At 40.9% G+C, this 115,343-nt stretch carries 113 protein-coding genes, 2 pseudogenes, 1 riboswitch and 2 other annotated features (1 of these 118 running past the window's edge); of the genes and pseudogenes, 75 read left to right on the top strand and 40 right to left on the bottom strand.

The annotated features are described in order from the left end of the window. Positions 1–166: 166 nt before the first annotated feature. Positions 167–493 (bottom strand): ABC transporter substrate-binding protein, encoded by a 327-nt coding sequence (locus tag K1I43_RS03180; RefSeq protein WP_019417380.1) that lies wholly within the window; start codon positions 491–493, stop codon positions 167–169. 99 nt (positions 494–592) lie between these two features. Continuing rightward, positions 593–835: a DUF2584 domain-containing protein gene (locus K1I43_RS03185; protein ID WP_019417381.1), complete on the bottom strand. Its 243-nt coding sequence runs from the start codon at positions 833–835 to the stop codon at positions 593–595. Positions 836–1,075: 240 nt separating this feature from the next. On the opposite strand from K1I43_RS03185, the gene desB reads away from it, so the two are divergent. Next, a complete protein-coding gene (gene desB, locus K1I43_RS03190; protein WP_026011608.1) occupies positions 1,076–2,161 on the top strand; it encodes a Delta(10) desaturase DesB in 1,086 nt (361 codons plus the stop codon). A 63-nt stretch (positions 2,162–2,224) separates the two neighbouring features. Here the strand turns inward: desB and K1I43_RS03195 are convergent, their stop codons facing one another. From K1I43_RS03195 to K1I43_RS03215, 5 genes and pseudogenes are all read right to left on the bottom strand, one after another. Further along, a complete protein-coding gene (locus tag K1I43_RS03195) occupies positions 2,225–2,953 on the bottom strand; it encodes an energy-coupling factor ABC transporter ATP-binding protein (protein WP_238148398.1) in 729 nt (242 codons plus the stop codon). Then, positions 2,950–3,672: an energy-coupling factor transporter transmembrane component T family protein gene (locus K1I43_RS03200; protein WP_238148446.1), complete on the bottom strand. Its 723-nt coding sequence runs from the start codon at positions 3,670–3,672 to the stop codon at positions 2,950–2,952. The genes K1I43_RS03195 and K1I43_RS03200 overlap by 4 nt, the downstream gene beginning before the upstream one ends. Before the next feature lie 5 nt (positions 3,673–3,677). Next, positions 3,678–4,643: an energy-coupling factor ABC transporter permease gene (locus K1I43_RS03205; RefSeq protein WP_019417385.1), complete on the bottom strand. Its 966-nt coding sequence runs from the start codon at positions 4,641–4,643 to the stop codon at positions 3,678–3,680. Positions 4,644–4,693: 50 nt separating this feature from the next. Further along, positions 4,694–5,665, bottom strand: a complete 972-nt coding sequence (locus K1I43_RS03210) for an N-acetylmuramoyl-L-alanine amidase (protein ID WP_019417386.1) — start codon at positions 5,663–5,665, stop codon at positions 4,694–4,696. 126 nt (positions 5,666–5,791) lie between these two features. Further along, a pseudogene (locus K1I43_RS03215) lies at positions 5,792–6,937 on the bottom strand (ISL3 family transposase). 283 nt (positions 6,938–7,220) lie between these two features. On the opposite strand from K1I43_RS03215, the gene K1I43_RS03220 reads away from it, so the two are divergent. The 4 genes and pseudogenes from K1I43_RS03220 (at position 7,221) to K1I43_RS03235 (ending at position 9,974) form a co-directional block, all read left to right on the top strand. After that, positions 7,221–7,862 carry a hypothetical protein gene (locus K1I43_RS03220; RefSeq protein WP_019416625.1) on the top strand — a complete coding sequence of 214 codons (642 nt, stop codon included), beginning with the start codon at positions 7,221–7,223 and terminating at the stop codon, positions 7,860–7,862. A gap of 130 nt (positions 7,863–7,992) precedes the next feature. Then, a pseudogene (locus K1I43_RS03225) lies at positions 7,993–8,846 on the top strand (IS982 family transposase). 49 nt (positions 8,847–8,895) lie between these two features. Then, on the top strand, positions 8,896–9,543 hold the full coding sequence (locus tag K1I43_RS03230; RefSeq protein WP_019416626.1) for a hypothetical protein: 648 nt from the start codon (positions 8,896–8,898) through the stop codon (positions 9,541–9,543). 62 nt (positions 9,544–9,605) lie between these two features. Then, positions 9,606–9,974 carry a hypothetical protein gene (locus K1I43_RS03235; protein WP_009361607.1) on the top strand — a complete coding sequence of 123 codons (369 nt, stop codon included), beginning with the start codon at positions 9,606–9,608 and terminating at the stop codon, positions 9,972–9,974. Between the two features lie 917 nt (positions 9,975–10,891). On the opposite strand, the gene pckA is transcribed toward K1I43_RS03235, so the two are convergent. After that, entirely contained in the window at positions 10,892–12,484 is a 1,593-nt protein-coding gene (gene pckA / locus K1I43_RS03240; protein WP_009361606.1) for a phosphoenolpyruvate carboxykinase (ATP), read from the bottom strand. Positions 12,485–12,658: 174 nt separating this feature from the next. Continuing rightward, positions 12,659–12,767: riboswitch (SAM riboswitch) on the top strand. Between the two features lie 120 nt (positions 12,768–12,887). Here pckA and metK point away from each other — a divergent pair. Then, positions 12,888–14,093, top strand: a complete 1,206-nt coding sequence (gene metK, locus K1I43_RS03245) for a methionine adenosyltransferase (RefSeq protein ID WP_220382618.1) — start codon at positions 12,888–12,890, stop codon at positions 14,091–14,093. Positions 14,094–14,138: 45 nt separating this feature from the next. Here metK and K1I43_RS03250 read toward each other — a convergent pair whose 3' ends face one another. Beyond that, complete coding sequence (locus K1I43_RS03250) at positions 14,139–14,657, bottom strand: phosphatase PAP2 family protein (protein ID WP_026011480.1); 519 nt, start codon at positions 14,655–14,657, stop codon at positions 14,139–14,141. Positions 14,658–14,730: 73 nt separating this feature from the next. Next, positions 14,731–15,261: a gamma carbonic anhydrase gene (locus K1I43_RS03255; protein WP_009361603.1), complete on the bottom strand. Its 531-nt coding sequence runs from the start codon at positions 15,259–15,261 to the stop codon at positions 14,731–14,733. Positions 15,262–15,343: 82 nt separating this feature from the next. On the opposite strand from K1I43_RS03255, the gene K1I43_RS03260 reads away from it, so the two are divergent. The 3 genes from K1I43_RS03260 to K1I43_RS03270 are packed head-to-tail and all read left to right on the top strand — an operon-like array spanning position 15,344 to position 17,814. After that, on the top strand, positions 15,344–16,162 hold the full coding sequence (locus tag K1I43_RS03260; protein ID WP_009361602.1) for an alpha/beta hydrolase: 819 nt from the start codon (positions 15,344–15,346) through the stop codon (positions 16,160–16,162). After that, positions 16,137–17,207, top strand: a complete 1,071-nt coding sequence (locus K1I43_RS03265) for a tetraprenyl-beta-curcumene synthase family protein (RefSeq protein WP_026011481.1) — start codon at positions 16,137–16,139, stop codon at positions 17,205–17,207. The genes K1I43_RS03260 and K1I43_RS03265 overlap by 26 nt, the downstream gene beginning before the upstream one ends. Positions 17,208–17,250: 43 nt before the next feature. Continuing rightward, positions 17,251–17,814 (top strand): Uma2 family endonuclease, encoded by a 564-nt coding sequence (locus K1I43_RS03270; protein ID WP_026011482.1) that lies wholly within the window; start codon positions 17,251–17,253, stop codon positions 17,812–17,814. Between the two features lie 40 nt (positions 17,815–17,854). Here the strand turns inward: K1I43_RS03270 and mnmM are convergent, their stop codons facing one another. Together mnmM and mnmL are read right to left on the bottom strand one after the other, a co-directional pair. Continuing rightward, positions 17,855–18,427 (bottom strand): tRNA 5-(aminomethyl)-2-thiouridylate-methyltransferase MnmM, encoded by a 573-nt coding sequence (mnmM, locus tag K1I43_RS03275; protein WP_019416632.1) that lies wholly within the window; start codon positions 18,425–18,427, stop codon positions 17,855–17,857. Beyond that, a complete protein-coding gene (gene mnmL, locus K1I43_RS03280) occupies positions 18,424–19,377 on the bottom strand; it encodes a tRNA modification radical SAM protein MnmL/YtqA (RefSeq protein WP_009361598.1) in 954 nt (317 codons plus the stop codon). The genes mnmM and mnmL overlap by 4 nt, the downstream gene beginning before the upstream one ends. A gap of 124 nt (positions 19,378–19,501) precedes the next feature. On the opposite strand from mnmL, the gene K1I43_RS03285 reads away from it, so the two are divergent. After that, positions 19,502–19,765 carry a YtzC family protein gene (locus K1I43_RS03285; RefSeq protein ID WP_003397789.1) on the top strand — a complete coding sequence of 88 codons (264 nt, stop codon included), beginning with the start codon at positions 19,502–19,504 and terminating at the stop codon, positions 19,763–19,765. Positions 19,766–19,775: 10 nt separating this feature from the next. Further along, positions 19,776–19,916 carry a hypothetical protein gene (locus tag K1I43_RS03290; RefSeq protein WP_009361597.1) on the top strand — a complete coding sequence of 47 codons (141 nt, stop codon included), beginning with the start codon at positions 19,776–19,778 and terminating at the stop codon, positions 19,914–19,916. 36 nt (positions 19,917–19,952) lie between these two features. Here K1I43_RS03290 and K1I43_RS03295 read toward each other — a convergent pair whose 3' ends face one another. Further along, a complete protein-coding gene (locus K1I43_RS03295; RefSeq protein WP_019416634.1) occupies positions 19,953–20,729 on the bottom strand; it encodes a hypothetical protein in 777 nt (258 codons plus the stop codon). A 22-nt stretch (positions 20,730–20,751) separates the two neighbouring features. Beyond that, positions 20,752–21,255: a hypothetical protein gene (locus tag K1I43_RS03300; protein WP_019416635.1), complete on the bottom strand. Its 504-nt coding sequence runs from the start codon at positions 21,253–21,255 to the stop codon at positions 20,752–20,754. A 182-nt stretch (positions 21,256–21,437) separates the two neighbouring features. Next, positions 21,438–21,650 (top strand) — a binding site (T-box leader). A gap of 62 nt (positions 21,651–21,712) precedes the next feature. Between K1I43_RS03300 and leuS the strand changes: the two genes are divergently transcribed. Together leuS and K1I43_RS03310 are read left to right on the top strand one after the other, a co-directional pair. Further along, positions 21,713–24,130 (top strand): leucine--tRNA ligase, encoded by a 2,418-nt coding sequence (gene leuS, locus K1I43_RS03305; RefSeq protein ID WP_009361595.1) that lies wholly within the window; start codon positions 21,713–21,715, stop codon positions 24,128–24,130. A gap of 61 nt (positions 24,131–24,191) precedes the next feature. Then, positions 24,192–24,488, top strand: coding sequence for a rhodanese-like domain-containing protein (locus K1I43_RS03310; RefSeq protein WP_026011483.1), 297 nt, complete (start codon positions 24,192–24,194; stop codon positions 24,486–24,488). 50 nt (positions 24,489–24,538) lie between these two features. Here the strand turns inward: K1I43_RS03310 and K1I43_RS03315 are convergent, their stop codons facing one another. Then, positions 24,539–25,804 carry a BaiN/RdsA family NAD(P)/FAD-dependent oxidoreductase gene (locus tag K1I43_RS03315; RefSeq protein WP_026011484.1) on the bottom strand — a complete coding sequence of 422 codons (1,266 nt, stop codon included), beginning with the start codon at positions 25,802–25,804 and terminating at the stop codon, positions 24,539–24,541. A gap of 100 nt (positions 25,805–25,904) precedes the next feature. Here K1I43_RS03315 and K1I43_RS03320 point away from each other — a divergent pair, with 100 nt between their 5' ends. After that, on the top strand, positions 25,905–27,530 hold the full coding sequence (locus K1I43_RS03320) for a putative polysaccharide biosynthesis protein (RefSeq protein WP_019416638.1): 1,626 nt from the start codon (positions 25,905–25,907) through the stop codon (positions 27,528–27,530). Between the two features lie 14 nt (positions 27,531–27,544). Here the strand turns inward: K1I43_RS03320 and K1I43_RS03325 are convergent, their stop codons facing one another. Beyond that, positions 27,545–27,805, bottom strand: coding sequence for a hypothetical protein (locus tag K1I43_RS03325; RefSeq protein WP_009361591.1), 261 nt, complete (start codon positions 27,803–27,805; stop codon positions 27,545–27,547). Between the two features lie 106 nt (positions 27,806–27,911). Between K1I43_RS03325 and K1I43_RS03330 the strand changes: the two genes are divergently transcribed. Further along, entirely contained in the window at positions 27,912–28,634 is a 723-nt protein-coding gene (locus tag K1I43_RS03330; RefSeq protein WP_019416639.1) for a pseudouridine synthase, read from the top strand. 38 nt (positions 28,635–28,672) lie between these two features. Here K1I43_RS03330 and K1I43_RS03335 read toward each other — a convergent pair whose 3' ends face one another. After that, positions 28,673–28,894 carry a DeoR family transcriptional regulator gene (locus tag K1I43_RS03335; protein WP_003398403.1) on the bottom strand — a complete coding sequence of 74 codons (222 nt, stop codon included), beginning with the start codon at positions 28,892–28,894 and terminating at the stop codon, positions 28,673–28,675. 173 nt (positions 28,895–29,067) lie between these two features. Between K1I43_RS03335 and pepV the strand changes: the two genes are divergently transcribed. The 6 genes from pepV to K1I43_RS03365 all read left to right on the top strand — a co-directional run bounded on the left by pepV (position 29,068) and on the right by K1I43_RS03365 (position 34,333). Beyond that, on the top strand, positions 29,068–30,471 hold the full coding sequence (gene pepV, locus K1I43_RS03340; RefSeq protein WP_026011485.1) for a dipeptidase PepV: 1,404 nt from the start codon (positions 29,068–29,070) through the stop codon (positions 30,469–30,471). Between the two features lie 86 nt (positions 30,472–30,557). Continuing rightward, positions 30,558–31,709, top strand: coding sequence for an MFS transporter (locus K1I43_RS03345; RefSeq protein ID WP_009361588.1), 1,152 nt, complete (start codon positions 30,558–30,560; stop codon positions 31,707–31,709). A 33-nt stretch (positions 31,710–31,742) separates the two neighbouring features. Then, the gene (gene thpR, locus K1I43_RS03350) at positions 31,743–32,273 is read left to right on the top strand and encodes an RNA 2',3'-cyclic phosphodiesterase (protein ID WP_019416641.1); all 531 of its coding nucleotides are present in this window, start codon (positions 31,743–31,745) and stop codon (positions 32,271–32,273) included. Between the two features lie 22 nt (positions 32,274–32,295). After that, on the top strand, positions 32,296–32,673 hold the full coding sequence (locus tag K1I43_RS03355) for a CidA/LrgA family protein (protein ID WP_019416642.1): 378 nt from the start codon (positions 32,296–32,298) through the stop codon (positions 32,671–32,673). After that, positions 32,670–33,341, top strand: a complete 672-nt coding sequence (locus K1I43_RS03360; RefSeq protein ID WP_009361585.1) for an LrgB family protein — start codon at positions 32,670–32,672, stop codon at positions 33,339–33,341. The genes K1I43_RS03355 and K1I43_RS03360 overlap by 4 nt, the downstream gene beginning before the upstream one ends. A gap of 35 nt (positions 33,342–33,376) precedes the next feature. Then, the gene (locus tag K1I43_RS03365; protein ID WP_009361584.1) at positions 33,377–34,333 is read left to right on the top strand and encodes a hypothetical protein; all 957 of its coding nucleotides are present in this window, start codon (positions 33,377–33,379) and stop codon (positions 34,331–34,333) included. Between the two features lie 14 nt (positions 34,334–34,347). On the opposite strand, the gene K1I43_RS03370 is transcribed toward K1I43_RS03365, so the two are convergent. Further along, entirely contained in the window at positions 34,348–35,286 is a 939-nt protein-coding gene (locus tag K1I43_RS03370; protein WP_019416643.1) for an EAL domain-containing protein, read from the bottom strand. Positions 35,287–35,362: 76 nt separating this feature from the next. On the opposite strand from K1I43_RS03370, the gene pulA reads away from it, so the two are divergent. Together pulA and K1I43_RS03380 are read left to right on the top strand one after the other, a co-directional pair. After that, on the top strand, positions 35,363–37,480 hold the full coding sequence (pulA, locus tag K1I43_RS03375) for a type I pullulanase (RefSeq protein WP_019416644.1): 2,118 nt from the start codon (positions 35,363–35,365) through the stop codon (positions 37,478–37,480). 87 nt (positions 37,481–37,567) lie between these two features. Next, complete coding sequence (locus K1I43_RS03380) at positions 37,568–38,341, top strand: phosphotransferase family protein (protein WP_009361581.1); 774 nt, start codon at positions 37,568–37,570, stop codon at positions 38,339–38,341. Here the strand turns inward: K1I43_RS03380 and K1I43_RS03385 are convergent. Continuing rightward, positions 38,333–38,602, bottom strand: coding sequence for a YtzH-like family protein (locus tag K1I43_RS03385; protein WP_009361580.1), 270 nt, complete (start codon positions 38,600–38,602; stop codon positions 38,333–38,335). The two genes, K1I43_RS03380 and K1I43_RS03385, sit on opposite strands and share 9 nt — an antisense overlap. Before the next feature lie 72 nt (positions 38,603–38,674). Here K1I43_RS03385 and trmB point away from each other — a divergent pair, with 72 nt between their 5' ends. Beyond that, positions 38,675–39,325, top strand: coding sequence for a tRNA (guanosine(46)-N7)-methyltransferase TrmB (gene trmB, locus K1I43_RS03390; protein ID WP_009361579.1), 651 nt, complete (start codon positions 38,675–38,677; stop codon positions 39,323–39,325). A gap of 71 nt (positions 39,326–39,396) precedes the next feature. Continuing rightward, entirely contained in the window at positions 39,397–40,236 is an 840-nt protein-coding gene (locus K1I43_RS03395) for a YtnP family quorum-quenching lactonase (RefSeq protein WP_009361578.1), read from the top strand. A gap of 24 nt (positions 40,237–40,260) precedes the next feature. On the opposite strand, the gene K1I43_RS03400 is transcribed toward K1I43_RS03395, so the two are convergent. After that, on the bottom strand, positions 40,261–40,557 hold the full coding sequence (locus tag K1I43_RS03400; protein ID WP_009361577.1) for a PepSY domain-containing protein: 297 nt from the start codon (positions 40,555–40,557) through the stop codon (positions 40,261–40,263). A gap of 107 nt (positions 40,558–40,664) precedes the next feature. Here K1I43_RS03400 and K1I43_RS03405 point away from each other — a divergent pair, with 107 nt between their 5' ends. The 8 genes from K1I43_RS03405 to murC all read left to right on the top strand — a co-directional run bounded on the left by K1I43_RS03405 (position 40,665) and on the right by murC (position 48,854). Then, positions 40,665–41,732 (top strand): M42 family metallopeptidase, encoded by a 1,068-nt coding sequence (locus K1I43_RS03405; protein WP_019416646.1) that lies wholly within the window; start codon positions 40,665–40,667, stop codon positions 41,730–41,732. Between the two features lie 12 nt (positions 41,733–41,744). After that, positions 41,745–42,272, top strand: a complete 528-nt coding sequence (locus K1I43_RS03410) for a DUF84 family protein (RefSeq protein WP_019416647.1) — start codon at positions 41,745–41,747, stop codon at positions 42,270–42,272. After that, on the top strand, positions 42,269–42,595 hold the full coding sequence (locus K1I43_RS03415) for a thioredoxin family protein (protein WP_009361574.1): 327 nt from the start codon (positions 42,269–42,271) through the stop codon (positions 42,593–42,595). Before K1I43_RS03410 ends, K1I43_RS03415 begins: the two co-directional genes overlap by 4 nt. Continuing rightward, positions 42,588–43,394 carry a DUF1444 domain-containing protein gene (locus K1I43_RS03420; protein ID WP_026011486.1) on the top strand — a complete coding sequence of 269 codons (807 nt, stop codon included), beginning with the start codon at positions 42,588–42,590 and terminating at the stop codon, positions 43,392–43,394. The genes K1I43_RS03415 and K1I43_RS03420 overlap by 8 nt, the downstream gene beginning before the upstream one ends. Further along, positions 43,391–43,996, top strand: coding sequence for a YtpR family tRNA-binding protein (gene ytpR / locus K1I43_RS03425; RefSeq protein WP_009361572.1), 606 nt, complete (start codon positions 43,391–43,393; stop codon positions 43,994–43,996). Before K1I43_RS03420 ends, ytpR begins: the two co-directional genes overlap by 4 nt. Positions 43,997–44,068: 72 nt before the next feature. Then, positions 44,069–46,210 carry a DNA translocase FtsK gene (locus K1I43_RS03430; protein ID WP_019416649.1) on the top strand — a complete coding sequence of 714 codons (2,142 nt, stop codon included), beginning with the start codon at positions 44,069–44,071 and terminating at the stop codon, positions 46,208–46,210. 71 nt (positions 46,211–46,281) lie between these two features. Then, complete coding sequence (locus K1I43_RS03435) at positions 46,282–47,391, top strand: nicotinate phosphoribosyltransferase (protein WP_009361570.1); 1,110 nt, start codon at positions 46,282–46,284, stop codon at positions 47,389–47,391. A gap of 161 nt (positions 47,392–47,552) precedes the next feature. Then, positions 47,553–48,854: a UDP-N-acetylmuramate--L-alanine ligase gene (murC, locus tag K1I43_RS03440; RefSeq protein WP_009361569.1), complete on the top strand. Its 1,302-nt coding sequence runs from the start codon at positions 47,553–47,555 to the stop codon at positions 48,852–48,854. An 11-nt stretch (positions 48,855–48,865) separates the two neighbouring features. On the opposite strand, the gene ytxJ is transcribed toward murC, so the two are convergent. From ytxJ to K1I43_RS03455, 3 genes are read right to left on the bottom strand one after another with little or no spacing between them, the layout of a single operon-like run. Further along, on the bottom strand, positions 48,866–49,195 hold the full coding sequence (ytxJ, locus tag K1I43_RS03445; RefSeq protein WP_009361568.1) for a bacillithiol system redox-active protein YtxJ: 330 nt from the start codon (positions 49,193–49,195) through the stop codon (positions 48,866–48,868). Then, positions 49,182–49,532: a hypothetical protein gene (locus tag K1I43_RS03450; RefSeq protein WP_009361567.1), complete on the bottom strand. Its 351-nt coding sequence runs from the start codon at positions 49,530–49,532 to the stop codon at positions 49,182–49,184. Before K1I43_RS03450 ends, ytxJ begins: the two co-directional genes overlap by 14 nt. Before the next feature lie 12 nt (positions 49,533–49,544). Continuing rightward, the gene (locus K1I43_RS03455) at positions 49,545–49,937 is read right to left on the bottom strand and encodes a DUF948 domain-containing protein (RefSeq protein ID WP_009361566.1); all 393 of its coding nucleotides are present in this window, start codon (positions 49,935–49,937) and stop codon (positions 49,545–49,547) included. Positions 49,938–50,066: 129 nt separating this feature from the next. Between K1I43_RS03455 and K1I43_RS03460 the strand changes: the two genes are divergently transcribed. Continuing rightward, a complete protein-coding gene (locus K1I43_RS03460; protein WP_009361565.1) occupies positions 50,067–51,182 on the top strand; it encodes an aminopeptidase in 1,116 nt (371 codons plus the stop codon). 24 nt (positions 51,183–51,206) lie between these two features. Here the strand turns inward: K1I43_RS03460 and K1I43_RS03465 are convergent, their stop codons facing one another. Continuing rightward, positions 51,207–53,363: a cell division protein FtsA gene (locus K1I43_RS03465; protein ID WP_019416652.1), complete on the bottom strand. Its 2,157-nt coding sequence runs from the start codon at positions 53,361–53,363 to the stop codon at positions 51,207–51,209. Positions 53,364–53,513: 150 nt separating this feature from the next. Here K1I43_RS03465 and K1I43_RS03470 point away from each other — a divergent pair, with 150 nt between their 5' ends. Together K1I43_RS03470 and ccpA are read left to right on the top strand one after the other, a co-directional pair. After that, positions 53,514–54,596, top strand: a complete 1,083-nt coding sequence (locus K1I43_RS03470; protein WP_220382619.1) for a bifunctional 3-deoxy-7-phosphoheptulonate synthase/chorismate mutase — start codon at positions 53,514–53,516, stop codon at positions 54,594–54,596. 163 nt (positions 54,597–54,759) lie between these two features. Then, positions 54,760–55,761, top strand: a complete 1,002-nt coding sequence (ccpA, locus tag K1I43_RS03475; protein ID WP_009361562.1) for a catabolite control protein A — start codon at positions 54,760–54,762, stop codon at positions 55,759–55,761. Positions 55,762–55,788: 27 nt separating this feature from the next. On the opposite strand, the gene K1I43_RS03480 is transcribed toward ccpA, so the two are convergent. The 3 genes from K1I43_RS03480 to K1I43_RS03490 are packed head-to-tail and all read right to left on the bottom strand — an operon-like array spanning position 55,789 to position 58,255. Next, positions 55,789–56,961: an acetoin utilization protein AcuC gene (locus K1I43_RS03480; RefSeq protein ID WP_136260292.1), complete on the bottom strand. Its 1,173-nt coding sequence runs from the start codon at positions 56,959–56,961 to the stop codon at positions 55,789–55,791. Beyond that, complete coding sequence (locus tag K1I43_RS03485) at positions 56,958–57,602, bottom strand: acetoin utilization AcuB family protein (RefSeq protein WP_019416654.1); 645 nt, start codon at positions 57,600–57,602, stop codon at positions 56,958–56,960. The genes K1I43_RS03480 and K1I43_RS03485 overlap by 4 nt, the downstream gene beginning before the upstream one ends. Positions 57,603–57,622: 20 nt before the next feature. After that, entirely contained in the window at positions 57,623–58,255 is a 633-nt protein-coding gene (locus K1I43_RS03490; RefSeq protein WP_019416655.1) for a GNAT family N-acetyltransferase, read from the bottom strand. 168 nt (positions 58,256–58,423) lie between these two features. On the opposite strand from K1I43_RS03490, the gene acsA reads away from it, so the two are divergent. Further along, positions 58,424–60,142 carry an acetate--CoA ligase gene (acsA, locus tag K1I43_RS03495; RefSeq protein WP_026011489.1) on the top strand — a complete coding sequence of 573 codons (1,719 nt, stop codon included), beginning with the start codon at positions 58,424–58,426 and terminating at the stop codon, positions 60,140–60,142. A gap of 25 nt (positions 60,143–60,167) precedes the next feature. Here acsA and K1I43_RS03500 read toward each other — a convergent pair whose 3' ends face one another. After that, a complete protein-coding gene (locus K1I43_RS03500; protein ID WP_026011490.1) occupies positions 60,168–62,954 on the bottom strand; it encodes a transglycosylase domain-containing protein in 2,787 nt (928 codons plus the stop codon). Between the two features lie 138 nt (positions 62,955–63,092). Next, positions 63,093–63,317: a binding site (T-box leader), on the top strand. Between the two features lie 52 nt (positions 63,318–63,369). On the opposite strand from K1I43_RS03500, the gene tyrS reads away from it, so the two are divergent. After that, positions 63,370–64,629 (top strand): tyrosine--tRNA ligase, encoded by a 1,260-nt coding sequence (gene tyrS, locus K1I43_RS03505; protein WP_026011491.1) that lies wholly within the window; start codon positions 63,370–63,372, stop codon positions 64,627–64,629. 35 nt (positions 64,630–64,664) lie between these two features. On the opposite strand, the gene rpsD is transcribed toward tyrS, so the two are convergent. Further along, positions 64,665–65,267: a 30S ribosomal protein S4 gene (rpsD, locus tag K1I43_RS03510; RefSeq protein WP_006320770.1), complete on the bottom strand. Its 603-nt coding sequence runs from the start codon at positions 65,265–65,267 to the stop codon at positions 64,665–64,667. Positions 65,268–65,648: 381 nt separating this feature from the next. On the opposite strand from rpsD, the gene K1I43_RS03515 reads away from it, so the two are divergent. Continuing rightward, positions 65,649–67,496: a sensor domain-containing diguanylate cyclase gene (locus K1I43_RS03515; protein ID WP_033383243.1), complete on the top strand. Its 1,848-nt coding sequence runs from the start codon at positions 65,649–65,651 to the stop codon at positions 67,494–67,496. A 28-nt stretch (positions 67,497–67,524) separates the two neighbouring features. On the opposite strand, the gene K1I43_RS03520 is transcribed toward K1I43_RS03515, so the two are convergent. Beyond that, on the bottom strand, positions 67,525–68,010 hold the full coding sequence (locus K1I43_RS03520) for a GAF domain-containing protein (protein ID WP_026011492.1): 486 nt from the start codon (positions 68,008–68,010) through the stop codon (positions 67,525–67,527). Between the two features lie 13 nt (positions 68,011–68,023). Beyond that, a complete protein-coding gene (hisJ, locus tag K1I43_RS03525; protein WP_026011493.1) occupies positions 68,024–68,812 on the bottom strand; it encodes a histidinol-phosphatase HisJ in 789 nt (262 codons plus the stop codon). Positions 68,813–68,974: 162 nt separating this feature from the next. On the opposite strand from hisJ, the gene ezrA reads away from it, so the two are divergent. Beyond that, positions 68,975–70,666, top strand: a complete 1,692-nt coding sequence (ezrA, locus tag K1I43_RS03530) for a septation ring formation regulator EzrA (RefSeq protein ID WP_026011494.1) — start codon at positions 68,975–68,977, stop codon at positions 70,664–70,666. A gap of 22 nt (positions 70,667–70,688) precedes the next feature. Here ezrA and brnQ read toward each other — a convergent pair whose 3' ends face one another. Further along, positions 70,689–72,017, bottom strand: a complete 1,329-nt coding sequence (brnQ, locus tag K1I43_RS03535) for a branched-chain amino acid transport system II carrier protein (RefSeq protein ID WP_026011495.1) — start codon at positions 72,015–72,017, stop codon at positions 70,689–70,691. A 178-nt stretch (positions 72,018–72,195) separates the two neighbouring features. Here brnQ and K1I43_RS03540 point away from each other — a divergent pair, with 178 nt between their 5' ends. From K1I43_RS03540 to K1I43_RS03590, 11 genes are all read left to right on the top strand, one after another. Then, on the top strand, positions 72,196–73,347 hold the full coding sequence (locus K1I43_RS03540) for a cysteine desulfurase family protein (RefSeq protein WP_019416664.1): 1,152 nt from the start codon (positions 72,196–72,198) through the stop codon (positions 73,345–73,347). Then, complete coding sequence (gene thiI / locus K1I43_RS03545; RefSeq protein WP_009361550.1) at positions 73,344–74,537, top strand: tRNA uracil 4-sulfurtransferase ThiI; 1,194 nt, start codon at positions 73,344–73,346, stop codon at positions 74,535–74,537. Before K1I43_RS03540 ends, thiI begins: the two co-directional genes overlap by 4 nt. A 55-nt stretch (positions 74,538–74,592) precedes the next feature. Then, positions 74,593–74,787 (top strand): alpha/beta-type small acid-soluble spore protein, encoded by a 195-nt coding sequence (locus tag K1I43_RS03550; RefSeq protein WP_009361549.1) that lies wholly within the window; start codon positions 74,593–74,595, stop codon positions 74,785–74,787. A gap of 128 nt (positions 74,788–74,915) precedes the next feature. Beyond that, positions 74,916–76,490, top strand: coding sequence for an acyl-CoA synthetase MbcS (gene mbcS, locus K1I43_RS03555; RefSeq protein ID WP_009361548.1), 1,575 nt, complete (start codon positions 74,916–74,918; stop codon positions 76,488–76,490). 225 nt (positions 76,491–76,715) lie between these two features. Further along, entirely contained in the window at positions 76,716–77,486 is a 771-nt protein-coding gene (locus K1I43_RS03560) for an ABC transporter ATP-binding protein (RefSeq protein WP_009361547.1), read from the top strand. A 12-nt stretch (positions 77,487–77,498) separates the two neighbouring features. Then, complete coding sequence (locus K1I43_RS03565) at positions 77,499–79,409, top strand: AMP-binding protein (protein WP_009361546.1); 1,911 nt, start codon at positions 77,499–77,501, stop codon at positions 79,407–79,409. Then, the gene (locus K1I43_RS03570; protein ID WP_009361545.1) at positions 79,410–80,294 is read left to right on the top strand and encodes a branched-chain amino acid ABC transporter permease; all 885 of its coding nucleotides are present in this window, start codon (positions 79,410–79,412) and stop codon (positions 80,292–80,294) included. It abuts the gene before it with no gap. A gap of 3 nt (positions 80,295–80,297) precedes the next feature. Beyond that, positions 80,298–81,368, top strand: coding sequence for a branched-chain amino acid ABC transporter permease (locus tag K1I43_RS03575; RefSeq protein WP_019416665.1), 1,071 nt, complete (start codon positions 80,298–80,300; stop codon positions 81,366–81,368). 57 nt (positions 81,369–81,425) lie between these two features. Beyond that, on the top strand, positions 81,426–82,625 hold the full coding sequence (locus K1I43_RS03580; protein ID WP_009361543.1) for an ABC transporter substrate-binding protein: 1,200 nt from the start codon (positions 81,426–81,428) through the stop codon (positions 82,623–82,625). A 61-nt stretch (positions 82,626–82,686) separates the two neighbouring features. Beyond that, entirely contained in the window at positions 82,687–83,475 is a 789-nt protein-coding gene (locus K1I43_RS03585) for an ABC transporter ATP-binding protein (RefSeq protein ID WP_009361542.1), read from the top strand. Next, positions 83,475–84,605 carry a phenylacetate--CoA ligase family protein gene (locus K1I43_RS03590; RefSeq protein ID WP_019416668.1) on the top strand — a complete coding sequence of 377 codons (1,131 nt, stop codon included), beginning with the start codon at positions 83,475–83,477 and terminating at the stop codon, positions 84,603–84,605. The genes K1I43_RS03585 and K1I43_RS03590 overlap by 1 nt, the downstream gene beginning before the upstream one ends. Before the next feature lie 21 nt (positions 84,606–84,626). On the opposite strand, the gene K1I43_RS03595 is transcribed toward K1I43_RS03590, so the two are convergent. Then, on the bottom strand, positions 84,627–85,430 hold the full coding sequence (locus K1I43_RS03595) for an NAD kinase (RefSeq protein WP_009361540.1): 804 nt from the start codon (positions 85,428–85,430) through the stop codon (positions 84,627–84,629). 125 nt (positions 85,431–85,555) lie between these two features. On the opposite strand from K1I43_RS03595, the gene K1I43_RS03600 reads away from it, so the two are divergent. The 5 genes from K1I43_RS03600 (at position 85,556) to K1I43_RS03620 (ending at position 89,610) form a co-directional block, all read left to right on the top strand. Continuing rightward, positions 85,556–86,206 (top strand): DUF2953 domain-containing protein, encoded by a 651-nt coding sequence (locus tag K1I43_RS03600; RefSeq protein WP_019416671.1) that lies wholly within the window; start codon positions 85,556–85,558, stop codon positions 86,204–86,206. Then, complete coding sequence (gene ytfJ / locus K1I43_RS03605) at positions 86,187–86,615, top strand: GerW family sporulation protein (RefSeq protein ID WP_026011497.1); 429 nt, start codon at positions 86,187–86,189, stop codon at positions 86,613–86,615. The genes K1I43_RS03600 and ytfJ overlap by 20 nt, the downstream gene beginning before the upstream one ends. Positions 86,616–86,692: 77 nt before the next feature. After that, positions 86,693–87,199 (top strand): thiol peroxidase, encoded by a 507-nt coding sequence (gene tpx, locus K1I43_RS03610; RefSeq protein WP_009361537.1) that lies wholly within the window; start codon positions 86,693–86,695, stop codon positions 87,197–87,199. Between the two features lie 85 nt (positions 87,200–87,284). After that, a complete protein-coding gene (locus K1I43_RS03615; protein WP_009361536.1) occupies positions 87,285–88,259 on the top strand; it encodes a class I SAM-dependent methyltransferase in 975 nt (324 codons plus the stop codon). A gap of 157 nt (positions 88,260–88,416) precedes the next feature. Continuing rightward, on the top strand, positions 88,417–89,610 hold the full coding sequence (locus K1I43_RS03620; protein ID WP_009361535.1) for an acetate kinase: 1,194 nt from the start codon (positions 88,417–88,419) through the stop codon (positions 89,608–89,610). 28 nt (positions 89,611–89,638) lie between these two features. On the opposite strand, the gene K1I43_RS03625 is transcribed toward K1I43_RS03620, so the two are convergent. Beyond that, positions 89,639–89,953, bottom strand: coding sequence for a hypothetical protein (locus K1I43_RS03625; RefSeq protein WP_009361534.1), 315 nt, complete (start codon positions 89,951–89,953; stop codon positions 89,639–89,641). A gap of 146 nt (positions 89,954–90,099) precedes the next feature. Here K1I43_RS03625 and K1I43_RS03630 point away from each other — a divergent pair, with 146 nt between their 5' ends. Together K1I43_RS03630 and argH are read left to right on the top strand one after the other, a co-directional pair. Then, a complete protein-coding gene (locus tag K1I43_RS03630; RefSeq protein WP_009361533.1) occupies positions 90,100–91,308 on the top strand; it encodes an argininosuccinate synthase in 1,209 nt (402 codons plus the stop codon). After that, positions 91,305–92,681 (top strand): argininosuccinate lyase, encoded by a 1,377-nt coding sequence (gene argH / locus K1I43_RS03635; protein WP_019416673.1) that lies wholly within the window; start codon positions 91,305–91,307, stop codon positions 92,679–92,681. Before K1I43_RS03630 ends, argH begins: the two co-directional genes overlap by 4 nt. A 12-nt stretch (positions 92,682–92,693) precedes the next feature. On the opposite strand, the gene K1I43_RS03640 is transcribed toward argH, so the two are convergent. Next, the gene (locus K1I43_RS03640) at positions 92,694–93,146 is read right to left on the bottom strand and encodes a universal stress protein (protein ID WP_009361531.1); all 453 of its coding nucleotides are present in this window, start codon (positions 93,144–93,146) and stop codon (positions 92,694–92,696) included. A gap of 105 nt (positions 93,147–93,251) precedes the next feature. On the opposite strand from K1I43_RS03640, the gene K1I43_RS15630 reads away from it, so the two are divergent. Both K1I43_RS15630 and K1I43_RS03645 read left to right on the top strand, forming a co-directional pair. Further along, a complete protein-coding gene (locus tag K1I43_RS15630; RefSeq protein WP_009361530.1) occupies positions 93,252–93,380 on the top strand; it encodes a hypothetical protein in 129 nt (42 codons plus the stop codon). Between the two features lie 99 nt (positions 93,381–93,479). Next, entirely contained in the window at positions 93,480–94,241 is a 762-nt protein-coding gene (locus K1I43_RS03645) for an SDR family oxidoreductase (RefSeq protein WP_019416676.1), read from the top strand. Between the two features lie 17 nt (positions 94,242–94,258). On the opposite strand, the gene K1I43_RS03650 is transcribed toward K1I43_RS03645, so the two are convergent. Continuing rightward, complete coding sequence (locus tag K1I43_RS03650; RefSeq protein ID WP_009361528.1) at positions 94,259–95,353, bottom strand: M24 family metallopeptidase; 1,095 nt, start codon at positions 95,351–95,353, stop codon at positions 94,259–94,261. A gap of 105 nt (positions 95,354–95,458) precedes the next feature. On the opposite strand from K1I43_RS03650, the gene K1I43_RS03655 reads away from it, so the two are divergent. After that, a complete protein-coding gene (locus K1I43_RS03655) occupies positions 95,459–96,136 on the top strand; it encodes a metal-dependent hydrolase (protein WP_020424500.1) in 678 nt (225 codons plus the stop codon). Between the two features lie 73 nt (positions 96,137–96,209). Further along, a complete protein-coding gene (locus K1I43_RS03660) occupies positions 96,210–97,520 on the top strand; it encodes a CBS domain-containing protein (protein WP_019416679.1) in 1,311 nt (436 codons plus the stop codon). Between the two features lie 16 nt (positions 97,521–97,536). Here K1I43_RS03660 and K1I43_RS03665 read toward each other — a convergent pair whose 3' ends face one another. Beyond that, the gene (locus K1I43_RS03665; protein WP_019416680.1) at positions 97,537–97,836 is read right to left on the bottom strand and encodes a YtpI family protein; all 300 of its coding nucleotides are present in this window, start codon (positions 97,834–97,836) and stop codon (positions 97,537–97,539) included. A gap of 98 nt (positions 97,837–97,934) precedes the next feature. On the opposite strand from K1I43_RS03665, the gene K1I43_RS03670 reads away from it, so the two are divergent. Then, on the top strand, positions 97,935–98,882 hold the full coding sequence (locus K1I43_RS03670) for a DHH family phosphoesterase (RefSeq protein WP_019416681.1): 948 nt from the start codon (positions 97,935–97,937) through the stop codon (positions 98,880–98,882). 8 nt (positions 98,883–98,890) lie between these two features. Here the strand turns inward: K1I43_RS03670 and ytrI are convergent, their stop codons facing one another. Beyond that, positions 98,891–99,391 (bottom strand): sporulation membrane protein YtrI, encoded by a 501-nt coding sequence (ytrI, locus tag K1I43_RS03675; RefSeq protein WP_009361523.1) that lies wholly within the window; start codon positions 99,389–99,391, stop codon positions 98,891–98,893. Continuing rightward, the gene (gene ytrH, locus K1I43_RS03680; RefSeq protein WP_009361522.1) at positions 99,388–99,726 is read right to left on the bottom strand and encodes a sporulation membrane protein YtrH; all 339 of its coding nucleotides are present in this window, start codon (positions 99,724–99,726) and stop codon (positions 99,388–99,390) included. The genes ytrI and ytrH overlap by 4 nt, the downstream gene beginning before the upstream one ends. Positions 99,727–99,839: 113 nt before the next feature. Here ytrH and dnaE point away from each other — a divergent pair, with 113 nt between their 5' ends. From dnaE to tnpB, 9 genes are all read left to right on the top strand, one after another. Further along, on the top strand, positions 99,840–103,061 hold the full coding sequence (gene dnaE, locus K1I43_RS03685) for a DNA polymerase III subunit alpha (protein WP_019416683.1): 3,222 nt from the start codon (positions 99,840–99,842) through the stop codon (positions 103,059–103,061). Positions 103,062–103,148: 87 nt separating this feature from the next. Further along, positions 103,149–104,402, top strand: a complete 1,254-nt coding sequence (ystJ, locus tag K1I43_RS03690) for an NADP-dependent malic enzyme (protein WP_019416684.1) — start codon at positions 103,149–103,151, stop codon at positions 104,400–104,402. Beyond that, positions 104,389–104,991 (top strand): FadR/GntR family transcriptional regulator, encoded by a 603-nt coding sequence (locus tag K1I43_RS03695; RefSeq protein ID WP_009361519.1) that lies wholly within the window; start codon positions 104,389–104,391, stop codon positions 104,989–104,991. The genes ystJ and K1I43_RS03695 overlap by 14 nt, the downstream gene beginning before the upstream one ends. A gap of 69 nt (positions 104,992–105,060) precedes the next feature. Further along, positions 105,061–105,933, top strand: coding sequence for an acetyl-CoA carboxylase, carboxyltransferase subunit beta (accD, locus tag K1I43_RS03700; protein WP_009361518.1), 873 nt, complete (start codon positions 105,061–105,063; stop codon positions 105,931–105,933). Then, positions 105,918–106,895 (top strand): acetyl-CoA carboxylase carboxyl transferase subunit alpha, encoded by a 978-nt coding sequence (gene accA / locus K1I43_RS03705; RefSeq protein WP_009361517.1) that lies wholly within the window; start codon positions 105,918–105,920, stop codon positions 106,893–106,895. The genes accD and accA overlap by 16 nt, the downstream gene beginning before the upstream one ends. Before the next feature lie 189 nt (positions 106,896–107,084). Beyond that, the gene (gene pfkA, locus K1I43_RS03710; RefSeq protein ID WP_009361516.1) at positions 107,085–108,044 is read left to right on the top strand and encodes a 6-phosphofructokinase; all 960 of its coding nucleotides are present in this window, start codon (positions 107,085–107,087) and stop codon (positions 108,042–108,044) included. 48 nt (positions 108,045–108,092) lie between these two features. Continuing rightward, complete coding sequence (gene pyk / locus K1I43_RS03715) at positions 108,093–109,853, top strand: pyruvate kinase (RefSeq protein WP_026011498.1); 1,761 nt, start codon at positions 108,093–108,095, stop codon at positions 109,851–109,853. A 47-nt stretch (positions 109,854–109,900) separates the two neighbouring features. Further along, positions 109,901–110,266 (top strand): FxsA family protein, encoded by a 366-nt coding sequence (locus K1I43_RS03720; RefSeq protein ID WP_019416688.1) that lies wholly within the window; start codon positions 109,901–109,903, stop codon positions 110,264–110,266. 125 nt (positions 110,267–110,391) lie between these two features. Further along, positions 110,392–111,531 (top strand): IS200/IS605 family element RNA-guided endonuclease TnpB, encoded by a 1,140-nt coding sequence (gene tnpB / locus K1I43_RS03725; protein ID WP_019416689.1) that lies wholly within the window; start codon positions 110,392–110,394, stop codon positions 111,529–111,531. A 94-nt stretch (positions 111,532–111,625) separates the two neighbouring features. Here tnpB and ytvI read toward each other — a convergent pair whose 3' ends face one another. Next, positions 111,626–112,744 carry a sporulation integral membrane protein YtvI gene (ytvI, locus tag K1I43_RS03730; RefSeq protein WP_019416690.1) on the bottom strand — a complete coding sequence of 373 codons (1,119 nt, stop codon included), beginning with the start codon at positions 112,742–112,744 and terminating at the stop codon, positions 111,626–111,628. A gap of 89 nt (positions 112,745–112,833) precedes the next feature. Between ytvI and K1I43_RS03735 the strand changes: the two genes are divergently transcribed. The 3 genes from K1I43_RS03735 to icd form a co-directional block, all read left to right on the top strand. Further along, positions 112,834–113,289: a DUF441 domain-containing protein gene (locus tag K1I43_RS03735; RefSeq protein ID WP_009361837.1), complete on the top strand. Its 456-nt coding sequence runs from the start codon at positions 112,834–112,836 to the stop codon at positions 113,287–113,289. Between the two features lie 260 nt (positions 113,290–113,549). Then, complete coding sequence (gene citZ / locus K1I43_RS03740; RefSeq protein WP_009361836.1) at positions 113,550–114,668, top strand: citrate synthase; 1,119 nt, start codon at positions 113,550–113,552, stop codon at positions 114,666–114,668. Between the two features lie 65 nt (positions 114,669–114,733). Beyond that, on the top strand, positions 114,734–115,343 hold the start of the coding sequence (gene icd / locus K1I43_RS03745) for an NADP-dependent isocitrate dehydrogenase (protein ID WP_019416691.1). It continues 665 nt past the right edge of the window; only the first 610 of its 1,275 coding nucleotides appear in the window; the start codon lies at positions 114,734–114,736; the stop codon falls past the right edge of the window.

Genomic DNA, 115,343 nt, shown 5'->3' on the forward strand with positions numbered 1-115,343 from the left:
TCTACGGCGCAGCGAAACAAAATATTCCCATTGATGCCGTGAAAAAACAGCTCCATGTGGCATAAGGAGTACCCCGTTTGTCTCTTTTTAAATGGTAATTATTGTAATGAAAATTACTCAACTACAGTCGTTAAGAAAAGAAATGAGTCGAGGTGTTGCTAACCTGTTAAAAAGTTTGCTTTGGATGCGCAAAGTTGATGACAGGATCAATGGCTCCTTGACTATACACATAAATAGACGTTTCCGAACCGACGAGCGCAATATCTGCTCCGTTCGATAAAAGCGTCGTCATCGTTTTATCGCCACCCCACGTCGTATTTAGCTCAATATGAAGCCCTTCTTCAGCAAAAAAGCCTTTTTCGATTGCGACGTATTGAGGTGCATAAAAAATAGAACGAGTCACTTCCGCAACGCGCAACGTTTTTACATCATTAGATGAGCATGCTGAAAGCAAAAACATAAAAGCAACGAGCAAAAACCCCCATTTTCGCATTTTTTTCCCCTCTTTCGTTTCGTTTGCTTTATCGTATGCGCCTAATCAAAATGTGTGAATGACCTAAAAAGAAAACCGCCGAGCACATCGCTCGACGGTTTAATTAATGGAGTGCAAAGCAATTAATTCATATGTAACGATCGTTGTTCCGTTTTCAAGGACGAGTTTTTTGACGACAGCTTGTCCTGTTGCTTCTCCGTGTTTTGTTCGTCTTACTTCTAACGGCACGTCAAGTGGATATAAGCGATAACCTTCTTTTTGTAATACAAATAAGTTGTGTTCAATTCGTTTTTCTTTTCCATTTGTGACGATCATCGTTTGTATCTCTAACGGCATCCCCATCTGTTTCACCCCAAATTGATTTGGTATGTTTACTTCCATTGAAACACATTTATCGCTATTGTACAACTGCATTCATATTGATACTAAATAATATAAATAAATAATATGATCAGGTAATAAATTTTATTGACAGGACAAGAATATAAATGATACGATGACAATAAGCTTTAAAGGGAAATGTTTGAATATTCATTTCTTTTTGAAGCGAAGTGTTTACGTATGAGGGGAGTTTTTTGTTACATGAAACAATTTCATTCATTCGGGTGGTACGCGGCTCGCATTGCCCCGTATTTGCCTGAGGAAGCGTTCCGTCCTGTTCCGTCTCGTCTGTTTGGTGGCCTTGCTTACATGCTCGTTTTAGTGAGCAGCATTGTAACGATTTCTTTATTTGACCTCCATTGGTTATGGAACGGATTGCTTTCGGTTGTTATTGGATGGTGTTTTGCTGGATTAGGGTTTTTAGGGCATGAAATTTTGCACGGGACGGTAGTCAAACGGGCGTGGCTTCGTGATTTATTAGGTGGTATCGCATTTTTACCGCTTTGCACAGGTCCGAAGCTATGGCGAAAGTGGCATAATGCGACACATCATGTGCATACACAACATGAGGAACTTGATCCCGATGCGTGGCCGACGATAAAACGTTTAGCTCAAAGTCGTTTTCTCCGTTGGATTTATCGCATTCCGTTTCCCATTCGTGCGGCTTTTTCGTTTTTGTCTTTAGCAGGGATGTTTACCGTTCATTCGCTTCATATGCTTCTTCATTTTTGGAAGGAGTTTGAAAAAGGAAGTCGTCGCGCAGTATTTTGGCAGTTTGTGTTGCCATGGTCGATATGGATTGGGTTATTGTTGATGATCGGAGTAGAAAAATGGCTCTTTGCATTCGTTTTTCCGTTGCTCATTGGGAATGCGATCGTTATGGGATATATTTCAACGAACCATCGTTTAAATCCGCTCGTTCCAGTTAACGATCCGCTAGCTAATAGCTTAACGGTCATCGTTCCAAAGTGGGTAGATGTGTTGCATTTCAACTTTTCACACCATACAGAACATCACTTATTCCCAGCGATGAGTTCAAAATATTATCCGCTCGTCAAACAATATATTAAACAACTATGGCCGGAACGGTATCATGAAATGCCGATGACAAAAGCGCTAATTGCGTTATGGAAAACGCCGCGGCTTTATCATGAACAAACAGAACTCATCGAACCGCGCGAAGGGTATGTGTACGGAACGCTCGGAAACGGACTAAATATAGATAATCTTTCGTACAAAACGAAAGAAAATAGTGTAGTCAAACAAAAGATGGTGAAACAAAAATAAGCGTCGCATACCGGCGCTTTTTGTTTTCAGCAAAAAAATAAAACGTGGCTAATGAGCCACGCTTTATTTTCTCCCTCTCAGCATAAGGGGAAGTTCTAAATGATGTTCGTGTAAAAACGGTTCGTTTGTTAATACAGCATCTGTTGGGCCGTCATATACGATCATCCCGTTTGCGAGTACAATCGTTCGCTCGCAACATTCGAGTACAAAATCGAGATCGTGTGTTGTTATCATTTTTGTATGTGGCAACGATTGAACGAGATGAATGAGCGTTCGTCGTGCTCTCGGATCTAACGCTGCTGTCGGTTCGTCCATGAGCAATATGTTTGGTTCCATCGCAAGTACAGTTGCTAAGGTGACGAGCCGTTTTTCTCCTTCTGATAAACGATAAGGTGGACGATCTTTTACATGTATTGCACCGACAAGCGTTAAAGCGTTTATTACTCGTTGCTCCACTTCATTTTCGTTCATTCCTTTATTTCGAAGCGCAAATGCGACATCGTCGTAAACGGTCGGCATAAATAATTGATCGTCTGCTTGTTGAAATGTAAAGCCAACGATGCGACGAATATGTTGTAACGTTTGTTTCGACATGGGCATATTGTCGATGACGATACGTCCACGTTGTGGCATGTACAATCCGACGAGCAGTTTTAATAACGTTGATTTTCCTGCCCCGTTTGCTCCAATGATGCCGATGCATTCTCCTTGTTGAACGGAAAAAGAAACATCACGAATGGCTTCGTGACCATCTGGGTATATGTAACAAATATTCGATACGTTTATCATCATATGACCACCAAACGATAAACGATGAACAATCCAATAGTGACATATGTGTAAATCATTTCTTTCATTGTCCATCGTTTTATTTTTATATGCATACGTTGAATAGAAAACCCGCGCAACGTCATCGCTTCATACACGCGCTCGGCACGTTCAAATGTTCGCAACAACAAATGTCCAACGAGCGATCCCCAAACGGATAATTGGATGGCGCGATGGTTCGGTGCGCGCAACATATATGCTTGACGCAGTCGTTTTGCTTCTTCTAAAAATAAAAAAATATATCGATATGTCAAAAGCAATTGTATGACGAGCAGACGAGGAATGCGCAACGAAAGGAGCGCACCTGCAAGTTGCTCGATCGGTGTCGTCAAAAACAACACCGTTGCTGCAAGAACAGCAAGTATATTTTTTACAAACAAAGTGGCAAATACGAGCCACCGCGCTTCGATACGCCAATGAAAAAATGATATATGTTCATGAATAAAAAACAACTGCGAAGCCCCTATCACTGTAATAAACGGTAAAGAGGCGAGCAGTATGCTTTTGATATGACGAATAGAAAGACGATGCACCACGATCATGGCAATTGGATAAAGCGATAAAGGGATGAGTTCAATAAATGCATATGTGTGAAATGAAGCAACGACAAGAATGTATGTAAACGTTATAATGAGCATGCTTAACGGATGAACATCGTGTCGTTGCTCTTTCATATTTGACATATGTATCACGTTTCTTTTCTCCATTTTTTCATCATGTATGGTATAAGCATTGCGATCGCAACAACGAATACACCGATAATGCCAGAAAGGCTTGTCCCGACGTCTAGCCATCCGATTGATGCGCCGCCGCTTCTCAAATTATAATCAGGTAATAAAGCGAGCGATTGTTGGAGACGTTCCAGCGCGTGATGAAGTGCCGTTGTTGTATGCAGCTCCTCTGTGCCTGCTGTACGTAAAATAGACCATTCTAATCCATCTGGTTTTGACGAAGCGACCGATGAAAATATGCCACCGATGAGAAGCGCGAGTAAGCCGAGTGTCCCGATGAGACGATTCGTCGGTGTATTTGCCGGTGTTGAGAGCTCTGGTTTTGTTTTCATCACAAATGAAACGACAGCCGCGGTAGCCATTCCTTCCACAATGCCAATCGCCAAATGAACAGGTTGCATAAATAAGGTGAACGTCGTAAACGGTAATTCGACTTTTCCGGATAACAACGTTTGAACGACAACGCTAAATGCGCCGAGTTGTAATCCAACGACCGCTGCGATGATGGAAGCGAGCCATATGTTTGTTCGGCGAATGAGTCGCTTATATAACGGATATGCGACAAAGCATGTGTAAAAGCCGAGATTGAATACGTTGCATCCGAACGCTAACAGTCCGCCATCTGCAAAAAAGAGCGCTTGAATAAATAAAACAACGGCTAACGTTAAAAAAGCTGCATAAGGACCTAGCAAAGCGGCAAGTAACAATCCGCCACCTAAATGTCCGCTTGATCCTGTACCAGGAATCGCAAAGTTAATCATTTGCGCTGCAAATACAAATGCTCCAAGCACTCCCATCAGCGGCAGTTTTTTTTCGTCTGCTTCTATGTTTAATTTTTTTAATGAGTAGCTTGCTACACCTGCTGTAGCCCCCCACATCGCAATTCCTACCGCAGGTGAAATAAGCGCATCTGCCATATGCATAAAAATATCCCCCCTTATATTTTATTATAGGAGAGACGTGTCATGGAAAGCTATTTCATTTTTTCTCTAAGTTTGCTTATTATATAATTTTTCGTTTTTTTGTCATACATGCCATTTTTATTTCCACCTGAAAACATAAGGTTCACTCGTTTCACGGCATCTAACGTTTTTTGGCCGAATACTCCGTCTTCTGCTCCGCATTTAAAATTGATCATATTTAGCGCTTGTTGTAAGATGCGAACGTCTTCACCACGATCGCCATATTGCAATACTTTATTCGGAAGCTTACTTATCAGTTGTTCAATTGGATTTTGTTGCTTCGGTGTTTGATTGGATGGTGGTGATGGGGTCTTCACTTCTTCTTTTTTTATTAGTTTTTCAATGATTATTTGTTGCCCAGGCTGTAATGCTCTTGGATCAACATGTGGGTTTAGGCGTAATAACGTTTTGACACTTACTCCTGTTTTTTGACTAATTGCCCATAGCGTATCTCCTCGTTCGACGGTATACAGTTTGACTTCTTCTTTCATTTCGATGTTTTCTTTTTCTGTTAATACTTGCGCATAGTTAAAACAAGGGCATTGTTTCCATTCGTATCCTTTTAGCTCGTTATGTCCTTTCACATCTTTATAGTTCGGCAAGATGTTTACAAGCGTTTTGTATAACGTTCTCAATGATTGTTTTTGTTCATCCGTCGGTTGTTGTGTGCGAAAATCCCCTGTTAAACAAACGCCGATGCAATAAGTGTTATGGTTGCCGACATGGTAGCTAATCGCTTCTAAGTCGTTGCAAAAATGAATCGTTCCGTCTTGTTCAATGACAAAATGGTATCCGATCCCGGGCCATCCTTTGCTCACATGATAATTAGCAAACGCAAATGCCGAGCCTGTTTTCGTCAAGCTATGATGAATAATGATGTGCGTTTTTTGTTCAAGTGTTGTTTTTTTATACGATTGTCCAGAGCGAGTAGGGAGAAGGTGGCGTATATCTTTTAATTGAGGAATCGCAAATAGTTGATTCATCTTTAACCTCCTTTTCTTTGTTTCTATGTACTACTATATGTTTCATTGAATGAAATGGTTTGTACGAACATATGAAAAATGGGTCATCACCAAAAGATGTACTTGAAGATGTACTTGCCCCTGCCATTAAAGTATGTTAGCTGTTTCTAACCAACCCCACAATGCAAAACGTTGGATATTTCTGTATCCGTATCCTCGACGTTTAATCAGCTTGATCTTGTTATTCGTTCCCTCCATTTTCCCATTCGAATAAGGCGATAACATGCACGATATGATTTCGTCTGTTCGTTTGACGAGTGATTTTGCAATGGCACGCACAACCGAACAAGGACAAAACGAATACCGATGCATCCAAGCCTCCAAACGTCGTTTCGCCTGTTGTTCGTCTTTGCTTTTGGACACATAGCGAAAATGTTGAAACGATCGGTAGACAGACTTTAAGTCATCACTTTCCTTACACCATTCTCGTACAATTTGACGTTCTTCCTCCATCAGCTTCTCTGGACATTGGCTCAATAAACGACAAACGTAACGAACATTTTCGCGTTTGTAGCCCCATTTGTCTACATATTTGCGACAACGCTCTAAAGCATCTGTAAACAGCTGAATGACATGGAAATAATCGACCACGTGTGTCGCCTCTGGACAAACCCCTTGAATGGATTTTTTCATCGCTGGAGTTAAATCGCTCACGACAAACTGAACAGAACGAGACACATGAGCCAACGCACGTCCAATGGCTTCCTCGTTCTTTCCTGTTTCAATGGCATACACTTCACCTGTTTCGGCATCCATGACCGCCACTCCGTAGTCATGCCCTTTTCGAAAAGCGAACTCATCGACACAAACCGCCTTTGGTTGGATGTCATTTGATAGGAAGGATGGGGCATGGATATAAAACCAACGTTCTACCGTTGTGTAAGGAAGCTTGAGCATACAAGCCACTGCCTAAATGATGTTCCGATGCAAGATTGCGAAAAGCATCCGTCGCCACACTTCGAGGAGAGATGGCTGGATAAGACGTGCTGAATGTCATGCCACACGCACCACAACGTCTGCGCTCGACAGGAAGTTCAATCCAAAAAATTCCGATTCTCTGAGCATAGCCATGCATCTATTGCTTCTTTTTGCATGTCATTTTGATCGTGCGCTTCAAGCCGAGCATTGTTCAGGCAGAGAAAGTTCGAAAATCCAACGTTCTTCTTCTTTTCGTACCTTTTGAATCAAAACATCTGATAAATCGATGAGTTCTTTGATAAACGGAGAGTACATGCGAATTTTCCTCCAGTGGTTTGGTTTGGTCACCTTTACCATACAGGAAAATTCGCATTTTTTGAACCCTCTATTTTCTCTATGCACACCGATCTTAAATGATCAAGTACAACTTTTGGTGAAGAGCCTAAATTTCCCCTTTATAATAACAAATTTAATATAAAAAATATTGACAATTTTTTTTTTTTTAATATTAAGTCAAAGTAATTATTCAGCTCACTTTGGTTATGCGACTGAATAGTTACATGCATTCAATGCACTAACCTTAAGGGAGGTTGTTATTATGTTTAAGAAAAAGAAGCTACTTACATTTTCATTGGCTGCTATTCTTGCTAATTTCGTATTAGGAGAAACTGCTTTAGCGGAAACAGCAGGAGATTCAACATCTTGGAGTTACTCTAATTACAACAACGGATCGTACGTACCGAGAACAGGTAGTCTCAAATCGTATTTTGGATACGATGGCTTCTACTATATTAGAACAGAAAGTAAGTTTACCTTAGATTCGTATAATGTTAGTCAAATTAAAGAATATAACAATGGTGGAGATAACCCTGGGACAAGTTGTGACAATTCTCCAGCATATTTTACCGTTGATATGACGGCTGTTCCTGATAATTCATTTGATTTAGAGATTAGTGCTTATGTTTCTACTACAAATTTACCTGATCCAAAATTTGATTTCGAGACAGACGGTGGAGTAGATAACCAAGAATCAGAAGTAGTTGCATTAGGTACAGTAGTTTCCCAACAGTATTTCTTTACAACAAACTGGGAAGATTTTAGAGATGGAGATAGCGGAGACAGCGGAGAAATACAGTTAAACTTTGCTATGAGTAAAAAAGGTTTTATTGATTACAACAACTGCATAAATGGTGGTGGCTATCGTGCGATTACTTACGGGGATAACCTTGGAAGACCATAATTAAAATCAACCTAATAGTAAAGAATCATAAATAAAACCTGTGGTTCTAGATAAAATCGCGTAAATAGCCCTTCCCCATAGATTTCCTGTATAATGAAAATGCCAGTCAACACTCGAAAGGAGACTTCCCGTGCAAGAGCACTTTCATTTACAGACCAAGCGAAAATTCAAAAACAATATGCGACCATTTTCTTAACTATATTTGCAGCGCCGCAATCATCATTGGTGAAACAAGAAGATGCCGTGATCATTGCCATTTATCTATTAGGAAAACCGTTGGGCTTTTCTTCTAAACGGACATGGCATTGCTTTGTGGAGGGAAACCTGTTCACCAACCGACAGTTTATCGAACGGTTTCGGTACAATCGACGGTGTCGAGCGTTGTCCTCCGTGGTCAAATGGATTCGCTGAGCTCGCTAAACGTGGACAACGCCATGCCTATGCAGTCGTAGACAGTATGTCGATCGAGTTGTTCCATAATGCAAGAATGCATCGCGTCCAACAATTCTAAGGTATCGCTGACATCGGGTATTGTGCGTCGAAACAGAAGTGGTACTACGGATTTAAGCTCTATCTTGAAGTGACCGATCAATGATTGCCAATGGGATATGAGGTGGCAGAAGCGTTTTGTCACGATCGAGTCGCCGCTGAAACAGCCATGACACAAGTTCCCCATCTCTACAATTTGGGTGACGAGGGATTTTTGGTTATTATTTATAGTTATTATTTATAAATAAAGATATATAAGGAATATCAAATTACCTTCTGGACTCCATCTCGCAGAAAACAGAAGCATTACTCATCGTCACCATGGGAGGGATGGATCAAAGATAAACGAAAAGTGATTGAGGAGGTGTTCTCTGTCCTTGCCAATCAGTATCGGATTACAAACATTTGTGCCAACCCCATTTCAGGGTTTGAAGTGGCACTCGATGGCGTTTGTTGGTCTATTCACTTGTCACACTCGGACTAATTGAGCGCTAGCACCCAACTAGCACCACGGGTATAGTAACTATTTAAGGAGGTCAATAAGATGGCTTGGAGCAAAAAATTTTTGTTGGCAGTAGCTGGACTAGGTTGTGCGTTGGCCTTTACTTTTAATATAGTTGAAATTGGGAATGCTGCTTCTAGCGGGGATAAAGAAGTGGAACAAACTTTTGATAAATCGAATCTAATAGAGCAGTATAAAAATATTGAGAAAACAGAATTGGGTGTAGAAAAATACAAGAAACTTATTACCGAAAAAAATAATGAAATTAAGAACAAAAAAGTTGAGGATATTAATACCACTATCACATTTTCTCGGCCATTAGAATTTAAGGAATTAAAGGAATTTGTAAAGAAACACAAAGTTAATCCTCAACAATTTGTAGCACGTGCTGTAAAAGGTGATGAGCGTATAACACTTGCCTTTAAACCACACGTAGAGGAGAAACATGTTAGTATGGTGAAAAAACAACTTAAAGAGGAATACAATGCGGAGTTTGTTGGTTTTATTGATATGTACGGTTTTGTGAGTCATGAAGATTTAACAGCAATTGAAAATGATCAAGTTACTTTCCTTGCTGATACAACAGGAGATAAATATTTCTTGAAACACGAAAAAGACAATGGTTTTGCCCATGCGCTTTCTTGGTTATTAGAAGATGTTAAGAAGAAAAAAGAGGAAAACAATAAATAATTAAAAAATCTTAAAGGGGGTAGATATCTACTTCCCTTAAGTTTTTCATTAGGAGTGAAATCATGTTCAATCCAGAACTTTATTTTTATTACATTTTGTTAATTACTCTTTTAATTTTTACTTATTTATTCTATAGAAGAACAAAAAATTTATCTAAAACACTCCTTATGACAATTACTGCACTTTTTTTCGTATCCATAGTTTGCAGTATTAGTTTAGCACTTAATTATTATCAATCACTGAAACCGAATACAGAAGGTATTGGAATTTCAAATGTGATCGCATATTGGCTACTAGGGGAGGATGCTTGGGCACCAGTATGGACTATTCAGTTATTCAAAAAGGCTTACTCTATTTCCTTATGGATTACACTTATTTTATTTGTTTTCCTCATAATTCTTTTATTCATGAAAAGGAAAGAAAGTGAATGAAAGACATGAACTAAAATATTTGGATACCAAAAATTTAAATATAAGGTAACATAAAGAATTATATAAAAAACACCTGTGAGCGACTTTTTTAAGGAAATTAAAGTGGATTATAGGTTAGGATTACACACCCTTCAAGTTTAGTGGTTAAGCGTCGCTGTATCCATACACCATGTTTGTGATCATTAGCCGAAGAAAAAGAATACCACATGTTTTAGGCATGCCAAATAATCCTCTCAAAGAGGGTTATTTGGCGCTTTTAGTGCGCTCGGCATGGGTGCAATCTCTAGGGTGAAAGTCCCGAACTGCGAAGGCAGAAGTAGCAGTTAGCTTAACGCAAGGGTGTCCGTGGTGACGCGGAATCTGAAGGAAGCGGGCGGCAAACTTCCGGTCTGAGGAACACGAACTTCATATAAGGCTGTTGGGTATCATTGGATGAGTTTTCTAAACAAAACAAAGCCCTTTCTGCCGAAGGTGATACAGAGTAAATGAAGCAGACAGGTGGAAGGAAAGATTGCACTCTTACCCGAGGAGGTCTGATGGATACGTGAAGTACGCTTCATAACCTACTTCGTGATAAGTAGCTGAACCATCAGAAGTCAGCAGAGGTCGTCGTACGAATCGGTCTAGAACGATTCGGAAGAACCGAACAATCAAGAGAAAATAGCCCTTGGCTTCAGTCCGTCATGATGAACACAGAAAACGAAGTGCCTCCCAAGAGAAAGGAAACGGTGAATCCCGTGGGGGATCTCTTGGAGGGTGGAGTGACGACTGGCATAAGAAGATCAGCTATTTACGGAAGGAAGAAGAACGATGCTCTTAAATCAAAAAAATTTCTTGCGTCACTGATCTTGATTGAACCGCCGTATACGGAACCGTACGTACGGTGGTGTGAGAGGACGGAGGTTAATCACCTCCTCCTACTCGATTGCGATCGGTCCACCGAGTTGTTCAATGCGTGGATCAACGTTTGTGAATTTTTTAAAGTTTTCACGGAACTTCGCCGCAAGTTCTTTTGCTTTTTGGTCATATGCTTCTTGATCTGCCCATGTGCTTTTTGGCAGTAATACTTCGTCCGGTACACCTGGGACGTGAAGCGGAATATGCAGACCGAAAATCGGGTCTTGAACGGTTTCTACGTTGTTTAATTCGCCTTCTAACGCCGCTTTCACCATCGCACGCGTATAAGATAGCTTCATTCGTTCACCAACACCGTATCCGCCTCCCGTCCAACCGGTATTGACTAAAAATACTTGAACGCCGTGAGCGTCAATTTTTTGCCCGAGCATATCTGCATAGCGTGTTGCAGGAAGCGGTAAAAACGGTGATCCAAAGCATGTCGAAAACGTTGCTTCAGGTGCGGTAATTCCGCGTTCTGTTCCCGCTAACTTGCTTGTATAGCCGCTTAAGAAATGATACATCGCTTGTTCTTTCGTTAATTTGCTAATTGGAGGCAATACACCAAACGCATCAGCTGTTAAAAAGACAATCGTATGCGGATGACCTGCAATGCTCGGTTGAACGATATTATCCATTGCTTCAAGCGGATATGCTGCGCGCGTATTTTCCGTCAACGTTGCATCGTCATAGTTTGGTATGCGTGTGTCTGGATCAATCATGACGTTTTCTAATACGGAACCGAAGCGAATCGCATCGAAAATTTGTGGTTCTTTTTCGCGTGATAAGTTAATGCATTTCGCATAACATCCGCCTTCAATGTTGAACACGCCGTTATTTGACCAACCGTGCTCGTCATCGCCAATTAGGCGACGGTTTGGATCGGCAGAAAGCGTTGTTTTCCCTGTACCTGATAAACCGAAAAAGAGCGCGACATCTCCTTCTTGACCTACGTTTGCTGAGCAGTGCATTGGAAAAATTCCTTGTTCTGGCAACAAAAAGTTCATCACAGAGAAAATCGATTTTTTCATTTCCCCTGCATATTCTGTTCCACCAATCAGCACGGTACGACGTTCAAATGAGATGATAATAAACGTTTCTGAACGTGTGCCGTCAACAGCTGGATCTGCTTTAAATGTCGGTGCAGAAATGACCGTAAATTGTGGTTCATGCGTTTGTAATTCTTCTGTTGTTGGACGAATGAACAATTGATGGGCAAATAAGTTATGCCAAGCAAATTCATTGACAACTTGAATTGGCAAGCGATAAGCTGGATCCGCTCCAGCAAAGCCGTTGAATACAAATATTTCTTCTTTCGTCATTAAATAATCGATCACTTTGTTGTACAGTTTATCAAATACTTCTTCAGAAATTGGTTGATTGACAGTTCCCCAATCAATTTTATGTTTCACAGATGGTTCTTCCACAATATATTTATCTTTTGGAGAACGACCTGTATATTTTCCAGTTGTTGCACAAACTGCACCTGACGAAGTGAGGACGCCTTCTTTGCGAGTTAATACTTTTTCTACTAATCGCGGTACAGATAAGTTATGAAAAACCCCATCCCTTTGTAAGAGTGTTGATAATTTGTTTGTCAGTTCAATGGAATTCATTGGACAAAACCTACCTTTGTTTGATTTATCTTTATGTAAAAAGTATAACACATTTTAATAAATAGTCCATACTAATTCGTGTATTTTTCTTGAATTTATTTTCGAGACTATGACAGGAGAAAAAACGTTGACTTGCTCTGTACCGATGTGATATGATGCTGAAATGAACGGATACTCTTATCCCGAGTTGGTGGAGGGAGACAGGCCCGATGAAACCCAGCAACCGTCACATACGTGAAAAGGTGCTAACCTGTGGCAAGGGAACGCCCTTGAACGATAAGAGTGAAAGGCGCAGACAAATGCAAAAACCTTTCCTCTGAGGGAAAGGTTTTTTTCACGATAGACCATAATAAGAGGGATGAGTACCGTATCATTTGTCACTATACTGAGGAGGAATGTTTGAATGCCTAAACGTCGTCTGTTTACATCTGAATCTGTAACGGAAGGGCATCCGGATAAAATTTGTGACCAAATTTCCGATGCGATTTTAGATGCGATTTTAGCGAATGATCCGAATGCGCGTGTGGCGTGCGAAACGAGTGTAACAACAGGACTTGTGTTAGTGAGTGGAGAAATTACAACATCTACATATGTAGATATTCCGAAAATTGTTCGTGAAACAATTCGTGAAATTGGCTATACGCGCGCAAAATATGGCTTTGATGCAGATACGTGCGCAGTATTGACGTCAATTGATGAACAGTCGCCAGATATCGCGATGGGTGTTGACAAAGCGTTAGAAGCTCGCGAAGGACAAATGACAGATGAAGAAATCGAAGCGATCGGTGCAGGTGACCAAGGATTAATGTTTGGCTTCGCGTGCAACGAAACGAAAGAACTTATGCCGCTACCAATTTCTCTTGCACATAAGCTTGCACGCCGTTTAGCAGAAGTGCGTAAAGAAGACATTTTACCGTACTTACGTCCAGACGGAAAAACGCAAGTGACTGTGGAGTACGATGAAAACGGCAAACCTGTACGTATCGATACGATCGTTGTTTCTACACAACATCATCCAGAAATTACACGAGATCAAATTGTGCGCAACATTAAAGAACATGTCATTAAACCTGTCGTTCCGGCAGAATTGATCGATGAAAACACAAAATATTTTATCAACCCAACAGGACGTTTCGTCATCGGTGGTCCACAAGGTGACGCAGGGTTGACAGGACGTAAAATTATCGTTGACACATACGGTGGTTATGCACGTCACGGCGGCGGGGCATTCTCAGGAAAAGATCCAACGAAAGTAGACCGCTCAGCAGCGTATGCGGCACGTTACGTAGCGAAAAACATTGTTGCAGCGGGTCTTGCCGATAAATGCGAAGTGCAGTTAGCGTATGCGATCGGTGTTGCAAAACCTGTATCGATTTCAATTGATACGTTCGGCACAGGCAAAGTATCTGAAGATGTATTAATTGAAGTGGTGCGCAACAACTTTGATCTTCGCCCAGCGGGCATTATTAAAATGCTTGATCTTCGTCGCCCGATTTACAAACAGACAGCTGCTTACGGTCACTTTGGCCGCACAGATATTGATCTTCCTTGGGAACGTACAGATAAAGCAGAAGTGTTAAAACAACAAGCGTTACAGTTGGCGAAGTAAGGAAAAAAGGGAGAGTTACAAGATGTAGCTCTCCTTTCTTGTTTTTTAAGTAAGAACAGAAAATGAAGCGATGCCAACTAATGTACCGAGCATACAGCCAGCAAGCACATCAGATGGATAATGAAGTCCTAAATAAATGCGCGAAATCGCGACGCTACACGCGATGGGCAAGAGCCAAATCGTTAATGCCGGAGCGTATAGTAAAAATGGAATGATGACAGAAAATATTGCGGTTGTATGTCCGGATGGAAATGAATGATCAGTTAACGGATTTTTTGTTACTTTTGTGTCATGAAGTGAAATATACGGTCGTTTGCGTGGGTACATTTTTTTCATCATTGCGACAGGAATATGACTAAGTGCCAATGCGACCGCGCTCGCGATAGCAGCATCCTGCCATTCGTCACGTAGCAACCAAATGGCTAGCAATACGGTTGTAATCGAGCATGTCGCTCCTCCAATGTGCGTAATCGAGCGAAAATACGCGTTAAGCCACTTCCGATCAAAATAACGATTAATGCTGTAAAACAACTTGCACTCCCAATCGTACCATTTTCGCAACATAAGCAAATCCCCCTGAATTTATGATAAAATATATATGTTAAGTCAATAATAAAACAATGTAAAAATACCACGCTTATTTATTGCGTGGTTTGTTTAATTGAAGCGACTTATAATATTGTCCTTTTTCGACATATTCGCGGCGAATTCGTGCCATTTCACGCTCATCTTCTTCGGTTAATTCTCGAATTACTTTTGCGGGGCGTCCGAACGCAAGTGTGCGAGGAGGGATTTTCTTTCCTTGAGGCACAAGACTGCCGGCACCGATAAAAGCCCCTTCACCAATTTCAGCACCGTCTAAAACGATAGAACCCATACCGACGAGAGCCTCTTTTCTTACGATCGCACTATGTAAAATAACTTGATGGCCGACGGTCACATCATCTTCAATGATCAGTGGATTGTTTGGGCTTTGGTGAAGGACACAATTGTCTTGAATGTTTACACGGTTGCCGATGATCGTTGGTGCGACATCTCCGCGAATGACGGTGTTAAACCAAATGCTCGTTTCCTCTCCAATCGTTACATCACCTGTAATGGTGACGTAATCGGCGATGAAAGCGGAAGACGCAATGTTTGGTGTATGTTCTTTATATGGATAAATCATTTGGCTCGTCCCTTTCGTTTCATTTTGTTATATTTAGTGTACAAATTTTTCGTCTATTCGTAAATATAAAGGAGGGATGTTTATGTGGAAATGGGAAGGAGAAAACGCAAAAGGCACAATTGTCATCGTTCACGGTGCTGCCGAACATCACGGTCGGTATAAATGGCTCATTGAAATGTTTCGTATGCACGGTTTTCATGTCGTTGCAGGGGATTTACCAGGACAAGGAACGACATCGCGTAGCCGACGAGGGCATATTGATTCATTTGACGAATATATAGAAGCGGTCGCGAGTTGGGTGCATGAAGCAAGCGTGTATGAACAGCCTATTTTTTTACTCGGTCATAGCATGGGAGGACTTGTCGTCATTCGCACATTGCAAGAAAAGCGACTGCCTGTTCGCGGTGTCATTTTATCGTCCCCGTGTTTAGGGCTCGTTCATTATCCGTCGAAAGCACTTGAGGTCGCTTCACGCATTTTAAATGTCATTCATCCGAAAAAGCGATTTCCATCAGGATTAACGGTAGAGATGGCGACCCGAAATGAAGAAGTGCGAGAGATGGACAAAAACGATTCATTATATGTGACGAAAGTATCTGTTCGTTGGTATCGCGAGTTAGTCAAAGCCATTCGCATCGCTCATGAAAAAATTGAACACTTACCAGATGTTCCGATGCTCGTTATGCAGGCGGGGGATGACAAAATTGTTGATAAAAGTGCAGTGAAATCATGGTTTGATCAGTTGATGGTTAGTGAAAAAGTGTATAAAGAGTGGCCAAAACTATATCATGAAATTTTTAACGAACTTGAGCGAGAACAAGTATTTTTATATGCCCATACGTTTTTAACGTTGCAATTGCAAAGAGGTGAGCTTATTGAGCGTTCCAACAAATCCTTTTAGTTTAATGCGGGCTGTATATCGTCGCGTTTTTCCGATCGTTCATCGCGAATTAGATATTTGGAAAAAAAGAGCGGAGGCGATTCCGAACGAGGAATTGCGCAAACAAGCGTTAGCAAGCATCGCAACAAAAACGTTTCATTGTGAAGGAGGAGCGATTTTGTCGTTGCTTGCTGGAAAAGAGATGGAGCGATGCATTCGTTTTATCGTTGCTTATCAAACGATTAGCGATTACTTAGATAATTTATGCGATCGAAGCACGTCACTTGATCCGACCGATTTTCGTGCGCTGCACGAGTCAATGATGCATGCGTTAACGGTCGGGGCAAAAAAAGAGGCATATTACCGCTATCGTACGGAACAAGATGATGGTGGTTATTTGCATGCCCTTGTCGACACGTGTCAAGAGACATTAGCAGAAGTTCGGCATTATCATATCATTGCCCCGTTTTTACATGAACTTGCATCATATTATTGCGACTTACAAGTACATAAACATGTGAAGAAGGAAGAACGGATTCCGCGTCTGAAGCAATGGTTCTCCCAACATGAAGCGTCGTTGCCGAAAATGGAATGGTATGAATTTTCCGCTTGTTCTGGATCAACGCTCGGTATTTTTTGTTTAGTCGCTTACGCTTGTACCGATTCTTTTGATCAACGTCTTGCTGAACGGGTACGAAACAGCTATTTCCCATACGTGCAAGGGCTGCACATTTTACTTGATTATTTGATTGATCAAGAAGAAGATCGACAAGGTGGAGATTTAAATTTTTGTTTTTATTATCCAAATGAAGAAACGCTATTCGCTCGTTTATGTCATTTCGTTGAAGAAGCAGATCGGCATATCGCGCAGTTGCCGCATCGCGAATTTCATCGCTTTATTCATCGGGGGTTGCTTGGGCTATATTTATCGGATGAAAAGGTGCACGAGCAAAACGCCATTCGTAAGTTGGCGAAACAATTGTTGCGCTCAGGTGGTATAACATCTCATTTCTTTTATTGGAACGGACGAATGTATCGAAAATGGAAAAAATGGATGTATGCGTGAGGAAAACGGGTGTATAATGGAAGAAAAGAAGAGAGGGATGAATATGTCGTTACCTCGCTTTTCACACGTCACGTATGAACAATATTTAATTATGCGTCAACATAGTGATGAAAGATTAGAATATATTGATGGCGTCGTTTATATGACACCTTCACCTAGCATCCAGCATCAACTCGTATCAAGCAATCTTCATACAATATTCGGGAGTTATTTGAAAGGAAAGACATGTAAAGTATTTGCCGCTCCCACAGACATTGAGCTAGTGAGTGAAACATGTTCTGAAAGAAAGCTCGTCATTCCTGATTTAAGCATTATTTGTGATCAAACCGGATTTACAGACACAAAATATGTCGGTGTTCCGACGTTAATTGTTGAAATACTCAGTCCTTCGAATCAAGCGCACGATTTAGTGACGAAGTTTAATTTATATATGGAATATGGTGTAAAAGAATATTGGATTGTTAATCCGATGAAACAAGCCGTGACCGTTTATGTATTAAATGAAGATAGGCTATACGAGCAGGCGGATATTAAAGTAAGTGTTGGAACTGTTCAGTCTGCTTGCTTTCCAGGTTTGTTTGTTCATTTAGAAGACATATTTCACTAACAAAGCAAAAGTAGCGATAGGGAAGACCGATCGCTACTTTTTATCTTTTCTCGATGGCAACGATAAACGGCGGATGATTGATTTGATTCATAAATTCGTATCGAATGACGTGTGCGCGTTGTTGGTCGATCGTTGAAACGTATTGTAAAAGGGCATCGCGCTCAATCGCTCCTTCAGGATGACCGTGGTAAATAACGAGGACAATGATCCCTTCAGGAGCCATGATTTCAAGCAATTGCTCAATGGCGGCAATTGTTGAGTTTGGTTTTGTTACAATTTGTTTATCCCCTCCAGGCAAATAACCGAGGTTAAACATCGCGCCAGTTATGCGTCCTTTGTATTGTGGAGGGATGTGAACGAGCAGCTCTGCGTGGCTTGCTTGCACGAGCGTGACCCGTTCTTCCATATGGTGTTCACGCAATCGTTTTGTTGTATTTTCGATGGCTTGTGCTTGAATGTCGAAACCGAACACATGTCCAGTCTCTCCGACACGTTCAGCCAAATAAAGCGTATCATGGCCGTTGCCAACCGTTGCATCGACGACGACATCTCCTTTTTTCACAGCGGAGTCGATGAGCGAACGAGCAAACGGCAAAATGCGCATCAGCTTCATCGCCTGTCTTCCTTTCGCACATATTTTTTTCCTTGATAACTATTGCGGCGCTCTAATTCGGCATCAATCGCGTTTAACACTTCCCATTTATTGACGCTCCACATTGGACCGATCATTAAATCGATTGGACCGTCTCCTGTAATGCGATGAACGATCATTTCTGGCGGCAATACTTCTAATTGATCACAAACGAGTTGAACATATTCATCGAACGTTAAAAATTGAAGCATTCCTTTTTCGTATTGTTTCACCATTGGTGTTCCTTTTAGCAAATGAAGCAAATGAATTTTAATGCCTTGCACATCTAAATGGGCGACCGTTTTTGCGGTTTCCATCATCATGTCGTACGTTTCAAGCGGCAATCCGTTAATAATATGGGCACAAACGCGAATGCCATGTTTGCGTAGCTTCTCTACACCTTCTACATAGCATGAAAAGTCATGCGCGCGGTTAATTAAGGTGGCTGTTTGTTCATGAACCGTTTGCAAACCAAGCTCGACCCATAAATACGTTCGTTCGTTCAATTCCGCTAAATAGTCAACGACGTCATCCGGTAAGCAATCAGGGCGTGTAGCGATCGATAAACCGACGACACCGTCTAAATGTAATACTGCTTCGTATTTTTCACGCAACACGTCAACGGGTGCATGTGTATTTGTAAACGCTTGAAAATAGGCGATATACTTCCCATCTTTCCATTTTGTATGCATTTTTTCTTTAATCGTATGAAATTGGGTGACTAAATCGTCTGTTCGTCTGCCAGCAAAATCACCAGAACCGGCTGCGCTACAAAATGTGCATCCACCATATGCGACTGTACCGTCGCGATTTGGACAATCGAATCCTGCATCAAGCGATACTTTAAAAACTTTTTCACCGAACGTTTGGCGTAAATGATAATTCCATGTATGGTATCGTTTCTTGTCGTTCGTATATGGAAAAGGATTCATGTTTATCACCTCGCATCATTTTAGCATTGTAGCACGATTTAAGTAGGAAACTCAATGGCGCTGTGATAAATGACAAGAAAATGTACAAACTATAAAGCGATACGGAAGAAAGGAAGGGATGCGTATGGCGACAAGACAGTCGATGGACGAGTTTTTGCAACATTGTGAAGATGTGCTTCGCTATGCAAAAGAACAATATACAGAAGCGAGCAAGCTTGAACATTATAACGATACAGAATATGTAAAAGCTCAGCAAATGCTTGAACATGCGGTGACCGATTTGGCGCATTTTTCGTTAAGCTGTAACGCCCAACAGCGCGAACAATTACACCGCATGCGTCTGCAGCTTGAACAATTACAAAACGATATGATTTTACTTCGTCATTAGGAGGAAACAGATGAAAAAACGTTCGAAACAAAACAATCCAGAACAAAAAACGTTGCATGCGAAAGATTTCGGTGATCCGATAAAAGAAGTGAAACAAAGGAATGCAAAAAAAGGACAAGAAGCAAAAGCGGAATATCATAACGAAACATAATTGCCCCACTCGGAGATGCTCCGAGTGGGGAATAGTTCAGTTTTTCTTTAAAATATTGTCTAGTTTTTCTGAAGTAAGGGTTGTCACCCCATAAAAAACAGGATCAATATATGTGCTTGATGCTTTTCCTGATAATTCATATTCAATTTTTGGTGTAACAATATAAAAGTCAGCTTTTTGTTTTGCTTTTTCAGTGAGATTAAAATAAATATTTATTGTTTCGTTTGCCTCTACGCTCTGCTTTTCTGATTTATCGTTTATCTTTACATCTTTTATCTGTAAAAAACTGTTTTCTATAGTTACACGCTTTATTTGAATCGTGTGCTCTGAAATGTTTTTCAACTTCGCTTGAAAAAATTGCGTATTTGGATAAGCTGTCACATACTCATTTTGTGGAGTAAATATCCCCTTCTCGCCTACAACTAACTTGATATGACCGATGGGGAATGTCTCTTTGTATTTTTGATCAAATATGAGAGTTATTTTAGAGATTGTCGTGCTACTTACTTCTTTTAAATGTAGATTGACAGCAATATTAAATAATTGAAAGTCTTTGTATTTATCACCTTCGATAAGATCATATTGCATGTCATCAATTTCATGTGCGATTTCAGGAAAGTCAATAGATGTCACGTTTGCTAGAGGGCTGTCACTTAATAAAATGAAATTAAGAACGAAAGGATCGTCTTTTTTTGCCACATATACACCGTCCCACTTCCCAAAAGCAATAAACCCTTTTATGCTTTCCGGCTGGCATCCAGAAAAAAGAAAACTGACAAGCGCACAGAAAATGAGAAAAGATTTTTTTATCATAAGCACTCCTACTATCATTATATTAGTTTTTGTAAACGACTTTTAAATAATGAGTTGAAGTTGGCTCATATGCATCGTGGTAGGAGATCGTTTCTTGACCAAACTTATCTTTTACTACTTTTACGTAGTATTTATTAAAATCACCAAACAGTCCAAGCTTTGAGTATTTATTTTTGTCTGCAGGAATTTGAATAGCTACAGAATAAGATTTGCTTTTTGACCAACTTAGGTTAAGTTGGTTTTTAATAGCTTCGGTGATATCAAAGGTTGCCCCACCTGTGATTTGTAACGTAGTTGTAGTAGTTTCTGTCCATACATAGCGATCAGAATAGGCCCATGCCGAGGTTAAATAAGTTTGAAACTTTTCAGTAACAAGAGAAGGTCCGCTAATTTTTGTAACTTTATATGTTGCATCACCACAAACGATACAATCTGAATCATCTGCTTGAGGCTTCTGAGCCAATGAAGAGACTGGAAATGTAAAAACAAGGATGAAAGACAAAAAGAATAGACATAAATTTTTCATTATTTATCCTACCTTTCTAAATTTTATAATACAACATCTTAATTGTAAAAAAAAAAAAAAAAAGTAAATAAAAATTTTTAATTTTTTTATTTGTCAGTAAATTAAACATATCATTCCATACGTGAATACACTTGCAACGAGGGCGTAAATTTTTTAAAATAATGTATATAATGAAATAATGGAAAATGACGGTGAAAAGGAGTAGTAGTAAACAAATGGTCGGCAGAGAGTTGACGGACGGTGCGAGTCAACCGAAGTTTGTTTACGAACTCGCCTTGGAGTTGCGTGTGCGAATGAAGTAGCATGCGCCGTGAATCTGCGTTAATGATGAAAGTGAGTGCACGGTTCGTGCGCTAACAAGGGTGGTACCGCGGGAGAATCCTCTCGTCCCTTTTTGGGATGGGAGGTTTTTTGTTTTTCATTTTTGTTTAAAATGGATAAAAAGGAGGTTTGTCACGTGAGTTTTAATCATCGTGAAATCGAGAAAAAATGGCAAAAGTATTGGGAAGAAAATAAAACGTTCAAAACGACGGAAGATGACGGAAAGCGGAAGTTTTATGCACTCGACATGTTCCCGTATCCATCCGGCGCAGGATTGCATGTCGGTCATCCAGAAGGATATACAGCGACGGACATTTTAGCGCGTATGAAGCGCATGCAAGGATATAACGTATTGCATCCAATGGGGTGGGATGCGTTCGGATTGCCTGCCGAGCAATATGCGCTAGATACAGGAAATGACCCAGCTGAATTTACAGAAAAAAACATTAACAACTTCCGCCGCCAAATTAAATCATTAGGTTTTTCATATGACTGGGATCGTGAAGTGAATACGACCGATCCGAACTATTATAAATGGACGCAATGGATTTTCTTAAAGTTATATGAAAAAGGATTAGCGTATATGGATGAAGTGCCGGTGAACTGGTGCCCAGCGCTAGGAACGGTATTGGCGAACGAAGAAGTGATCGATGGAAAAAGTGAGCGCGGGGGACATCCGGTCATTCGTAAGCCGATGAAACAATGGATGCTTCGCATTACAGCATATGCGGATCGTTTGCTTGAAGATTTAGAAGAACTTGATTGGCCAGAAAGCATTAAAGAAATGCAACGCAACTGGATCGGTCGTTCGGAAGGAGCAAACATTCATTTCCAAGTCGATGGGCATAATGAAACGTTTACGGTGTTTACAACGCGTCCAGACACGTTATTCGGTGCCACTTATGCGGTGCTAGCACCTGAACATCCGCTCGTTGAAAAAATTACAACACCAGAACAAAAAGAAGCTGTTGATGCTTATTTAAAACAAATTCAAAGTAAAAGCGACCTCGAACGGACCGATTTAGCGAAAGAAAAAACGGGTGTATTTACGGGGGCGTATGCAATCAATCCAGCGAACGGTGAGAAATTGCCGATTTGGATCGCCGATTACGTGTTAATGAGCTACGGCACAGGGGCAATTATGGCTGTTCCAGCACATGATGAGCGCGATTATGAATTTGCGAAAAAATTTCATTTGCCAATCAAAGAAGTTGTTGCTGGTGGGGACATTTCAAAAGAGGCCTATACTGGAGACGGCGAACATGTAAACTCTGATTTCTTAAACGGCTTGAATAAAGAAGAAGCGACGAAAAAAATGATTGAATGGCTAGAGGCAAACGGAAAAGGGGAGAAGAAAGTATCGTATCGCCTTCGCGATTGGTTATTTAGCCGTCAACGTTATTGGGGCGAGCCGATTCCGATCATCCATTGGGAAGATGGAACGATGACGCCAGTGCCAGAAGAAGAGTTGCCGCTTGTGTTGCCGAAAACAGATGAAATTAAACCATCAGGAACAGGAGAATCACCGCTTGCGAACATCGAAGAATGGGTGAACGTCGTTGACCCGAAAACAGGCAAAAAAGGACGTCGTGAAACGAATACGATGCCGCAATGGGCAGGAAGTTGTTGGTACTATTTGCGTTACATCGATCCACATAACGATAAGCAATTAGCTGATCCTGAAAAGCTTGAAAAATGGTTGCCGGTCGACATTTACATTGGCGGGGCAGAACATGCGGTGTTGCACTTATTGTATGCACGTTTTTGGCATAAATTTTTATACGATATCGGCGTTGTGCCAACGAAAGAACCGTTCCAAAAGCTATTTAACCAAGGAATGATTCTTGGAGAAAACAATGAGAAAATGAGTAAGTCGAAAGGAAATGTTGTGAATCCGGACGATATTGTGGAAAGTCACGGAGCGGACACGTTGCGTTTATACGAAATGTTTATGGGTCCTTTAGAAGCGTCGATCGCGTGGTCGACAAAAGGTCTTGACGGTGCACGTCGCTTCTTAGATCGCGTATGGCGTCTATTTGTTGAAGAAGACGGCCAATTAAATCCGAAAATCGTTGACAATCCAGAAACAGATACGCTTGAACGTGTATATCATCAAACGGTGAAAAAAGTAACAGAAGATTACGAGGCGCTTCGTTTCAATACAGCAATTTCACAATTAATGGTGTTTATTAACGAAGCATATAAAGCGCCTGTATTACCGAAAGTGTATATGGAAGGATTCGTGAAGTTATTGTCGCCAGTTTGTCCTCATATTGCTGAGGAATTATGGGAGAAACTCGGACATAACAATACGATTGCATACGAAGCTTGGCCAGCATACGATGAAGCGAAATTAGTTGAAGATGAAGTTGAAATCGTCATTCAAGTAAACGGAAAAGTGCGTGCGAAACTACACGTTCCTGCTGATGCAACAAAAGAACAGCTCGAGCAATTGGCAATGGAAGACGAAAAAATTAAAGAACAAATTGAAGGGAAAACCGTACGTAAAGTGATCGCTGTCCCAGGGAAATTAGTAAACATTGTTGCAAATTAATCGCAAACAAGCCTCTCACATATGCGGTGGGAGGCTTTCGTTAAAAGAAAGGGAGAGATCGATGAAAGAAATGACAGCATTACAGCTAAAACAAATGATACAAGCAGGCGAGCGCGTTCACGTCATCGATGTACGCGAAGATGAAGAAGTCGCCTTTGGAATGATTCCATCAGCGATACATATAAAAATGGGGGATATTCCGGAAAGAATGAACGAGCTAGACAAAAATGAAACGTATATTATTATTTGTCGTTCCGGTGTTCGTAGTGAACATGTGTGTCGTTATTTAGAGGCGCATGGTTACGATGTGTGTAACGTCATTGACGGGATGCTCGGCTGGGATGGTGAACTGGAGTAATTGAAGTGTCATGATTGCCCTAGAAACAATAAGATCGCTTGTTTACGATCTTATTGTTTCGCATATATCGCAGCATGCATGCCAGCAAGACGGCCGGTAACGAGCGCTGCAGTAATGTTATAACCGCCTGTGTAACCGTGAATATCTAAAATTTCTCCGCAAAAATATAAGCCTTTCATCAGTTTAGATGCCATTTCTTTCGGATGTACTTCTTTGACGGATACTCCACCGCCTGTGACGAACGCTTTTTCAAGCGGCAACGTTCCATGAACAGAAAAAGTGAATGTTTTACATGCCGCAATAAATGTGCGCACTTTGTCGTGACTTAATGTGCTTGCGACCGTTTGTGGATCGATCTTTGTTTGTTCAAGCAAAAATAATATATATCGTTCTGGGATCGGAATAATTGCTTTCATAATGTTTTTTATCACTTTTTTCGGCTCTTCTTTCATGGTACGTACGATTTGCTGAAATAACATCTCCTCTTTTTCATCTGGCAACGCATCGATCGTCATGCGCACAGACGATTGTTTTTTTAGCTGTTTCACAACAAATTGGCTACATCGTAATGCCGCTGGTCCTGAAATACCGAAATGTGTAAAAATCATATCCATCCGATGTGTGACGATTGGTTTTCCTTTTTCGTTTAATACGCTTAATGCCACATCGCGCAATGATAGTCCTTGCAACGTTCGATTTTGAATGAATGGTTCATGTGAAATAATAGGCACTTCCGTTGGAAACAGTTCTGTAATCGTATGTCCAGCCTTTTCTGCCCATGCATAACCGTCACCTGTCGAACCGGTATGCGGCACAGATTTTCCTCCGACGGCAACAACGACTGCTTTCGTTCGGATCATCTCCCCTGTCTGCAGCGTTACGCCATACACTGCTCCATCTTTATATTCAATGTCTTTTACAGGGGTATGAACCCGAACGTCGACACGCCATCTTTTCAACTCACGAAGAAGAGCTTGTACGACAGATTGTGCGCTGTCGCTTACCGGAAACATACGTCCGTGGTCTTCTTCTTTTAACGGAACGCCAAGCCGTTCAAAAAAGCGAATAATATCTTCATTATTAAACATAGAAAAGGCACGATATAAAAAACGACCGTTTCCTGGGATATGTTGAATCAGTTCATCGACTGGTCGCCGATTTGTTACATTGCAACGTCCACCGCCCGAAATCGCTAATTTTCGTCCGAGCTTATCTCCTTTATCAAGAAGAAGAACGCGTCCACCTTGTTCTCCAGCAGCGATGGCTGCCATTAATCCTGACGGTCCCCCACCGATGACTACGACATCATACATCATCACTTTCACGTCCTTTCTGTTATGATTATAATGATTTTATGGAAAAGAAAAAAGTGTGCTAAAATAGGTGGAGCAATGAATCCGTTAAGGAAGGGATAATATGTCATCATCAAAGTTGTTAAGAGGCACATTTATTTTAACGGGAGGCGTGTTTTTATCGCGCATATTAGGTCTTATATACGTCTTCCCATTTTATCAGCTTGTTGGGAAACAAGGGGGAGCGCTTTATTCGTACGGTTACGTTCCGTATACGTTGTTTATTAGTATCGCAACGATGGGAGTGCCGTTAGCGGTATCAAAGTTTGTCTCGAAATACAATGCACTTGGAGAATATGCGATTGGGAGAAAATTGTTTCGCTCCGGTATAACGTTAATGACGATCACAGGGTTCCTCGCTTGGCTCATGTTATATATGAGTGCACCGCTATTAGCACCGTTCGTTGTCAATGATGATGGGCACGGCAACTCGATTGCTGATGTTACTTCCGTCATTCGCGCAGTTAGTTTCGCTTTATTGCTTGTGCCAATGATGAGTTTAATTCGCGGGTTTTTTCAAGGCCATGAATCGATGGGGCCGACAGCGTTGTCGCAAGTCGTTGAACAACTTGTTCGCATCATCTTTTTGCTTGCAGGGAGTTACATCGTTTTGCGCATCTTTGACGGCTCGCTTGTGACGGCTATTCAAGTGGCGACGTTTGCAGCATTTATCGGTGCCGTTGGTGGACTAGCTGTTCTATTCATGTATTGGTTTAAGCGGAAATCGTTTTTAGATGAATTATTAAAGCAAGATCGGGGCACGATCCATATGTCATTAAAAGAGATGTATAAAGAATTGATTGCTTATGCTGCCCCGTTTGCTTTTGTTGGCTTAGCGATGCCGTTATATCAATTGATTGACCAATTTACGTTTAATAAAGCGATGGCAAGCATCGGGCTCGGTGCTATTTCAGAGGACGCATACGGCATTTTCAACGTATGGGCACAAAAGCTTGTCATTATCCCAGTAACATTAGCGACGTCATTTAGCTTAACGCTCATTCCGACGATTACGAAAGCGTATGTGCAAGGGGAAAGCAAGCAACTACGAAAATATTTAAATGACACGTTTCAAGTCGTTATGTTTATTACGTTGCCTGCAGTCATTGGCATGGCGCTTTTATCTGAATATGTATATGCCGCTTTTTACAGCTACGATCCGCTTGGGACAGAAGTATTGCGGGCATACGCACCGACCGCTATTTTCTTTGCTTTATTTTCTGTGACGGCAGCCATTTTACAAGGTATTAATAAACAAAAATTTACAGTCATCAGTTTATGTATTGGGTTATTGTTTAAATTATTTTTTAACTACATACTCATTGTTTCGTTTGAAACGGTAGGAGCTATTTTGGCAACGACGATAGGATATGCTTTATCGGTCGGTTTAAACTTATGGATCATTCAACGTTATACAAATTATCGGTATCATTTTGTTGCCAAGCGTGTGTTGTTTATGGGAATTTTAACAACAATAATGTGTGCTGTCGTTTGGCCTGTCGCAAAACTGATGGACCGTTTTCTTCATTACAACGGTAGTATGATCCAATCGGTCATGATTGTCGCCATTGGTGGATTGATCGGAGCAGCTGTTTATTTTTATTTAAGTGAACGTTCGAACTTGTTACATGCGTTATTCGGAAATCGATTTTCATTTTTAAGAAAGAAAGAAAAGAAGGCTGTGTCATAGCCTTCTTCTTTGTATTAAAAGTCACCGCTAAATGGGAATCCGAGTTGACGTTCAACGCGTTGAAGACGTCGATTTAAGTTGTTAATTTGTTGTTGTTGGCGCTCTGTGATGCGCTCGAGGCGATCAACTCGACGTTCAAGAGAGCCGCTTGGAAAATTTGGTGTTCCAGGAAATCCTGGTGTGCCCGGAAATCCGCCAGGGAATCCTGGTGTAAATGGAGAGCCTCCGTAATAAGGCATGCCCGGCATTTGCTGCTGTTGTTGGCGTTCGTCCATTTGGAAAACTCCTTTCGCTTTAATTGTTACGTAGGCAGTATATGTGACAGTTGACATCGGTGTATGGACGAACGCCTAAAAATGAAAAACATTTGGAGGGATTTTTATGTTGCGAATTGATAAACTGTTAGCAAACATGGGATATGGAACGAGAAAAGAAGTGAAAAAATTATTGAAAGCAGGGGGTGTTAAAGTCGATGGGATGACGGTGAAAGATGCAAAAACACACGTCGATCCGAAAGAACAAGTCGTTACAGTATGGGGAGAAGAAGTAGAGTATAAACCGTTTATTTATTTAATGATGAATAAACCGAAAGGAGTCATTTCAGCAACGGAGGATGCTGTGGAAGAAACTGTTGTTGATTTACTAGAAGAGGAAGACCGAATTTTTGATCCATTTCCAGTCGGACGGCTTGATAAAGATACGGAAGGGTTGTTGTTGTTAACGAACGATGGTCAACTTGCTCATCAGCTATTATCCCCAAAAAAGCATGTGCCGAAAACGTATGAAGCAATGATTGACGGGGAAGTGACAGAAGATGATGTTGCAGCATTCCGACGCGGTGTCGTGCTGGACGATGGATACGAAACAAAACCAGCAGAGCTTGTCATTATTCGTTCCGGTTTACGTTCAGATGTGCGTGTCACGATTACAGAAGGGAAGTTTCATCAAATTAAACGAATGTTTCAGGCGGTTGGTAAACGTGTCGTTTACTTAAAACGCATACAAATGGGACCGATTCCGCTCGATGAAACGTTAGAACCGGGAGAGTATCGTGATTTGACTGATGAAGAAATTGCTTTATTAAAAGGAGAAGACAAAAAATAGGAACCTGCACCGATCAGGTTCCGTCTATATACATTTCGTTATGATGACATCTTTACTCTTTTTTTAGTTGTTGTCCATTTACCTTTGCTAGGGCTGTGAATTAAGTCGTTGTATGCTAACACGTTTAAATCCCGCTGAATCGTTCGTGGAGTAATGCCGAATTCGTCCACGAGCTCTTGCGTTGTCACTGTTCCTCTTTCGCTAATGAACATGTAGACGGACTTAATACGGGTTAGCATGCGATCGGTAGATGGTTTCAAATGATCACTCCCTATCGTCACATCATTCGCATGGTACAACAAAGATGAAAAACTAGATGTCTCACTATTTATTTTACACGAAAACATAAGAAAAATGCTATAAATTTGCTGAATTTTACACAATATTAACACAATTAAAACCATATTTTTCTTAAAGAAAGGGGAAAGTGACGATGAACATGAATTGGATGGAAGAAGTAAAAAAGCGCGAGAAGGCATTTTTGCAAGATTTACAAACGTTTTTGCGCATTCCGAGTGTACGAAATGAGCAGACAGCGACACAAGAAGCACCGTTAGGAAAAGAAGTATATGAAGCGCTTTGTTACATGTTAAAACGAGGGGAAGAAGAAGGATTTGCCGTGAAAAATGTTGATGGATTAGCGGGGCATATTGAAATGGGAGACGGCGAAGAGATTGTTGGAGTATTATGTCATGTTGATGTTGTTCCTGCTGGTGACGGTTGGACGTTTGATCCGTTTGGAGCGACGATTGTAGATGGAAAAATTTATGCACGTGGCGCATTAGATGACAAAGGTCCGACAATGGCCGCGTTTTATGCGATGAAAATTGTCAAAGAGCTCGGATTGCCACTTTCTAAGCGCGTGCGCATGATTATTGGAACAGACGAAGAAAGCGATTGGCAATGCGTCGAACGATATTTTCAAACGGAACAAATGCCGACAATTGGATTTGCGCCAGATGCGGATTTCCCAATTATATATGCTGAAAAAGGAATTGCTGATTTTGATCTTATTCAGCAACCGATGAATGAACAAGCGCATGATGATATTCTTCTTTCGTTTCAAGCTGGTCAGCGATACAATATGGTTCCAGATGTTGCGGAAGCTGTATTGCAGTTGACGAATGAAAACGACATGAAAGAGCGTTTTCTTACATTTTTACGTACGCATGCGCTTGAAGGGGAAGCACATGAAAATGGTGACACACTTATGTTACGCGTTCGCGGTGTTTCTGCACATGGGATGGAACCAAATCATGGGGTGAATGCAGGCATATGGCTTGCAAAATTTTTAGCAAATGAAACACTAGATGCACAAGCCAATGAATTTGTTCGATTTGTGTCGCAATTTTTTTATGGAGATACGCGCGGAAAGCGATTAGGTGTTGCGCATACAAATGAGGAACTTGGTGATTTAACGATTAACGTCGGTGTTCTTTCGTATACGAACGAACGTGGTGGAAAGATAGGCATCAATTTACGTTATCCAGTCACGAACGATATTGCACGCACAAAAGAAATCATTGAGCAAATAGCTAAACGTCATCAGTTCGTATTAAATAATTTTTCGAACTCCTCACCACATTATGTCGCAAAAGACCACCCGCTCGTTCAAACGTTGCAACGCGTATATGAAGAACAGATGGGCGAACGAGCATCATTGCTTGCGATTGGTGGCGGAACATATGCGCGTTCTTTACAAGCAGGAGTAGCGTTCGGTCCGTTATTTCCAAATCGTCCAGATGTGGCGCATCAAAAAGACGAATATATGTTTATCGATGATTTGCTTAAAGCAACAGCCCTTTACGCCCAAGCGATTTATGAATTAGCAAAATGACAATTTCCAAAAATATGTTATAATGAAAAGTGCCGTCGCTCATGACGGTACTTTTTCGTCATTTTATTTGATATGGGGGATTTTTTGTGTATACACGTATTTTTCGCATCTTTTACTTTTTACAGTTTTTTAGTTTTGGATCGCTTTTCCCGTTGTTATCTGTGTATTTAAAAGATGAAGTTGGATTGTCAGGAACAGAAATCGGGATGATTATGTCCATTAGCCCGATTGTTATGATTTTTATTCAACCAATTTGGGGAATGGTAAGCGATTATACACGTCAACCGGTTCAAGTATTAATCGTATCTTTACTAGGAACAGCTTTTTTTGGTTTTATGTATTCGCTCGTTCATTCTTATATGTGGTTGCTTGTTATTGCCGCACTACTTGCCGTTATGCAAAGTGGCATTGTTCCATTATCTGATAGTATTACGCTTCATTACGTACAAAAAGCGAACGAACGGTATGGCTCGATTCGCCTTTGGGGAGCGCTTGGGTTTGCGACTGCTGTCCCGATCGCTGGGCAAATCGCTGAGCTGTTTCATCTTCGCTTCATTTTTTACATTTTCGTTGCTTTACTCATTATTTCGAGTATGCTTGCATGGAAGTTGCCAAAGGAGCAGTCAAGTGCGAAAGTGAACATTCGTGAGGGAATGAAAGAGTTAGTTCGCATTCCACCGTTTCTTTTATTTTTATTGACGACGTTTCTTGTTTTTGGTCCAATTTATGCCAACAATTTTTATTTTGGTATTTTGATTACTGATTTAGGTGGAACGCTTGCAGGAGTCGGGCTTGCCTTTTTATTAGCGGCAGGAAGCGAAGCGCCGTTTATGAAATTTGCAGACGGGGTCGTGCGGAAGTTTGGCATGATGAACGTCTTATTCATTGCCACAGCATTATCTTGCGCTCGTTGGTTATTTTACTTTTTTGAACCACCGTTAATGATCGTGTATGCCACGACAATTGTACAAGGGGCGTCCGTCGGTTTATTTATTCCAGCTGCGCTACAATACGTGCGGGACGTCACTCCTGCACACGTACGTACAACAGCTGTATCGCTTTATGCTACAGTTGGAAACGGGCTCGGGAGCTGGTTTTGTACATTTGTAGGAGGATATATATTAGAACGTTGGACAATTGAGCATGTATATTTATTTTTTGGACTGTTGACGTTTGGTGGCATGGTGATTTTTGCTTGGCAGTCAAAAAAGACGTTGCGAAAACTATATGAATTTTGATAAAATTTAGAAAATTAAAAGGTGGGACAGTAGATGCACTACTTTTTGGCAATCCCTCTACCGAACGAGGTAAAAAAGCGGCTACATGCTTTTATTTCTGAATGGGGAGCGCCATTTCGGTTGTTCGTTCATGAAGCCGATTATCATATAACACTGGCGTTTTTAGGTCGAGCAACTGAAGCGGAGCGAAAGCAAATTGTAGAGATGATGCCAGATGTAGTAAAAAAACATCAGTCATTTTCGTTACAACTGAGCGAAGTGTACTCATTCGGTTCTCGTATTTTATGGTATGGGGTGAAAGAGGAACCGCGTTTGTTTTCTCTTCGTCAAGATGTGTATAACGTGTGCCAACGCATCGGTTTTTCGCTTGATTCACGACCGTTTACACCGCATATTACGTTGGCAAAAAAATGGGGTGGGTCGTTTCCGTTCTCGCTTGACACATATCCGAGAAAAATGGAAGGAGAAGACATTCACTTTTTCGTACATGACGTTGTGTTATACGAAACACATATGGATCAAACGCCGAAATATAAGCCGTTGATGCGTTTTCCTCTTTCATAATTCAATAAGAGGGGGAGAAAAGATGGGGATTACGGTCATTCAAATCGTGGGATTGTATATGTTGTATATGATCGGTTCGTTCATTCAGCAACTACTACACATTCCAATTCCGGGGAGTATGATTGGCATGTTGCTGTTATTTTTATTATTAATGACCGGAATCGTAAAAGAGAAGTGGTTTTCGCGTGGTGCAAATATGCTTTTATCTCACTTAACGCTTTTATTTATCCCAGCAACAGTTGGGGTAATGGACTATGTGGAGCTTTTTTCAGGAAGGGGAATATGGTCCATTGTCATTGTAATCGTCAGCACAATGATGGTTATGTTGTTTGCTGGTTTTATTGGGCAATGGGCACAAACACGTGAACAGAAGCGAGTGCGTGAGGTGAAAGGGGCATGATTGGCGTTAGTTTGCTCATATGGACGATCGTCGTATATATAGCGATGCGCAAATTGTATGCTCGCTTTTATTTTCCGTTGCTCGTTCCCGTCGCAACAAGCACGGTAGTCATCATTATGACGTTATCGCTTTTTCACTTGTCGTATGACCAATATATGATCGGAGGAAAATGGCTCGTTCATTTGCTTGGTCCAGCTGTTGTTGCGCTCGCTTTGCCGCTTTATCAACATCGGCATACGTTAAAACAGTTTTTATGGCCGCTCTTATGTAGCACATTTTTCGGCACAATCATTGGAATGGGAAGCGGTTTATTGTTCGCGCGTCTTTTTCATTTGCCAGAAAAAATTGTTCGTTCCATCATTCCGAAATCGGTCACATCGCCTGTTGCAATGGATATTGCAAAGTTGATTGACGGTATACCGACGCTTGCTGCTGTATATGTCATGATTGCGGGAATTTTTGGTGCAATGTTTGGTCCGATTCTTTTTCAACGTTTGCACATTACAACAGCTTTAGGGATTGGAAGCGGTCTTGGTGCAGCTTCTCACGGTATCGGTACCGCAAAAGCACTTGAAATCGGGAGAAAAGAAGCAGCGATTAGCTCTGTTGCTATGACGTTAAGCGCAATTTTTGCTTCTCTTCTTTGCCCGTTGTTGCTTTTATTGTAGAATGAAAGTAACTATTTATTGCTGGAGGTTACAGTGTGGGACAGCTCATTAAGCTTCAAGACTATATTTCGCGCTACGAACTAGATATTTATCATTACCCGAGCGAGTTCATTCGTTTGAAAAAAAAACAATGGGAACGAATGAAGCAGGCGTGGGAAACGGGTCAACTTGCGGCGAGGGTGGAAACACATTCACAACAATCGTGGAAATGGCTTGAAGAAGAAACGTCGCTTTTTGATAAAGTGAAACAACTATGGAAACGAAAAAAAGTAAAAGACATCGAAGTTGAAGACGAACAACCGAAAGAAGAGGAAGAGTTTTTCGTTTCGATTACGTCCGAGCCGCGAACGCTTGAAGAATTAAAAATATTATTTTTAGAAAAGCTGTTTCAACTACAAATTCGTTGGGCAAGTTCAACATTAACGGAAGAATCTATTATTGATCCGAAATATTATTACGATGTGCAATTGAAATATTTTTTACAACGTTTTCCTGATACATACTTATGTATGTATAAACCTGTATTTTTATTGAAAAAAGCCCCTGTCGAACTAAATACGATTTTCATTAGTCCGACGACGACATGGTGCATTGCGTTTACAGAAGAACGAAAAAACAACATTGTTGTTGGTTCGGCTGAACGATTTTGGACGGAGATTGTTGATGAGGTGGAACGAAAAATCGTCAATCCGATGATTTCGCTTCATCGAACAGAAAAAGTGGTTCAAACGATTTATAAGCAATTTGCAGTCGATATGCCGATAAAAAAAGTGTTAATTAATCGCGAAGGATATATTGATTATCGTTACGCCCCAAGCGACCTTGAAATCATTGATCGGAGACATTATGAGACATGGTTTATGTCGCTAAGACAATTGACGATGCCGCTAAAACATATGCAGTTAAAGGCCGCACAATCATTGCTGACATATTGTGATGCGCGCTATTATGATCCGCTCGTTGTAGAAGAATTGGAAGAGGCTGATGAGTAACATTCAGCCTCTTTTTACAGCGGATTTGGGCTCGGTTTGCCGATATAATATCCTTGGGCAAACGGAATGCCAATTTCCCGGCAGTAGTCTAATTCTTCTTTTCGTTCAATCCCTTCGGCAAGTACGTGAATGCCGAGTGTATGAGCAATTCGAGTGACTTCTTTTAAGAACGCCTGCTTTTCTTTGTCTTTGTCGCAGTTTTGAATGTAGTGCCGATCGATTTTTACATAATCAGGTTGCAATAACGTAAGCATGTCGAGTGTTGAAAAGCCTGCGCCAACATCATCTAAAGCAACTTTCATGCCTGAGCGTTTATACGTGGCAAACACGTTTTTTAAATGGTCAATATCAACAATTTTCTCAGTCTCCACAACTTCAAATACGAGATCTTCGGGCGCTACGTTATATTGTTCGACGATGGAAAATGTATGACGAAGACAAAATTCAGGATTGTAAATTGTTGATGGTAAAAAGTTAATGAAACTTTTAATCCCCTTTTTTATTTTTGTTCGTGATCGAATCGCTTCTTCACGTGCTCGGCGATCTAAAAACGTATGCAAACCGGTTTGTTGGGCCACGGAAAAAAGCTGGGCAGGTGAATAGCGTTGGGAACGTAATAAACATTCGTAAGCAAAAATGTCTCCGGTGTTTGTATGAATAATCGGTTGTAAATAACTCATTAACGGTTCGTTTGTGATACATTGGACAACATCTGCATGCTTCATTCGCATACTTAATTCATGAAGCGGAACGAATGCTCCCGGCAGATCGGGGTTTGCGCATAACGTCGCTAACGCTTTTTCTTTTGGATGGATCGTTTCTACATATGTTGCTAACTGTTGTAATGAATCATAAGAATAACATAAATACTTTTTTTGTTGTTCTTGCATAATAAGTAAGTAACCAGATGGTAAAAGCGGAAATGGAACGCTGCATGAAATGCATGAATGCATGATTTTCCCCCTTTTTTATTGAGTTCATTTTACAACAAAAACGATTCATTTAAAAAGTGGAAGTTGGTGACCGGCAATGTCTATAAAACAACACCTGTTTGAAGCGTATTTAGATGAACTGACAGTCATTACAATTTTAATACCGAACGATGTTGTTGACGAACGCGCACCGATATTTTTTTTATGTGATAAGGAGCAAACAGCATACCGTTTAACGATTCGTTCAACAGAAAGACAACACTTATTTACAAAATATGAATGTATCGTCCCTTTTATTGTTGAATTAGGAAAACGATATGTTGTTTATACGGAAGAAGGATGGCAAGCACCTTTACAAGTAGGAGCAGTCATGCGAACAAAAGCGTTCGATGATTTATATGCATATGACGGAAACGATCTCGGTGCCACGTACAAACCGGAAAAAACGACGTTTAAAGTGTGGGCTCCAACTGCCACAAACGTGTTATTAAAACTTATTCATCCAACGACGAAAGAAGAAACGACTTATGAGATGGTACGAGAACAAAAAGGGGTATGGACGTATACGATTTACGAAAATATTGAACGGTTTTTTTATACGTATATGACGTATGTGAATTTTGTTTGGCGTGAAGCGGTTGACCCTTATGCAAAAGCTGTTTCCGTAAACGGCACATATGGTGTTGTTGTCGACTTGACGAAAACAAATATCCCGAAACCAACGATGCCTCCGTTTATTTCTATGACAGACGCGATCATTTATGAAATGCACGTGCGCGATTTTACGATTCATCCTAAAAGTGGTGTGAAACATAAAGGAAAATATCTCGGTTTAACGGAGCGAAATACATTCGGACCGAACGAAACGGTCACAGGTCTTTCGTACGTGAAACAGCTCGGTGTAACACATGTTCAGCTCATGCCTATACAAGATTTTGAAGGAGTGAATGAGCTTCAGCCGCTTCAAATGTATAATTGGGGATATAACACTGTTCACTACAACGTTCCAGAAGGAAGTTATGCAACGGATCCAACCGATCCATACGCGCGCATCATTGAGTTAAAACAGGCGATTCGTGCGTTTCAAAAAGAAGGTATTCGCGTCATTTTAGACGTTGTATATAATCACGTATATATTCGAGAAACATCGTCTTTTGAACATCTTGTTCCTGGTTATTATTTTCGATACGGACCAACCGGTTATCCGTCAAATGGGACGGGAGTTGGAAATGATTTAGCATCTGAACGGAAAATGGTGCGGAAATTTATTATTGATTCCGTCATGCATTGGCTAAACGAATATGGCGTCGATGGGTTTCGTTTTGACTTAATGGGCATTTTAGATATAGATACGATGAATGACGTTCGGCGAGCGATTGATGCAATAGATCCGACAGTCATTGTTCTCGGAGAAGGGTGGGAGCTAGCCACTCCGTTACCTCGTGAAAAAAAGACGATGATTGCTAACGCAAAACATACGCCGCGCATCGCTTATTTTAATGATCGATTTCGCGACTATGTAAAAGGAAGCACGTTTCAAGTTGACGATCGGGGGTTTGCATTAGGGGATTGCTCATATAAAGAAGTAGTAATGGAAGCAATTCGCGGAAGTATTCATCTTTTCTTTTCACCAAGGCAAAGTGTGAATTATGTAGAATGTCACGATAACCATACGTTATGGGATAAAATGATGATTGCGAATGCACATGAGAGCGAATATATTCGACGGAAACGTCAAAAGCTAGCGACAGCGATCGTTTTACTATCTCAAGGTATCCCGTTTTTGCATAGCGGTCAAGAGTTTTATCGAACAAAACGAGGGATGGAAAATAGCTATAACGCCCCTGACGAAATAAATCAAATCGATTGGGAACGGAAAAATAAATGGGAAGAAGACGTGCGGGAAGTGATGCTTCTTATTGCGCTTCGTAAAAGACACGGCGCGTTTCGCTTTTTGACTGCCGATCAAGTTCGTCGTCATATGAAGTTTTACGATACACATCCATCTGTTATTGCTTACCAGCTTGTTGATGTTGGGCTGTACGGTCCATGGCAGCAAATTGTTGTTGTCCATCATAATGAAGAGAAAAGGACGATCCTTCCTCTTTCTGACGGGGAATGGAAAGTCGTTTTTAGTTCCAATCAAGAAGAAATAGGAAAACGATATGAACAGTTTATTGAAATAAATGGAATTGGCACATGGGTATTGATTTAATGTTGACGTGGAAACGATCAGAAAGATAAAATCTAGTAAGATGACAATCGCTATTTTTATTTTGACTAAGTCGAAAGGTGAGCTCACTTGGAACAGTTACTAGGTAAGGAGTGGGAAATTTCCCCGGCAGGTGGTGCAACAGGGGATGCATATATTGCGGAGCATGATGGGAAGAAGTTGTTTTTAAAGCGCAACTCTTCTCCATTTTTAGCTGTTTTGTCGGCAGAAGGAATCGTTCCAAAATTAGTATGGACGAAACGAATGGAAAACGGGGATGTCATTACAGCCCAGCAGTTTTTACAAGCGCGCGAATTAAAGCCGCACGATATGACTAGCAAACAAGTTGCCCAACTGCTTCGAAAAATTCATCGCTCAAAAGAATTGTTGGCGATGATGGAACGGCTCGGTAAAAAACCTTTATTGCCGAATCGTTTGCTAGAAGAAGTGAAAAAAAACGGACGTGTTATAAAAGAAAATGATGTTGTGCAAGATGCTATCATGTTTTTAGAGAAACATGTACATGATGTGTATCATGAAGATTATGTCGTTTGTCATTGTGATATGAATCATAACAATTGGTTGTTAACAGAAGATAACCAGCTTTATTTAATTGATTGGGATAGCGCCATGATTGCTGATCCAGCAATTGATATCGGGATGTTGTTGTATGCTTACATTCCACGAGAACAATGGGACAGCTGGTTAGAGCAATACGGTTTACCGTTTAATGAGCAGTTGCTGCTGCGCATGAAATGGTATACGGTGGCTCAAACGATAATGTTGCTTGCATGGCATAAAGGGCGGAATAACGAAAAGGAAATGCAACGATTGTTGCATTTCCTCGAGCATGTGTTACGTTAATTGATCCATCCATTCAGCGAGCTGTTGTTCATGTTGATCGATGTGTGAAGAAAGATCAGTTGCGTTTTTTCCGCTTTGACTGTACGTGTAAATATGAGATAACGTTTGTTTTAGTTCAGAATGGACAGCATCGTTTGCGATTAACGATTTGGCGAGCCGTTCAATTTGTTCACATTCGGCTACTGTCCCTGAACGATCAAGTTGATGCTCTGATAAAATGTCTTTTAACACAGTTAATTGATGCTCATGATTAATGGCCATGTTCATCCCCCTATTCGTTTTATAATATGGCCATTTTTATCTTTTTATATGCAAAGAAACGGAGGATGAGACGTGCGTTTACGGAATAAGCCTTGGGCAAAAGAAAAAATTGCATCATATCCACAATATATTATTCCGCAACCGGAACAATATAAAGGTCGTTGGCATGAATTGTTTGCAAACGACAATCCTATTCATATAGAAATTGGGACAGGAAAAGGTCGTTTTATTACGGAAATGGCAAAAATGCATCCGCATATTAACTATATCGGTATTGAGTTATATGAAAGCGTCATTGTATGTGCACTAGATAAGCTGATTGAGAACGATTTGCCAAATTTACGTTTATTAAATGTGAATGCGAAAGAATTAACGAACATTTTTGCAAAGGGAGAAGTCGAGCGCATTTATTTGAATTTCTCTGATCCGTGGCCAAAAAAGCGACATGAAAAACGACGGTTAACATATCGTTCATTTTTAGAGTTGTATGAGAACATTTTAGTCGATGAAGGGGAAATTCATTTTAAAACCGATAACCGAGGATTGTTTGAATATTCCCTTGTCAGCTTTTCACAATACGGTTTAGTTCTTCAATATGTTAGCCTCGATCTTCATCGAAGCGATGTGGAAGGAAACGTCATGACAGAGTATGAACAAAAGTTTTCTGAAAAAGGAAATCCAATTTATCGCTGTGAAGTAAAATATCGAAAACCTATGTCGTAATTGGACATAGGTTTTTTCCTTTTCTGAATATTTTTATAATGGTAAAATAGAGCATGAGAGGGGGAGAGAAGATGGAGAAATTAACGATCGGTCAAATAACGATGACGTGGTTGAATGGAGGAATTACACATTTAGATGGGGGAGCGATGTTTGGTGTCGTGCCAAAACCGCTTTGGATGAAAAAATATCCATGCAACGACCAAAATCAAATTCCGCTTCGCACGGATCCGATTTTATTGCAAGTGGATGGGAAAAACATACTCATTGAATCAGGCATTGGAAAAGGAAAATTGAATGAGAAGCAAAAACGAAATTTTGGTGTTACGGAAGAGTCTGACTTAGAAAAGCAGTTGGCGCTTCTTTCTTTAACTACTGAAGACATCGATCTTGTATTAATGACGCATTTGCACTTCGATCATGCGAGCGGGTTAACAAAATGGGAAGAAAATAAGCTCGTTCCAACGTTTCCTCGTGCGCGCATTATTACATCGGCAGTGGAATGGGCGGAGATGAAAGAGCCGAATATTCGTTCGCGCAATACGTACTGGAAAGAAAACTGGGAAGCCATTGTAGAGCAAGTTGATACGTTTGCTGAGCAGTTAGAAGTCGTTCCTGGTGTGACGATGATTCATACAGGCGGTCATAGCGATGGACATGCCATTATTATTATTACATCTGAAGGAGAAACGGCTGTTCATCTCGGTGATTTAATGCCGACACATGCACATCAAAATCCGCTTTGGGTGATGGCATACGATGATTACCCGATGACGTCCATTTTCGCTAAACAAAAATGGCTCGCCTATGGAATGGAAAACGATGCATGGTTTACGTTTTATCACGATGCGTATTATCGCGCTGTCCGTTGGAATGATGAGTTTCAAATCATTGAATCGATTAAACGTCAATAAAAACCCAAGCGGCTTGCTTGGGTTTTACAATTTTCGTGCTTCAATAATTGTTCCTGTTTTTGCATCAATGAGACACTCATATGCGCCAGTTGGACGCGTAATGCCACCTCGATAGACGTTGTAGCGTAGCCCATTTTTTTCAATTGTTTCAACGGTCGTTTGGATCCACGATCCTGTAATGTCACCCGTTTGTTGAAAGGCGTCTTTCGCCTTTTGGAGCGCTTGTTCAGATGAAATAAAACGTTGATGTTGCCACTCATTCCATATGTATGCTGCTGTTGCACCGACAACGATCCCAGTAAGAAACGTTTTGACGCGCATAATCCATTCCTCCACTTTTTCTTTTAGTATACCGAATTGTTCGAGTGGAAACTACATGTAAAATTCGCTACAATGACAAATAGCGAGCAAAGAAAGGGGAAAAAACGATGGATTTGCAGTTGTTTCAAACGTTAACCGAATTGCCGGGGGCACCGGGGAATGAACATGCGGTGCGTGCTTTTATGCGTGAACAGTTAAAAAAATATGCTGATGATATTGTGCAAGATCGGCTTGGGAGCATTTTTGGAGTGAAGCGCGGAACAAAAGATGGTCCAGTCGTGATGGTTGCAGGGCATATGGATGAAGTAGGTTTTATGGTGACCGCCATTACAGAACAAGGAATGATTCGTTTTCAGCCACTTGGCGGTTGGTGGAATCAAGTATTGTTAGCTCAACGTGTACAAATTATAACAGATCGCGGTCCCATTGTTGGTGTAATCGGCTCGATTCCTCCTCATTTGCTTGACGAAGAGCAGCGAAAAAAGCCAATGGATATAAACAATATGCTCATTGATGTTGGAGCAGATGATCGGAATGATGCAGAGCGCATGGGCATTCGCCCGGGGCAACAAATTGTGCCTATTTGTCCGTTTACACCGATGGCAAACGAGAAAAAAATTATGGCGAAAGCATGGGACAATCGTTACGGCTGTGGTTTAGCCATTGAATTGTTAAAAGAGTTAAAAGACGAAACGATACCGAATGTATTATATTCTGGAGCGACAGTTCAAGAAGAAGTTGGGCTTCGTGGGGCGCAAACGGCAGCCACGATGATTAAACCAGATATTTTCTTTGCGCTAGATGCTAGCCCAGCGAACGATATGACAGGAGACGAAAAAGAGTTTGGGCATCTTGGCAAAGGTGCGCTCGTGCGCATTTATGATCGTACAATGATTATGCATCGCGGCATGCGTGAATTTATTTTAGACATCGCAGAAACGAACAACATTCCATACCAATACTTTATTTCACCAGGTGGTGGAACAGATGCAGGAAGAGTACATATCGCGAATAGCGGTGTCCCTTCAGCTGTGATTGGCATTTGTGCACGCTATATTCATACACATGCTTCCATCATTCATGTGGATGACTATGAAGCGGCAAAACAGTTATTAGTCGCTCTTGTGAAACGATGTGACCGTGCGACAGTAGACGCTATTCGTCATAACGCTTAAGGAGATCGAGAGATGAACATAGCTGTTGGAACGAAAAATAATACAAAAGTGAAAGCGGTAAAGGCTGTGTTTCATGAGGCACACTATACGATTATTTCGAGTGATGTGCAACCGAGTGTGTCAAAACAACCGTTTTCCGACGAAGAAACGTTGCAAGGTGCGATTGAGCGAGCGACGTTAGCTGTTTGTAAACAACAAGCACATATCGGGATTGGTTTAGAAGGTGGTGTGTTCGTTGCACAAAATGGGGGAATTTGGTTATGTAATTGGGGGGCGCTCGTTGATCGCGATGGAGTTGTTGTTGTGGCAGGAGGGGCACGTATTCCCCTCCCCGCTGAAATCGGTGAACAATTAAGAAGTGGAAAAGAATTAGCTGAAGTGATGGATGAATACGCAAATCGCCGCGACGTTCGTTCAAATGAAGGAGCGATTGGTATTTTGACGAACGGAGCGATCGATCGAACAACGATGTATACACATATTGTTCATATGTTAAAAGGGCAGTATGAACATCAAAAGAAAGGATGGATAGATAGATGAAAACAATTGAACGTATAGAGCAATATAATGAAGTCATTCAACAAGGGAAAGTTATTATGATGTTTACAGCTGATTGGTGTCCAGATTGTCAAGTTATCAAGCCGATTTTGCCAGAAATCGAAGAACAGTTTTCGGATTATACGTTTTATGCGGTTGATCGCGATCAATTGCTCGATTTGTTTACAGCGCATAACGTATTCGGCATTCCAAGTTTTATCGCTTATGAAAACGGACAAGAACGAGGCCGATTTGTCAGCAAAGATCGGAAAACAAAAGAAGAAATCGTTGCTTTTATTGAACATTTAGGTGAGCGTGATGAATAGTAAACAAATAAGCGAGCATATTCAACAGCGATTATCTCATTATCGGTGGGAGTTTCAATGGGATCGAAAAAAAGATACACTTCGCATTGAACATCGTGAAACGAAAAAAGGAGTGACGATCTCCTTACCTCCAATTATTGCGAAATGGGAACTGGAAAAAGAGCGCGCTATTGATGAAGTCGTTTATTATGTAGAACAAACATTGAATGCATTACATGATGATTCATCGTTGCATGGAAAAGAAAAACATGTATATCCGGTTATTCGCTCTACTTCATTTCCGACAAAGACGAACGAAGGAGCGATGTTTATTTATGATGAACATACAGCAGAAACGCGCATTTATTATGCACTTGATTTAGGAACAACGTATCGGCTTATTGATGAGCGGTTAGTTGAATCGGAGCGCTGGGATGTGCAACAATTAAAAGAAATTGCACGTTTTAATGTGCGTTCCTTGCCTACAACGGTAAAAGAAGACCGTGTTGCAGGTAATACGTTTTACTTTTTAAATACAAACGATGGGTATGATGCAAGTCGCATATTAAATGATGCTTTTTTGAAAAAGTTTTCTGAAAAAATAAAAGGAACGATGTTATTGGCCGTTCCTCATCAAGATGTGCTTATTATTGCTGACATTGAGAACGAAATCGGATATGATGTACTTGCGCAGTTGACGATGAGTTTTTTTGCAAGCGGTAGAGTGCCGATTACCGCCCTCTCATTTTTATACGAAGATGGGCAACTTCAACCGATTTTTATTCTTGGAAAAAATCGTCGAAAGGATGAGAAACAATGAATGTATTTTACAATCGTGAAGGGATCGGAGATACGTTACTTATTACATTGAAAGCTGTCGATCCGCAAGTGCGAGCTTTTGAGAAAAAAGGAGATGTCGTGCGCATTTTCAATGAGCAGACAGGTGAGACAGTCGGTTACAATATTTTTCACGCATCTACATACGGTACATTTGAAGGAAATGGGGTCATTGAACGAACAGAACAACTGATTGCGACAATTAATGATATACTTCAAAAAAACGGTGTAGATGAGCAAGTAGCGGCTGATTTTTCACCGAAGTTTGTCGTTGGTTACGTGAAACAAAAAGAGAAACATCCGAATGCTGATAAGTTAAGCGTTTGTCAAGTCGATGTCGGTACGGAAACGTTGCAAATTGTATGTGGCGCTCCAAACGTTGAAGCTGGACAAAAAGTTGTTGTTGCAAAAGTTGGGGCAGTCATGCCAAGCGGTCTTGTCATTCAAGAGGCAGAGCTACGTGGCGTAAAATCTTACGGAATGATTTGTTCTGCACGCGAACTAAACTTACCGAACGCTCCTCAAGAGAAAGGCATTCTCGTTTTAAATGATGAGTACGAAGTAGGCCAACCATTTTTCAGCTGACTTCCGTTGCGGCAGTCAGCTTTTTTTTGTGATAAAATAAAACTGAATGTACAAAGAAAGAGTGAGGACTGAATGGGTTGGTTAAAGGCATTATTTCGTTATTTATTTGGAGAGAACGATGAGATAAAAGAGACGCGAAAACACTCTCCGTCCGTACCAAAAAACGAACATAAAGAGATGGAGGCGAAAGTCGTTTATGAATATCCGAAAGGGAAGTTTCGCTTTCCGTTAATTCCAGATGAACCGAAAGAAAGAAGAAAAGATAGAACAGATGAACCGTTGCCACAAACGGGTTCATTCGAGAAAAAAGTATATCGTCTCGATCGTAAAGCAAGTGAATCACGCGCATTTCGCCCAACGGATGTCCCATCACCTGTATTTGGTTATCAAAGAATGGAACGTGTAGAACGAAAAAATGAACATAAACAAATGGTTGAATTTGAACTTCCGATCGTTGAAAAAGTCGAAACAAACGAATGTGTGAATGTAGAGGCAACTGAATCGATAGAAAAAGAAGAACATTTTGTTGCTGAGACAAACGAACATGCGCATATACAGGAGAGTGAGCCACTTCGTCATGAGGTGGACGATTTTGTTCATGAAAAGGAAGACGAAAAGCAAGAAGAAACAGAAATTGTTGAAGAAAAAACGGAACAAAAGCAGCCACAAGAAAATAGAGAACAAGGGAGAGAAGAAGAAAAGGAGAAACAAGTACGGCAACGAAGTGGTGTGCCATACAATGTGATGATGTTAAAGCAAGATCGAGAAAAATGGAAAGAGCGACAAAAACAGTCAACATACGTGTTTCCGTCCTTATCATTGCTGCATCCACCACTCATCCGTCAAGAAGATGATGAAACATGGTTAAAAGAACAAGCGGAGCGGTTGAACGAGACGTTTAAAAATTTTAACGTTGGAGCAAAGGTTGTCCATGTAACGAAAGGGCCGACAGTTACTCGTTTTGAAGTACAGCCGGAACTTGGCGTGAAAGTGAATAAAATTACGAATTTAGCAGATGATATTAAATTAAATTTAGCAGCTGTCGATATTCGGATGGAAGCACCTATTCCAGGGAAAAACACAATAGGGATTGAAGTGCCGAATCGATCAAGTCGCCCGGTCTTTATTCGCGAAGTGTTACAAAGCGAAGCGTTTCAAAAGTCAGACTCTCCATTAACCGTTGCTTTAGGATTAGATATTTCAGGGAGACCCGTTGTGACCGATTTAAAAAAGATGCCTCATGGATTGATCGCTGGGGCAACAGGATCAGGGAAAAGTGTATGTATGAATGCGATGTTAGTCAGCTTGTTGTATAAAGCAACACCACATGAAGTGAAGTTGCTACTGATCGACCCGAAAATGGTTGAGCTTGCACCATATAATCATATTCCACACTTAGTCAGTCCGGTCATCACTGATGCAAAAGCAGCAACAGCAGCGTTAAAATGGGCTGTATCTGAAATGGAGCGACGATACGAACTATTTGCACATACGGGTGTACGTGATATAGTTCGTTATAACGAGTTAGTGCGAAAAGCACAAAAGCCGGAACAACATTTACCTTATATCGTTATTGTCATTGATGAGCTTGCCGATTTAATGATGGTTGCGCCAGCTGACGTCGAAGAAGCGATTTGCCGTATTGCTCAAAAAGCGCGAGCATGTGGTATGCACTTGCTTGTTGCTACACAGCGACCATCGGTGGACGTGATTACCGGTTTAATTAAAGCAAATATTCCAACACGCATTGCCTTTTCTGTATCGTCACAAATTGATTCACGCACGATTATTGATATAAACGGCGCGGAAAAGTTACTGGGGCGAGGCGATATGTTATTTTTAGAAAATGGAACGGCGAAACCGATTCGTTTACAAGGAAATTTCGTATCCGATGAAGAAATTGAGCGCGTCGTTGCCCATGTGCGTCAGCAAATGGAACCATCTTATTTATTTCAACATGACGAGCTGTTGCAACAACATGTACAAGCTGATGAAGATGATGAATTGTTTTATGAGGCGTGTGAGTTTGTTGTTCAACAGGGGGGCGCTTCCACATCAAGTTTACAACGCCGCTTTCGCATTGGCTACAATCGAGCGGCACGTTTAATTGAGATGATGGAACAACGCGGAATCGTATCAGCTCCGAAAGGAAGTAAGCCGCGTGATGTTTTAATTGATGAGCAAGATCTTGAGCAACTACAAGATACGATTTAGATCAAGTGGTCGTGAAATAGAAAACATGCTATGCTAAATAAGTGAAAACGATGGTTGAAGGGGAAAGCAAAATGAAAGAAATCGAATTAAAGCTACAAGGAAAGATTAAACGGCTAACGAATAAAACGTTTAAATTTGATGAACGTGTGCGAGATGGTTGGTTTTCAGCTGTATATTTTTTAAAAACGCGCGAAATTGTAAAAGAATTTCGTCCAAATAATATTGTCACGATGCAGTTTTTCCAAAAAGAACATGCAGTCTTATGCGGAACGGATGAAGTGATTGCTTTGTTGCATACATTTGCGGACGAACCAGAAAAATTAGAAATTTATTCATTAAAAGACGGAGATAAAATTAGCCCGTTTGAAACGGTGTTGACCATCACAGGTCCGTATCAAAATTTCGGATATTTAGAAGGGATTATTGACGGGATTTTGGCGCGCCGAACATCTGTAGCAACAAACGTGTATAACGTCGTTAAAGCTGCCGCTTTGTCAGGTGTGCAAAAACCGGTCATTTTTATGGGGGATCGTGATGACCATTTTATGATGCAAGCGGGTGATGGATATGCCGCTTTTATTGGCGGTTCAACCGCGCAAGCGACCCATGCGATGAACGAATGGTGGGGGAAACAAGGAATGGGAACGATGCCGCATGCGCTCATTCAATTGTTTGATGGGGATGTTGTTGCGGCAGCAAAGGCGTACCATACAAAATATCCAGATGACGATTTAATCGTTCTTGTCGATTATAATAATGACTGTATTACAGATGCACTGAAAGTGGCGCGAGAGTTTGGTGATAAGTTAAAGGCTGTTCGCGTCGATACGTCTCGAACGATGATCGATCAATATTTTATTCGTCACCCAGAAGTGCTTGGCACATTTGATCCGCGCGGTGTCAATCCACCACTTATTTTCGCTTTGCGTGAGGCACTTGATCGCGAAGGATTTGAGCATGTGAAAATTGTTGTTAGTGGCGGATTCAACGAACAGCGCATTATTGAGTTTGAAAAACAAGGTGTGCCAGTTGATATGTACGGTGTAGGAAGCAGTTTGTTAAAAGTACACATCGGCTTTACTGGCGATAACGTATTGTTAAACGGAAAACATCAAGCGAAAGCAGGGCGCCGTTATCGTCCAAATCCACGCCTTGAAAAAGTGGAGTATACTGGTCAGTAACACGGAAAAACTGATAGAAGAATGATGCTTCTATCAGTTTTTCTTATCATCGCGGTGAAACGATGGTATAATGAAGTTTGTTACATAAGATGAAAATAGCAAAACGGAATTTGTGTCATATACTGCTATATAGATCAACGATAGTTGGTGGAGGTTTTTTTATGACTATTTACCATTTTGTCGGCATTAAAGGTACTGGAATGAGCGCACTTGCTCAAGTGTTACATGATATGAAATGTGTTGTGCAAGGTTCAGACTATGATAAGCGGTTTTTTACGCAAGAGGCTTTAGAAGAACGTGGGATTCCCATTCTTCCATTTCGGGCGGAAAATATTCAAAAAAATATGGTTGTGATTGCAGGGAACGCATTTCCAGATACTCATGAAGAAATTGTAGCCGCTCGCGAACTCGGTGTACCAGTCATTCGTTATCATCAGTTTTTAGGTGAATTTTTGCAGAAATTTACTAGTATCGCTGTGACTGGCGCCCACGGGAAGACATCAACAACAGGATTGCTCGCTCATGTGATGCAAGGAGCGCAACCGACGTCATATTTAATCGGAGATGGTTCCGGAAAGGGGAGAGAAGGAAGTAAATATTTTGTATTTGAAGCGTGCGAATATCGTCGTCATTTTTTAGCATATTGCCCTGATTATGCGATTATGACAAATATTGATTTCGATCATCCAGATTATTTTGCAAATATTGAAGATGTGTTTTCTGCATTTCAACAAATGGCGTGGCAAGTAAAAAAAGGAATTATTGCTTGCGGGGATGATGAATATTTACAAAAAATTCAAGCGAAAGTTCCTGTTGTTTTTTATGGGTTTGCTGAAGATAACGATTTTCAAGCACGAAATATTGTGAAAACATCAGAAGGTACATCGTTTGATGTGTTTGTGCGCCATACGTTTTTTGCTTCTTTCCATATTCCTCGATATGGCGATCATAACGTACTGAATGCGCTTGCTGTCATTGCGCTTTGCCATTACGAAGGGATTGATGTGAGCATTATTCAAGAACGATTAAAAACGTTTCCTGGGGTGAAACGTCGCTTCCATGAGAAACCGTTTGGTTCACAAGTGCTTATTGATGATTATGCTCATCATCCGACGGAAATACGGGCAACGATCGAGGCGGCAAGACAAAAGTATCCAGATCGTCAAATTGTTGCGATTTTTCAACCGCACACATATACACGGACGCAAACATTTTTACAAGAGTTTGCTGAAAGTTTATCGCTTGCTGATGCGGTATATTTGTGCGATATTTTTGGCTCAGCGCGCGAGCACCAAGGGAAATTATCCATCGAGGATTTGCGTGCAAAAATTGATGGGGCAAAACTGTTGCATGAGGAACAAGTTGACGTGTTAAAACACCATGATCACGCTGTCCTTATTTTTATGGGAGCAGGCGATATTCAAAAATTTCAAGAGAAATACGAACAATCGGTTCACGTATAAGCAAAAAGCAACTATGATGCGCTCATAGTTGCTTTTTTCATTTGTTCGTATGTGACGTTCCAATGTGAAGCATGCCACTTTACTCCTTGTTCAGTCACCCATAACACTTGAGGAGATTCATGCTTTACTTGGAGAGCTTCTGCGATATGCTGTGACAACGGACGAGCGTGTTGTACATGTAAGTAATAGGCGCGAATGTGTGGAAAATCGTTTGTAAACCGTTCAAATTCTAGCCATGCCCGATGGCTAATTGGGCATGTAAGGCTATGTTTCATAAATAAAAACGGGCGATGTGACAAGAAAATTTGCTCAAATTGTTCAATTGTTTCAACTTTCTCCATGTGCATCAGTTCCTTTATTCAAACGTTTTTCGACATCATGAACCGCTTGTTCGGTTTCTTTTAATAACTGTTCCACATCTGATGAAGGAAGCGGAATCGGGATAGATGAAATGGAATGCGATTTCTCTTGTTCGCTTTTTATCGGTTCTTCTTTTTCTTCACTTTTTCTCCATTCATTTATATTGCTTTCTTTGAAATCATTCAACAGTTGTTTTCCATGTTGTGCTGATTCGGTTAATAACTGCTTTCCGCGTTCGCTCGACAAAAAGAGTGCTGCTGCTGCACCTGCAATTCCCCCAACAATCGCCCCGAGTAGAAAAGAACCGTTTTTCGCCATATGAATGCCTCCTTACTTTCGTTTCTCTTTCCATTTTGTCCATATTTCAATGAGTGTTTGTCCCCACTGAATCGCCTGCGCAATTTTTTTTTCGTTTGTTGTTAACGTTTTAGAAATCGAGTCGCTAAATGTTTGAACGGTAACACCTACTTGTTTTACTGCATCGAATACGCTTTGCAAGCTTTCTGCTTTTTTATGCACGTCATCTGCAAGCGCGTTCGTCTTATGTAGTAATTGTGCCGTTTCTTTCCCAATTTCATGCATTTGTTTTTCAACTTCTTCTACTGTTTTTGCAACGTGTTGCAACGTTGTTTGAAGTGTTTTTAATGTTTGGACGACATAAATAACTAAAATGAGAAAGGCGATGGAGATGAGCGCAATGCTACTATACAAAACGATGTTCATTGTAAAACCCCTTTCTGTCTATCTTACATTTCATTCGACAAAAAGAGAAAAAATCCTGCAAAAAACTCCAAATTTTTTGTAGATCGGTTACAATATACATGTACATACGATGGAATGGAGGAATACAAAATGAAAGATCCGCGCATTGAAAAATTAGCGAAAAATTTAATTCATTACTCGCTTCGCCTACAAAAAGGAGAGAAAGTATTAATCGAAAACTTCGGTTTGCAGCGAGAGCTCGTCATTGCACTTGTGCGTGAAGCGTATGCTGTAGGAGCGTATCCGTTTGTTTCATTAAAAGATCATCAAGTCGATCGTGCGCTTTTGCTTGGTGCACAAGAAGAGCAGTTTCACATGATGGCTGAATTTGAAGCAAACGTCATGAAAGAAATGGATGCTTACATCGGCTTACGTGCAGGGGATAACATTAATGAGTTTGCGGATGTACCAGCTGACAAAATGAAAATTCATGGAAAAACAATTATGCAAAAAGTGCATCGGGACATTCGTGTACCGAAAACGAAATGGGTCGTGCTCCGCTATCCGAATCCGTCTATGGCACAGCTTGCGAAAATGAGTACAGAGGCGTTTGAAGATTTTTATTTCAACGTATGTAACTTAGACTACGGCAAAATGGATAAAGCGATGGATGCCCTTGTTGAGTTGATGAATAAAACAGACGAAGTGCGCATTACAGGACCAGGTACAGATTTAACGTTCTCCATTAAAGATATTCCTGCTATAAAATGTTCAGGTCAAATGAACATTCCAGACGGAGAAGTGTATACCGCTCCTGTTCGCGATTCCGTCAATGGTACAATTACATTTAATACGCCTTCACCTTATCAAGGCTTTACGTTTGAAAATGTCAAATTAACGTTTAAAGACGGAAAAATTATTGAAGCAACAGCAAACGATACAGAACGTATTAATCAAATTTTTGATACAGATGAAGGGGCGCGTTACATCGGCGAATTTGCAATCGGAGTCAACCCGTACATTCAACATCCGATGCAAGACATTTTATTTGATGAAAAAATCGATGGTAGCTTCCATTTCACACCAGGTCAATGTTACGATGAAGCGTACAATGGCAACCATTCGAACATCCATTGGGATATGGTTATGATTCAACGTCCAGAATATGGTGGCGGTGAAATATATTTTGATGGTGTGCTCATTCGTAAAGACGGCCGTTTTGTTCTCCCAGAGTTAGAGCCGTTAAATCCAGAAAACTTAAAATAAAAGAAAAAAGCAACTATGGGCTGCTCATAGTTGCTTTTTCTTCTGCCAAATAATTTCAAGTTGATCACCTGGGGCAAGCGTTTCGTAAAATGTTGTCGGTTTTCCGTTTTTCAGTAATGTAAATGTTGTTGACGCTCCTTGAGGAATATCAACTTGGACGTATTGAAATATATCTTGAAAAATAAACGGCTCGATTTTTCGCTCGCTAAATTGAAGCTCATCTCCATGTTGAACGAGATCGTCCTCATGAAGCTGTTCACCGTTACGATAAAACGCACCAATTTGTTTTGTTAATGTTAACGTTTCACCGTTAAATATAATTGGAAGCGAGTAATGAATGTTCAACTGTCTTGCTTCCGCTATTTGAGCGATTGTTCGCTGTTTTTGTTCATGAACGACGATGTGATCGCCGTCTTCAAATGGGGTATAGCGTTGGCACTCCATTCCATTTCGATATATCGTTGCGCCCCATTCAGGAAACTTTATTTTTTTTCCGTTTAACGTGATCGTAAATGGCTCGAGATGTTGGAGAAGATGGTCGTTTTTTGTTGCTTGCAAAAGTTGTTCCATCGTTTCTGGCATATGGACGACAATGGCGTCTCGATCACATAAAACAGCATCGAGGGAAGCAGGTTCCCCGTTCCGCAACACAAGCGGTTCAATCGTATATTGTTGCCCATTGATCGTCACTTGTTTTGTCGGTAATGATTCAAGCAAATCACGAAGTTGAATGGTTGCTTGCTTTCCGTCTTTCCCTTTTTCAACAACGATATGGTCGCCGTTTTTAATAGGTGTATCGAACGTTGCTGGTTCACCGTTTCTCATAATGATTGGTGGCTCTCCGTGTGTTCCGGGAACTGTAATTGTATTTCCATTGAGCGTAACGACGCAAGCTAAGCCGGGTTTGCCGTATAGTTTATGTAATTGAATACCTGCAGTTAATAGTGCATCACCGATCGTCAGTTGTTTCATATCAAATAAACGAATCGATTGTCCGTTTACCTCTACCGTTACGTATTGAATGGGTGTTTGTTTTGCAGCGATCGCAATGCCAATAGGGGTTACGAGTTCTGGACGATGTTTCATTTCTTCACGATCGATGTGCAATTTTTGAATGGCATCAATGCCGCGAATGGCGACGCGATTTTCTGGCAGATGAAGTTTTTGAGCAAGCCGTTTTGGCAGTTCTGGCGTCAAGCTTCCTCCTCCAACAAGCATCACCGCTTTCGGCGGTTGATCGTTATTTAATCGTAAAATTTCTTGGCTGATCGCATCAGCAAGTCGATCAATCGCCTCAGAAATAGTTGCAATCATTTGTTCGCGAGACACTTCTGTTTCAAAACCGAGAATGTCTGTAATCGTTACTGTTTCTTTTGTATGTAAGTCACGTTTTGCCTGTTCAGCAAGAGGGAAATCGAGTAAATATGCATCAGAAATCGCTTCTGTAATTTCATCGCCCGCCATCGGTACCATTCCGTAAGCAATCACTGTCCCGCCATCTGTAATCGCGATATCAGACGTTCCTGCACCAATATCTACAAGCGCAACATTTAATCGCCGCATCGTCGGAGGAATAAGTACATTTAGGGCAGCGATCGGTTCGAGTGTTAGCGCCTCCATTTCTAAATGGGCACGTTGCAATGCTGCAAGAAGCGACTCGACGACAAGTTTCGGTAAAAATGTGGCGATGACTTCAACGCTCGCTTCATCTCCTTGTTGATCAATTAAGCTACCGATTTCTTCACCATCAATTTCATAGCGCGTCACCGAATAACCGACGCAGTAATAATGATGACTTTTTTCATTCGATGATTTTTCCGCTAACGTCATTTGTGCTTGTTGAACGGCGGCGAGTTCTAAGTATGTGACATCTTCATGAGTTAAAAGCGGTTTTCCTTTCACTGAAATCGTTGTTTTTCCTTTTTCTGTTTTTAATGAACGACCTGCTGCTGCGACGCATACACGTGTAAGAGGCCCATGCCGTTCCTCTAACGTTTTTTTTATATCGATAATGACTTTCGCAACAGCAAGTACGTCATGAATTTGTCCATCAAGCATGGCCCGTTCTTCATGTTCTTTGATGACAATGTCTTCAACTTGATATTGTCCATCTGTTTCCTTTAAAATAATGCCAACCACTGAACGAGTGCCGATATCTAATGCAAAAATCAAGCTTCCCACCTTCTTTTTCGAAAATTAAAAAATTCTTTATTGCTTAAACGCGTTTTATAAATAAAGGGGTGACAACTTTATCCACTTCGTTTATAATAATCTCTAATTATATAGAAATGTACCATATTTTTTAGCTTATATAAAGAAAGGATGAGATGAATGAGTAACGAACGATTAGATGAGCTGAGAGCAAAGATTGATGAGTTAAATTTACAGTTGTTAAAGTTAATTAATGAACGTGGACGCCTTGTTCAAGAAATCGGGAAAATTAAAGATGCCCAAGGGACGTATTTTTATGATCCTGTTCGTGAAAGAAAAATGTTGGATTTAATTTTAGAACATAATGACGGCCCGTTTGATAAGGCGACGTTAAAACATATTTTTAAAGAAATTTTTAAAGCCGGTCTTGATTTACAAGAAGATGATCATAAAAAAGCATTGCTCGTATCTCGAAAGAAAAAGCCAGAAAATACGATTGTCGATGTGAAAGGGGAAAAAATCGGCGATGGCAATCAATATTTTGTCATGGGACCATGCGCCGTTGAAAGCTATGAACAAGTGGCGGAAGTTGCACAAGCAATCAAGCGTCACGGTTTAAGATTGTTGCGAGGGGGAGCGTATAAACCACGCACATCACCATACGATTTCCAAGGTCTTGGAGTAGAAGGGTTAAAAATTTTAAAACGTGTAGCAGATGAATTCGATTTAGCGGTTATTAGTGAAATTGTGACGCCTGCAGATATTGAAACAGCGCTTGATTATATTGACGTCATTCAAATCGGGGCGCGCAATATGCAAAACTTTGAGTTGCTCAAAGCGGCTGGGCAAGTGAATAAACCGGTGTTGTTAAAGCGTGGATTAGCTGCAACGATTGAAGAGTTTATTCATGCGGCAGAATACATTATGTCGCAAGGAAATGGACAAATCATTTTGTGTGAACGTGGCATTCGCACATATGAAAAAGCGACGCGCAATACGCTTGACATTTCTGCAGTGCCGATTTTGAAAAAGGAAACGCACTTACCTGTTTTTGTTGATGTGACACATTCGACAGGGCGTCGAGATTTACTTTTACCGTGTGCGAAAGCAGCGCTTGCCATTGGGGCGGATGGCGTCATGGCTGAAGTGCATCCTGATCCTGCTGTGGCGTTATCTGATTCCGCACAACAGATGGACATTGATCAGTTCAATGAGTTTATGGAAGAATTAAAATCATTTCAAAAACAATTTGTAAAAGCATAACGAGAAGAAGCTGGTGATTTGTTCGCCAGCTTTTCTTTTTCTTATGAATTTATTTGTGAAAACGTTGCACTTGGGTAATCATTTATCGTATGATATTTTTACATAAAATTGCGATGTACGACAGTTTTCGATATATAGAGCGCTGAAAAGGAGTGTGTATGTGATGAATGTAACAATTTATGATGTCGCAAGAGAAGCAAACGTGTCGATGGCGACCGTTTCACGTGTAGTAAATGGGAACCCAAACGTAAAGCCTTCTACACGCAAAAAAGTATTAGAAGTGATTGAGCGACTCGGATATCGTCCGAATGCGGTGGCGCGCGGATTAGCAAGTAAGAAGACGACGACAGTCGGAGTAATTATTCCGGATATATCAAGCATTTTCTTTGCAGAAATGGCTCGCGGCATCGAAGATATTGCAACGATGTATAAGTATAACATTATTTTAAGTAATTCAGATCAAAATAAAGAAAAAGAGCTGCATTTATTAAATACGATGTTGGCAAAACAAGTCGATGGCATTTTATTTATGGGCGGTGATGTCACTGAAGAGCATGTCGAGCAGTTTAAAAAGTCAGATGTACCGATTGTATTAGCTGCAACCATTGAAAAAAACAATATTATTCCATCCGTCAATATTGACTATGAGCAAGCGGCATATGATGCAGTACATATGTTAATCGAAAAAGGACATAAACGAATTGCTTATGTGACAGGGCCGCTAAATGACCCAATTAACGGATTGAAAAAATTAGCTGGTTATCGCCGTGCTTTAGAAGAAGCGAATATTGCTTATGATGACGAGCTCGTCGTTGAAGGGGATTACACGTATGATTCAGGAATGGAAGCATATGAAAAACTAGCCGAACTTGCCCAGCGACCAACAGCCATTTTTGTTGGGACAGATGAAATGGCGCTTGGTGTCATTCATGGGGCCCAAGACCGTGGTGTGCGCATTCCTGATGAATTAGAAGTAGTCGGTTTTGATAACACTCGTTTAGCTACAATGGTTCGCCCGAAGCTAACGACAGTCGTACAGCCGATGTACGATATTGGTGCGGTAGCGATGCGTTTATTAACAAAATATATGAACAAAGAACATGTGGACAATCACATTGTTGTATTACCACATCGAATTGAATATCGCGATTCGACAAAATCATAAAGAGGCAGAAGCCTCTTTATGATTTTTTTATAAATTTAATCGTTGTTTATTGCTTCGAATTGGTTGAAGTGCTTTGATGACAGTTTGGGCATTTTTTTCTGTAATTTCTGCCTTTCTCGGAATGGGTGGGTATAAGTCGTCCGGGTCATCCCACTCGAGCGGTAAAGAAACGGGTGCATGTTGTTGCCAGCGAGCAATCCATTCTTTCGGTAAAGGTCCAGAAATATCGGATTGTTCTGTCATTTCAAGCCATAATAGCGCCCATGCACGCGGAACAACGCGCCAAATGTCGTATCCTCCGCCACCGACTGCAATCCAACGACCGTTGCAATATTGATGAGCAATTTGATGTGCAAGTTTTGGAATTTCACGATACATGCGCATCGTCCCACATAAATGAGTTAACGGATCGTAATAATGAGCGTCCACACCGTTTTGGGTTAAAATGACGTCAGGCCGAAAGAAGTCGGCGATTTCCATGAGTGCCTCTTTATATGCTGCTAGCCAAGACTCATCTTCTGTAAACGCGTCGACAGGAATGTTAAAGGAATAACCATATCCTTTTCCTTGTCCTCGTTCATTGACATTTCCTGTACCAGGGAATAAGTAACGTCCTGTTTCATGAATGGAAAATGTACAAACATTTGGATCGTCATAAAACGTCCATTGTACTCCATCACCATGATGAGCATCTGTGTCGACGTATAAAACGCGGACACCGTATTTTTCTTGCATATATTTAATGGCGACAGAACTGTCATTGTAAATGCAAAATCCGGATGCTTTGCCGCGGAATCCATGATGAAGCCCTCCGCCTAAACTGAGCGCATGCTCGGCTTTTCCAGAAAGCACGTAATCAACCGCTGTTAATGTTCCCCCAACAAGAAGGGCGCTCGCTTCATGCATATTTGGAAAAATAGGTGTATCTTCCGTTCCTAAGCCATAATTGATTGCAATTTCTTCTGAAAGTTGTCCCTTCCCCGCTTTTTTTACTGCTTCAATGTAATCCATATCGTGAACAAGAACTAGCTCTTCATCTGTGGCAAGACGCGGTGCTACAATTTGTGAATCATGGAGCGCACCGACCGTTTGTAATAAGTCATACGTTAGTTTGACACGCAGTTGATTGAACGGATGGCGATCATGGAATTTATACGTTTGAAATGCATCGGAATAAACGAACACACTATTTTTGCTCATGATGAAACCCCCGGCAAGTTTGGCCATAGTACGTCGTATCCTTGTGCTTTTAAATCATCAATAATCGCCATCGGGTTCATTGTTTGAATACGAAACACGAGCACTTTATACTTTTCATCTTGATCAGGATATACAAGAACGCTTGAAATATTGATGTTCCGTTTTTGAAAAACAGAAGCGACTTCACTTAACATCCCTGCTCGGTTCGGCACTTTAATTTCAATTTGTGAGCCGGGCTGATGAGCCCCTGTTAATTGTACGAGCGTATATAGCAAATCGCTTTCCGTAATAATGCCGACGAGTTTATTTTCTTTGACGATTGGCATGCAGCTGATGCGATGTTCGTAAAATAAAGCTGCCACTTCTTCGACGAAATCAAGCGGGTGACCTGTAATGACGTTTGTTTTCATAATGGTGCTTAACGGTTTTTGTAAATCTTCTACATGTTCATTTGCATGAAAGATCGATGGACTTGCATCGCGTAAATCGCGATCGGTGACGATTCCAATGACATGATATTCCTCATCGACAATTGGTAAGTGACGAATGTTTTTTTGCTTGACAACATTTAACGCATCGGCAATTGTATTTGACGGCTTTAGTGCGATGACATCTGTTTTCATCATTTGTTCGACAATCATTTCCCCATCCCCTTTGTTTTTTAATACATAAAGCGGTTCATAAAGCGAAGTTGATCAAACTTTTGGATCGATTGTTGATCGACGCGTTTCCCAATGCGCGCCATTAAGCAGTTAGCTGGATGCGAACAAATTTCAGGATCGTCCGTTGCATACCAAACGAGTCCGCCCGCGTTCATCATTTTCTCCATCACTTTCCGATATTCCCATACGTTTAAACCGGTTCGTTTTAAATCCCAATGCCAATAGTACTCTGTTGTAATAATGATGTAATCTTCCATCGCATCGTCCATCATCGCTACTTTCAATAAATTTTTTCCGACACCACATCCCCGAAAGTCTGGAATAACTTCGATTGCCCCGAGTTCGATTAAATTTTCCATCTTCCCTTGTGACCATCTTTCAAGCGGGTCAGGATACAAAAACGTGACGTAACCAACGATCGTATGACCGTGGCGTGCAATAATAATTCGACCTTCTGGAAGGCCTGTAATTTCAATGAGCGCTTGATGTTGCTGGTGCGGTTGTCGAAATGCTGTTAAATCATGATGAAATTCGTAGCTAGCTAATTTTTCTGGGGAAATCGGTCCCTCAATAATTAACGTCCCTTTCGGTGTTTTTAATTGTTTTGCGTTATATGTTTTTTTATGCTCCATTGCCCCACCGCCTACTGAAATAATCTCACTTCAATTATACATAAAAAAATAAAAATTAAATCGTTTTCATAATAAACATAAATGAAAATTTTTTAAAAATTGAGAAATTGTTTATAGTATAATATAATTACGAATGTAAACACTTCAAACAAGGGGGAGTTTGGGATGATTAAAGTGGAAACGCTACCAGTCATTCAAGGGGATTTCAATTTAAAAAATTATGAAGAAACGTATAAAACGTTTGACTGGTCTGAAGCAGAAAAATATTTTTCGTGGTATGAAACAGGAAAAGTAAACATGGCGTATGAAGCGATTGATCGTCATGCAGAAACGTTCCGAAAAAACAAAGTGGCTCTTTATTATCGTGACGCGACAAGAGAAGAAAAGTACACATTTAAAGAAATGAAGGAGTTTTCAAACAAAGTAGCCAACGTGTTAAAAGAAGTGGCCGATGTAGAAAAAGGCGATCGCGTCTTCATTTTTATGCCTCGCTCGCCTGAACTGTACTTCTCTGTGCTTGGAGCAATTAAACTTGGCGCAATTGTTGGACCTCTTTTTGAGGCGTTCATGGAAGGAGCAGTACGTGACCGTTTAGAAGATAGCGAAGCAAAAGTGATTATTACGACGCCGGAGCTTTTACCACGTGTACCTGTAAATGAATTACCAGCATTAAAATACGTATTTTTAGTTGGAGATGACATTAAAGAAGAAGGGCCATTTTTTGATTTGAAAAAGCGGATGAACGCAGCAAGCAAACATTTTCAGATTGAATGGGTCGGACGCGAGGACGGACTTATTTTACATTATACATCTGGTTCAACAGGAAAACCAAAAGGTGTACTGCATGTGCATAACGCGATGATTCAACATTATCAAACAGCAAAATGGGTATTAGATTTAAAAGAAGATGACGTATATTGGTGCACGGCTGATCCGGGTTGGGTGACAGGAACTTCGTACGGCATTTTCGGTCCATGGCTTTGTGGGGCATCAAATGTCATTGTAGGTGGGCGCTTTAACCCTGAAGCATGGTATAAAACGATTGAAGACTACGGTGTTACGGTATGGTATAGTGCACCGACGGCGTTTCGTATGTTAATGGGTGCTGGGGACGAGCTTGTGAAAAAGTTTGATTTGCGCTCGCTTCGCCATATTTTAAGCGTAGGGGAACCGCTCAATCCAGAAGTCGTCCGTTGGGGAATGAAAGTGTTCAATCGCCGTATTCACGATACGTGGTGGATGACAGAAACAGGGGCACAACTCATTTGTAACTATCCGTGTATGGAAATTAAGCCGGGATCGATGGGGAAACCAATTCCAGGAGTAAAGGCAGCGATTGTTGACGATCAAGGAAATGAATTACCGCCATATCGCATGGGCAATTTAGCAATTAAAAAAGGTTGGCCTTCAATGATGCGCGCGATTTGGAACAATCCACAAAAATACGAGTCGTACTTCTTACCTGGTGATTGGTATGTATCTGGCGATTCGGCATATATGGATGAAGACGGATATTTCTGGTTCCAAGGACGAATTGATGATGTCATTATGACAGCGGGAGAGCGTGTTGGTCCGTTTGAAGTGGAAAGCAAACTCGTTGAACATCCTGCTGTTGCAGAAGCAGGTGTTATCGGAAAGCCAGATCCGGTGCGCGGTGAAATTATTAAAGCGTTTGTTGCTTTACGAGAAGGGTACGAGCCATCAGAAGAATTAAAAGAAGATATTCGTAACTTTGTGAAAAAAGGTTTAGCTGCGCATGCAGCGCCACGTGAGATCGAGTTCCGTGATAAGCTGCCAAAAACGCGAAGTGGAAAAATTATGCGTCGCGTCTTGAAAGCTTGGGAACTAAACTTACCGACAGGTGATTTATCAACAATGGAAGACTAAAAAAATCGGGCATGGCCCGATTTTTTTAGTTTGTTGATGACTGTTCTTCTGTTGGTATTTCTATCGGTTGTTCATCGGTTGATTGCTCGGGTGGTGTCGCAGGTAACATACGAACGATATTGGACGGATTCGATTCCAATCCAGCAATATCGACAGCCGTCACGTAATATATTCCTTGTTTTAACGGTATGCTTTTTTGTTCGCCTTTACGAATTGTTGCGATAACTTGAAACGTTGCTGTTTCGGATGAAGCGTAGTATACCCGATAACCGATGACGTCTTGTTCATGATGTTCGTTCCAAACGAGCGTCGTTCCTTTTTGTTGTGCAGCTAGTGGGTCAGGTTTTTTCCCGTTTTCTTGAAGCGTTTTTGCGACAAATACATGTTTCCATTTATCGTTTTGCGGGAGTAATTTGCTCATATCTTTTATATGTTGAATTCCCCACGCTTCAAGTAACGAACCATCAATCATCACACCTTCTTTTGTAAATTCTTTCGGTGTTGTCGGTAAAGAGGCGTATCGTTCTCCGTTCAACTCAACGAAAGCTCCGCTAATTAAATACGGGTCTTCTTTTTTCGGTACAAACGCTGTATTGAATAAATCGCTTTCGATCAGTCCGAATCGTTTACACGTTTCTGATGGAAGTAATCCAGAAATTGCGCAATATGAGCGTTGGACAATTCCTCCAGGCATTTGGAATCGTTCTTTCGGCGCAATCAATTCTGGGCGAATATCGTACGCCCCATTCATCAGCTGTGCCCATAGCAATAAGTTTCTTTGTGAATATGATAACCCTTTATAGCTTTTTTCAAGCGGTTTTGGTGTATCGTATCCTATCCAAGTACCGAACGTTACATTTGGATTTGTCGCAACAAACCAAGCGTCCTTTGTATTTTGGCTCGTTCCTGTTTTTCCAGCCCAATCTGCTGAAAATTTTAACTTGCCATTTAAAAAGGCTGCTGTGCCAGAGCGAATCACATCGCGCATCATATCGATTGTTAAATACGCTGTTTGAGGCGAAAACACCTCAACTGGTTTTGTCTCGTGTTCATATACAACTTTTCCGTTTTTATCGACAATTTTTTCGATTAAATACGCGTCAATGAACTTTCCATCATTTGCAAACGTTGCATATGCGTTTACATTTTCTTCGATCGTTACTCCTTTTGTTAATCCCCCAAGGGCAAGGGATAAATGATGTCCATCTCCCGTTGTTAAGCTTGTGAAGCCCATTTTTTCTAAATATGAAATGGGGCGTTGGTCGATGATGCGCGCATATGTCCGAATCGCAGGAATGTTATACGATTTTTTTAGCGCATGACGAACCGATGTTAAGCCGTGTGTTTTACCATCTGCATTTTTTGGGCGATATGGGCCTTGTTGTGTAGGAATTTCTAAATCAATATCTGGAATGACAGATCCCGGTTGAATAATGCCCATTTCCATTGCTGGTGCATAGACGAGAAGCGGCTTCATCGTTGAACCGTTCGAACGATACGCTTGGGTGGCGTGATTCAGTTGTTCTCTGTTATAATCTCGTCCACCGACAAAGCTAATAATACGCCCTGTTTTGTTTTCGATTAAAATCGCTCCGACTTCTACCGGTTGACGAACAGAAATCATTTGTCCTGTTTTTTCATCTCTTTTCCGAACAACTGTATCGCTTCCAAAGTACGGATATTTTTCGACAATCGCTTTCATCCGCTCATATATGTCTTTATCAATCGTTGTGTAAATCGTGTAGCCGTTTTGGCGTAATTGTTTTTCGGCTTTTTCGGCATATTCTTTATATAACTGGTCGTTGGAACGTACATCTTGCCGTTCGTATCCATCTTTTTTCGCTAATAAATCGATGAAAATCTCTTTAGCGCGACGTTCGATTTCAAACGTCAGCCATGGATATTTTTCCACTGGAGATGGCAAGGAAGAAACAAAGTCTTTTGTAATGTCGTATGATAACGCGTCCTTATATTGCTCTTCTGAAATGTATCCAGCTTTTTTCATGCGCGTTAATACAGTTTTCATTCGATTTAGCGCAGGAGATAAATCGCTTTTTAGTTCCCCTTCGCTTGTAAACGGTGTATAGCGAAATGGACTTTGTGGCAATCCTGCTAAAAAAGCAGCTTGCGGCAGCGTTAATTCTTTTGCATCGACGCCGAAAACGCCTTTTGCGGCAGCTTGCACGCCGGCAATATTTCGCCCAGATGCGTTCCTCCCGAACGGCACAACGTTAATGTAGGCTTCCAATATTTCATCTTTTGAGAAAAACTTTTCAAGTCGTAAAGCGAGCAACACTTCTTTTGCTTTTCTCTCAAACGACACTTCGCTCGTTAAAATTTGATTTTTTACAAGCTGTTGAGTTAATGTACTTCCTCCGCTACGTGTCGAGGAGTTTGTTGCTTCTTGGAAAATGGCACGTATAATAGCTTTTGGTACAACCCCTTTATGTTCATAAAAATGTTCATCTTCTGTAGCGATGACCGCTTGAATGAAATGAGGGGAAACTTGTGAAAGTTTGACTTCATCGCGTTCTAAATCCGAACGGAAATAGCCAAGATATTCACGATTAGCAAAATAAATATGCGTTGTTTCTTCATAGTTATAAATATCTTTTTTCATTTCTTTGTAAGGAATTGGCTTGGCATCTTTCACAAGTGAGGCAAAATATCCCGCACCGACACCGAAGGCAAAACTGAATGCGCATAAACAGGCGATCAATATAATTAAACATACATTCCAAATCACTTCGTACGTAATCGTAAAATGATGCCATAGTTTTTGCCATGAAAATCGGACTTGTTTTTCTGACATAGTGACCTCCCATCCGTATTGTATTTTCATTATTATATCATAATTTGTTTTTTCGTATCGGAAAATGTCTAATTTTGTTTGAATATCTTGACAACAGTTGATGTTTTATGATAAAAGAGGGTATACTAACATGTAAATAATTGAGCGATGAGCGGAACGAGTAGTGCTTATCTCCCTGTTGACAGAGAGCTAGTGGTTGGTGCGAACTAGTACATAGGTAAGCATGAATTACCTCCGTGAGCATCTTTTGCGAACAGCTTGTGCGAAAGTAGCAAAAGACGGTATAGGCCGTTATGTCAATGAAGCGAGAGAACATATATGTTCTCTAAGTAGGGTGGTACCGCGATGAAACTCGTCCCTCCATAATGAAGGACGGGTTTTTTTGTTTCCATAATAAACAGAAAGGGTGGTTGCAATGGATTTGCTTCAAGATTTACAATTTCGCGGTTTAATTAATCAAATGACAGATGAAGATGGACTGAAAGCGCTGTTAGCAGAGGAAAGCGTCAAAGTATATTGTGGTTTTGACCCAACGGCAGATAGTTTGCATATCGGTCATTTGCTTCCGATTTTAATGTTGCGTCGCTTTCAACAAGCTGGTCACCAACCGATTGCGCTCGTTGGTGGAGCAACGGGACTGATTGGAGATCCGAGTGGAAAAAAAGCAGAGCGAAAATTAAATGAAAAAGAGACGGTCGCTTATTACAGTGAGCGAATTAAACAACAGTTAAGCCGCTTTTTAGATTTTGACAAAGATGACAATCCAGCGATTATCGCAAATAACTACGAGTGGATCGGTTCGCTTGATGTCATTACATTTTTGCGTGATGTCGGGAAAAACTTTGGAATTAACTACATGCTTGCGAAAGAATCTGTACAGTCGCGATTGGAAACAGGAATTTCGTTTACAGAGTTTAGTTATATGATTTTGCAGGCATACGACTTTTTGAAGCTGTATGAAATGTATGGATGCAAGTTGCAAGTTGGCGGAAGTGACCAATGGGGGAACATTACGGCGGGGCTCGAGCTCATTAGAAAAACAGAAGAAGATGCAAAAGTGTTTGGATTAACAGTTCCGCTCGTAACAAAAGCAGACGGAACAAAGTTTGGGAAAACAGAAGGTGGAGCGGTATGGCTTGATGCTGACAAAACGTCTCCATATGAGTTTTATCAATTTTGGATTAATACAGATGATCGTGATGTTGTAAAATATTTGAAGTGCTTTACGTTTTTATCGCACGAAGAAATTATGGAATTAGAAAAACAAACAGCTGAAGCACCGGAAAAACGGGCAGCACAAAAAGCATTAGCTGCGGAGATGACGCGTCTCGTTCATGGGGAGGAAGCGTTGCAACAGGCAATCAACATTTCTGAAGCGCTCTTTAGCGGAGAAGTAGCAAAATTAACAGCAAATGAGATTGAACAAGGTTTTAAAGATGTACCATCGTATGTATGTCATGAAAAGGAAGTGGCGCTTGTTGATTTGCTCGTAGCGAGTGGCATTTGTCCATCGAAACGTCAAGCTCGCGAGGACGTAGCGAATGGAGCGATTTACGTAAACGGCGAGCGCATGCAAGACGTAAATAAAATAATGACAGAAGAAAATCGCATTGAAGGACGCTTTACGATTATTCGCCGCGGCAAGAAAAAATATTATTTAATTCGTTATGCATAAAAAATCCTCTCTGCTTTGGCAGAGAGGATTTTTTATTAACGTGAGTAGAACTCAACGATTAATGCTTCGTTAATTTCTGCAGGCAATTCAGAGCGTTCAGGTAAACGAGTGTAAGTACCTTCTAATTTGTCTGCATCAAGCGTTAAGTAATCAGGTACAAAGTTGTTCACTTCAAGCGCTTCTTTAATAATTTGAAGGTTGCGAGATTTTTCGCGAACAGAAATTGTTTGACCTGGTTTTACACGATAAGATGGGATGTCAACGCGGCTGCCATCAACTAAAATATGACCGTGGTTAACTAATTGGCGAGCTTGACGGCGAGTGCGCGCGAAACCTAAACGGTAAACAAGGTTGTCTAAACGAGACTCAAGTAAGATCATGAAGTTTTCACCATGTTTACCAGCCATTTTACCAGCTTCTTCGAACGTTTTACGGAATTGACGTTCGTTTACACCGTACATATGGCGAAGTTTTTGCTTCTCTTGAAGCTGCATACCATATTCAGATAATTTTTTGCGTTGTCCTGGACCATGTTGACCTGGTGGGTAAGGACGTTTTTGTAATTCTTTACCTGTACCGCTCAATGAAATGCCAAGGCGGCGAGAAATTTTCCAAGTTGGACCTGTATAACGAGCCATAAATGCTCCTCCTTTGTTTTTATTTTTGGTAAAATAAAAACAGTCGTGCCTCACCATTTATCGCCATTTTGTTTTCATGTATCCTCGCCCTAGCAGCTGAGAGTTACACGATACAACCTCCAATTAGAGAATGACGCTCTCTATGGGGAACAAAATGGACATACAAATGTGAGCACAAAGGCTGCAATATTTTACACAAAGGCTATTATAGTTTTTTTTCGTGTCTAAGTCAACAATTTTTGTATAGTCTTTATAATAAGGAGTATGGTATGATATAATTAATAGGTCCTCAGTTTTAGAAATATGACAGAAACTCTCATTTTTTTATTTATATGGTTCATACATATAAAGAGAGGAAGTATGTGCGGGTGAGTGAAAAAAATGAACGTTCAAGAACGCGATCAATACGCCATGTTTAAGCAAAAGTTTTTCGATTGGTTTTTAACAGAAGAAGATTTTACAGATTTACCTCGCATCATCCAAGCGCTGATCACTTTATTGCAAAAAGAGTTTCACTTGTTAGATGTCACGTTTTATGTGCTTAACCCGTTTAAACACGCTTTTGAACCTGAAGTGACGACAAATCACATCATTGAACAACAGCGAGAAAAATATATGATTCCGTTTGATGAGCAGCTAAAACAACAGTTTGATGATGTTGTTGTCATCGATGATGAAAGCGAAATCAAAACCGTTCAGTTTGGTATACATTTTTCAGAAGATTCACTCGGACTCGTTCGTTTTCAGCTTCATGTGCGAGATATGATACCGAGATCGTTAATTAAACAAATGAGACAAGACTTTTTAAAAGTGTTTGCTCGCATTCGCAAAGTGTCTGAAGTATTAAGTGAGGAAAAAAGATACGAACAATTGCATCGAGCGGCAACAAAAATTCATGCGTCTATGAATATCGGGGATGTACTTGAGGAAATTGTAAAAACATTAAAAGAAGTATATCCGGCATTTACGTTTCATTTGTTTTTATCTTATGACAGCACAACAGACCGAGATTTGCCGATTAAACTACTTACATTTGAAAATGAAGATGAGCACATGGGGGCGATGCAAGCGTATGTCACTGGACAAATCCAGCTTCATGATTCGCTTGTTTATAAAAAGTCTGTGATTTATGCTCCGATTAAAGGAGCTCAAGGGATTTACGGGGTGATCGAAATGATTGCTCCGACAATTATGGAGCTGCCAGAACGGGAAATGCGCTTTATTTCCTTATTGGCAAATACGGCTGGTAGCGCATTAGAAAATGCAAAATTATACGAACAATCGAAACGATTAATTGCTGATTTACAACTTATTAACGAGACGATTCACCACTTAAATACGAACTTACGCTTCCAAGACGCCCTGCAGTTTATGATTGAAAAAATTAAAACGTCATTCGATGCGGAAGAAGTCGGTTTTATTATTTTACAAGAAAAAGAGCGTAAAGTACTTCCTGGAAGTACGGCATTTTTCCAATCACGCGAAGCAAAGGCATATGTAGATTTCGTTTTCCATCGCATTCAACATCCACGGGATAATTTATTTTTAGGTGATGTGAAAATTCATAGTGATCATGCAAAACGTTTTCGTTCGCTTATGGCCGTACCGATGATGCGCGGAATGATGAAAGGTGTAGCGATCGTGTTACATCAAGAGGCGTACCACTTTTCGTTTGATATGTTTAAATTGTTACAATCACTTATTCATCATTCCACGTTGGCGTTTACAAACGCAGCATTGCGTGAAGAACTTGAACGAATGGTCATTACAGATCGGCTAACAAATTTATATGCACGTCATTATTTAGATGAACGTATCCAACGTTCGATGGAAGAGGATGGATTAGGTACATTTATTTTAATAGATATTGATAATTTCAAAAAAATAAACGATACGTACGGACATCAAGTAGGCGATGAAATTATTATTCAAGTAGCAAATATTATTAAAGCGAACATTCGCCAAAATGATATTGGAGCTCGATGGGGAGGAGAAGAACTCGCCATTTATTTACCAAAAGTGTCTATTAATGCAGGTTTATCGATTGCGAACCGCTTAGTACAAAAAGTTCGTGAGCTAACAAACCCACCGGTGACGATTTCTTGTGGGGTATCGTACTGGAAGAAAAATCGCGCGGACTCTGTGAAAGAGTTATTTAATCGCGCTGATGAAGCATTGTATACGGCGAAACGGACAGGGAAAAATCGCGTCGTTGTTCAAGAATATTAAAAAGAGGCCAAATATTTCGGCCTCTTTCTTATATGTTAACATATTGAATAAGCGTTTCAACAAACTGTTGTAAATACTGTTCATCTACTTCATCAAAACGGTTTTTTATTGGACTATCAATATCGAGCACACCAATCACACGGCCGTCTTTTATCATCGGAACGACAATTTCAGATTGAGATGCAGCATCGCATGCAATGTGGCCAGGAAATGTATGAACGTCTGCCACACGCACTGTTCGTTTTTCGGCCGCTGCTGTCCCACATACGCCTTTACCAAATGGAATGCGCACGCATGCGGGCAATCCTTGAAACGGTCCGAGAACAAGTTCATTTCCTTCTGTTATGTAAAAACCGACCCAATTAATATCGTGTAAAAAGTAGTTCAATAAAGCAGAAGCATTGGCTAGGTTTGCCACAACATTTTTTTCATCCGAAATTAACGCTCTTAATTGATCGATGACAAGTGCATAATTTTCTTCTCTTGTCCCTGTGTATGTTTGTGCATGAAACATGTATTTCACTCCTTTATATCAGCATATGTTCCATTCCTTGGTGAAGGCCAGCAACCGAGTGAGCATCCGAGCCATATACGAGCGGAATGCCGTGTTTTAACGCTTCTTTTACAACCCAATGAGGCGGATATGGCTCTAAGCAGAGCGGTTTTGTTGTGCCGGCACCGTTGTAGTCAAGTTCTAGTTGACGATTTTTCATTTCATCTAGAATGCGTGTGATGATTTTGTTCTCATCGTATTCACACGGATATGCTCGATGAAACTTGCGGACGAGCGTGATATGTCCGATACGTTTTGGTTTGTATGGGCCTAAATCGGCAACAACAGAAGCGAGAACGGTGTTATAATACGCATCATACACTCGTTCAATAGAGTGAAACGCTGCAACGATTTCGCCGAACATGTCTTCGCTATAATCGATACACATGTACCGATTGTCCATTTGTAAAAAATGAACGGATAAAATGCTATCGTCTAATTGTGGACCGATTTCATTTAAAAATGTTTTCGTTTCTTGTTCATATCCGACAATGAAATCAACCTCTAATCCGATGCGAATACGAATATGTCTTTCGTACTGTTTTTTTAATGATTGTAAAATTGATACGTACGACGCTAGTTGTTCTTCTTTCATCGCGCTATCTTGATAAGGGGTTGGATCGATAAATCCTTTCGGAAGCGGTGCGTGTTCGGTAAATGAAATATCTGTATAACCAAGCGAAATGGCCTTTTCGATATATTCATGCAGCGCATCGTCACTTCCGTGGGGACAAAACGGTGTATGAATATGCCCGTCACGCACGTTTTTCACCTCTTTTGGCGCAAAATTCGACAAAATCACGTTTTTTTAGGAAAAAAATTAAAATTTTTGCTCAAAAAATGTTGCTAACATGGTATCATAAAATCATTGAAAAGAAAATGCCTTCTCCACAAAAAAGAAAGCTTGACAACAAGGAGGCCCATTATGGAATTTGTAGCGATTAGTGCGCTCCTCGTCATCGGAGGACTTACATATACATATGTGTACCGAAAACGTTTATATAAACAAATTGATCAATTGGAACAATGGAAAATTTCTTTAATGAATCGCCCTGTACCAGAAGAAATGGCGAAAATTAAGTCATTAAATATGATGGGGGAAACAGAGCAGCTGTTTGAAAAGTGGCGGAATGAATGGGATGACATTGTCGCTGTTCAACTGCCGAACATAGAAGAAAAGTTGTTTGATATTGAGGAAGCAGTAGTCAAATATCGGTTTATGAAAGCAAAAGATGCGTTACAGCAAACAAAACAGCAGCTTCAAGAAATTGAAGGGAGAATTCAACGCATTTTACTAGAGTTACAAGAATTAGTTGGAAGTGAAGAAAAAAATCGTGAAGAAATTGAACAATTAAAAGAGAAGTATCGCCAAGTAAAAAAAGCGATGCTTACTCAACGTCATACGTTCGGGCGTACAGAAACTGCGCTTGAATCGCGATTAAATGCCCTTCAACAACAATTTCAAACATTTGAACAGTTAACGACGGAAGGGAATTATTTAGCTGCTCGTGAAGTAGTGTTGCTTATTCAAAATGAATTACATGAGTTGAACCATTTTATTGAACACATTCCACTTTTACTGAGCGATGCGCAAGTTGAAATTCCAGCACAACTTGACAATATTGTCGAAGGATATCGTGAACTGTTAGAGAAAGGATATGTGCTTGACCATTTGCCTGTTGACAAAGAAGTAGAAACGATTCGGGAGAAATTGTCAAAAGTGCTTACGCTGTTAGAAACGCTTGCTGTCGATGAAGCAGAAAAGCTTCTTCGAGAAGTGCAAGAAGATGTTGATACGTTGTACGATTTGTTAGAGAAAGAAGTATATGCGGAACGTTTCGTTCATGATGAAACGGAAAAAATTGAACAAACGCTTTACGAGTTAGAAGAAGAAACGAAAGAAACGCGCGATGAAACGTTATTTGTTCAGCAAAGTTATCATTTATCACAACATGATCTTGATAAATATCGACAAATTGAAAAGCAAGTGCAACAATTGATGAAACGATTTATGTTAATTCAAACGAAAATGATCGAGGAGCGTTTAGCTTACTCGCTTATTCGTGAAGAATTGGAGGAAATTTTAGCGCAAATTGCTGCGGTGAAAGAAAAGCACGCCCAATTTCGTGAGCACTTATATGCATTAAGAAAAGACGAATTAGCAGCGCGTGAGAAATTAGCAGAAATGAAAAAACAATTGTCTGAAGCGATTCGGCTCGTGAAAAAAAGCAAACTTCCTGGGCTACCGGAATCTTATATGTTGCAAGTGAGCGAAGCGCGTGAAAGCTTAACGCGTGTGTCGCTTACATTAGACGGAAAACCGTTAAATATGGAAGCTGTTCATCAAGCGCTAGACGAGGCGGTCGTTTTTGTGCAAAATGTATGTGATCAAACAAAGGAAATGATTGAACAAGCTCGATTAGCTGAACAAGTCATTCAATATGGAAACCGTTACCGTCGTCGTTTCCATACGGTGAAAGAAGGATTAGAAGAAGCGGAACAGTTGTTTCGGCGATATGAATACGAATTATCCTTACAAAAAGCGATTGCTACGGTAGAGCAAGTGGAAGAAGGAGCGTTTGAACGTATTCGTGAGTGGCTAAAAGAAAACGAGTGAAAGGGAATCCCTTCACTCGTTTTTAACTTGCTTTTCTTTCGGTACGTGTGACATGATTTGTTTTGTTTAGCAATAAACCGATCAAGCCACCGACGAGTGCCGGTGTGAGCCAACCAATTCCTTGTTCAAACAAAGGTAACGTTTTTTCGTATACGTGTAAAATGGCGGATACATCAAATCCTGCTGTTTTTAGCCCATCAACGACGCTCACAAGAAATGTACCAGAAATCGCTCCGATGTAAACCGTTTGTTTTCCGCCAAAATAGTCATGTAAAAACGATAGAGCGACGAGAGTAATGGCTAACGGATAAATGATAATAAGCACAGGAATGGATAATGAAATAAGTTTTGTTAAACCGACATTTGCGATGAACGCGCTAAAGACGCTCATCACGATGACGAGCATTCGATAAGAGAGCTTTGGCGAAATTTTCGAAAAATAGCTTGCGCACGATGATAATAAACCGACAGATGTCGTTAAGCACGCAAGCATAATAATAACCGATAAGATGACTGTCCCTGCTTCGCCAAATAAGTAAGTGGCTGCTTGGCTAATAATTTCTCCACCGTTATCGCGATAACCAATCGCCTGCACGCTTGATGAACCGATGAAAGCGAGCGATAAATAAACGAGCGTTAGTCCAGAGGCAGCAATAAGCCCAGCTTGAATGCAAAGTTTTGTCAGTTGTTTTTTGTTTGTTATTCCTTTTTGTTGAATAGCCTGAATGACAATAATACCAAAAACGAGCGCAGCAATGGCATCCATCGTTAAGTATCCGTCAATAAATCCTTTAAATAGCGGCGCATGTGCATAGGCATCGGTTGGTTTTTGGATTTCTCCCATAGGTGTCCATACACTTTTGATAAAAAACAAAGTAAGACCGATAAGTAAAAGCGGTGTTAATAACTTACCGATGCGGTCAACTAATTTCGATGGATTTAATGCCAACCAAAGCGATACAATGAAATAAATGACTGTATACGCGGCTAACATGATGGAACGATCGGCTGTTTCAGGTAAAAATGGCGTCACTCCAATTTCAAACGAGACAGTCCCTGTACGTGGAATGCCGAAAAAGGGACCGATCGCTAAATACATGATCGTTGTGAAGATAACACCAAATACAGGATGTACTCGACTAGCTAATTGTTGTAAATCACTTCCTGTTTTTGCAATGGCGCTTACGGCTAAAACGGGTAATCCGACGCCGGTAATTAAAAAGCCAGCAATAGCAATCCATACGTTTTCTCCTGCTGCTTGTCCGAGAGCAGGAGGAAAAATCATGTTACCAGCGCCGAAAAATAAAGCAAATAACATGAAACCGACAGCGATTAAATCTTTTTTCGACATGTTGATCCTCCTTTGTTGTCTCCGTACCAGCCTATATACTACCATACAAAATAAAAATTTTGTCGTTTTTATCAAAAGTTTCAATCTTTAAAATATTCTTTGATCATTTCTTTTTTGAATAAAGATGTGATAATATAAGAAGGCTGTTTGTATATGAACGTATATGGAGGCAAGGGCGATGATGTATTTAGATAATAGCGCCACAACAAAACCGTTTCCAGAAGTGTTGCAATCTTTTATGAAAGTAGCGAACGACTATTTCGGCAATCCGTCGTCGCTACATGGATTAGGTATGCAGGCAGAGCGATTACTTACACAAGCAAGAGAACAAATCGCACGTCTGCTTGAGGTGAAACCGACCGAAGTGATTTTTACATCAGGTGGGACGGAAGGAAACAATTTAGCAATTAAAGGGGTTGCTTGGCAGCACCAGCAGCGCGGGCGTCATATTATTACAACAGCGATTGAACATCCGTCCGTTACCGAAGCATGTAAACAACTTGAACAACTTGGCTTTCAAGTGACATATGTGCCCGTCGATGAACGTGGCATCGTTTCTCCAACACATATTGAACAAGCGTTGCGTGACGATACGATTCTCGTTTCTGTGATGCATGTCAATAATGAAGTAGGTTCCATCCAGCCAATTGAACAAATCGGGATGTTATTAAAAAAATATCCAAAAGTGCTTTTTCACGTGGATGGAGTGCAAGGTGCGGCGAAGGTGCCGCTTCATTTAAAGCGCGCAAATGTGGATTTATATACGATATCCGCTCATAAATTTCACGGTTTAAAAGGAGCAGGCGTATTGTATGTGCGCGAAGGTGTACGCCTTTCTCCGCTTTTATCTGGCGGGGCTCAGGAAATGCAGTTGCGTTCTGGAACAGAAAATGTCGCTGCCATTGTAGCGATGGCGAAAGCGTTGCGAATGTCTGTTGAAAAGTATCACGAAGCCTCTGCACGCCTTGAAGAAATGAAGCGAGCGCTTATCGAACGTTTACAAGCGATTGAAGGCATTGTTGTTCATACCCCGTTGGAACAATCGGCTCCGCATATTATCCATTTTTCTTTAGAAGGAGTCAAATCAGAGGCATTTGTGCATGAATTAGAAAAACAACATGTATATGTATCAACAACATCAGCTTGTTCATCTCGGAAAAAAGCGCCAAGCAAAACATTGTTAGCTATGGGAGTTGAAAAAATGCGAGCGGAGCGTTCCATTCGCATAAGCTTATCATACGAACAACAAATGGAGCACATCTCCATAATCGTTGAAGCAATTGAACGAGCATACGAACGATTAAAAATAGTAGCGAGGGGAACGAAATGACATACGATCATATTGTAATTCGTTACGGTGAAATGTCGACAAAGGGAAAAAACCGTTTGCAATTTGTACGATGTTTAAAACGAAATATAGCAAAAAAATTAAAACATTTTCCAAATCTTCAAATTGAAGCATTACGCGATCGGATGTACGTTCGTTTACATCATACACCACCGCAACCTGTTATTGAAAAATTGCAAGAAGTGTTCGGGATTCAATCGTTAAGTTTAGCGTTAAAAACGGAGAGCGATTTAGAAAAAATAAAAGAGGCTACGCTTTATTTCGTAAAACAATTTCCATATGAAGGGAAAACGTTTAAAATATCCGCAAGAAGAGCGGATAAACAATTCCCGGTCACAACAAATGAATTAAACTATGAACTCGGTAGTTATGTGTTAAAAAATACAACAGGTTTAACAGTCGATGTCCATCATCCTGACATTGATGTTCGAGTGGAAGTTCGAAAAGAAGGTACGTATATTACAGCGTACGACGTACCTGGAGCAGGTGGTTTGCCTGTTGGAACGAGTGGAAAAGCGATGCTCATGCTTTCTGGTGGAATTGATAGTCCGGTAGCGGGATATTTAGCAATGAAGCGCGGCTTGCAAATTGAAGCGGTTCACTTTTTTAGCCCGCCGTTTACAAGTGAACGAGCAAAGCAAAAAGTCATTGACTTAGCTCAACGTTTGACGGAATTTGGCGGAACGATTCGCCTTCATATTGTGCCGTTTACGGAGTTGCAACAAGCAATTTATAAACAAGTGCCAGAAAACTACTCCCTTATTTCAACTCGTCGTGCGATGTTGCGCATTACAGATGAAATTCGTAAAAAAGAAAATGGATTAGCGATCGTGACGGGAGAAAGTTTAGGACAAGTGGCTAGCCAAACATTGGAAAGTATGGTCGTCGTCAACGATGTAACAACGACGCCAATTCTTCGGCCACTTATTTCAATGGACAAAACGGAGATTATTGCAATTGCTGAACGAATTGGGACACATCATATTTCCATTCGTCCATATGAAGATTGTTGTACAATTTTTACTCCAAAAGCACCGAAAACGAAGCCGAAAAAAGAGAAAATTATTCAATATGAACAGTTTTTACCTTTAGACGAAATGATTGCGGAGACGGTCGCTCGTGTCGAAACGATTACGTTGAAACCAGATCAACCATTGGACGAGCTCTTTTAAATGTATGAAGTCCATTCGTTTTGCACAACCTATAGATGCGAGGGGGTGAAAACGAATGGCAAATCGAAATCGATTGCTCGTCCCTGGTGTGCAACAAGCGATTGACCAAATGAAATACGAGATCGCTCAAGAATTTGGTGTGCAGTTAGGTCCAGATACAACTGCACGAGCAAACGGTTCTGTTGGCGGCGAGATTACAAAACGTCTCGTGAAAATGGCAGAACAACAACTCAGTAGCCAAAATAAATAATAAACAAAACTCGGTAGCGCGTTCTACCGAGTTTTTTATCTTTTAAAAATTTTTAGAAAAGTTATACAAAACTATTCGATTTTTTTGTATAATTTTCTTGTATCATATTGGTTAAGGGGGAGAGGGAAATGAATTTAATCGCACCAGAAAAGTATAATTTAACGAGCGAATTTGAAAAATATGCAGATGATCCAAACCGAATCGCTTTAAAATGGGAAAGTGAAACGGGGGAAACAAAAGAGGTTACATATGTTGAACTGATGAAACAGGCGAATAAAATTGCAAACGCTTTCGTTAGTCATCAGTTACAAAAAGGCGATAAAGTACTCGTTATGCTCCCGCGTTTGTTGGAGGCATATGCAGTATATATTGGGGCATTGAAAGCAGGACTTGTCGTTATTCCAAGCTCTGAAATGTTGCGCACAAAAGATTTACAATATCGCATCTCCCATGGGGAAGTAAAAGGAGTTGTTGCGTATTTTCCATATATTGAGCAATTTTCTTCGATTGAAGGTATGGAAAATATTGTTTCGTTTTCTGTTGGCGGTTCGACTGAGCGCTGGCTCGATTTGCATGACGAAATGGCAAAGCAAAGCGATACATTCATGGCTGTAGAAACGTCGCGAGAAGATATGGCGTTTTTATCGTATACATCGGGAACGACAGGAAATCCAAAAGGTGTAGTGCACACGCACGCTTGGGCATATGCCCATTTACGAACAGCCGCAAAAAATTGGCTTTGTATTGAAGAAGGAGACCTCGTTTGGGCAACAGCAAGCCCTGGATGGCAGAAGTGGGTGTGGAGTCCATTTCTATCGACTCTTGGCTCTGGAGCGACAGGGTTTGTGTACTACGGTCGGTTTGAGCCAGAAAAATATTTGCAGCTGTTAGAAAAATATCATATCAACGTCCTTTGTTGTACACCGACAGAATATCGTCTCATGGCTAAAGTCCCGACAATTTCCCAATATAAATTACCGCATTTGCATAGTGCTGTATCCGCTGGCGAACCGTTGAATCGTGAAGTGATCGATACGTTTGAGCGCTATTTCGGTGTTCAAGTTCGCGATGGATATGGACAAACAGAAAACACATTGCTTGTCGGGGTTATGAAAGGAATGAAAATAAAACCGGGATCGATGGGGAAACCAACGCCAGGAAATCGCGTCGAAATTATTAATGAGTTTGGGGAGCCTTGTGCCGTTGGAGAAGTTGGCGATATTGCTGTTCATGTTGAAACGCCAGCTTTGTTTAAATGTTACTATAAAGATCCGGAAAGAACAGCGATGCAGTTCAGAGGGGAATATTATATTACTGGTGATAAAGCGAAAAAAGATGAAGAGGGGTATTTCTGGTTCGAAGGCCGTGGCGATGATATTATTATTAGCTCCGGCTATACGATTGGACCATTTGAAGTAGAAGATGCGCTAGTGAAACATCCATTTGTGAAAGAATGTGCGGTTGTTGCTAGTCCAGATGAAATTCGAGGACACGTTGTTAAAGCGTTTATTGTATTGCGTGAAGGAGTAGATAAAAATGACCCGAATTTAATTCCGCAACTTCAAGAGCATGTAAAGCAGCTCACAGCGCCATATAAATATCCGCGCAAAATTGAGTTTGTCGACGACCTGCCAAAAACGACTTCTGGAAAAATTCGTCGTGTTGAATTGCGCGAACGTGAAATGAAAGCTATGCAAAAATAACATGTTCCGCTCCGATTCATTCGGAGCGGAAAAAAAGCTTGACGGACCAAAAAAAATTGTGTACTATTCTTTTTGGAATTTTCTTAAAATTAAGAAATGTTTTTTATGACCTCTTTTGATAACGCTTACATTTTTGTTTTTTCGTTGTGTAAAGTCATAAAGATATAAAAACGTCCATAAAGTGTTATCGAAAGAGAGAGAAATAAAGAAAAAGGGGGGAATGAAGTGGGTATATTGAAAGTGCAAAACGTGTCCATTCGCTTCGGCGGTGTATTGGCACTTGATTCTGTTTCCTTTGAAGTGAAAGAAGGGGAAATTTTCTCATTGATCGGCCCAAACGGAGCAGGAAAAACGAGTATGTTGAACTGTATTAGCGGGCTGTATAAACCGACAGAGGGCGACATCTTTTTCAAAGATGAGCGCATTACACATGTGAAGCCGCATAAACGAGCGGCCTTAGGTATTGCACGCGCTTTCCAAAATATCGAGTTATTTCCGCATTTATCTGTATTGGACAATCTTATGCTCGGTAGGCATGTGCGGATGAAAACAGGAGTGCTTGCAGGTGGATTGTACTGGGGGAAAGCGCAAAAAGAAGAAGTAGAGCATCGTTATAAAGTCGAAGAAGTGATCGATTTTTTAGAGCTCGAGCATGTGCGCAATGTGCCTGTTGGTACGCTCTCTTACGGTCTACAAAAACGGGTAGAAGTCGGTCGCGCATTAGCGATGGATCCTGATTTACTATTGCTTGATGAACCAATGGCTGGCATGAACAACGAAGAAAAAGAAGACATGGCGCGTTATATTATTGATATTCACGAAGAAAAAAAGACGACAATTATTTTAATTGAACACGATATGGGCGTTGTGATGGATTTATCCAATCATATTGCTGTGTTAGATTTCGGAAAATTGATCGCGTACGGAACGCCAAAAGAAGTGCAAACAAATCCGCGCGTCATAGAAGCATATTTAGGAGAAGAACATGCGGGATAAAGGGGGAGTTTTATGGAACAAATGACGTTTCCACAGCTATTAGCCGCTCGTGCGCGACAAAAACCAACACAAGTCGCTCTGCGCGAAAAAGATTACGGCATTTGGAACGAATACACATATAGCGACTATTACGAACAAGTGAAAGCGTTCGCATTAGGAATTGCTTCGCTCGGGTTTCGACGCGGCGATAAACTGGCTATTATTGGCGATAACCGTCCAGAGTGGGTATTTAGCCAACTCGCAGCTCAAAGTTTAGGAGGTATTTCCGTTGGCATTTATCAAGAATCGTTACCAAACGAATTAGCGTATATTATTGACAATTGCGATGCGACGTTTGTTGTCGTCGAGGATCAAGAGCAAGTTGATAAAGTGTTAGAAGTGGAACAAGAACTTTCGAAAGTGAAACATATTATTTACTACGATTCACGCGGTATGCGAAACTATAAGCACGATAAATTATTGTATTTTCAAGATGTACAAACGCTCGGTCGACAATTTGAACAAACGCACCCGACATATTTTGATGATGAAGTGCAAAAAGGATGTTATGATGATATCGCCATTTTATCGTATACATCTGGAACGACGGGCAATCCGAAAGGGACGGAACTTTCTTATCGCAACTTATTCGAAATGGCAAAAAACCTCGCAAAAATCGATCCACTTGACGAACAAGACGAATACCTTTCATTTTTACCGCTCGCTTGGATAGGCGAACAAATGATGACCATTTCCATGGCATTCCACTGCAACATTGTTGTGAACTTTCCAGAAGAACCTTCAACGGTGTTTGAAAATTTACGAGAGATTGGACCACACGTTATGTTTTCACCACCGCGCATTTATGAAGACATCGTTTCAAAATTTCAAGTGCGCATTCAAGATGCAAGTTGGTTGAAACGAAAAATGTATGAATGGTGCAAGCCGATTGGAGAAAAAGTAGCAGAAGCGCATTTTACGAAAAGCGACGTTTCCTTTTGGACGAAGTGCTTGTATAAACTAGCTGATTATTTCGTCTTTAGCGCTATTCGTGACCATTTTGGATTGCTGCGCTTAAAGCGAGCGTATACAGGTGGCGCTCCGTTAGGCCCAGATGTGTTTCGCTTTTTCCATAGCATTGGGGTGAACGTAAAAAGTATATACGGTCAAACAGAAGTATCAGGAATTGCGATCGTTCATCGCGATGGGGACATTAAAGTAGATAGCGTTGGTATACCAATCCCAGAAACAGAAGTGAAAATTTCTGAGCAAGGCGAAATTTTGTTAAAAAGCCCGAGTGTATGTTGTGGCTATTATAAAAACGAAAAGGCAACGAGAGAGACGATCGAAGACGGCTGGCTTCATACAGGTGATGCGGGATATGTAGATGAATCAGGCCATTTGTATGTTATTGATCGTTTAAAGGATGTCATTCGTTTACAAACAGGTGAGATGTTTTCGCCGCAATTTATTGAAAATAAACTAAAATTTAGCCCTTACATTCAAGAAGCGGTCGCCATTGGTCGCGATCGTCCGTACGTTGTGGCGATCATTAATATCGATATGGCTAATGTTGGGCGATGGGCAGAAAAAAATCAGCTTGTGTATACGACATATTCCGATTTGTCCGCAAAACAAGAAGTGATTCAACTTATTCAAGAACAAGTGAATGAAATTAATCAATCGTTGCCAGAAAAGGCACGTGTGAAAAAGTTTGTTTTGCTTTATAAAGAGCTTGATGCAGATGATGAAGAATTAACGAGAACGAAAAAAGTGCGTCGTCAATTTATTGCCAAAAAATATGCCTCACTTATTGAAGGGATGTACTCAGAAACAGACCACATTGATGTAGAAGGAACCATTAAATATCGTGATGGCAAAGAGCAAGTCATTAAAACGACGTTGAAAGTCGTCTCGATTGATGAAGGGGAGGGAGCAGCGTAAATGGCTTTTTTCTTACAAATGCTTGTCACTGGTATCGTCGTCGGGAGCGTATATGCGCTCGTTGCGCTAGGGTTTGTCCTCATTTACAAATCGAGCGATGCTATTAACTTTGCTCAAGGCGAATTTTTGCTCATCGGGACGTACGTTTGTTTGACACTTGTGGCTAGCTATAACGTTCCGTTCATTGCTGCCTTGTTGCTCGCTTTAGCGTTTAGTGCGTTGCTTGGTTGGAGTGTAGAAAAAGTTGTGTTGCGTCCTTTCATTGGAAAGCCAGTGATTTCTATGATTATGGCAACGATCGGATTATCGAGCGTACTTGCAGGAATCGTTCATATTATTTGGGGACACGAAACGCGTGTATATCCACCTGTTTTTTCAGAAAAACCGTTGCAGTTCGGAGAAGTCATTATCGCACCTGTATACGCATGGTCGTTTGTCATTGTTATGATTTGGCTCATGATTTTTACGTTGTTTTTCAAATATTCGCGGTTTGGAATTGCCATGCGAGCGACAGCAGACGATCAACAAGCAGCTTTGTCTATGGGGATTAGCGTAAAAACAATTTTTGCGATTGCTTGGGCAATTGCAGCCATCGTATCAGCTGTTGGTGGGGTGTTATTAGGAAATATTAACGGGGTCAACTCTTCGCTTTCACTAATCGGATTAAAAGTGTTACCTGTCGCTATTTTAGGTGGACTTGACAGCATCCCAGGGGCGATCATTGGCGGTATTTTAATCGGGATTATTGAAAGTATGACAGGAGGATATTTAGACCCGCTTGTCGGCGGCGGCTTAAAAGAAGTTATCCCATTTGTCATTTTAGTTATCATTTTAATGGTTAAACCGTATGGGCTATTTGGAAAGAAAGAAATCGAAAGGGTGTGAGAAATGGTGCGAAATCCGTTTGTTATGCAATGTGGTGAATTTCATGTTGATTATAGGCAAGATATGGCCATTTGGAAAATTGCTCGCGTGCGTTGGCGTATTTTTATGATTGTAGCGCTATTTGCTCTTTTTCCTATGGTCGCGACAGACTATGTAGTCGGTTTGGCGACATTATGTGGGATTGCAGCCATTGGAGCGATCGGATTAAATATTTTAACAGGGTTTACTGGTCAAATTTCGATCGGGGTTGGCGCATTTTTAGGGGTAGGAGGTTATACATCAGCGATTTTAACAACGAAGTTAGGGCTTAGCTTTTGGGTTGCTTTTCCGCTTGCTGGGTTAATTACTGCGCTTGTCGGTGCTCTGTTTGGGATCCCGTCTTTGCGCTTAAAAGGGCTATATTTAGCCATTGCTACATTGGCGGCGCAAGTCATCATTTTGTTTGTCATTTCAAGATGGGATTCATTAACAGGGGGAACTGCTGGGCTCGTATTGAACCGTCCACAGATCGGTTCGTTTACGTTCATGAGCGAAACGAGCTATTACTATTTAATGTTTGTCGTTTTACTTATCACAATCGTCTTCTCACTCAACTTATTTCGCACGCGTGTTGGGCGAGCGTTCATTGCGATTCGCGACCGCGATATTGCAGCAGAAGTGATGGGCATTGATTTGTTTAAATATAAAGTGCTTGCTTTCTTCGTTAGCTCGTTTTTCGTCGGTATTGCCGGCGCGCTTCTCGGTCATTACACGATGATTGTCAGCCCTGAGCTTTACAGCATTTCCGTTTCAATTGAATATTTAGCCATGATTTTAGTCGGCGGTTTAGGGAGCGTGTTCGGTTCATTGTATGGGGCTGTATTCATTACGCTCATGCCTGTTGTATTACGAAGCGTTGTAGATGTATTGAGTGGCACGTTTCCTGGACTAGAGGGAGTGCTTGTTGGAATGAAGGAAGTCGTCTTCGGTGTTGTCATCATTTTATTTCTCGTGTATGAGCCAGATGGATTAAATAAAATTTGGTCAAATATAAAAAACTATTTCCGCCTTTGGCCATTTTCTTATACGAAGTAGTATAAAGCGGCATATCCGCTTTATATAAAATGAAAAACAGATAAGGGGGATGAATGAATGAAGAAAAAAGGTGCACTACTCGCTACATTGCTCCTTGGAGCAAGCATGTTATTCGGATGTTCAGGAGGTGACAAAACAGCGACAGAACCGGCAAAAGAAGGAGGAAAAGAACAAGGAACGATTAAAATTGGTGCATTGTTTGATATTACAGGTGCAACGGGAGATGTTGGTACACCGTATGCTGAAGGAGAAAAAGCGTATATTGAATACATTAATTCAAAAGGCGGTGTGAACGGCTATAAAATTGAGCTTGTCGGACAAGATTACGCTTATAAAATTCCTGAAGCGCAAAAGCTGTATCAAAAATATAAAGCGAGCGATAAAGTGTCAGCCATTTTAGGATGGGGAACAGCCGATACGGAAGCGTTGCGACAACAAGTTGCAGCAGATAAACTACCATTTTTCTCAGCTTCTTATTCAGAAAATTTAAAAAATATAAAAGAAAGCCCATACAACTTTTTAACAGCGGCGTCTTACTCTGATCAAGCGCGCTCCGTACTTCGTTGGATTAAAGAAAATCATACAGGTGGAACACCAAAAGTTGCGCTCATTTATAATGACACGGCATTTGGAAAATCGCCAATTCAAGATGCAAAAGACTTTGCGAAAGAAATTGGTGTAGAGATTGTAGACGAACAAATCGTTGACTTAAAAGCGCTTGATGCGACATCTCAACTATTGAACATGAAGAAAAAGGCACCGGATTATGCGATTATTCAACAAACATGGGGTGCGACAGCAACGATTTTAAAAGATGCGAAAAAATTAGGCATTGAAACGCAATTTATTGGCTTAAACTGGACAACTGGTGAAGGATTGCTCCCGATTGCTGGAGATGCGGCAGAAGGGTTTATCGGCGTTGTGACACATGCGTTTCCATATGAAGATTTACCAGGTATGGCTGAAGTGAAAGAGTATTTAGCAAGTAAAGGTGAAAAATTAGAGGATAAAAACCAAAAGTTTATTCAAGGATGGGTCACAGCGAAAATTTTAGTAGAAGGAATTAAGCAAGCGGACGATCCAACGACGGGAGAAGGCATTCGTCAAGGATTAGAAAAATTAAAAGATCTTGATTTAGGCGGCCTAGCTGCACCAGTTACGTTTACGGCTGATAATCATGCGGGGACGAATCAAATTCGTTTAGCAAAAGTAGAAAATGGACAGTTTAAGGTGTTTACAGACTACTTCGGATACTAAAGTGAATGAAAGGGTGTTTTCAATAGGAAGCACCCTTTCGCTTTCAGAAAGGGGGAGACAAATGCTTACGTTAAACAATGTAGAAGTGATGTATAATCGAGTCATTCTCGTGTTAAAAGGTATGTCGATGGTTATTCCAGAAGGGAAAATTGTCGCGTTGCTCGGCAGCAATGGGGCAGGGAAAACAACGACGTTAAAAGCCATTTCGGGATTATTAAGAAGTGAAGATGGCGAAGTAACAGATGGCTATATTGAGCTATATGGAGAACGAATTGAAGGAAAAGATGCAGAAGAAATCGTGAAGAAAGGAATTTTTCAATGTATGGAAGGAAGACGAGTGTTTGAACATTTGACGGTAGAAGAAAATTTAATTGTCGGTGCTCATACACGAAAAGATCGCCACAATATTAAAGCAGATTTACAAAAAGTATATCATTACTTTCCGAAGCTTCATATGTTGCGCCATCGCCAAGCAGGGTATTTATCAGGTGGAGAACAGCAAATGTTGGCAATTGGCCGCGGCATGATGGCAAAACCAAAAATTTTACTGCTTGATGAACCATCGTTAGGGATTGCTCCGTTGCTTGTGAAAGAAATTTTTTCAATTATTAAACGAATTAATGAAGAAGAAGGAACGACAATTCTCGTCGTTGAACAAAATGCGAACATCGCTTTATCGATTGCGCACTACGGATACATTATGGAAAATGGCCGCATCGTCATGGACGGTCCTGTGGAGAGATTACTTGAAAATGAAGATGTAAAAGAATTTTACCTCGGGATGAGCGAAAAAGGCCGTAAAAATTATCGGGAAGTCAAGTCGTATAAACGGAGAAAGCGGTGGTTGTAATGGAACGATGGAAATCGTTTTTGATCGAGGCGTATGAACAGTCATTAGCATTGCGTGAGCGATTAGATGCAGCAAATATGAGTCCGTATGAATTAGAAACGATTGAGCAACTGAATGGCATTCCGGTATTGAAAAAAGAACAATTACCTCTTTTACAAAAACATCAGCTGCCATTTGGAAATATGATTACAACACGATCGAATGAATTGGCACGCATCTTTATGTCCCCAGGACCGATTTACGATCCGCAAGGAAAGGAAGAGGATGATTGGGGATTTGCAGAAGCGCTTCAAGCCGCTGGATTTACAAGCGATGATATTGTACAAAATACGTTTTCATATCATTTATCCCCAGCAGGTTTTATGTTTGATAGCGCTCTTCGCCGGATCGGTGCAACAGTTGTGCCGGCAGGACCAGGCAATCGTGAATTGCAAGTGCAGCTTATGAATGACTTGCAAGTGACTGGATATGTTGGTACGCCAAGTTTTTTACATTTATTGTTGCAGTATGCGGATGAAAAAGGAATACATGTCACGGTGAAAAAGGCGTTTTTCACGGCAGAAAAGTTAACAGAAAACATGCGCGACCAGTTTGAACAACGAGGTATTCATGTTTTTGAAGGATATGGAACAGCTGATTGTGGTTGTATCGCATTTGAGGACCGTCAAGGACCAGGTTTGAAAATTAGTTCGCGAGCCATCGTCCAACTGTGTGATCCGATTAGCGGAGTACCGCTTGATGAGGAGGGAGAAATTGTCGTTACGATATTTGATCGGACGTACCCTCTCGTTCGATTTGGTACAGGAGATGTGTCACGTTGGGTCGATGGGTATAAAGGTGAACGGATCGTCGGTGTTCTCGGACGTGTCGGAACAAGCGTGAAAGTGAAAGGAATGTTTGTACATGAGCAACAGTTGAAGGAAGTCATGGCTGACGTAGGATGTCCGCTATTTCAAGCGGTCGTAACAAATGAAGGTGATCATGATCAATTGACGATTTACATCGAAAAAGAGCTTAATGAAGAAGCAAAACAAAAAATAAAAAACGTTATTCGTATCACACCGACATTTGTTTCTGTTGATCGTGTAAATGAGGGAGAGCGGTGTCTCATCGATCGAAGAAAATGGTAAAAAGAGGCGTAATGCCTCTTTTTACAAAAATGTCCGCTTTACTTTTTCCCAGAAAGAATTATCTTTCAGTTTGACTGTTTTAATCACTTTTCCACTTAATGCAATATCTATTTTTTCAACATGTTGAATGCTTAGTGCTTCATTATCCATACCGATAATTGGATAGTCGTTTCCGTCTTGTACCACTTTTAATGTTAACTTGCGATTTCCGCTTAAAATAAATGATGAACCGAGCGTACGATAACGATTATTGTTTAGTGATGCTAGTTCGCTTACTTGAAAGCATGGAAGCATCGGGTCCACGACTGCCCCATTAACCGATTTATTGTAAGCTGTACTTCCTGTAGGTGTGGCAATGATCATTCCATCGCCTCGGAACGTTTCAAAATGCAAATTGTCGATAAATACGTCCATGACAAACGTTTTAATAATACTTGAACGAATCGTGCATTCATTTAAACAATAAAATGACGTAGAATCATTGACCGTAACATAAATCGTTGGATATTTACGCACCTCGATTTGTTCCGTTGTCATCGCTTCAATCATTTTTTCTGTATCGTGAATATGAAAATCACAATACATACTTAATGAGCCTAATGTTGAAATACCAGCATATAAGCAATCTTCACGAAATCCGGTTTTTCTCACCGCTTGCAAAAACGTACCGTCGCCACCGACGCTTACAATAATGTTGGCATGTTTTGCCTCATCTACAACTTGAAATTCATACTGTTTGGCGAGTTCAATGAGCGGTTGAACTTGCTTCGTCGTTTCTTCATCGTGTTTATGAAAGAAGTACATGCGATTACGGCGTTCAGTCATCGTTTTCCCTCCGTTAAAATGTCCTCACGTTTATTTTATCATTTATTTTCCATTCATAGCGAATTTATTCGTTTAATTTTTCTTATTTTTGTCGAAAATGTCATCGGGAAGGAAGTGAAAAACCGATGATTTTCGTTATTGCCATCATCTTTATTGCCTTCTTAGCAATCATTCCTTTTTTATATGTGCGCATGACGATTCAATTTCAACATGCACAAGATAATGATCAATTAACAATAGATATTCGCCTTCTTCGTTTTCTTCGTTATCGTTTTACTGTTCCGCTCATTGAAATATCAAAAAGGGAAGCCGGCTTAGTGACAGAGCAAAAAACAAGTACAGGGAAAGATGAAAAAACGACATTTACTGTTACTGATGCGCGCCAACGTATCGCACAAATTAAACGGTGGTTAAATGACATCGTTCATTTACATACGATTATAAAAAAATTTTTACAAAAAGTTTCTGTTTTACAGTTTCAATGGCATACGCAAATCGGCGTCGGAGATGCGGCAAAAACAGCGCTGTTCGTCGGGATCGGTTGGTCGGTTAAATATTACATGGTGGCAATAATGAGCAAATATATGAATGTTTGTAGCACTCCTTCCATTTCTATCGTTCCTTTTTTTCAAGGCGCATTATCGCGTACATCGTTTACATGTATGGTTCGATTTCGAATCGGTTATGCTATATTAGCAGGACTGAAGGTCGTAAAACATTGGAAAAAAGGTGCAAAAGTTTCTAGGAGGAATGAAAATGAATGGACATCCGATTGAAGGATTAATGACGACAGCGATGGAAAATTTAAAACAAATGATTGATGTCAATACGATTATCGGTGATCCTGTCGAGACACCTGATGGAAGCGTCATCTTAACTGTATCGAAAGTCGGTTTCGGCTTTGCAGCAGGTGGTAGCGAGTTTATGTTGAATCATGGCAATGAACAACAAAAAGAAGCTCATCCATTCGGTGGAGGAAGTGGCGGGGGTGTATCAATTACACCGATTGCTTTTTTAATTGTGAACAGTTCAGGCGTAAAGCTATTACATGTAGATGAAAGCACGCATTTATACGAGAAAATTTTAGATCTCGCCCCACAAGCGATTGAAAAAATTCAACAAATGTTTGAGAAAAAAGAAAAACCGAAGCAACAACATAACGAAACAACAGATTTTGATATTTAGTCTCAATCGAAATAATTGAATTTTTCATCTAATTACGTTATGATGAGCCTGTATCTTATATAAAGAGGAGGCTTACTATGGCGAAGGTTACATTTAAAGGAAATCCTGTCACATTAGTCGGTCATGAAGTGAAAGTCGGTGATGCAGCTCCGAATTTTACTGTGCTTGCCAACGACTTATCGCCGGTGACATTAGATGATACAAAAGGATTTGTTCGTTTAATTAGCGTTGTGCCATCGATTGATACAGGAGTTTGTGATGCACAAACACGTCGCTTTAATGAAGAAGCAGGAAACATTGAAGGAGTAAAGGTGTTAACGATTAGCGTTGATTTGCCATTTGCTCAAAAACGTTGGTGCGCGGCAAACGGATTAGAAAACGTTGTTACATTATCTGACCATCGCGATGTATCGTTTGGCCAAGCGTACGGTGTGCTCATTCAAGAGTTACGTTTACTCGCTCGTGCAGTATTTGTCGTTGATCGTAACGATCGCGTCACATATGTCGAGTACGTATCAGAAGCAACAAATCATCCAAACTACGAAGCAGCCATCGAAGCAGCAAAACAAGCGGCTCAACAATAATTGTTTGAGGCTATCTCAAAAAGGGATAGCCTTTTTCGTTTATATTTTTTAAAATAAAATGTCGGACCGAAAGGAGTGAAACACATTGGAAAAGCTATTTACAGTCATCGATGAAACGGCGACATGGTTGCAAGAGGAGTTAAAATGTTCGTATTTAGAAGCTGTCGCAGAAACAGGTGAAAACTTATTTCATGGAGATGTTTTGCAAGAAGAAGTAAACGAGTTGTTAAAAAAACGGTTAAAAAAGGCGTACGCTTCCGTCCGTTTGCATGATTGGAAAAATGAACACATTCGTAAAGCATTACAATTGGCGATGTTAAAAGGAATGAAACAATATGTACAACCTCATCATCAAATGACACCAGATGCTGTATCGGTATTTATCGGTTATTTAATTGATGAATTTACAAAAACATATTTTTCGCTATCCATTCTCGATCCTGCTGTTGGAACAGGAAATTTAATGACGGCTGTGTTGAATCAACTCACAAATAAAAAAGTAAAAAGCTACGGAGCAGATGCAGACGATTTACTATTGAAACTTGCTTATGTCAATGCAAACTTACAACAACATGAAATTCAATTTTTCCATCAAGATAGCTTAAAGCCGTTGTTTATTGAACCGGTCGATGTAGTCGTATGCGATTTGCCGATCGGATATTATCCAGACGATGAACATGCCAAATCGTTTCGTTTACATGCCGAAACTGGCCATTCGTATGCCCATTATTTATTTATTGAACAAAGCATTCGTTATACGAAAGAAGGCGGATATTTGTTTTTCCTCGTCCCAAATACGCTTTTTACATCAGATGAATCAAAAAAATTGCATGCGTTAATTAAAGAGGAAACGTTTATTCAAGGCTTGTTGCAGCTTCCGCTTTCGATGTTTAAAAATGAAGCAGCAGCGAAAAGTATTTTTATTTTACAAAAGAAAGGTGCGCATGCGAAAGCGCCAAAACAAGCATTGCTTGCACAACTTCCTAGCTTTTCAAATAAAGAGGCGATGCAAGCGATGGTCGTAAAACTCGAACAATGGCTGAAAGAAAATCGTTCATAACCTTCTGAATATAACAAATATGCGAAGAAAACGTTTTCGTAACGTTTGCGTACTTGAAAAGAGCGATGAACGACCCGTAAAATGAGAAACGTACCGATGAAATTCGCATATTTGCATACAATAATTGTGAACGATGTTAAAGGAGCTGTTTAGTCAAATGCCAAAAGTCATTGCGATCAATGCGGGAAGTTCTTCGTTAAAGTTTCAATTGTTCAACATGCCGAGTGAAGAAGTATTAACAAAAGGTGTGGTTGAGCGAATCGGTTTTGAAGATGCGATTTTTAATATTACAGTCAATGGAGAAAAAATAAAAGAAGTAACATCCATTCCAGATCATGCGGTTGCTGTGAAAATGTTGCTTGATAAATTAATTGAGCTTGGCATTATTCAATCGTTTGATGAAATTGAAGGAATTGGCCATCGCGTTGTGCATGGGGGTGAAAAGTTTAGCGACTCTGTTTTAATTACAGATGAAACGTTAAAAGAAATTGAAGATTTATCAGATTTAGCCCCATTGCACAACCCAGCAAACGTTGTTGGCATTAAAGCGTTTCGCGAAGTGTTACCGAACGTACCAGCTGTGGCTGTATTCGATACAGCGTTTCATCAGACGATGCCAGAGCAGTCGTTTTTATATAGCTTGCCATACGAGTATTATGAAAAGTTTGGCATTCGTAAATACGGGTTCCACGGCACATCACATAAATATGTGACACAACGGGCTGCTGAGCTATTAGGACGTCCAATCGAGCAACTTCGCTTAATTTCTTGTCATTTAGGAAATGGAGCAAGTATCGCAGCGGTAGAAGGTGGAAAGTCAATTGATACGTCCATGGGCTTTACGCCGCTTGCAGGTGTAGCGATGGGGACACGCTCTGGTAATATTGACCCAGCGTTAATCCCATACATTATGCAAAAAACAGGAAAAACAGCAGAAGAAGTAATTGATATTTTAAATAAAAAGAGCGGTATGCTTGGCTTAACTGGTTTTTCAAGCGATTTGCGCGATATTGAAGAAGCGGCAGCAAAAGGCGATCAACGTGCTGAATTAGCGCTTGAAGTGTTTGCAGGGCGTATTCATAAATATATTGGTTCATACGCAGCGCGTATGTGTGGTGTCGATGCAATTATTTTCACAGCAGGTATTGGAGAAAATAGTGATGTCGTTCGTGCGAAAGTATTGCGTGGTCTTGAATTTATGGGCGTATACTGGGATCCGGCATTAAATAAAGTGCGCGGCAAAGAAGCGTTTATTAGCTATCCGCACTCGCCTGTAAAAGTATTAGTCATTCCAACGAATGAAGAAGTGATGATTGCTCGCGACGTCATGAGATTAGCGAACTTAGCGTAAGAAAAGGTGTCCATACGGGCACCTTTTCCTATTGATGTATGCGATTTGTTACTGTTTGATTCATTCGATACCAAATCCATAAATCGTTAATAATTGAAGCGAGAGCTGCAATTTCAAAGTTGAGCATGCATGAGCGGTTAAAATCGCTTTCTTCTCCGAGTTGTCTTTGTTTTTCATTAATTTGCTGTTCTAATTCAATAATTCGATCAGGAATTTTCCCACGAATCGTCTCCCACTCTAATAAAATTTCTGCTTGTTCTTCTTTCGTGTACATATCCCAAGCTTTTTCTAAATGCGGCAAGCGAATGCCAAGACGTTCATCATATACAAAATGTGCACTCATTTCGTTCTCCCATCCTTTTCACTTATTAATTTTTATTTTAATCAAAATAGTTATTGAAAAAAAGAAAAATAGCTGTTACATTATTAATATGCAAAATGAATAAATATTAAATAACAAGTATTTTTATTCTTTAGGGAGGAACGATCATGGCAAAACCAAAAGTAGTGCTCGCTTATTCTGGGGGTTTAGATACATCGGTAGCGATTAAATGGCTACAAGAACAAGGATATGATGTTGTAGCTTGTTGTTTAGATGTCGGAGAAGGAAAAGATTTAGAGTTTGTGAAAGAAAAAGCGTTGAAAGTTGGCGCTGTAAAATCATATATGATTGATGCGAAAGAAGAATTCGCGAATGAATATGCGTTAATTGCTTTACAAGCCCATGCGCTATATGAAGGAAAATATCCGCTCATCTCTGCGTTGTCCCGTCCGTTAATTTCAAAAAAACTCGTTGAAATTGCTGAATTAGAAGGAGCGGTTGCTGTTGCGCACGGCTGCACAGGAAAAGGGAATGACCAAGTGCGTTTTGAGGTATCCATTCAAGCATTAAATCCGAACTTAAAAGTAATTGCACCTGTTCGAGAGTGGAAATGGTCGCGCGAAGAAGAAATTGAATATGCAAAGCAACATCACATTCCGATTCCAATCGATTTAGATAGCCCGTTTTCCATTGATCAAAACTTATGGGGAAGAAGTAACGAATGTGGCATTTTGGAAGATCCGTGGGCAGCACCGCCAGAAGAAGCGTATGAGTTAACAACTGCACTTGAACATACGCCGAATGAACCAGATGTCATTGAAATCGGTTTTGAACAAGGGGTACCGAAAACAATTAACGGAAAATCATATTCGCTTGCAGAGCTCATTTTACAATTAAATGCACTAGCAGGAAAACACGGTGTCGGCCGCATCGATCATGTTGAAAACCGACTCGTTGGCATTAAATCGCGTGAAGTGTACGAATGTCCTGGGGCGATGACGCTAATTAAAGCGCATAAAGAGTTAGAAGACTTAACGCTTGTAAAAGAAGTAGCTCATTTCAAGCCGATTATCGAGCAAAAAATTGCGGAAGTCATTTATAACGGTCTTTGGTTTTCACCACTAAAAGACGCGCTTGTTGCATTTTTAAAAGAAACGCAAAAAAATGTTACAGGCGTTGTACGTGTGAAACTGTTTAAAGGTCATGCGATTGTAGAAGGGAGAAAATCTCCGTTTTCGTTATATGATGAAAAGTTAGCGACATATACAGCAGAAGACGAATTCGATCATCAAGCAGCTGTTGGATTTATTTCTCTATTTGGCTTGCCTACAAAAGTATATAGCATCGTCAATGGAGAAAAGAAGGTGAACGTGTGAAAAAGTTATGGGGGGGACGATTTACAAAAACAGCAGCACAATGGGTCGATGACTTTGGGGCATCGATCCATTTTGATCAACAGCTCGTTGAAGAAGATATCGAAGGAAGTATCGCGCATGTGACGATGCTTGGCGAATGTGGCATTTTACCGAAAGAAGACGTCGCAACGATCAAAAACGGATTAATGAAGCTATTAGAAAAAGCGAAAAAAGGGGAACTTTCTTTTTCTGTTGCTTATGAAGATATTCATTTAAACATTGAAAAAATGTTAATAGATGAAGTTGGTCCTGTCGGTGGTAAGCTTCATACAGGGAGAAGCCGCAACGATCAAGTGGCGACAGATATGCATTTATATTTGCGAAAACGAGTGATTGAGATCGTTGAACTTATTCGTCAGCTGCAGCGCGTGCTTGTTCAAAAGGCGGAACAACATATTGAAACGCTTGTCCCTGGTTATACACACTTGCAACGGGCGCAGCCGATTTCGTTTGCCCATCATCTCATGGCGTACGTATGGATGTTTGAAAGGGATCGCGAACGTTTTACCGAATCGCTCAAACGAATTAACAAATCACCCCTCGGTGCTGGAGCGCTCGCAGGGACAACGTTTCCGATCGATCGCCATTTAACAGCACAACTTCTCGGTTTTGATAGCATATATGAAAATAGTTTAGATGCGGTAAGTGATCGCGATTTTATTATTGAATTTTTAAGCAATAGCTCTATTTTAATGATGCATTTATCTCGTTTTTGTGAAGAGCTCATTCTTTGGTCGAGCCAGGAGTTTCAGTTTATCGAAATGGATGATACGTTTGCGACGGGAAGCAGCATTATGCCACAAAAGAAAAATCCAGATATGGCTGAACTCATTCGCGGGAAAACGGGGCGAGTGTATGGAAACTTAATGGCTTTATTGACCGTTATGAAAGGGCTACCGCTTGCTTACAATAAAGATATGCAAGAAGATAAAGAAGGAATGTTTGATACCGTTCAAACGGTGATCGGCAGCTTAAAAATTTTTGCTGGGATGATTGAAACGATGACAGTCCGCACAGATGTGATGGAAAAAGCAACGAAACAAGATTTTTCAAATGCAACGGAACTAGCTGATTATTTAGCGAAAAAAGGTGTGCCGTTTCGCGAGGCGCATGAAATCGTTGGAAAACTTGTGCTGACATGTATTGAACGAGGTGTTTTTTTAGCTGATTTACCGCTTGATGTGTATCAACAAGCTTCCCCTTTATTTGAGGAAGACATTTATGAAGCGCTGAATCCGTATACAGCTGTCAACCGTCGCACGAGCGCAGGAGGAACAGGGTTTACGGAAGTGAAAAAAGCGATTGAGAAAGCAAAACAAATGATAGAGGCATAAAAGCAAACGCTTTTATGCCTCTGTTTGTTCAGGTGTGCGTACGACGAGTACGTCGCATTTCGCATATCTTGTAATATGTTCGGAAACGCTTCCGATGAAAAATCGTTCCACAGCGCTCATTCCTGTGGCGCCACAAACAATTAAATCTACTTCATATTTCGGAGCGACTTCTTTCGAAATTTTTACTTTTGGGGAACCGTACTCAATATCTGTGACGACTTCTTTCACGCCTGCATCGACTGCTTGCTTTTCGTATGATTGCAACAATTCTTTTGCGAATTTTTCCGCTCGTTCTGCCACTGTTCGATCGTATGCTTCGATCGTCGCGAATGAACGAACGTCGATAATGTGCGAAAGAACGAGTGAAGCATCGTTCCGTTTAGCAATTTCAATTGCTTTTTTAAACGCCCATTCTGCTTCTTTTGAGCCGTCGACTGCTACTAAAATTTTTTTGTACTTGTACATAAACACTCCCCCAATAAAAAATTTTCCTTCCAATTCAAGTATATCATTTTTTGTAAAACAAACACTACGTATTGTCGAAAAATTTATGACGAAAGGGGTAAAACGATGCGTGAAAAGGAACAAAAAGAACAATTGTATTACGATGAAAATGGAGTCGCAGAAGTAACGGAACAAATTACAGATGCATACATTAGCGGGGTTATTGAACAGGAAGATGAACAAAAGAGGCGATGATGCCTCTTTTGTTTCTCTTTGTCATCGAGCATAACATGTGTTTTCCTCCGTCTATTTGTAGTACGATAAACGTAGCAAAGCTTAGATGGAGGGATCATTGTGAGACATGCCATTGTAACAGCAGGAACGAAAGGACTCGGCAAAAAAGTAACGGAACGCTTTTTAGACAAAGGCTATGCTGTCACTGTTCATTACCGAAGCGACATACAAGCTGTTGAAGCGTTGAAAGAAGCGTATCGCCACTGTCATGATCGGCTTCATTTTGTGCAAGGGGATGTGACGAATAAAGAAGATTTAGTTCGTCTCGTAGATGAAGCGTTTGCTACATTCGGTCGCATCGATTATTTAATTCATAATGCAGGCCCTTACATATTTGAACGAAAAAAATTAGCTGATTATACGGATGATGAATGGTATGAAATGATTGAAGGAAATTTAAGTGCGATGTTTCATTTATTTAAGCGAGTTGTACCAATTATGCGGAATCAACGTTTCGGACGCATTGTGACGTACGGTTTTCAAGGGGCGAATCATGCGCCAGGATGGATGTATCGATCAGCGTTTAGCGCAGCAAAAGTGGGGCTTGTCTCATTAACAAAAACGATTGCACTTGAAGAAGCAGAATACGGCATTACAGCGAATATGGTTTGTCCGGGAAATATTATTGGGGAAATGAAAGAAGCAACGATTGCATATGCTCGTCAGATGAAAGACGACATGACGCCAATTGGCCGGTCAGGGACAGGGGAAGATATTGCGCGCGTTGTCGAGTTTTTATGTGATGATCTTTCCGATATGATTACTGGAACAGTCATTGAAGTGACAGGAGGGCTTGATGTTATTCATCGTTATCGAAAATAGGCTGCCAACATGACAGCCTATATGATTTGTAGTTCTTTTGGATATGTCGTTAAAAGAAGCGGTCCTTTGTCGGTCATATAAATGTCATCTTCAATACGTACGCCACCGACGGAAGGAACGTAAATACCAGGCTCAATCGTAAATACCATTCCCGCTTGAAGTGGCATGGTATTTGTTGCGTTCATCGACGGATATTCATGAACATCAATACCGAGCCCATGTCCGATTCGGTGCGGAAAATACGCTCCGTATCCTTCTTGTTCAATTCGTGAACGAGCTGCCTTGTCAATGCTTCCGATGGATGCACCAATTTGACATGCATGAATAGCTTCTTGTTGCGCTTGGAAGACGACGTCGTATATTCGCTTTTGTTGTTCAGTAGGCTTTCCAAATACGACGGTACGCGTAATATCAGAACAGTATCCGTCCAGTACGACACCGAGATCGAACAAAACAAAATCACCCGGTTGGATGCGATTCATTCCTGGAACACCATGAGGATGTGCGCTATTTGTTCCGGTAAGTACCATCGTATCAAACGCCATGGCGCGCACCCCTCGTTTTTTTAATTCGTACTCAATGGTAGCGATGATGTCCAATTCCGTTTTTCCTTCTTTTAAGGCACGGACACCGACATCGACACCGAAATCAGCTAATTCTGCTGCTTGTCGAAGCGTTTGCAACTCTTTTTCATCTTTTGTCATTCGTAGTTCATGAAGCGTATCGGTTAAATCGAAAAACGATGCATGTGAAAAGCATGATTGCAGTTGCTCGAGACGGCTTACCGTCATATGAGATGTTTCAATACCAATTCGTTCCGTTTGTACGTTTCGTCTATTTAGCTCATCGCGCAACATATGCCAAGGATGATGCACATCATCATAGCTGACGATCGTATATGCCCAACCGGCTTGTCTAGCTTGATTGGCATCCATTTCTGGACAGATGAGAAACGGTTCGTCATTCGGGAAGATCACAACGGCTAGTAGTCGTTCATGTGGATTGCTATAAAAGCCGCTAAAATAAAAAACGTTTGCCGTTGATGTAATAAATGCCCATGATCCGTTTGCATCTTTCAGTTTTTGTTGGAGTTTGCTTATTCGCTCCATCATATTCACATCCTTTCTTTTTCAGCTTATCATGGATAAAAAAAGAAGGAAATAGGACAAAGATGAAGAAACAAAATGATGTCAAAAACGAAGAAAGGAGAAAGAAAGATGAAGCTGACTTATCACGGCCATTCTGTCGTTAAAATGGAGACGAACGGAAAAACGATTTTCATTGACCCATTTATTACGGGTAACCCAATGACAGATTTAAAAGCAGAAGACGTTCACGTGGATGTGATTTTATTAACGCATGGTCATAATGATCATGTCGGTGATACCGTTGCATTAGCAAAACGGAACGACGCCCTTGTCATTGCTCCGTATGAATTAGCAACTTATTTAAGCTGGAAAGGTGTTCGTGTTCATCCGATGCATATCGGTGGATCGTTTACGTTTGACTTTGGGAAGGTTAAATTGACGCAAGCGTTTCACGGTTCTAGCTACGTTGAAGAAGACGAAACGATCGTGTACACAGGTATGCCAAGTGGTATTTTGTTTCATGCCGAAGGAAAAACGATTTATCATGCCGGAGATACAGCTTTGTTTTCCGATATGAAGCTCATTGGAGAAATGAATGACATTGATGTGGCATTTTTACCAATCGGAGACAATTTTACAATGGGACCAGAAGATGCGGCTGTTGCAGCGAAATGGTTGAAAGCGAAAATAGTTGTTCCTATTCATTACAATACATTCCCTGTCATTCAACAAGATCCACAACAGTTTGTAGCGATGATTGAGGGAGTCGGTCGCGTCTTACATGTTGGTGAGAGCATTGAACTGTGAAAACGTTCATTGAATGCGATCATGCACACCCTTATAATAAGAGTAAGAAACTGTCGAAAAAGGGTGGGGCAACTTGACGATTACGAAGCACGAACAAATTTTACAATATATTGAAAGCTTACCGGTCGGAGAAAAAATCTCTGTTCGCCAAATTGCTAAAGAAATGGGAGTAAGCGAAGGGACAGCTTATCGGGCTATTAAAGATGCTGAAACAAAAGGGTATGTAAGCACGATTGAGCGAGTCGGAACGATTCGGATTGAACAAAAAAAGAAAGAAAATATTGAAAAGTTGACGTATGCCGAAGTTGTCAATATCGTTGATGGGCAAGTGCTCGGAGGAAAAGAAGGATTACATAAAACGTTAAATAAATTCGTAATCGGTGCGATGAAGCTTGAAGCGATGATGCGATATACGGGGGCAGGAAATTTGTTGATTGTCGGAAACCGAACAAAAGCGCACGAATTAGCGCTTGAAGCAGGAGCGGGCGTTCTCATCACAGGTGGTTTTGATACAGAAGAACATGTAAAAAAACTAGCGGATGAGCGCCAGTTGCCGATTATTTCGACAAGTTATGATACGTTTACGGTTGCGACAATGATTAACCGTGCCATTTATGACCAGTTGATTAAAAAAGAGATTGTTCTCGTTGAAGATATTTTGACGCCATTTGAAAAAACAGCATATTTGTATGTGACAGATCAAGTCGAACGGTGGTATGAGCTCAATCGTGAAACGAAGCATAGTCGTTTTCCGGTCATCGATCAACAATTAAAAGTGCAAGGGATTGTGACTGCAAAAGATGTGATGGGCTATGAGCGTGACGTGCTCATCGAGAAAGTGATGACGAAACATCCGATCACGGTAAGCGGAAAAACGTCAGTCGCTTCTGCTTCGCATATGATGGTGTGGGAAGGAATTGAAGTGTTGCCGGTCGTCGACGAATATAATCGACTGCAAGGAATTATTAGCCGTCAAGACGTATTAAAGGCATTACAAATGGTGCAACGTCAACCGCAAATGGGTGAGACAATCGATGATATTGTCACAACTCAGTTTTTAACTGAAACGGTTGACGGCGTTTTCCGATGCAACATTACTCCACAAATGACGAACCATTTAGGGACGTTATCATATGGGGTATTTACAACAATTGTAACTGAAGCAGCGACCCGTGCGCTTCGCTTACATAAACGAGGTGACCTCGTCGTAGAAAACATCACCATTTATTTTATTAAACCTGTCCAAATTGATAGCGTCATCGACATTAAACCGAAGCTATTAGAAATAGGTCGTAAGTTTGGGAAGGTTGACGTCGAAGTGTTTCATGAAGGGACGCTTGTCGGAAAGGCGTTAATGATGTGTCAGTTGCTTGAACGACAATAAGGCTGCATATAGCAGCCTATTTTAGTTCCTCCGCTTCTTTTACTGCAAGTGGAAAATAGTAGCGATGGGCACGATAACCTCCCCATATGCTTCCTGCACCAACGAAAAGAAAGACGATGCCAACGATAAGGGAGACAGTTGAACGATGAATAAAAAATTGATTGATCGCAAAGAAAAATACAAATGAGCCAAGTGCAATGCTCGATTTGGCACTAATCCATTTGCGCTCCATCGGCCGTTTGCTGCGGAAATATTTGATTTTGTAATACAAATAAAACGAAAGTGAAAAGATGATAAGTATAACAAATATCGGCATAGTCAGTCCTCCAACACAAAAAATCGTTGCGTGATTATTTTACATCTTTTCTAATCATAATAAAATATGTTTTAATGGAGAAAAAAAGGAGAAGTACCATGGAACAAAAGGTTTTGGAAATCATTCGTCATATTCAACAATTTGATACGATTATTATTCACCGTCACGTTCGACCAGATCCTGATGCGTACGGTTCGCAAGGGGGATTAGCAGAGCTTATTAAAGCGTCATTTCCAGAAAAGCACGTCTATACCGTTGGAAAAGATGAACCGTCGCTCGAATTTTTGCGTAAAATGGATGTGATCCCTGATGAAACGTATAACGACGCTCTTGTGATCGTTTGCGATACGGCAAATGAAGAACGAGTATGCGATCAACGTTATAAACTTGGAAAAAAGATTATTAAAATTGATCATCATCCAAATGAAGACCCGTATGGTGACATTTTATGGGTAGATACAAACGCTAGCTCGGTTAGTGAAATGATTTATGAGTTGTATTTAGTCGGAAAGGAACACGGTCTCGTTTTAACGAAAGAAGCAGCTCGACTAATTTACGCAGGAATTGTTGGGGATACAGGTCGTTTTCTTTTCCCAAGCACGAATCCAAAAACATTTAAATATGCAAGCGAATTAGTTGAATACGGATTTTCATTTGTCGATTTGTATGATCAGTTGTATCGTACAAAGCTATCTATTGCGCATTTAAGCGGATATGTGTTGCAAAATTTCGAACTATCCGAACACGGAGTGGCTCATATTATATTAACGAAACAATTATTAAAACAATATGATGCAACACCATCAGAGGCTTCGCAGCTTGTCAGCGTGCTTGGAAATATTGAAGGAATACGAGCATGGGTGTTTTTTGTGGAAGAAGATGATCAAATTCGCGTCCGTCTTCGTTCAAGAGGTCCGATCGTCAACGAAGTTGCAAAAAAATATCGAGGCGGTGGCCATCCACTAGCAGCAGGAGCGTCCATTTATTCGTGGGACGAAGTTGAACACGTGTTGGCAGATTTAAACGAAGTATGTCAGCAACAGTAGAGAGGCCTCTACTGTTGCTTTAATTTTAGTTCAATAGATATATTTGTAAAAAATAAAATCGTTTCGATATGAAGATTGTACGTACGATTGTCGATCACGTATGTTTTATTTTCAATCGCTTTTTTTAGTAGCTCCTTACTTTTATATACTGTTTCAATATCTTTCGCTGTGATATGTTGAATATCTTTTTTTATATCTTCTTCAATTCGAAACGCTGTGTACGTATCGATGCCGTATGATTGTGCGTTAATGACTTTGACATCAATTGATTGAATCGTTAGTCGTTTTTTATTTTCTTTATTTAGTTCGATGTAATCTTGTTGCCAAATGTTTAAATCGTGTTTCAACTGGGCGATGATTTCTCGTTGTACGTTGAGCTGGCGAACTTGTTTTTCTTGTAAAATACCGAAAATTTGTAAAAAAACGATCCAACTAATGATTGCTCCGATGGCCGCTCCAGCAAAAAAACGTTGCCATCCTGGATCGCGTGTATACGGTGGGACTCTCATGCGCCATGCTCCTGTGTAAACCAGCGAATAAACGTCATACCTGTTTGTGCGCCGCCCGTGGCTGATAAAATGAGTAAAAATTGCTTAATGACATCTCGTGTTTCTCCTTGGAAAAATCCACGTTCAACGCTATAAAACGTATCAAACGTGCCTCCGATCGCTGCAATCAAAGCCCAAATTTTTAAACTGCTTGCAAAACGATACATCATTGTGAGCGGTGGTTCTCCAGATAAAAAAGCTCCAAATCCACCGATGAACGCCCCTCCAACTAACACACCTAAAGCGATGAAATAGCTTTGAATAAAAGCAGGCAAAAACGCTGTTTTCATCTCCATCTGGCTCACTCCTTCTGTATACTATGTATATGGGACAAACAAGCAAGGTATGTTTTGCTTTTCAACATATATAGTGAATATAATAGGAAAAAATAGAAAAGGTGGGAGACACATTGTCGTTTATCCATCTACAAGTGCGAAGTGGTTATAGCTTATTAAGTAGCACAGTGAAAATTGAGGAGCTCGTTATGCGGGCGCGTGAACTTCAATTTTCAGCAGTTGCGTTAACGGATGAAAACGTCTTGTATGGGGTAATTCCGTTTTATAAGGCGTGTCAAGCGCACGGAATCAAACCGATTATCGGCATGATTGCGACAGTATTTGATGAGCACGGGCATACAGATCAACTGGTGCTGTTGGCGAAAAATAACGACGGGTATCGTCAACTTGTCCATATTGCTACAGCCATTCAATTAAATGACGGAAAGGGTATCTCTTTATGTGACTTATCCCGCTACACGAGCGAATTAATCGGTATGACAAGCGGGGTACATGGGCGAGTGGAGCAGCATTTGCTGAACGGAGAAATTGATCAAGCAGAAACGCTTGTGCACACGTACGCGAAGCTATTTCAACGCGGCGATTTTTATATAAATGTGCAGCGACATGGCTTACAAGAACAAGAAGATTTATTGCCGCTACTTTTTGAACATAGTAAACGATGGAACATGCCGCTCGTGGCGACAAACGATGTACGCTACATGTATAAAGAAGATGCTCTTGCTTTTGAATGTTTACTTGCGATGAAACACGGAAAGAAAATGGCTGACCCGAACCGTCCACGCTTTTTAACGAATGAATACCATTTCAAAAGCGCTGACGAAATGATCTCATTATTTTCAATGTATCGTGAAGCCGTTGAGGAGACGGTGCGCATTGCCCAGCGATGTCATGTGACGTTTGAGGCTAAAAAATGGTTTATGCCGCGCTATCCTGTTCCATCGGGGAAAACGGCTGACGAATATTTGCAAACGTGGTGTTGGGAGCAATTCACGAAACGTTTTCCTGATCAGCCAGAAGCATATGTCGCTCGGTTACAATATGAACTGCAAATTATTCAACAGATGAATTTTAGTGACTATTTTTTAATTGTTGCTGATTTCATGCGTTTTGCGCGTGAACGAGGAATATTGACAGGACCGGGACGTGGATCAGCTGCAGGTTCGCTCGTTGCTTACATACTCGGAATTACACAAGTGGACCCATTACAATACGGGCTTTTGTTTGAACGTTTTTTAAACCCAGCTCGTCTGTCACTTCCAGATATTGATATTGATTTTCCCGATCATCGTCGCGAAGAAGTGATTCGTTATATTGAACAAACATATGGAAAAGATCATGTTGCGCAAATTATTACGTTTGGGACATTTGGAACACGCTCAGCCATTCGTGAAGTCGGTCGTGTGTTTGAAGTAGATGAACAAGAAATGGAGCAAACGTTAGCTACGGGACGATTGGATCGTACACGTCCATGGCATAGCGTCGTACAACGGATTGAAGGCTTGCCAAAGCATACATCTATTCATGCGGCTGGTATAGTCATTAGTCCATGCCCGTTAACAGACATCGTCCCCCTTCAAGCCGGACAAACGACAACGTATGTGACGCAATATGCGATGGATGCACTTGAGCAAATCGGATTATTGAAATTTGATTTACTTGCCCTCAAAAATTTAACGATGGTTGAACAAATGATTCATAGCGTTGAACAGCGGACAGGCCATCGTTTACGTTTTGAAAACATGCCGCTCGATGACGAACAAACGTATGCGCTTTTCAGTCAAGGGGATACTTTTGGTGTGTTTCAGCTTGAGTCAGAAGGAATGAAGCGGGTGTTGCGCGAATTACAACCGACAACGTTTGAAGATATTGTAGCAGTAAACGCTTTATTTCGACCGGGACCGATGGAACAAATTCCAACATATATTTCCCGAAAACATGGGCGTGAGCCGATCGTTTACATGCATGATGATTTGCAATCGATTTTGCAATCAACATATGGAGTCATCGTGTATCAAGAACAAATTATGAAAATTGCTGAACAAATGGCACGCTTTTCGTTAGCAGAAGCCGATTTGTTACGTCGCGCAATAAGTAAAAAAGACGTTGGACAAATGGAAAAAGAGAAACAACGTTTTATTGAAGGGTGCATGCAAAATGGGTACGCTGCCCATATGGCAAACGAATTGTATGAGCTCATCGTTCGTTTTGCTGGTTATGGGTTTAACAGAAGCCATGCAGTAGCATATAGCTATATCGCATATATGCTTGCATATATCAAAGCGCATTATCCGCTCGATTTTTACGCTGTTTTATTAACAAATGTCATCGGACAAAAAGAAAAGATGATGCAATGTGTGCACGAACTTCGCAAAAAACGAATACGTTTGCTCCCTCCTTCCATCGGACGAAGTGAAGGGCATTTTACCGTTGATGGAAACGATATTCGTTTTGGATTGTTAGCGATTAAACAAGTAAGCTCCGCCTTTGTTAAACAAATAATTCGGGAGCGTCAAAGACAACCATTTTCCGATTTTTTTGATTTCGTTTCGCGACTACGTATCGAGCCTTCACAAAGAAAGATCGTCGAAGCGCTTATTTTTTCCGGCTGTTTTGACGAATTTCGTGTGGAGCGTGCAACCCTTTATGCAAGTATTGACGTGGCGCTTGAACATGCCGAGTTTCTCACCTCTGATCTCGGCGTACGACCAAAATATGTTCATGCTGAACCGTTATCGCTCAGCGATCAATTGAAATACGAAAAGCAATGGCTTAACGTCTACGTTTCCCCTCATCCGGTTGAATCATTTGCCCATTTTTATTCAATGTGGGGAGCAAAACGTATGTACGAATGGGAAATAGAGAAAGCGAATGTTGGCAAAGTAATCGCATACGTTGAGGAGGTGACGAAAAAGCGGACAAAAAAAGGGGAAGAAATGGCGTTTGTGACGATTTGTGACGATAGCGATGAATGGTATGCGATCGCATTTCCAGCAGTTTATAGCCGATTTCATTCTTTATTGCAACAAGGAAGCGTGTTGTATATGGAAGGAAAAATAGAACAGCGATCGAATGGCTGGCATCTCATTGTACAACAAGTAAGGAAGCCGGTATGTGTTTATGTGAAAATTGATGAACAGCATGCGTCACCAGTTGTATTGCAGCAGTTAAAAGAAGTGTTAATCGCTCATCGCGGATATGCACCTGTCATTTTGTACTATGAAGCAGAACGAAAAAAAGTGCAGCTTTCTTATGAATATGCTGTGTCTCCGCACGATGAGTGCATTCATCAGCTAACGGCATTGCTAGGGGATGGGAATGTCGTTGTGAAATAAAAATGCTTTACTATTTTTCATTTTTATTATATTTTTATAGAAGTTAAGTGGTCAGACCAGTGGCCGCTTGTTAGGGAGGAAGATGTCGTGTCGTTGTTTAAAGAAGCGCTTCATATGCATGAGCGTTATCAAGGGAAGCTCGAAGTAAAAGCGAAAGTGCCGTTAAGAAATGCTTACGATTTAAGCTTAGCGTATTCTCCTGGTGTAGCAGAACCGTGCAAAGCCATTCATGCCGAACCGAGCAAAATATATGATTATACGTTAAAAGCGAACACAGTGGCGGTCGTTTCCAATGGGAGTGCAGTGTTAGGGCTTGGAAATATTGGGGCAGACGCAGCATTGCCAGTGATGGAAGGAAAGGCGGTGCTCTTTAAAAGTTTCGCTGGGGTTGATGCATTCCCTATTTGTTTAAATACATCAGATGTGGAACAAATGATTCAAACGGTCAAATTGCTTGAGCCGACATTTGGAGGCATTAACTTAGAAGATATTGCTGCTCCGCATTGTTTTACGATTGAGGAACGATTAAAGCGAGAAATGAACATTCCTGTTTTTCATGATGATCAACATGGAACAGCGATTGTAACTGTTGCTGGTTTAATGAATGCGTTAAAGTTAGTGAACAAAAAAATAGAGGATATTCAAGTGATCATTAACGGAGCGGGAGCAGCAGGAATTGCGATTATGAAGCTGCTTCGTTGTTATGGGGTTAAACATATCATCATGTGCGATTCAAAAGGGGCGATTTATGAAGGGCGCCCATACGGAATGAATGAGATCAAACATGAAATTGCCCAATGGACAAACGATGAGAAAAAAGCAGGAACATTACAGGAAGTCATCGTTGGTGCTGATGTATTTATTGGTGTGTCTGTTGCAGGAGCATTGACAGCGAGCATGGTTGAAACGATGAATCGGGATGCAATCATTTTTGCGATGGCAAACCCGACGCCAGAAATTATGCCGGAAGAGGCATTGCAAGCAGGGGCAACAGTTGTTGGGACAGGACGTTCCGACTATCCGAATCAAGTGAATAACGTGTTGGCGTTTCCGGGTATTTTCAGAGGTGCGCTTGATGTACGCGCCAAACAAATTAATGAACAAATGAAAATGGCCGCTGTAGAAGCCATTGCGCATTTAATTACAGAAGATGAATTGCGTGCTGATTATGTTATTCCTGCTCCCCTCGATCCGCGTGTCGCTCCAGCTGTTGCTGCTGCAGTGGCGAAAGCCGCCATCGAAACAGGCGTTGCACAAGTGATTGTTGATCCAAAAGAAGTAGAAAAGCGAACACGACAATTAGCTGTGATTGCAGGTGAGGGTGAACATGACTACTTCTAAAGTATACATTGAAACGTTTTGGCAAATTCATCGCATGATTGAAGAAGCAGGTCTTCAACCCGGCGATCGATTGCCATCTGAACGAGAGTTAGCCGACCGATTACGAGTCGGACGCTCTTCTGTTCGTGAAGCGTTGCGGGCGTTAGAGTTGCTTGGATTAATTGAAACGCGCCGCGGGGAAGGAACGTTTATGAAACCGTTTGGCGACCATCAGCTCATTCAACTACTTGGCTCGTTTATTTTGCAAGGAAATCGGGAAAAACGAGATTTAATAGAAACAAAAATATTCATAGAGCGCATATGCTTACAACTTGCTTGCGAGCGACTGACAGATGAAAAGCTTGAGCTTATATCACAAACGGAACATACGTACCATTCATTTTTCCGACGGATTGTAGAAGCCACCGATAACTATTTATTGTTGCGCATTTGGCTTGTGTTAAACGACTTTTTTGAGCACGTATATACGATGAATCTCCCTTCCGAGTTTTATAAACAAATGCGGATCGCACTACAAAAACGGTCTTGTGAAGAAGCGGTTGCTATTTATGAGCAATACGTGATGCAAAAAATGTCGAAAGAGAATTGACACAATGTGACAAACAAAGTTGTCTTTATTCAGTAAAGTAGAAATGGACTAAGTAGGGGAGGGAAACATGTGCTGAAAGATTTGTTCTCCAAAAAGAAGAAGTATGCGACCATTCCGTCTGAACAAGCAAAGCAAGATGTACCTGAAGGCATTATGACAAAATGTCCGAAGTGTAAAAAAATTATGTATACAAAAGAATTAGTGAAAAATTTACGCGTTTGTATATCGTGCGGCTATCATCATCCGATGTCTGCTCCTGAACGCATTGCGTGTTTGTTAGATGAAGGGACGTTTCATGAATACGATCGTCACCTTCTTTCTAAAAATCCGCTTGATTTTCCACAGTATATGGAGAAAATTGAGGAAGATCGTGAGAAAACGAAATTGAACGAAGCGGTTGTTACAGGAGAAGGAACGATAAACGGTTTTCCGGTTGTTATTGCAGTGATGGATTCCCGTTTCCGCATGGGGAGTATGGGATCGGTTGTCGGAGAAAAAATTGCACGCGCCATCGAACGAGCGATGGAAAAATCGGTACCTTTTATTATTTTTACCGCTTCAGGTGGAGCGCGGATGCAAGAAGGTGTATTAAGTTTAATGCAAATGGCGAAAACAAGCGCTGCATTAAAACTATTTAGCGAACAAGGTGGACTCATCATTTCAGTCATGACCCATCCAACGACAGGTGGCGTATCAGCAAGTTTCGCCTCGCTTGGAGATTATAACTTTGCTGAACCGGGGGCGTTGATCGGTTTTGCGGGAAGACGAGTCATCGAACAAACGGTTCGGGAAGAGTTGCCTGATGATTTTCAAACAGCGGAATTTTTATTGAAACATGGACAATTAGATGCTGTTATTCCGCGTCATGAATTAAAAGATAGATTAACGAATGTATTAGACATTCACCAATCGCGAGGTGGAGACGAATGGCGTACGAATTAGAATTTGAAAAGCCGCTTGTAGAACTGCGAAAAAAAATTAGCGAACTGAAAGAGTTTACGAAACATCGTGACGTCGACTTTTCAGATGAAATCAATAAGTTAGAAGCGCGACTTGAAAAGCTTGAAAACGATATTTATGCCAATTTGAGCCCATGGGATCGCGTGCAAATTGCTCGGCATCCAAATCGTCCGACAACGCTTGATTATATCGAGCGGTTGTTTACGAACTTTTTTGAATGTCACGGTGATCGCTGCTTTGGCGACGATGAAGCGATTGTCGGAGGAATTGCGAAATATCACGGATTGCCTGTGACAGTCATCGGACATCAACGTGGAAAAGATACGAAAGAAAATATTCGCCGTAATTTTGGCATGCCGCATCCAGAAGGGTATCGAAAAGCGCTTCGTTTAATGAAGCAAGCTGAAAAATTTGGGCGTCCGATTATTTGTTTTATTGATACGAAAGGGGCGTATCCTGGAAAAGCTGCTGAAGAACGCGGACAAAGTGAAGCGATCGCACGAAATTTGTTTGAAATGGCGGGGTTAACTGTCCCTGTCGTATGCATTGTGATCGGTGAAGGCGGAAGCGGCGGTGCGCTTGCACTTGGTGTTGGAAACTATGTCCATATGCTTGAAAATTCAACGTATTCCGTCATTTCGCCAGAAGGGGCAGCGGCTATTTTATGGAAAGATGCATCGTTGGCAAAAAAGGCTGCCGAAACGATGAAAATTACAGCAAAAGATTTAAAGCAGCTTGGCGTCATTGATGAAATGATTCCAGAAGTGCGCGGCGGTGCGCATCGAAATGTTGATGAGCAGGCGAAATATATTGATGACGTTCTTCAACGTTCGTTACGTGAATTGCTTCCGTTAAATGCTGAACAGTTAATTGCACAACGATATGAAAAATATAAAAAGATTGGCGATTTTATTGAGTCACAACAACATGTGTCCGTTATGTAAAAAAGGTCATCCATTTCGATGGCCTTTTGTATTACATGAAAAGGGCGACTTTGGGTAAACTTTTTGTAGCGTGAAAAAATCAACGTTTTGTGAAACATTTCATTATGTATTGTGTTCCATATACCTTCATGTTATCTTAAAGTAAGAGGTCATACTTCTTATTTTACTTTTTTAAAGAGGTGAAGAGCGATGAAAAGAATTGGTGTGCTTACGAGCGGTGGCGATTCACCAGGAATGAATGCGGCCATTCGCGCAGTTGTTCGAAAAGCAATTTACCATGGATTAGAAGTGTACGGCATTTACCACGGATATGCGGGATTAATTGCCGGAAACATTAAGAAACTTGAAATCGGGGATGTTGGCGATATTATTCATCGTGGTGGAACGATGTTATATACGGCCCGCTGCCCAGAATTTAAAACGTTAGAAGGACAGTTAAAAGGAATTGAGCAATTGAAAAAGCATGGTATTGAAGGGCTCGTTGTGATCGGTGGTGACGGTTCGTATCAAGGGGCGAAAAAATTAACAGAACACGGCTATCCTTGCGTCGGCGTGCCGGGAACAATTGATAATGACATTCCAGGAACAGATTTTACGATCGGGTTTGATACAGCATTGAATACGGTTATTGATGCAATTGACAAAATTCGTGATACAGCGACATCTCATGAGCGTACATACGTCATTGAAGTCATGGGGCGTCATGCTGGGGACATTGCGCTTTGGGCCGGTCTTGCTGGCGGAGCGGAGAGCATTTTAATTCCAGAAGCAGATTATGATATGGATGAAATTGTTGCGCGTCTGAAACGTGGACATGAACGCGGGAAAAAACATAGTATTATTATTGTTGCTGAAGGTGTCGGTAGCGGTGTGGAATTTGGTAAGCGAATTGAAGAAGCAACAGGCTTTGAAACGCGTGTAACTGTGTTAGGTCACGTCCAACGTGGTGGTTCACCGACAGCGTTTGACCGTGTGCTTGCAAGCCGTTTAGGTGCTCGTGCCGTAGAATTGTTGCTTGAAGGAAAAGGCGGACGTTGTGTCGGCATTCAAAACAATCAACTCGTTGATCATGACATCATTGAAGCGTTAGCACAAAAACATACAGTTGACCAAAAAATGTACCAATTGTCCAAAGAGCTTTCAATTTAATGTATATTTATGGTATCGTTTCCATATGCAATTTGTAGGAGGGTGTTTATGCGCAAAACGAAAATTGTTTGTACGATCGGTCCAGCGAGTGAAAGTGTAGAAAAGCTTGTGCAACTTATTGAAGCAGGAATGAACGTCGCTCGCCTCAACTTCTCGCACGGAAGTCATGAAGAGCATGCAGCGCGCATTCGCAACATTCGTGAAGCGTCAAAAATAACTGGAAAAACGGTAGCGATTTTATTGGATACGAAAGGTCCAGAAATTCGTACGCATAACATGGAAAATGAGGCGATTGAGTTAAAGGCGGGCTCTGAAGTGACGATTTCCATGAAAGAAGTGCTCGGCACGCCTGAAAAATTTTCGATTACTTATGAAGGGCTAATTGATGACATTCATGTCGGCTCCACCATTTTATTAGATGATGGATTAATCGGATTAGAAGTGTTAGCGATCGATAAAGAGGCAAAAGAAATTCGTACGAAAGTGTTAAACGGTGGCGTACTGAAAAATAAAAAAGGTGTAAACGTCCCTGGTGTAAAAGTGAAGTTGCCGGGCATTACCGAAAAAGACGCAGAAGATATTCGTTTCGGTATTGAACAAGGCATTGATTTCATTGCCGCATCGTTCGTTCGCCGCGCTTCTGACGTGCTTGAAATTCGTGAATTGCTCGAAGAACATCACGCGTTGCACATTCAAATTATCCCGAAAATTGAAAACCAAGAAGGCGTAGACAATATCGACGAAATTTTAGAAGTGGCAGACGGTTTAATGGTTGCTCGCGGAGATTTAGGTGTTGAAATTCCAGCAGAAGAAGTGCCGCTTGTGCAAAAAGAATTAATTAAAAAATGTAATGCGCTCGGAAAACCGGTTATTACAGCGACACAAATGCTTGATTCGATGCAACGCAACCCACGCCCTACTCGTGCGGAGGCAAGCGACGTCGCGAATGCCATTTTTGATGGAACAGATGCGATTATGCTGTCAGGTGAAACAGCAGCAGGTGCTTATCCAGTAGAGGCGGTACAAACGATGCACCGCATTGCTTTGCGCACAGAACAAGCGTTACAATATCGCGACTTATTATCAAAACGAAGCAAACAAAGCGGTACAACGATTACAGATGCCATTGGACAATCGGTTGCTCACACCGCATTAAACTTAGATGTCGCAGCAATTGTTACGCCGACAGTCAGCGGCCATACAGCTCGCATGATTTCGAAATACCGTCCAAAAGCGCCAATTATCGCAGTTACATCAAATGAAGGTGTTTCGCGTAAATTAGCGCTCGTTTGGGGGGTTTACCCACGCGTTGCTCAACATGCCACATCAACAGATGAAATGCTTGATATTGCTGTTGAAGCAGCTCTCGATACACGTATTGTGAAACATGGTGATCTCGTTGTTATTACGGCAGGCGTTCCGGTTGGAGAGACAGGATCGACAAACTTAATGAAAGTGCATATGATTGGCGATATGATTGCAAAAGGTCAAGGCATTGGTCGCAAATCAGCATTTGGAAAAGTTGTTGTAGCAAAAACAGCTGAAGAAGCAGTTGAAAAAATGATTGAAGGCGGTATTTTAGTTGCTCCTGCAACAGATGCGGATATGATGAAAGCGTTAGAAAAAGCTGCTGCGATCATTACAGAAGAAGGTGGCTTAACAAGCCATGCAGCTGTTGTTGGTTTAAGCTTAGGCATTCCGGTCATCGTCGGTGTAAACAACGCAACAGCCATTTTAAAAGATGGACAAGATATTACAGTAGACGCAAGCTTTGGTGCCATTTATCGTGGTCACGCAAGCGTGTTATAATTAAAGAAGGGGACAACCCCTTCTTTAATTATTTTGGAGGGATGTGTGTGCGTAACATCTTTTTTCTTCTTTTTATCGTTATTCCAGCGTTAGAAATTGTCGTTCTCGTTTTGTCAGGAAAAGCAATCGGGATATGGCCGACATTTGCTTTCATCGTGGCGACAGGCATTATCGGCGCATTTTTAGCAAAAAGGCAAGGATTGCATACGCTTCAGCGCGCGAAGGATGAATGGATGAATGGACGTATCCCAAGCGATGCGCTATTAGATGGGATTTGCATTTTAGTTGGCGGGACGTTATTGTTAACGCCAGGATTTATTACTGATACAGCAGGTTTTATTTTGCTTCTCCCATTTGCGCGCGAAAAAATGAAACCATGGCTCGTCCGTTTGTTTAAGTGGATGTTTTATTAAATTAGCCGAGAACACTCGTGACTTTAGTCATGAGATGAATCGGCTAGGTTAGTTTATCCAAATGTCTGACGTATGTTATTCTATTTACGACAGTATATCCAAAATCAGAAAGCGAGGTGAGAGTCGTGCTCGTCCATAAAGCATACAAATTTCGGATTTATCCAACCAAAGAGCAAGAAATCCTCATTGTCAAAACATTCGGTTGCGCTCGTTTTGTATTCAACCATTTCCTTGCTGAATGGGAACGTGCATACCGAACAACAGGAAAAGGGTTAACCTACAAGGTTTGTTCTTCTCAATTAACTAACCTAAAGAAACAATTTGTATGGCTAAAAGAAGTGGACAGCATTGCACTCCAAACCTCGCTGAAACATTTATCCGATGCGTACACCCGATTTTTTCAAAAACAAAACAATAAACCACGTTTTAAATCAAAAAAGAACAAGGTGCAATCGTACACAACAAAGTACACGAACGGAAACATTGCCGTTGTCGGCAATCGAATCAAACTCCCGAAACTTGGGCTTGTGCGTTTTGCGAAAAGTCGGGAAGTCGAAGGACGCATCTTGTCTGCGACCATTCGCCGAAACGCAAGTGGCAAATACTTTGTGTCTATTCTTGCAGAAGTAGACGTGCAGCCACTCCCTAAAACGAATCGTGCCATCGGGATTGACTTGGGCGTAAAACATTTTGCGATCCTTTCAGACGGTACGACATATGCCAATCCAAAGTTTCTTCGTAAACTCGAAGAAAAATTAGCGAAAGCCCAGCGTATTCTTTCTAGGCGACAAATAGGAAGTTCGAATTGGCATAAACAACGAATCAAGGTCGCACGCCTACACGAGAAAATGACAAATTTCCGAAATGACTACTTGCATAAACTCTCGACCGAGATTGTCAAAAACCACGACATCATCGGAATCGAGGATTTGCAAGTGTCAAACATGATGAAAAACCACAACTTAGCCAAAGCCATTGCCGAAGTATCGTGGTCAACATTTACAGATATGCTCATGTACAAAGCGATATGGTACGGCAAACAAGTGGTGGTAGTGGCGAAAAATTTTCCATCTAGCCAATTGTGTTCTCATTGCGGATATAAAAACAAAGACGTGAAACATCTTCACCTTCGTGAATGGAAATGCCCTTCATGTGGCACACATCACGATCGAGATGTGAACGCAAGTATGAATTTAAAAAACGAAGCCATACGGCTTCTAACCGCAGGAACTGCGGGGCTAGCCTGCTCATTCTCCCTTCGTTAGAAGGGACAGCGCAGGAATCTCGTGGCTTTAGCCATGAGAGGTTCAAACGAAAACTTGGATATACATTCGGAAATAAAAAGCATAAGCTCGTCGCTTATGCTTCTTTTTTGCCAACAATGAAATTCCAAATGTCTTGAAAGACGCCAGCATGATGTAGCGTGCGTCCAATAACAAGCAATACTGGTCCAACGATTAATCCGAGAAACCCGATCAATTTGAAACCGACGAATAAAGCGATTAATGTAGCTAATGGATCGAGCCCGATATTAGAAGAAAGAAGTTTCGGTTCCATCACTTGTCGCTGTACGAGAACAACGATATATAGCACGCCAAGACCGATGGTAAAATGAGTATCACCGCTCAGCGCTGCGTAAACAATCCATGGAACGAATACTAAACCTGTTCCTAAATACGGCAAAATATCTACAATGCCGATAATAAGCGCAATGGTGATCGCATATTCTACTCGCAACACAAGCAAGCCGACTAATACAATGAGCGTTGTAATAGAAATAAGTGTAGCTTGCGCTTTAAGAAAGCCAAACAGCGCCTTTTTTAGTTCAGTAAACACTTTTGTGCTGCTCGTTTGCACTTTGTTTGGTAACAGTTTTTGGAACAACGATTTGAGACGATACCAATCTTTGCTTATAAAAAATGTAGCGAGCAATGAAAAAATAAAGATTGTCGCGAAATTAGGCAACCATCCGATAATCGAAGGAATATTTTGTAATATATTTTGAATAAATTGTCCGACTGTTGTCGCAATTTTCGTTCCAACCGACTGAATGTTTGTCATAATCGTATCTTGTTGAGATGTATCTAAATTTTTAAAGAGCGTAGCTAGCTGGTTGTAAAGTGGAATTAGTTGACTAGCGACAAACTGTTCTAGATAAACAACAAGCTTTTGAAAATGATTTGGAACGACTGTTGCTAAATATTGTGTGCCCGTCACAATTTCTGCGACAAGGAGAGTAACAAGCCCTGCAACGAGTGCAAGTAAAAAAATTAAAACAACGATGACCGCTAGCGCCCTCGGCATTTTCGCTTTTTTCTCTAATACATCCACAACTGGATTAATGAAAAAGGCAATCGCTAACGCAATTAAAAACGGATACGTTAACGTTGATACATAATATAAACTCGCTAACCCAGCAATGATGACAAAGATGACAAATAAAAAGCGAAGGGAGCGATATACATATTGAGTTGGCACGTCTTCACCTCCCGTCTTTTGTCATTTATGACTATTATAATATACAATGCAAAAGAAGAAAAAGTTTCAAAGAAGAAGGTGAATCTTTGATGCAGCCGTTTATTTTTTTATTTATTCTTCTTGTCATTGGCATGATGGCAAAAAATCATTCTCTTATTTTCGCAGTGCTTTTTTTACTCGTTGTGAAAAGCATCGGACTAAGTGCAAAAGTATTCCCTTACTTACAACAAAAAGGAATCAATCTTGGGGTGACCATCATTACGATTGCTGTATTAGTTCCGATTGCCTCTGGAAAAATAGGTTTGAAAGAGTTGGCAGAGTCTGTTCGATCGGTTTACGCGTGGATTGCAATGTTGTCAGGCATTGCGGTCGCTTTATTGGCAAAAGGAGGCGTCACGCTGCTTGCGAAAGACCCGCATATGACGACTGCGCTTGTCATTGGTACGATTTTAGCTGTATCTTTATTCAAAGGCGTTGCGGTCGGGCCGTTAATTGGTGCGGGCATTGCGTATATGCTCATGAAGATGGTCGATATATTTTCGTGATTTATTACTTTTTTATAATAATATTTTTGAATTATGATTTCTTTTAGTTCACAAAAGTCTGATAATTGTTTATAATGGTATTGGAGCATGTACGAAACTATCGTATATATTCCCCTGCTCGCTTCGTTAAGCGGACAGGTGAATATATAACAAAATGTAAGCATTTTCTTTGCATTTTTATTCAGCTGTTTTGAGCAATCGCTCGACGACGCGTTTCAACATGGGAAAAGGGGAATAAAAGAGAAAAGGAGAGATGTAAGATGACAGTAACTCGCGGTCTCGAAGGGGTTGTAGCGACCACTTCCACAATTAGTTCGATCATCGATGATACGCTCACGTATGTTGGGTATAATATCGATGATTTAGCAGAACATGCTACATTTGAAGAGGTTGTTTATTTGCTTTGGCACCGCAAATTGCCAAACAAAGAAGAGTTAGAAGCGTTAACGAAACAGTTGGCAGAAAATGCCGATATTCCGCAACAAATCATTGATCATTTTAAAATGTATCCGCTTGACAAAGTTCATCCAATGGCGGCGCTTCGCACAGCGATTTCGTTCCTTGGATTGTACGATGAAGAAGCGGAAGCGATGAATCCGGAAGCGAACTATCGCAAAGCTATTCGTTTACAGGCGAAAGTATCGACGATTGTTGCTGCGTTTTCGCGCATTCGCAAAGGATTAGAGCCTGTGCCACCGCGCAAAGATTTAAGTTTTGCGGCAAACTTTTTATATATGTTAACAGGTAAAGAGCCGGATCCAATCGCTGAAGAAGCGTTTAATAAGGCGCTTGTGCTTCATGCGGACCATGAATTGAACGCTTCAACATTTACAGCGCGCGTCTGTGTTGCGACTTTATCAGATGTATACTCTGGCATTACTGCAGCGATTGGCGCGTTGAAAGGACCTCTTCATGGCGGAGCAAACGAAGCGGTCATGAAAATGTTGACGGAAATTGGTACGCTACAAAATGTAGAAACGTACATTCATAACAAATTAAACAACAAAGAAAAAATTATGGGCTTCGGTCATCGCGTTTATCGTCACGGAGACCCACGCGCAAAACATTTAAAGAAAATGTCTGAAAAATTGACGAAGTTAACAGGTGAACCGCATTGGTATGACATGTCGGTGAAAATTGAAGAGATTGTTACATCGACAAAAGGGTTACCACCAAATGTTGACTTCTACTCAGCTTCTGTTTACCATAGTTTAGGAATTGATCACGACTTATTTACACCAATTTTTGCAATTAGCCGTATGTCTGGATGGCTTGCACACATTTTAGAGCAGTACGAAAACAACCGTCTCATTCGCCCGCGTGCAGAATATACAGGACCGATGAGACAAGTGTACGTACCGCTTGAAGAACGCGCATAACAATTGTTTAGAAAAGGTGAGAAGTTCGCCTCTCACCTTTTTACACTACATGATTTGGAGGTATGATGATGCAAGGAGAAAAAATTACAGTTACAAACGGAGTATTAAACGTTCCAAATTACCCAATTATCCCATTTATCGAAGGGGACGGGACAGGCCCGGATATTTGGGCAGCCGCTTCTCGCGTATTGGAAGCAGCTGTTGAAAAAGCGTATAAAGGTGAACGAAAAATCGTTTGGAAAGAAGTGCTTGCTGGTGAAAAAGCGTTTAAGTTGACAGGTGAATGGTTGCCACAAGAAACACTTGATACGATTCGTGAATACATAATTGCGATTAAAGGTCCGTTAACAACGCCAGTAGGTGGTGGCATTCGTTCCTTAAACGTTGCGCTTCGCCAAGAGCTCGATTTATTTGTATGCTTACGTCCGGTTCGCTATTTTAAAGGAGTTCCTTCTCCAGTTAAGCGTCCTGAAGATACAGATATGGTCATTTTCCGTGAAAATACAGAAGATATTTATGCTGGAATCGAATATGCGAAAGGAACGCCAGAAGTAAAAAAAGTGATCGATTTCTTACAAAATGAAATGGGCGTACGCAAAATCCGCTTCCCTGAAACGTCAGGAATCGGCATTAAGCCAATTTCAGAAGAAGGAACGAAACGATTAGTGCGTGCGG

Source organism: Anoxybacillus sp. ST70 (assembly GCF_019553625.1).
GTDB classification, from domain to species: domain Bacteria; phylum Bacillota; class Bacilli; order Bacillales; family Anoxybacillaceae; genus Anoxybacillus; species Anoxybacillus gonensis.

What these genes read in the sequence shown, in the direction of transcription:
- K1I43_RS03180 (WP_019417380.1), bottom strand. Translation starts at nt 493, where the DNA reads ATGCGAAAATGGGGGTTTTTGCTCGTTGCTTTTATGTTTTTGCTTTCA.
- K1I43_RS03185 (WP_019417381.1), bottom strand. Translation starts at nt 835, where the DNA reads ATGGGGATGCCGTTAGAGATACAAACGATGATCGTCACAAATGGAAAA.
- desB (WP_026011608.1), top strand. Translation starts at nt 1,076, where the DNA reads ATGAAACAATTTCATTCATTCGGGTGGTACGCGGCTCGCATTGCCCCG.
- K1I43_RS03195 (WP_238148398.1), bottom strand. Translation starts at nt 2,953, where the DNA reads ATGATGATAAACGTATCGAATATTTGTTACATATACCCAGATGGTCAC.
- K1I43_RS03200 (WP_238148446.1), bottom strand. Translation starts at nt 3,672, where the DNA reads ATGTCAAATATGAAAGAGCAACGACACGATGTTCATCCGTTAAGCATG.
- K1I43_RS03205 (WP_019417385.1), bottom strand. Translation starts at nt 4,643, where the DNA reads ATGCATATGGCAGATGCGCTTATTTCACCTGCGGTAGGAATTGCGATG.
- K1I43_RS03210 (WP_019417386.1), bottom strand. Translation starts at nt 5,665, where the DNA reads ATGAATCAACTATTTGCGATTCCTCAATTAAAAGATATACGCCACCTT.
- K1I43_RS03220 (WP_019416625.1), top strand. Translation starts at nt 7,221, where the DNA reads ATGTTTAAGAAAAAGAAGCTACTTACATTTTCATTGGCTGCTATTCTT.
- K1I43_RS03230 (WP_019416626.1), top strand. Translation starts at nt 8,896, where the DNA reads ATGGCTTGGAGCAAAAAATTTTTGTTGGCAGTAGCTGGACTAGGTTGT.
- K1I43_RS03235 (WP_009361607.1), top strand. Translation starts at nt 9,606, where the DNA reads ATGTTCAATCCAGAACTTTATTTTTATTACATTTTGTTAATTACTCTT.
- pckA (WP_009361606.1), bottom strand. Translation starts at nt 12,484, where the DNA reads ATGAATTCCATTGAACTGACAAACAAATTATCAACACTCTTACAAAGG.
- metK (WP_220382618.1), top strand. Translation starts at nt 12,888, where the DNA reads ATGCCTAAACGTCGTCTGTTTACATCTGAATCTGTAACGGAAGGGCAT.
- K1I43_RS03250 (WP_026011480.1), bottom strand. Translation starts at nt 14,657, where the DNA reads ATGTTGCGAAAATGGTACGATTGGGAGTGCAAGTTGTTTTACAGCATT.
- K1I43_RS03255 (WP_009361603.1), bottom strand. Translation starts at nt 15,261, where the DNA reads ATGATTTATCCATATAAAGAACATACACCAAACATTGCGTCTTCCGCT.
- K1I43_RS03260 (WP_009361602.1), top strand. Translation starts at nt 15,344, where the DNA reads ATGTGGAAATGGGAAGGAGAAAACGCAAAAGGCACAATTGTCATCGTT.
- K1I43_RS03270 (WP_026011482.1), top strand. Translation starts at nt 17,251, where the DNA reads ATGTCGTTACCTCGCTTTTCACACGTCACGTATGAACAATATTTAATT.
- mnmM (WP_019416632.1), bottom strand. Translation starts at nt 18,427, where the DNA reads ATGAAGCTGATGCGCATTTTGCCGTTTGCTCGTTCGCTCATCGACTCC.
- mnmL (WP_009361598.1), bottom strand. Translation starts at nt 19,377, where the DNA reads ATGAATCCTTTTCCATATACGAACGACAAGAAACGATACCATACATGG.
- K1I43_RS03285 (WP_003397789.1), top strand. Translation starts at nt 19,502, where the DNA reads ATGGCGACAAGACAGTCGATGGACGAGTTTTTGCAACATTGTGAAGAT.
- K1I43_RS03290 (WP_009361597.1), top strand. Translation starts at nt 19,776, where the DNA reads ATGAAAAAACGTTCGAAACAAAACAATCCAGAACAAAAAACGTTGCAT.
- K1I43_RS03295 (WP_019416634.1), bottom strand. Translation starts at nt 20,729, where the DNA reads ATGATAAAAAAATCTTTTCTCATTTTCTGTGCGCTTGTCAGTTTTCTT.
- K1I43_RS03300 (WP_019416635.1), bottom strand. Translation starts at nt 21,255, where the DNA reads ATGAAAAATTTATGTCTATTCTTTTTGTCTTTCATCCTTGTTTTTACA.
- K1I43_RS03310 (WP_026011483.1), top strand. Translation starts at nt 24,192, where the DNA reads ATGAAAGAAATGACAGCATTACAGCTAAAACAAATGATACAAGCAGGC.
- K1I43_RS03315 (WP_026011484.1), bottom strand. Translation starts at nt 25,804, where the DNA reads ATGATGTATGATGTCGTAGTCATCGGTGGGGGACCGTCAGGATTAATG.
- K1I43_RS03320 (WP_019416638.1), top strand. Translation starts at nt 25,905, where the DNA reads ATGTCATCATCAAAGTTGTTAAGAGGCACATTTATTTTAACGGGAGGC.
- K1I43_RS03325 (WP_009361591.1), bottom strand. Translation starts at nt 27,805, where the DNA reads ATGGACGAACGCCAACAACAGCAGCAAATGCCGGGCATGCCTTATTAC.
- K1I43_RS03330 (WP_019416639.1), top strand. Translation starts at nt 27,912, where the DNA reads ATGTTGCGAATTGATAAACTGTTAGCAAACATGGGATATGGAACGAGA.
- pepV (WP_026011485.1), top strand. Translation starts at nt 29,068, where the DNA reads ATGAACATGAATTGGATGGAAGAAGTAAAAAAGCGCGAGAAGGCATTT.
- thpR (WP_019416641.1), top strand. Translation starts at nt 31,743, where the DNA reads ATGCACTACTTTTTGGCAATCCCTCTACCGAACGAGGTAAAAAAGCGG.
- K1I43_RS03355 (WP_019416642.1), top strand. Translation starts at nt 32,296, where the DNA reads ATGGGGATTACGGTCATTCAAATCGTGGGATTGTATATGTTGTATATG.
- K1I43_RS03360 (WP_009361585.1), top strand. Translation starts at nt 32,670, where the DNA reads ATGATTGGCGTTAGTTTGCTCATATGGACGATCGTCGTATATATAGCG.
- K1I43_RS03370 (WP_019416643.1), bottom strand. Translation starts at nt 35,286, where the DNA reads ATGCATTCATGCATTTCATGCAGCGTTCCATTTCCGCTTTTACCATCT.
- pulA (WP_019416644.1), top strand. Translation starts at nt 35,363, where the DNA reads ATGTCTATAAAACAACACCTGTTTGAAGCGTATTTAGATGAACTGACA.
- K1I43_RS03385 (WP_009361580.1), bottom strand. Translation starts at nt 38,602, where the DNA reads ATGGCCATTAATCATGAGCATCAATTAACTGTGTTAAAAGACATTTTA.
- K1I43_RS03395 (WP_009361578.1), top strand. Translation starts at nt 39,397, where the DNA reads ATGGAGAAATTAACGATCGGTCAAATAACGATGACGTGGTTGAATGGA.
- K1I43_RS03400 (WP_009361577.1), bottom strand. Translation starts at nt 40,557, where the DNA reads ATGCGCGTCAAAACGTTTCTTACTGGGATCGTTGTCGGTGCAACAGCA.
- K1I43_RS03405 (WP_019416646.1), top strand. Translation starts at nt 40,665, where the DNA reads ATGGATTTGCAGTTGTTTCAAACGTTAACCGAATTGCCGGGGGCACCG.
- K1I43_RS03410 (WP_019416647.1), top strand. Translation starts at nt 41,745, where the DNA reads ATGAACATAGCTGTTGGAACGAAAAATAATACAAAAGTGAAAGCGGTA.
- K1I43_RS03415 (WP_009361574.1), top strand. Translation starts at nt 42,269, where the DNA reads ATGAAAACAATTGAACGTATAGAGCAATATAATGAAGTCATTCAACAA.
- K1I43_RS03420 (WP_026011486.1), top strand. Translation starts at nt 42,588, where the DNA reads ATGAATAGTAAACAAATAAGCGAGCATATTCAACAGCGATTATCTCAT.
- ytpR (WP_009361572.1), top strand. Translation starts at nt 43,391, where the DNA reads ATGAATGTATTTTACAATCGTGAAGGGATCGGAGATACGTTACTTATT.
- K1I43_RS03430 (WP_019416649.1), top strand. Translation starts at nt 44,069, where the DNA reads ATGGGTTGGTTAAAGGCATTATTTCGTTATTTATTTGGAGAGAACGAT.
- K1I43_RS03435 (WP_009361570.1), top strand. Translation starts at nt 46,282, where the DNA reads ATGAAAGAAATCGAATTAAAGCTACAAGGAAAGATTAAACGGCTAACG.
- murC (WP_009361569.1), top strand. Translation starts at nt 47,553, where the DNA reads ATGACTATTTACCATTTTGTCGGCATTAAAGGTACTGGAATGAGCGCA.
- ytxJ (WP_009361568.1), bottom strand. Translation starts at nt 49,195, where the DNA reads ATGGAGAAAGTTGAAACAATTGAACAATTTGAGCAAATTTTCTTGTCA.
- K1I43_RS03450 (WP_009361567.1), bottom strand. Translation starts at nt 49,532, where the DNA reads ATGGCGAAAAACGGTTCTTTTCTACTCGGGGCGATTGTTGGGGGAATT.
- K1I43_RS03455 (WP_009361566.1), bottom strand. Translation starts at nt 49,937, where the DNA reads ATGAACATCGTTTTGTATAGTAGCATTGCGCTCATCTCCATCGCCTTT.
- K1I43_RS03460 (WP_009361565.1), top strand. Translation starts at nt 50,067, where the DNA reads ATGAAAGATCCGCGCATTGAAAAATTAGCGAAAAATTTAATTCATTAC.
- K1I43_RS03470 (WP_220382619.1), top strand. Translation starts at nt 53,514, where the DNA reads ATGAGTAACGAACGATTAGATGAGCTGAGAGCAAAGATTGATGAGTTA.
- ccpA (WP_009361562.1), top strand. Translation starts at nt 54,760, where the DNA reads ATGAATGTAACAATTTATGATGTCGCAAGAGAAGCAAACGTGTCGATG.
- K1I43_RS03480 (WP_136260292.1), bottom strand. Translation starts at nt 56,961, where the DNA reads ATGAGCAAAAATAGTGTGTTCGTTTATTCCGATGCATTTCAAACGTAT.
- K1I43_RS03485 (WP_019416654.1), bottom strand. Translation starts at nt 57,602, where the DNA reads ATGATTGTCGAACAAATGATGAAAACAGATGTCATCGCACTAAAGCCG.
- K1I43_RS03490 (WP_019416655.1), bottom strand. Translation starts at nt 58,255, where the DNA reads ATGGAGCATAAAAAAACATATAACGCAAAACAATTAAAAACACCGAAA.
- K1I43_RS03500 (WP_026011490.1), bottom strand. Translation starts at nt 62,954, where the DNA reads ATGTCAGAAAAACAAGTCCGATTTTCATGGCAAAAACTATGGCATCAT.
- tyrS (WP_026011491.1), top strand. Translation starts at nt 63,370, where the DNA reads ATGGATTTGCTTCAAGATTTACAATTTCGCGGTTTAATTAATCAAATG.
- rpsD (WP_006320770.1), bottom strand. Translation starts at nt 65,267, where the DNA reads ATGGCTCGTTATACAGGTCCAACTTGGAAAATTTCTCGCCGCCTTGGC.
- K1I43_RS03515 (WP_033383243.1), top strand. Translation starts at nt 65,649, where the DNA reads ATGAACGTTCAAGAACGCGATCAATACGCCATGTTTAAGCAAAAGTTT.
- K1I43_RS03520 (WP_026011492.1), bottom strand. Translation starts at nt 68,010, where the DNA reads ATGTTTCATGCACAAACATACACAGGGACAAGAGAAGAAAATTATGCA.
- ezrA (WP_026011494.1), top strand. Translation starts at nt 68,975, where the DNA reads ATGGAATTTGTAGCGATTAGTGCGCTCCTCGTCATCGGAGGACTTACA.
- brnQ (WP_026011495.1), bottom strand. Translation starts at nt 72,017, where the DNA reads ATGTCGAAAAAAGATTTAATCGCTGTCGGTTTCATGTTATTTGCTTTA.
- K1I43_RS03540 (WP_019416664.1), top strand. Translation starts at nt 72,196, where the DNA reads ATGATGTATTTAGATAATAGCGCCACAACAAAACCGTTTCCAGAAGTG.
- thiI (WP_009361550.1), top strand. Translation starts at nt 73,344, where the DNA reads ATGACATACGATCATATTGTAATTCGTTACGGTGAAATGTCGACAAAG.
- K1I43_RS03550 (WP_009361549.1), top strand. Translation starts at nt 74,593, where the DNA reads ATGGCAAATCGAAATCGATTGCTCGTCCCTGGTGTGCAACAAGCGATT.
- mbcS (WP_009361548.1), top strand. Translation starts at nt 74,916, where the DNA reads ATGAATTTAATCGCACCAGAAAAGTATAATTTAACGAGCGAATTTGAA.
- K1I43_RS03565 (WP_009361546.1), top strand. Translation starts at nt 77,499, where the DNA reads ATGGAACAAATGACGTTTCCACAGCTATTAGCCGCTCGTGCGCGACAA.
- K1I43_RS03570 (WP_009361545.1), top strand. Translation starts at nt 79,410, where the DNA reads ATGGCTTTTTTCTTACAAATGCTTGTCACTGGTATCGTCGTCGGGAGC.
- K1I43_RS03575 (WP_019416665.1), top strand. Translation starts at nt 80,298, where the DNA reads ATGGTGCGAAATCCGTTTGTTATGCAATGTGGTGAATTTCATGTTGAT.
- K1I43_RS03580 (WP_009361543.1), top strand. Translation starts at nt 81,426, where the DNA reads ATGAAGAAAAAAGGTGCACTACTCGCTACATTGCTCCTTGGAGCAAGC.
- K1I43_RS03585 (WP_009361542.1), top strand. Translation starts at nt 82,687, where the DNA reads ATGCTTACGTTAAACAATGTAGAAGTGATGTATAATCGAGTCATTCTC.
- K1I43_RS03590 (WP_019416668.1), top strand. Translation starts at nt 83,475, where the DNA reads ATGGAACGATGGAAATCGTTTTTGATCGAGGCGTATGAACAGTCATTA.
- K1I43_RS03595 (WP_009361540.1), bottom strand. Translation starts at nt 85,430, where the DNA reads ATGACTGAACGCCGTAATCGCATGTACTTCTTTCATAAACACGATGAA.
- K1I43_RS03600 (WP_019416671.1), top strand. Translation starts at nt 85,556, where the DNA reads ATGATTTTCGTTATTGCCATCATCTTTATTGCCTTCTTAGCAATCATT.
- ytfJ (WP_026011497.1), top strand. Translation starts at nt 86,187, where the DNA reads ATGAATGGACATCCGATTGAAGGATTAATGACGACAGCGATGGAAAAT.
- tpx (WP_009361537.1), top strand. Translation starts at nt 86,693, where the DNA reads ATGGCGAAGGTTACATTTAAAGGAAATCCTGTCACATTAGTCGGTCAT.
- K1I43_RS03620 (WP_009361535.1), top strand. Translation starts at nt 88,417, where the DNA reads ATGCCAAAAGTCATTGCGATCAATGCGGGAAGTTCTTCGTTAAAGTTT.
- K1I43_RS03625 (WP_009361534.1), bottom strand. Translation starts at nt 89,953, where the DNA reads ATGAGTGCACATTTTGTATATGATGAACGTCTTGGCATTCGCTTGCCG.
- K1I43_RS03630 (WP_009361533.1), top strand. Translation starts at nt 90,100, where the DNA reads ATGGCAAAACCAAAAGTAGTGCTCGCTTATTCTGGGGGTTTAGATACA.
- K1I43_RS03640 (WP_009361531.1), bottom strand. Translation starts at nt 93,146, where the DNA reads ATGTACAAGTACAAAAAAATTTTAGTAGCAGTCGACGGCTCAAAAGAA.
- K1I43_RS15630 (WP_009361530.1), top strand. Translation starts at nt 93,252, where the DNA reads ATGCGTGAAAAGGAACAAAAAGAACAATTGTATTACGATGAAAATGGA.
- K1I43_RS03650 (WP_009361528.1), bottom strand. Translation starts at nt 95,353, where the DNA reads ATGATGGAGCGAATAAGCAAACTCCAACAAAAACTGAAAGATGCAAAC.
- K1I43_RS03655 (WP_020424500.1), top strand. Translation starts at nt 95,459, where the DNA reads ATGAAGCTGACTTATCACGGCCATTCTGTCGTTAAAATGGAGACGAAC.
- K1I43_RS03665 (WP_019416680.1), bottom strand. Translation starts at nt 97,836, where the DNA reads ATGCCGATATTTGTTATACTTATCATCTTTTCACTTTCGTTTTATTTG.
- K1I43_RS03670 (WP_019416681.1), top strand. Translation starts at nt 97,935, where the DNA reads ATGGAACAAAAGGTTTTGGAAATCATTCGTCATATTCAACAATTTGAT.
- ytrI (WP_009361523.1), bottom strand. Translation starts at nt 99,391, where the DNA reads ATGAGAGTCCCACCGTATACACGCGATCCAGGATGGCAACGTTTTTTT.
- ytrH (WP_009361522.1), bottom strand. Translation starts at nt 99,726, where the DNA reads ATGGAGATGAAAACAGCGTTTTTGCCTGCTTTTATTCAAAGCTATTTC.
- K1I43_RS03695 (WP_009361519.1), top strand. Translation starts at nt 104,389, where the DNA reads ATGACTACTTCTAAAGTATACATTGAAACGTTTTGGCAAATTCATCGC.
- accA (WP_009361517.1), top strand. Translation starts at nt 105,918, where the DNA reads ATGGCGTACGAATTAGAATTTGAAAAGCCGCTTGTAGAACTGCGAAAA.
- pfkA (WP_009361516.1), top strand. Translation starts at nt 107,085, where the DNA reads ATGAAAAGAATTGGTGTGCTTACGAGCGGTGGCGATTCACCAGGAATG.
- pyk (WP_026011498.1), top strand. Translation starts at nt 108,093, where the DNA reads ATGCGCAAAACGAAAATTGTTTGTACGATCGGTCCAGCGAGTGAAAGT.
- K1I43_RS03735 (WP_009361837.1), top strand. Translation starts at nt 112,834, where the DNA reads ATGCAGCCGTTTATTTTTTTATTTATTCTTCTTGTCATTGGCATGATG.
- citZ (WP_009361836.1), top strand. Translation starts at nt 113,550, where the DNA reads ATGACAGTAACTCGCGGTCTCGAAGGGGTTGTAGCGACCACTTCCACA.